Here is an 85,520-nt window from a genome sequence, read left to right as displayed (position 1 = left end):
TCGGCCAGCGGCCGGCCGTCGCCGTGCAGGCCGCCGAGGCCCTCGCGGACCACGGTGGCGCAGCTGCCCAGCACCTGCGGCGCGGCGAAACCGCCCGGCGCGGCCAGGTAGGCGCGCAGACCGAGGCGCGCCTGGTTGAGGCTCAGGCGCTGGCCGCGGCGCACGACGAAGCTGCGCCAGGGGGCGAGCGGCATGTCGTCGAGGCGCGCATCCAGGTCGGCGCCGCACAGGGCCAGGCAGACGTCCTGCTCGGCGACCAGGCTGAAGCCGCCGAGGGTGATCTCGATCACCGCGGCGTCCGGCGCATTGCCGAGCAGCCAGTTGGCCCAGCGCAGGGAGATCCAGTCGGCGCCGCCGCCCTGGCCGACGCCGAGGTGGCGCACGCCGAAGCGGCCGGCGTCCTGCAGGGTGGCCAGCAGGCCGTGGCGTTCGATCACAAGGCTCATGGCTGCACCTCGAAGGGGCTGTCGTCGCCGCCCAGGCGGAGAAACTCGGCGCGCTCGACCGGCACGAAACGCACGCGGTCGCCCGGCTGCAGCAGGCTGCGGCCCGCTTCGCGGTCGAACAGCGGGATGGGCATGCGCCCGATCAGGTTCCAGCCGCCGGGGGAGACGGAGGGATAGACGGCGGTCTGGCGGTCGGCGATGCCCAGGCTGCCGGCGGGCACCCGCTGGCGCGGGGTGGCCAGGCGCGGCGAGGCCAGCTGCGGCTCGACCAGGCCCATGAAGGCGAAGCCGGGGGCGAAGCCGAGGGCGAACACCTGGTACTCGCGGCTGCTGTGCAGTTCGATCACCCCGGCGCTGCCCAGGCCGCTGCGCTCGGCGAGCAGGGGCAGCTCGGGGCCGACGCTGGCGTCATACCACACCGGCAGGCGGTGCAGGGTGCCGCTGCCGGCGCGGGCCGGCTCGAGATCGTGCAGCGCCGCGCGGATCAGCGCGCGGGCCTGGCCGTCGTCCAGCTGCGCGAGGTCGTAGTGCAGCATCAGGGTGGTGTAGGAGGGGACCAGGTCGACCAGCGCCGCGCCGAAGGTCTCGCGCAGGCGCTGCGTGGCGGCCAGCAGCCAGGGCATGTGCGCCTCGTCGATGGCGTCGAACAGGCGCAGCATCAGGCAGTCGATGGCGACGGGCTCGATGCGCAGGTTCATGCCGGCAGCCCGTCCAGCGCTTCGCGGATGCGCCGCACCGCGGCCACCGAGCTGGCGTTGTCGCCGTGCACGCACAGGCTGTCGGCGCGCAGCACCAGGGCGCTGCCGTCGCTGGCGGTCAGCGGCTTACCGCTGGCCAGGGCCAGCGCTTGGGCGATCACCTGCTCGCTGTCGTGGTGCACCGCGCCGGGCAGGCTGCGCGCGACCAGGAACCCTTCGCCGTCGTAGGCGCGGTCGGCGAAGGTCTCGAACCACAGCGAGATGCCCTCTTCGGCGGCCAGCGCCTCGGCGGCGCTGTTGTCGCGTACCGACATCAGCATCAGCGGCAGGGCGGGATCGTACAAACGCACCGCACGCAGTACCGCGCGCAGCAGTTCGGGCTTGCGCATCATGTCGTTGTACAGCGCGCCGTGCGGCTTGACGTAGCTGACCCGGCTGCCCTCGGCGCGGCAGATGCCGTCCAGCGCGCCGATCTGGTAGAGCAGCATGTCCTCGACTTCCTGCGCGCTGCAGGCCAGCGAGCGGCGGCCGAAGCCGACCAGGTCGGGGTAGGCGGGGTGGGCGCCGATGCGTACCTCGTGCCGCACCGCCAGGGCCACGGTGCGGCGCATGATCGAGGGGTCGGCGGCGTGGAAGCCGCAGGCGATGTTGGCGCAGTCGATGTGCGGCATGACCTCGGCGTCGAGGCCCATGGTCCAGGCGCCGAAGCTTTCGCCGATATCGCAGTTGAGGAGCAGGCGACTCATGGCTGGTTTCCCCTGGTTGTTGTTGGTGGGTTAGGGAGGGCGTTGGAGCGTCCTTGGTAAAACAATGATAAAACGTTGATAAAACGTCAACATAAATTTGCTATGCGGCGGCGCTGCGGATGAGCGGCGCATTCCTGCTATCCTTGCCCGCCCCAATCGCCTCCCCGATGGAATGCCCGATGGCTGATCTACCCACCCCCCGGTCGCCGCGCTCGCCCATAGTGGCCTCCGCCCACCTGGCGGCGCAGTCGCAGGAGCTGTCCGAGTTCGAGTTCGGCCTGATCATCGCCGGCCATGCCTTCATGCGCTGGATGGAGCGCTGCATGAAGGCCGCCGGCGGCGCCGAGCTCAACGCCCTCGACGTGATGGTGCTGCACAACCTGACCAGCCGCGACCGCGCCAAGCGCCAGGCGGACCTGTGCCTGCTGCTCAACATCGAGGACACCCACACGGTGACCTACGCGCTGAAGAAGCTGATCAAGCTCGGCCTGGTGGAAGGCGAGAAGCAGGGCAAGGAGATGTTCTACCGCACCACCGAGCAGGGCCGCGCGCTGTGCCTGGAGTACGCCGAGATCCGCGGCGAATGCCTGATCTCCTCCTTCGAGAGCCTGAAGATCGACCCCGCCGAGCTGCACCGTCTGGCCGGCCTGCTGCGTACCCTGTCCGGCGTCTACGACCAGGCCGCCCGCGCCGCCACCTCGCTGTGATCCGTCCGTCCCCTGCCGAGTCCCGAACCGAATCCCCGATGCGCATCGTTCCCCGTTCCCTGCCGTCCGTCCTGCCTGATCTCGGCGACCTGCCGCCGCTGCTGACCCGCCTGTACGCCGCCCGCGGCGTGCAGTCCGCCGCCGAGCTGGACAAGGCGCTGGCGCGGCTGATTCCGTACCGCGAGCTGCTGGGCATCGACGCCGCGGTCGAGCTGCTGGTGGCGGCGCTGGAGCAGCGTCAGCGCATCGTCATCGTCGGCGACTTCGACGCCGACGGCGCTACCGCCAGCAGCGTCGGCGTGCTGGCGCTGCGCATGCTCGGCGCCGCGCACGTCGACTACCTGGTGCCCAACCGCTTCGAGTACGGCTACGGCCTGACCCCGGAGATAGTCGCGGTGGCGCTGGAGAAGCGCCCCGAACTGCTGATCACCGTCGACAACGGCATCTCCAGCATCGACGGCGTGGCGGCGGCCAAGGCGGCGGGCCTGGCGGTGCTGGTCACCGACCACCACCTGCCCGGCCACGAACTGCCGGCGGCCGACGCCATCGTCAATCCCAACCAGCCGGGCTGCAGCTTCCCGAGCAAGGCGCTGGCCGGCGTCGGGGTGATCTTCTACGTGCTGCTGGCGCTGCGCGCGCGGTTGCGCGAGCTGGACTGGTTCGCCCGCGCAGGCATTGCCGAGCCGAACCTCGCCGAACTGCTCGACCTGGTGGCGCTCGGCAGCGTCGCCGACGTGGTGCCGCTGGACGCCAACAACCGCATCCTGGTCCACCAGGGCCTGGCGCGCATCCGCGCCGGCCGCGCCCGGCCGGGGCTGCGCGCGCTGCTCGAGGTGGCTGGCCGCGACCACCGGCGCATCACCTCCACCGATCTGGGCTTCATCCTCGGCCCGCGCCTCAACGCCGCCGGCCGGCTGGACGACATGAGCCTCGGCATCGAGTGCCTGCTCTGCGAGGACGAGGCGCTGGCCCGCGACATGGCGCAGCAGCTCGACCAGCTCAACCACGACCGCAAGGCCATCGAGCAGGGCATGCAGCGCGAGGCGCTGGCCCAGCTCAAGGACCTCAAGGTCGAAGAGCTGCCGTTCGGCCTGTGCCTGTTCGACGCCGACTGGCACCAGGGGGTGATCGGCATCCTCGCCTCGCGGCTCAAGGAGCGCTACCACCGGCCGACCATCGCCTTCGCCGACGCCGGCGACGGTGTGCTCAAGGGCTCGGCGCGCTCGATCCCCGGCTTCCACATCCGCGACGCCCTGGACGCGGTGGCGGCGCGCCATCCCGGGCTGATCAGCAAGTTCGGCGGTCACGCCATGGCCGCCGGCCTGTCGCTGCCGCAGGAGAACTTCGGCGCTTTCGCCGCCGCCTTCGACGCCGAGGCGCGCCGCCAGTTGGTCGAGGACGACCTCGCCGGGCGCCTGCTCACCGACGGCTCGCTGTCCGCCGAGGAGTTCTGCCTCGATCTCGCCCAGCAGCTGCGCCACGCCGGCCCCTGGGGCCAGCATTTCCCCGAGCCGCTGTTCCACGGCGTGTTCGAGATCGTCCAGCAGCGCATTGTCGGCGAGCGCCACCTCAAGCTGGTGCTGAAGAGCGAGTGCGGCCGCGCCCAGCTCGACGCCATCGCCTTCAACATCGACCGCGAACTGTGGCCCAACCCCAACGTGCGCTGGGCCGAGGTGGCCTACAAGCTGGACGTCAACGAGTACCGCGGCCAGGAGAGCGTGCAGCTGCTGGTGGCGCATATCGAGCCGCGCTGAGGCAGCACCGATGGTTCCCACGCTCCTGCGTGGGAACCGGCCTTGGGTGCTCCGCGCCCATGGGACGCAGAGCGTCCCCGGAGGTGTGCCCATGCTGGAGCGTGGGCACGATCAAAAAACCGCTGCCGACCTGGTCTGGGACGCTCTGCGTCCCTGCGCCCCTTGATTCTCCGCCCGAGCGGTGCCATATCCGCAGGATAACGGACGACCTGCGGAGCCCTGCCATGATCCAGCTGTTCCAGCCGCTGACCCTGCGGCAACTGACCATCCCCAACCGCATCGCCGTGTCGCCGATGTGCCAGTACAGCGCCCGCGACGGGCTGGCCAACGACTGGCATCTGGTCCATCTGGGCAGTCGCGCCACCGGCGGCGCCGGCCTGATCATCGTCGAGGCCACCGGAGTCACCGCGGAGGGGCGGATCAGTCCGCATTGCCTGGGCCTGTGGGACGACGCACAGATCGAGCCACTGCGCCGCATCACCCGCTTCATCCATTCCCAGGGCTCGGTGGCCGGCATCCAGCTGGCCCATGCCGGGCGCAAGGCCGGCACCTGGCGACCGTGGGAGGGCAAGACTGGCTCGGTGCCGCGGGAGCAGGGCGGATGGACGCCGCTGGCGCCCTCGGCGATCGCTTTCGATGACAGTCACCACGTTCCGCAGGTCATGAGCCGCGAGCAGATCGCCGCGCTGGTGCAGGACTTCGTCCGCGCCGCCGAGCGGGCGCTGGCGGCCGGCTTCAAGGTGGCCGAGGTGCACGCCGCCCACGGCTACCTGCTGCACCAGTTCCTCTCGCCGCTGAGCAACCAGCGCGACGACGAGTACGGCGGCAGCTTCGCCAACCGCACCCGCCTGCTGCTGGAAGTGGTCGAGGCGGTGCGCGCGGTGTGGCCGGCCGAGCTGCCGCTGCTGGTGCGCCTGTCGGCCACCGACTGGATCGACGGCGGCTGGAGCGAGCGCGAAACCGTCGAGCTGGCCGGCCTGCTGCGCGAGCGCGGTGTCGACCTGATCGACGTGTCCTCCGGCGGGCTGGCGCCCAACGCGCAGATCCCGGTGGGGCCGGGCTACCAGGCGCGCTTCGCCGAGCGGGTGCGCCGCGAGGCCGGCATCGCCACCGGCGCGGTCGGTCTGATCACCGAGCCGGCGCAGGCCGAACACGTGCTGCGCAGCGAGCAGGCCGACCTGGTGCTGCTGGCCCGCGAGCTGCTGCGCGACCCCTACTGGCCGCTGCACGCCGCCGAGACGCTCGGCCATCGCCTGGCCTGGCCGGCGCAGTACGTGCGCGCCGCCCAGCGCGACACGCCGATCCGCGAGCTGGGCGAGGAGCTGGACTGACGTCGTCACATCCGCTTGCAGTTTTGCGTGGCCGCCGGGCGTTGTCCCGGCGGGCTGCCCGGCATAATCGGCTGATCTTCACAGGAGGCTGAACATGGATACCCGCAGTCTGCTCGACCAGTTGCTCAAGGCCGCCCCCGGCCTGCTCGGCAACGCCGGCAATCAAGCGAAACCGCGCAGCGAGGAACGTCCGGGCGGCAAGGACAGCGGGCTGGGCAGCCTGCTCTCCGGTGCGGCCGGTGGCGGCCTGGCCGCTGGCGCCATCGGCCTGTTGCTGGGCAGCAAGAAGGCGCGCAAGTACGGCGGCAAGGCGCTGACCTACGGCGGCCTGGCCGCGCTCGGAGTGATGGCCTACAAGGCCTACAGCAACTGGCAACAGCAGCAGGGCGCCGCCAGTGCGGCCCCCAGTGCCCCGCAGACCATCGACCGCCTGCCGCCGCCGCAGGCCGAGCAGCACAGCCATGCGATCCTGCGCGCGGTGATCGCCGCGGCCAAGGCCGACGGCCATATCGACGAGCGCGAGCGCCAGTTGATCGATGCCGAGGTGGCCAAGCTCAGCCAGGATCCGCAGTTGCTGCGCTGGATCGATGCCGAACTGCACCAGCCGCTGGACCCGGCGGCGGTGGCGCGCGCCGCGCAGACGCCGGAGATGGCCGCCGAGATGTACCTGGCCAGCCTGCTGCTGGTCGACGAGCAGAACTTCATGGAACGCGCCTACCTCGACGAGTTGGCCCGCCAGCTGCGTCTCGACCCGGCGCTGCGCAGCGAGCTGGAGCGCCAGGTGCAGCAGGCGCAGTAACGGGATCAGCCGGCGTCGTGGTACTCCGGCAGCTCGCCGAGGCGCTGCCGGAGGAAGTCCACCAGCTGGCGCACCTTGGGCGACAGGTTGCGCTGCGGCGGATGCAGCGCCCACACCGCGGTGTTCGGCGGGCGCTGGTCGTCCAGCAGGGCGACCAGCGCACCGCTCCTGAGGTGCTCAAGCACGTAGTAGTCGGGCAGCTGGCACAGGCCGAAGCCGCGCAGGGCGGCGTCGAGCACCGCCGTGCCGCTGTTGCAGCGCCAGTTGCCCTGTACGCGCAGCTGGGTTTCCCCGCCGTCGTCGGCGAAGTTCCACAGATCGCTGCTGCCGACCAGGCAGTTGTGCCGCGCCAGTTCGGCCAGGCTGCGCGGCGTACCGGCGCGCTCCAGGTAGGTCGGCGCGGCGCACAGGTACATCTCCCGCGGCGCCAGGCGGGTGGCCACCAGACGTTCGTCGCCCAGACGGCCGAGGCGGATGGCCAGGTCGAGGCCCTCGTGGAGCAGGTCGAGCGGGCGGTTGGTCAGCTGGATGTCGATGCTGAGCTGCGGGTGCAGACTCATGAATTCGTTGACCAGCGGCACCACGAAGCGCTCGCCGTAGGCCACCGCGCAGGTCATGCGCAACAGCCCCTTGGGCTCGGCGGACAGGTCGCTGACCGCGCGCCAGGCCTCGTCGCGGGCGTCGATCAGGTTGCGGCAGTGCTGCAGGAAGGTCTGCCCGGCCTCGGTCAGGCTGACCCGGCGGGTGCTGCGATACAGCAGGCGGGTCTGCAGGCACTCCTCGAGGCGGGCGACCTGCCGGCTGACGTGCGAGGAGGACACGCCGAGGCGCTCGGCGGCGGCGGTGAACTGGCCGCATTCGGCGACGGCGACGAATTCGTCGAGCCCTTCCCAGCGGTTCATGGCGACTCCTGGATTATCCCTGTGTAGCAATAATATTTTGTCTCGAGGCCGATTACTCGCCATTCTGAGCTGATCTACACTTTTCGCCATCTTCGCGCGGTGGCGACCGGCTGCCGCGTCGGTCCCCTCAGCGTTCCAAGGAGTTGCGCATGATCAAGTCGCGAGCCGCCGTCGCCTTCGCCCCCAACCAGCCGCTGCAGATCGTCGAGGTGGATGTCGCGCCGCCGCAGAAGGGCGAGGTGCTGGTGCGCATCGTCGCCAGCGGCGTGTGCCATACCGACGCCTACACCCTGTCCGGCCAGGACAGCGAGGGCGTGTTCCCCTGCATCCTCGGCCACGAGGGTGGCGGCATCGTCGAGGCAGTCGGCGAGGGCGTCACCTCGGTGAAGGTCGGCGACCACGTGATCCCGCTGTATACCGCCGAGTGCCGCGAGTGCAAGTTCTGCAAGTCCGGCAAGACCAACCTGTGCAGCTCGGTGCGCGCCACCCAGGGCAAGGGCCTGATGCCCGATGGCACCACCCGCTTCAGCTACAACGGCCAGCCGGTCTACCACTACATGGGCTGCTCGACCTTCTCCGAGTACACCGTGCTGCCGGAAGTCTCGGTGGCGGTGATCCCTAAGGAAGCGCCGCTGGAGAAGGTCTGCCTGCTCGGCTGCGGGGTGACCACCGGCATCGGCGCGGTGCTCAACACCGCCAAGGTCACCGAGGGCTCGACCGTGGCGATCTTCGGCCTGGGCGGCATCGGCCTCGCGGCGATCATCGGCGCCAAGATGGCCAAGGCCTCGCGCATCATCGGCATCGACATCAACCCGGCCAAGGAGGTCGTGGCCCGCGAGCTGGGCCTCACCGACTTCGTCAACCCGAAGGACCATGACAAGCCGATCCAGGACGTGATCGTCGAGATGACCGACGGCGGCGTGGACTACAGCTTCGAGTGCATCGGCAACGTGCAGCTGATGCGCGCGGCGCTGGAGTGCTGCCACAAGGGCTGGGGCGAGTCGACCATCATCGGCGTGGCCCCGGCCGGCGCCGAGATCAGCACCCGCCCGTTCCAGCTGGTCACCGGCCGCGTCTGGCGCGGCAGCGCCTTCGGCGGCGTCAAGGGCCGCACCGAGCTGCCCAGCTACGTGGAGAAGTCGCAGAAGGGCGAGATCCCGCTGGACACCTTCATCACCCACACCATGGGCCTGGAGGACATCAACAAGGCCTTCGACCTGATGCACGAGGGCAAGAGCATCCGCACCGTCATCCACTTCTGAGTGGCGTGACGCACTGCTCTCGATGATCGCGCCCACGCTCCTGCGTGGGCGCGCCGTTTCCGGACATCGTTCAAGGATTTCCCCATGAGCCTCGAACTGCTTTCCAGCCAGAAGAGCTTCGGCGGCTGGCATAACCGCTACCGCCACCACTCCGCCACCCTCAAGTGCGACATGACGTTCGCCGTCTACCTGCCGCCGCAGGCCGAGCAGGGCGCGAAACTGCCGGTGCTGTACTGGCTGAGCGGGCTGACCTGCACCGACGAGAACTTCATGCAGAAGGCCGGCGCCCAGCGCCTGGCCGCCGAGCTGGGGCTGGTGCTGGTGGCGCCGGACACCAGCCCGCGCGGGCCGGACGTGCCGGGCGATCCGGACGGCGCCTGGGACTTCGGCCTCGGCGCCGGCTTCTACCTGAATGCCACCCGGGAGCCCTGGGCGCACCACTACCGGATGCACGACTACGTGGTGCTCGAGCTGCCGGCACTGGTCGAGGCGAACTTCCCGGTCAGCGACAAGCGCGGCATCAGCGGTCACTCCATGGGCGGGCATGGCGCGCTGGTCTGCGCCCTGCGCAATCCGGGGCGATACCGCTCGCTGTCGGCGTTTGCACCGATCGCCAATCCGAGCAGTTGCCCTTGGGGCGAGAAGGCCTTCTCGCGCTACCTCGGCGAGGACCGCGACAGCTGGCGCGAGTGGGATGCCTGCGCGCTGCTGATCGCGGCCCGCGAGCGTCTGCCGATCCTCGTCGACCAGGGCGAGGCCGACAGCTTCCTCGAGCTGCAGCTCAAGCCCGAGGTGCTGCGCGCCACCGCCGCGGCGGCCGGCCATCCGCTGACCCTGCGCCTGCAGCCGGGCTACGACCACAGCTACTGGTTCATCGCCAGCTTCATCGACGACCACCTGCGCCATCATGCGGCGGCGCTGAAAGGCTGAGCCGCCCCGGCGGCGGGCCACTCCTGTAGAATCGCGCCCTGAATTCCTTCAGGGCGTATTTCCATGCGTATCGGCCACGGCTACGACGTGCACCGCTTCGGCGAGGGCGAGTTCATCACCCTCGGCGGCGTGCGCATTCCCCACAAGTTCGGGCTGGTTGCCCATTCCGACGGCGACGTGCTGCTGCACGCGCTGAGCGATGCGCTGCTCGGCGCGGCGGCGCTCGGCGACATCGGCCGGCACTTCCCGGACACCGACCCGCAGTTCAAGGGCGCCGACAGCCGCGTGCTGCTGCGTCATGTGCTGGCGCTGGTGCAGGGCAAGGGCTGGCGGGTCGGCAACGTCGACGCCACCATAGTCGCGCAGGCGCCGAAGATGGCCCCGCACATCGAGGCGATGCGCGCGCACATCGCCGCCGACCTGCAGGTCGAGCCTGATGCGGTCAACGTCAAGGCCACCACCACCGAGAAGCTCGGCTTCACCGGACGCGAGGAGGGCATCGCCGTGCACGCGGTCGCCCTGCTGCTGCCGCGATGAGCGAGGTGCTCGACGAGCCGGCCCTGCTCGGACCGACTGCCTGGGGCGAGCCGTGCGGCTCCGCGGTGCTCAAGCACAGCGCCGAGGACTTCCAGGTCAACGAGGTGCTCGACATCCCGCTGTCCGGTGCCGGCGAGCACCTGTGGCTGTGGGTGGAGAAGCGCAATCTCAATACCGAGGAGGCGGCGAAACGCATCGCCCGCGCCGCCGGCGTGCCGCTCAAGGCGATCAGCTACGCCGGGCTCAAGGACCGCCAGGCGCTGACCCGTCAGTGGTTCAGCCTGCACCTGCCGGGCAAGGCCGATCCGGACCTCGCCGCCGCCGAAGGCGACGAGCTGCGCATCCTCGAGCGCACCCGCCATTCGCGCAAGCTGCAGCGCGGCGCCCATGCGGCCAACGGCTTCATCATCCGCCTGACCGCCCTGCAGGCCGACCGCGAGGCGCTGGAGTCGCGCCTGCGGCAGATCGCGGCTGGCGGCGTGCCCAACTACTTCGGCCTGCAGCGCTTCGGCTTCGACGGCGGCAACCTGCACGAGGCGCGCCACTGGGCCGGGCAGGGCAGCCTGCCCGAGCAGCGCAACCGCCGCTCGCGGGTGCTCTCGGCGGCGCGCAGCTACCTGTTCAATCGGGTGCTCGCCGCGCGGGTCGCCGAGGGCTGCTGGAACCGTGCGCTGCCCGGCGACCTGCTGGCCTTCACCGACAGCCGCAGCTTCTTCCCGGCCGGCGAGGCCGAGTGCGGCGACCCGCGTCTGGCCGCGCTGGACCTGCATCCCACCGGGCCGCTGTTCGGCGCCGGCGAGCTGGAGACCCGAGGCGCGCCGCTGGCCCTCGAGCAGCAGGTGCAGGAAGGGGATGGCGCCCTGGTCCGCTGGCTGGCGGAGGCTGATCTGCGGCAAGAGCGGCGCATCCTGCGCCTCCCCATCGGCGGGCTGACGTGGCATTATTCCGCCATCGATACCCTGCAACTGGAATTCGTCCTGCCGGCCGGCTGCTTCGCCACCGTGGTCGTGCGCGAACTCGTCCAACTGATGCCGAGCGGAACTACGGAAACGCCATGCGCTTACTGATCGCCAACGATGACGGCGTGTACGCCCCCGGGATAATCGCCCTGCACGAGGCGCTGGCGGACTATGCCGAGTGCGTGGTGATCGCACCCGATGCCGACCGCAGCGGCGCCAGCAGCTCGCTGACCCTCGACCGCCCGCTGCATCCGCAGCGTCTGGGCAACGGCTACATCAGCGTCAACGGCACCCCCACCGACTGCGTGCACCTGGGCCTCAACGGTCTCCTCGAGCACACCCCGGACATGGTGGTGTCGGGCATCAATCTCGGTGCCAACCTGGGTGACGACGTGCTCTACTCCGGCACCGTGGCGGCTGCCCTCGAGGGGCGTTTCCTCGACAGGCCGGCATTCGCCTTCTCGCTGCTGTCGCGTCTGCCCGACAACCTGCCGGCTGCCGCGCACATCGCCCGCCGACTGGTCGAGGCGCACGACAAGCTGGAACTGCCGCCGCGCACGGTGCTCAACGTCAACATTCCCAACCTGCCGCTGGAGCGCATCCGCGGGGTGCAACTGACCCGCCTCGGCCATCGTGCCCGCGCGGCGGCGCCGGTCAAGGTGGTCAATCCGCGCGGCAAGGAAGGCTACTGGATCTCGGTGGCCGGCGACGCCGAAGACGGCGGGCCGGGGACCGACTTCCATGCGGTGATGCAGGGCTACGTGTCGATCACCCCATTGCAGCTGGATCGCACCTTCCACGAGGCCTTCCGCGGCCTGAGCATCCTGGAGAGCCTGTTTTGATTACGGACGATCTGCAGCGCCGAGGGATAGGCATGACCTCCCAGCGCACCCGTGAACGGCTGGTGCAGCGCCTCAGCGAGGAGGGCATCGCCGATCCCCGGGTGCTCGAGGTGATCCGTCGCACGCCGCGTCACCTGTTCGTCGACGAGGCGCTGGCGCATCGCGCCTATGAGGACACCGCACTGCCGATCGGTCACAACCAGACCATCTCCCAGCCGTTCATGGTGGCGCGCATGACCGAGCTGCTGCTGGCCGGCGGGCCGCTGGACAAGGTGATGGAGATCGGTACCGGCTCCGGCTACCAGACCGCGGTGCTGGCCCAGCTGGTCGAGCGGGTGTTCTCCGTCGAGCGCATCCAGTCGTTGCAGGACCGCGCCAAGGAGCGCCTGCTTGAACTCAACCTGCGCAACGTGGTCTTTCGCTGGGGCGACGGCTGGGAGGGTTGGCCGGCGCTGGCGCCGTACAATGGCATCCTCGTCGCCGCCGCCGCAACGCAGGTGCCGCAGGCCCTGCTCGACCAGTTGGCGCCGGGCGGACGCCTGGTGATTCCGGTCGGCAGCGGCGACGAGCAGCAACTGATGCTGATCGTCCGCGAGGGGGGTGGTTTCACCCGCCAGGTTCTGGATCCGGTACGCTTCGTGCCCCTGCTGACCGGCTCGGTGTTCTGAGTCGCATCTTCTGTTTTACGGAAAAAACCGATGCAAAATCCCTTCCTGCTGTTTGCCAAGGGCGTGGCCATGGGGGCAGCCGACGTGGTGCCCGGGGTCTCCGGCGGCACTATCGCCTTCGTCAGTGGCATCTACGACGAACTGCTGCGCTCGATCGCCGCCGTGCCGGTGGCCCTGCGCGACCTGCTGCGCGGCAACCTGCGCCAGGCCTGGCGGACCGCCAATGCCAACTTCCTGCTGGTCCTGCTCTCGGGCATCCTGTTCAGCGTGTTCAGCCTGGCGCGGCTGATCACCTGGCTACTCGAGCACCAGCCGATCCCGATCTGGTCGTTCTTCTTCGGCCTGATCGTGGTGTCGACCTGGCTGGTCGGCCGCGAGATCCGCCGCTGGAACTGGCCGAGCTGGCTGAGCCTCGCTCTCGGTGCGCTGTTCGCCTGGTGGATCACGGTCGCCGCGCCCATGCAGTGGGGGCATGATCCGCTGAGCCTGTTCTTCGCCGGCGCCATCGCCATCTGCGCGATGATCCTGCCGGGCATTTCCGGCAGCTTCCTGCTGGTGCTGATGGGGCTGTACAGCTTCGTTCTCGATGCGGTGAAAAGCTTCGATCTGGCCGTGCTGCTGGTGTTCGCCGCCGGTTGCGCCTGCGGACTGCTGAGCTTCGCGCGCCTGCTGAGCTGGATGCTCAACCATCTGCGCTGCCTGACCCTCACCTTTCTCACTGGCCTGATGCTCGGCTCGTTGAACAAGGTCTGGCCGTGGAAGGAAACCCTGACCTGGCGAACTGACAGCCACGGTGTGCAACAGCCGGTGCTGCAGGGCAACCTGCTGCCCTCGGGCTATGCCGAGGTCACCGGCCAGGACCCGCAGGTGCTGCTGGCCGTGCTGCTGGCCCTGGGGGGCGTGGCGCTGGTGCTGGGACTGGAGTGGGTGGCCAAGCGCCAGTTGCGCCAGGCCGGGCAGGAGGCTTGAGGCGAGGGATGAACATGGCAATCGGCATGAACGACTGCGGTCGCCTCAGAACCCTGCGGCTGGGGGCGGGGTTGGGCATGAGCCTGCTGCTGGCGCAGCTGGTTGGCTGTGCGACCTCCGGTGGCACCAGCGAAAGTATCGAGGCGCGACCGGCGAGTGCACCGGCGCGCCAGCCGGTTACCCATGGCCAGTACCGGGTGCGCAGCGGTGACACCCTCTACTCGATCGCGTCCCGCCATGGCTGGGACTGGCGGGCACTGGCGGAGCGCAACGCCATTCCCGCCCCCTACACCATCCGCGTCGGTCAGGTGATCCGCTTCTCCGGCAGCGGACCGGTAGTGCCCATGGCGGTCAGCGGTAGCGCCGTCTCTGCTCCGGTGACCACCACCAGGGCGACCCGGTCGCCCGTGACCGCCCCGGCGACGGTGCAACCTTCGGGGGCGGCGACCGTTTCTTCCGCCGGCTGGACCTGGCCTGCCAATGGCCAGTTGATCGCGCTGTTCTCCTCAAACAGCAGTTTGAACAAAGGCATTGATATAGCCGGCGAAATGGGCCAGCCTGTAGTTGCGGCGTCTGCAGGCAATGTTGTATATGCCGGAAGCGGACTCAGGGGATACGGCGAGCTCGTTATCATCAAGCATAGCGACACTTACGTCAGTGCCTACGGACACAACCGTAGATTGCTGGTTCGGGAGGGGCAGCAGGTCAAGGCCGGCCAGACGATTGCCGAGATGGGTGCCACGGGGACTGATCGGGTGAAGCTGCATTTCGAGATTCGCCGACAGGGCAAGCCCGTCGACCCGCTGCAATATCTGCCGCGTCGCTGAACTGTCACCCTTTGCCGATAGCGTGAGTAGACGGGTTCTCGTGCAGGGCAGCGCAAGTTGCCACCGGACCTGTGGTCGAACTCAGCAAAGGGACAGAAACGATGGCCATTACAAAAATAACGCCGGAGTTTGACAGTGACGAGGAAGTTCTCCTTCTGGAGATAAACGTCGCTGCGGATATGCTCTCGTCCGATACGGACGAAGGCGACAGCGGCAATGAGGCATTCGCCGGCTCAGCCACGGTTGGGGGTGGACGCCAGCACAAGTTCGTCGACTACAGTCGGGCACTGGATGCGACGCAGCTGTATCTCAACGAGATCGGTTTCTCGCCCCTGCTCAGTCCCGAGGAAGAGGTCCATTTCGCCCGCATGGCTCGCCGCGGCGAGGTTGCCGGGCGCAAGCGGATGATCGAGAGCAACCTGCGCCTGGTGGTGAAGATCGCCCGGCGCTATGTCAATCGCGGCCTGACCCTGCTCGACCTGATCGAGGAGGGTAACCTCGGTCTGATCCGCGCAGTGGAGAAGTTCGACCCGGAGCGGGGTTTCCGCTTCTCCACCTATGCAACCTGGTGGATCCGCCAGACCATCGAGCGGGCGATCATGAACCAGACCCGCACCATCCGTCTGCCGATCCACGTGGTCAAGGAGCTCAACGTCTACCTGCGCGCCGCGCGGGAGCTGACCCAGAAGCTCGACCACGAGCCCACCGCCGAGGAAATCGCCCAACTGCTGGAGAAGCCGGTGGCCGAGGTCAAGCGCATGCTCGGCCTCAACGAACGGGTGACCTCTGTGGACGTGGCTCTCGGCCCGGACTCCGACAAGACCCTGCTGGACACCCTGACCGACGACCATCCGACCGATCCTTGCGAGCTGCTGCAGGACGAGGACCTCGGTCAGAGTATCGACCAGTGGTTGTCCGACCTGACCGAAAAGCAGCGCGAAGTGGTCATCCGCCGTTTCGGCCTGCGCGGACATGAAAGCTGCACCTTGGAGGAGGTCGGGCGGGAGATCGGCCTGACCCGCGAGCGGGTGCGGCAGATCCAGGTCGAGGCGCTCAAGCGCCTGCGGGAAATTCTGGAAAGCAACGGCCTGTCCAGCGAGGCGTTGTTTCAGTAACCGGTATCCTCTTGAGTAATACCCGCGCAGTCTTGCGTGCGAACCCGGCCCCGGCCGGGTTTCGTATTTGCGGGGCGGTGTTTTATTGCGGGTACAAGTTCCGGGCGAATGCTGCAAGTGCATGTAAGCCATGACTTACGCATGCTGTAGGAGAGTCGCTGCGCGCCGGAGTGGAAAACGACCCTTCATCTCGGTTTTGTCTTTTATGTTGTTGTTTTTAAAGGATTATTTTTATCCATGGCAGGCGTGTCGGTGCCTCTGGGTCGAGCATCCGGGTGCTTGCAGCCGCGATCGGCGCCGCTAATATCACAACTGCGGACAGGGAAGAACGCAGCCGGCATGGAAGCCGGTCAGGACACCGCCGGAGGCGGCTCACCAGGAAGGTGATAGGGAACAAAGAGTGGCGGGGGTCATACCCCGCCCTTTTTTTTGTCTGCGGTTTTTGCCTGCGGCCGACGCCCTGTGCCGATAGGGCGAACGGGACGCCATCAGCACTCGCGGATCACGGGACGGCTCGGGTCGGTGATCCACTCGCTCCAGGAGCCTGCATACAGCGTGCCCAGCGGGAAGCCGGCGAGGCACAGGGCAAACAGGTTGTGGCAGGCGGTCACTCCGGAGCCGCAGTAGGCCACCAGTCGTTCCTGGGGGCGGCTGCCGAGCAGGGCGGCGAAGCGCTGGCGCAGGGCTTCGGCCGGCAGGAAGCGCTCATGGCTGTCCAGGTTGTCGATGAATGGGGCGCACTGGGCGCCGGGGATGTGGCCGGCGACCGGGTCGATGGGTTCGACTTCGCCCCTGAAGCGCGGCAGGCCCCTCGCGTCCAGCAGGGTCAGCTGCGGATCGGCGAGTCGACTCAGCAGCGCGTCACTCTCCACCACCAGGTCGTTGTCCGCTTGCCCCTCGAAATGGCCGAGCGGCGGTTGCGGCTGTTCGTGCTGCAGCGGCAGGCCGGCGTCGCGCCAGGCGTTCATGCCGCCGTCGAGCAGGTACACGCCTTCGCGCTTGCCCAGCCACAGCAGCAGCCACCAGGCGCGCGCGGCGAACGCGCCCGGACCGTCGTCGTACAACACGATCTCGCTGTCGTCGTCGACGCCCCAGTCGCGCAGGCGCCGGCACAGCCGCTGCGGATCGGGCAGCGGATGGCGGCCGGTGCGTCCAGCTACCACGGGAGCGGACAGATCCTCCTCGAGGTCGGCGAAGCAGGCGCCGGGGAGGTGGCCGGCGGCGTGTGCGCGGCGGCCGTAGCCGGGGTCTTCCAGGGCGAAGCGGCAGTCGAGAATCCTCAGCTCGGACCGGCCCAGGCGTTGGGCCAGGGCCTCGGGGGTGATCAGGCGGGCGAGCGACATCCGGTGGCTCCTCATGGGGTGCGGGCGGGCCGGGCATGGCCCGCGAACGGGCCCAGCTTAACCCGCGGCGGACGCGCTGCGCAGGGGATTCCCACGCGATTCGCCGCCCTGCGCGTTATACTGCGCTCTTTTGCAGGAGAGCCCCGTGCCCGCTATCGATATCCGCTGGATCCTGGATGATGCGACCCTCGCCGACCGTTGCCGGGAGTGGCGCACGCGGCCCTTCGTGACGCTGGATACCGAGTTCATGCGGGTGGACACCTTCTACCCGATCGCCGCGCTCGTGCAGGTGGGCGATGGCGAGGCCGCCTGGCTGATCGACCCGCTGCGCATCACCGACTGGACGTCCTTCGCCGCGCTGCTCGAGGATCCCGCGGTGGTCAAGGTGCTGCATTCGTGCAGCGAGGACCTCGAGGTGTTCCAGCGCCTGACCGGCAGCCAGCCGCAGCCGCTGTTCGACACCCAGATCGCCGCCGGCTACCTGAACATCGGCTTCTCGATGGGCTACTCGCGGCTGGTCAAGGAGCTGCTCGGCCTCGAGCTGCCCAAGGACGAAACCCGCTCCGACTGGCTGCAGCGCCCGCTCAGCGAGATGCAGGTGCGCTACGCCGCCGAGGACGTGCAGCATCTGTGCGAGGTCTATCGCGAGCTGGAGCGCCGACTGCCCGCCGACAAGCGTGCCTGGCTGCTCGAGGACGGCGCCGAACTGATCGCCGGCCAGCGCGAGGTGCACGATCCGCAGGAGGCCTGGCGCGAGGTCAAGCTGGCCTGGCGCCTGAACGGCCAGCAGCTGGCCGTGCTGCGAGCCCTCTGCGCCTGGCGCGAGGAGCAGGCGCGCCAGCGCGACCAGCCGCGCAACCGCATCCTGCGCGAGCGTTCGCTGTGGCCGCTGGCGCGCACCCAGCCGCGCGACCTGGTGACCCTGGCGCGCATCGAGGACATGCATCCGCGCACCGTGCGCCAGGACGGCGAGACCATCCTGCGCCTGATCGCCGAGGCAGCCGCGCAGCCGGCCGAGCAGTGGCCGGCGCAGTTGCCCGAGCCGCTGCCGCTGGAGGTATCGCCGCTGCTGAAGAAGCTGCGCGCGGTCGGTCAGCGCGAGGCCGAGCGCCTGCAGATCGTCCCCGAACTGATGCTGCGCAAGAAGGTGCTCGAGGCCCTGCTCAAGACCGGCTACCCGTCCGGTCCCTATTCGCTGCCCGATTCCCTGCGTGGCTGGCGCCGGGCCCTGATGGGCCAGGCGCTGCTCGATACCCTGTCCTGAGATCGCCGATGAAACGTATCTGCTCCATCTACAAGAGTCCGCGCAAGCGCGAGATGTACCTGTATGTCGACAAGCGCGAGGCGCTGGCCCGGGTGCCCGAGGCGCTGCTCAGCGCGTTCGGCGCTCCGCAGCACGTGTTCGACATGCTGCTCACCGCCGAGCGCAAGCTGGCCCGCGAGGATGCGGCCAAGGTGCTGGAAAACATCGAGCGGCAGGGCTACCACCTGCAGATGCCGCCGCCGGAGGAGGAGTACATCGAGCACCTCCCGGAAGAGCTGCTGCGCCGCAACGACCCGGTCTGAACCCGGTTTTCCGCCGGTCGCGCCGCCGCTTGGCCGGCGACCGGCGTGCGGCTAGACTGCCGCCCCCCGCACGGAGTCCCGCCATGGCCGCCAAGACCGAATCCTTCTGGAAACTCAAGACCCTCGCCCAGCTCGACCGTGACGAGTGGGAATCGCTGTGCGACGGCTGCGGCCTGTGCTGCCTGCAGAAGCTCGAGGACGAGGACGACGGCAGCGTCTACTACACCCGCATCGCCTGCAAGCTGCTCGACCTCGATACCTGCCGCTGCAGCGACTATGCCGAGCGCAAGCGTTTCGTACCCGACTGCATCCAGCTCACTCCCGAGCAGGCCGACCAGTTCCGCTGGCTGCCGCCCACCTGCGCCTACCGGCTGGTGGCCGAGGGCAAGGACCTGCTGCCCTGGCATCATCTGGTCTGCGGCGACCCGCAGGCGGTGCACGACGCGCGCATCTCCCAGGCCGGACGCATGCTCAGCGAAACGAGCGTCGCCGAGGACGACTGGGAGGAGCACCTGATTTTTCGCGCCGGCTGAACCTGTCGGGGCCGGTGGCATCCAATCCCGCAGCAAAGGAGAACCTGCCATGTTTCAACGCTTCAAGCTGCCCTTGGCTGCACTGCTGCTGGGATTGTCCGCGTCGCTGCCGGCGGCGCAGCGCGTCGACGTCGATTACCGGGTGCGCTTCCTGCCGGACAGCGATCAGGCCGAGGTCACCGTCACCCTGGAGCGCGGCGAGGCGCTCAGGTACCTCGACTTCAGCCTGGGCGATCAGGGCTACTACAGCGATTTCCAGGCCCAGGGCGAATGGCAGCAGACCGGCCCCGAGCGTGGCATCTGGCGCCCGCAGGAGGGCAGGGCCCAGCTCAGCTACCGGGTGAAGATCAGCCATCCGCGTGACAACGGCCGCTTCGACGCGCGCATGACCCCGGACTGGGCGCTGCTGCGCGGCGACGATCTGGTTCCGCCGGCGAAGATCGACGTGGAGTCCGGCGTCGAGCTGGTCAGCCGCCTGCAGTTCGAGCTGCCCGAGGGCTGGCGGAGCGTCGAGACCGGCTGGCCGCGCATCGGCAAGAATCGCTTCCGCATCGACAACCCGGCGCGCCTGTTCGACCGCCCCACCGGCTGGATTCTCGCCGGCAAGCTCGGCAGCCGCCGCGCCGTCCTCGGCAAGACCGACGTCACCGTGGCGGCACCGGTGGGCGAGGGCGTGCGGCGCATGGACATCCTCACCCTGCTGACCTTCGTCTGGCCTCATGCCCAGGCGGTTTTCCCGCGCGAGCCGGACAAGCTGCTGATCGTCGGCGCCGGCGATCCGATGTGGCGCGGCGGTCTGTCCGCGCCCAACTCGCTGTACATGCACCGCGACCGCCCGCTGGTCAGCGAGAACGGCACCAGCTCGCTGGTGCACGAGCTGGTTCATGTGTTCAGCCGCATCAGCGACACCGACCGCAGCGACTGGATCACCGAGGGCGTCGCCGAGTACTACGCCATCGAGCTGATGCGTCGCGCCGGCGGGCTGAGCGAGGACCGCTACCAGAAGATCCGCGAGCAGCTGACCCGCTGGAGCCGCAAGGTGAGCTCTCTGCGCGGCGAGCGGGCCAGTGGACCGGTGACGGCGCGGGCGGTGCTGCTGCTGCAGGATCTCGACGCCGAGATCCGCAAGGCCAGCGGCGGCCAGCGTTCGCTGGACGACGTGACCCGCGGGCTGATGCGCCTGGACAAGGCCAGCACCGAGGACTTCGTGCAGATCAGCGAGAGCGTGCTGGGCGGCCCGTCGAAGGTGCTGGACACCCGCCTGTTGCGCTGACCGCGCACTTCCCCCGCTTGTTGTTTTCTCCAGGACAGGCTCCGCGCGCAGGCGCGGGGCCTGTTTGTCTTGGCTGCCGGAAAGCCTGTGCGATTCATTGAACGCCTTGCGGCATGTTGTGCCTCCCGATTGTGCAGAATGCTGATCGGGAGCACTGAAATGCTGCACGACGTGTCACCGCTGGTAACGCCGTGTGTGCTTCGGTAGCTATCGATAATGCACTGATCATCAAGAAATTTTCCCGGACGATGGCGCGGATGGGGTCTGCGCCGCGGTTTTCTGGGTGTAGCGGTTTTCTTTACAGTCGTGTTCGAAAAGTTGGAATGCTTCGTGCATTTATTTTTACGCTCAAGAACAACAGAGCCTGCTTATGGAGGTAGGAAATACGATGAGCGTTGATAACCGCACCACCAGCTTTGCCCGCGTGCTCGGGCGCAAGGAAGTCCTGGCCCTGTCGTTCGGCGCGATGATCGGCTGGGGCTGGATCGTGCTGACCGGCAGCTGGATCCAGTCCGCCGGCAGCCTCGGCTCGATCCTCGCCTTCCTCCTCGGCGGTCTGGCCATCGTGCTGATCGGCCTGACCTACGCCGAACTCGCCGCAGCCATGCCGCAATCGGGCGGCGAGCACGTCTACAGCTACCGTGCCCTCGGCCACTTCGCTTCCTTCGTGTGTACCTGGGCCATCGTGCTGGGCTACGTCTCGGTGGTGGCCTTCGAGGCGGTGGCCCTGCCCACCGTGCTCGACAACCTGATTCCCGGCTATCAGGTCGGCTACCTGTGGACGGTGGCGGGCTGGGACGTGATGGCCTCCTGGGTGGCGGTCGGCATGCTCGGCTCGATCATGATGACCGCGGTCAACTACTTCGGCGTGCAGACCGCCTCGCTGATCCAGAAGGTGGTGACGGTGCTGATCCTCGCCGTCGGTGTGATGTTCATCACCGGCGCGCTGTTCGAGGGTGAAACCGGCAACATGGACCCGCTGCTGGTCGGTGGCAGCGCCGGGGTGCTCACCGTGCTGATGATGGTGCCGTTCATGTTCGTCGGCTTCGACGTGATCCCCCAAGCGGCCGAGGAGGTCAACCTGCCGCCGCGCGAGATCGGCAAGATGCTGATCTTCTCGGTGCTGATGGCCGTGGCCTTCTATGCGCTGATCATCCTTGGCGTCAGCCTGGCGATCCCGGCCGGCGCCATCAGTGCCGACGTGCTGACCGTGCCGCAGGCGATGGGGACCATTTATGGTGCGCCCTGGGCCGCCAAGCTGATGATCCTGGCCGGTGTCGCCGGCATCGTCACCAGCTGGAACGCCTTCTACATCGGCGGCAGCCGGGCGATCTACGCGCTGGCCCATGCCGGCATGCTGCCGGCCTTCCTGGCCAAGCTGCATCCGCGCTACAAGACCCCGACCAACGCCATCCTGCTGATCGGCATGCTCAGCACCGCCGCGCCGCTGCTGGGGCGCAAGGCGCTGGTGTGGTTCGTCGATGCCGGCAGCCTGGCCATCGTCATCGCCTACCTGTTCGTCGCCCTGTCGTTCGTGGTGCTGCGCGTGCGCGAGCCGCACATGCCGCGCCCCTTCAAGGTACGCGCCGGCATGCTGGTCGGCGTGGTGGCGGTGCTGCTGAGCGTGGCCATGGCGGCCATGTACATGCCGTTCAGCCCGTCGGCGCTGGTGCCGGTGGAGTGGGCGCTGTTCGTCGCCTGGATGGGCATCGGCCTGGTCCTGTATGTCTACTCGCGCCGCCGCTACGGCGTGCACCACAGCGCGCAGGTGATGGCGCGCGAGCTGTCCTGATCGACAGCCGCAGGCAGGAAGGGGCGCCTCGGCGCCCCTTCCTGCATTTGCCCGCTCAGCCCAGCTTCAGCACCTTGAGCAGGAAGGCGTACTCCAGCGCCGCGTCGCGCAGCGCCTGGTAGCGGCCGCTCATGCCGCCGTGGCCGGCGTCGAACTCGGTCTTGAGCAGCAGCAGGCGGTCGTCGGTCTTGCTCGCCCGCAGCCTGGCCACCCACTTGGCCGCCTCCCAGTACTGCACGCGGCTGTCGTGGTAGCCGGCCACGGCGAGGATCGCCGGATAGGCCTGGGCGGTGACGTTCTCATAGGGGGCATAGGCCCGGATGCGCTGGTAGACCTCGGGCTCGTTCGGGTCACCCCACTCGTCGTACTCGGTCACCGTCAGCGGCAGCTCGGGGTTCTGCATGGTGTTGAGGATGTCGACGAAGGGCACCTCGGCGATGGCCGCGGCGAACAGTTCCGGGCGCTGGTTGAGCACCGCACCGATCAGCAGGCCGCCGGCGCTGCCGCCGCTGATCGCCAGCTGTCCTGGCGTGGTGTAGCCATCGGTGATCAGTTGCTCGGCGCAGGCGATGAAGTCGCCGAAGGTGTTCTGCTTGTGCGCGAGCTTGCCGGCCTGGTACCAGGCCTCGCCCAGCTCGCCGCCGCCGCGCACGTGGGCGATGGCGAACAGGAAGCCGCGCTCCAGCAGGGACAGCCGCGCGTGGGAGAACCAGGGGTCGAGGCTCTCGCCGTAGGCGCCGTAGCCATACAGGTACAGCGGCGCCGGGCGCCGGCCCTCGAGCACCTCGCGGCGACCGACCAGGCTGACCGGCACTTGCGTGCCGTCAGCGGCGGTAGCCCAGATGCGCCGGCTCTCGTAGGCGTCGGCGTCGAACGGGCCTTCCACCGGGGTCTGCTTGAGCACTGTCTGCGCGCCCGTGGCCAGCTCCAGCTGGCGGATCTGCGCCGGGCGGTTGAGCGCCTCGTAGCGCAGGCGGATCACCGGGCTGTCGAACTCCAGATGGTCGTAGACGTGCAGGCTGTAGGCGGCGTCCGGCAGCTGCACCCGGTAGGGCGCCGCGCCGCGCGGCAGCACCTCGATCACCGGCAGGCCGTTGTCGCGCAGGCCGAGGGTGAGGGCGCCGGCGTTCAGGCTGACCTCCTCGAGCATCAGCGCCTCGCGATGGGCCACCAGTTCCTGCCAGTGGTCGCGGGTCGGCGCGCCTTCCCCGGCGCGGTACAGGGCGAAGTTGATGCCCGCCTGGTTGCTGCGGATCACCCAGCTCCACTGGCCGTCGACCTGGCCGTGGTCGGGGTAGTACTCGTGGCCTTCCTCGCGCGGGGCAAGGCACTGGAAGGAGCCGTCCGGCCGCTCGGCATCCAGCACCCAGGCCTCGCTGGTGGTCTTGCTGGCCAGCAGCAGGATCAGCTGGCGCTCGGAGCTGGAACGGTGACAGCCGAGGAAGAAGCGCCCGTCGCGCTCCTCGAACACCAACTCGGCGCCGTCCTCGCCCAGGCGGTGGCGGTACAGCTTGTGCGGCCGGTGGGTGTCGTCCAGCTCGCCGAAGAACAGCGTGCGGCTGTCGTTGGCCCAGGTCATGCTGCCGTCGCAGTCGTCGAAGGGCAGGGCGGTGATGTCGCCGCTGGCCAGCTCCTTGACGAAAAGCTCATAGACCTCGTCGCCCTGGGTGTCCAGGCTGTAGGCCAGGCGGCAGTGGTCGGGGCTGATGCTGAAGGCGCCGATGGCCAGGTAGCCGTCGCCGGCCAGTGCGTTGGGATCGAGCAGCAACTGCTCGGCGCTTTCGTCGACGACCAGCGAGCCGTCGGCCGGGAGCGGGCAGCGGTAGTGGCGCGGATACTCCTCGCCGGCGGTGGTGCGCTGGTAGTACAGCCAGGGGCCCCAGGGCGTCGGCAGCGACAGGTCGGTCTCGCGGATGCGCGCGCGGATCTCCTCGAACAGCTGTTCGCGCAGCTCGGTGGTATCGGCCAGCTGCTCCTCCAGCCAGGCGTTCTCGGCGTGCAGGTAGGCGAGCACTTCGGCGTCGTCGCGCTGCTCCAGCCAGGCGTAGGGATCGGCGCCGTCCTGGCGGCGGGCGATGGGCGGGGTGGTGGACATCGGCTACTCCAGCCGCGTCTGGCGCGCGGCTCCGGGGAAAAGCCGCTATCATAAGCGCCCTGATTCCGCCGCTGCCATGCACCGATGACCGAACAAGACTATCTCCTCGCCTGGGCCGTGTACGGCGTCGCCGCGCTGGCCGCGCTGGCGGTTGGCTTCCGCATGACCGGCTGGATGTGGCGCGCCCTGCGCGAGCCGCTGCGGGTGATCATGGCGGTGCTGCTGTTCACCCCGACCCTGGTCGACCCGCTGCGCGACCTGTATGCGCCCGCCATCGCCATCAGCGCGCTGGACCTGCTGTTCGATACCGGCAGCAATGTCTGGCGCGCGGTCACCGACCTGGCCACCTTCGGCATGGCCGCCTTCGTCCTGTACTTCGTGTTCGTCGCCATCCGCTGGCCGCTGCAGCGCCGCCGGCGGGCGCGCCAGGCCGCCGCCGAGGCGGCACGCGAGCCGACCCTCGCCGAGGTGCTGGCGCAGCAGGGCGGCGGCGAGCGTCGCGAACCCAGGTTGTAAGGGCCGCATTGCCAGGGAGAGTCGATCATGTGCGAACTGCTGGGCATGAGCGCCAACGTGCCGACCGACATCGTCTTCAGCTTCACCGGGCTGATGCAGCGCGGCGGGCGCACCGGGCCGCACCGCGACGGCTGGGGCATCGCCTTCTACGAGGGCCGCGGCCTGCGCCTGTTCCAGGACCCGCAGGCGAGCAGCGAGTCGGAGGTGGCGCGGCTGGTGCAGCGCTACCCGATCAAGAGCGAGGTCGTGATCGGCCACATCCGCCAGGCCAACGTCGGCAAGGTCAGTCTGGCCAACACCCATCCGTTCGTGCGCGAACTGTGGGGGCGCAACTGGTGCTTCGCCCACAACGGTCAACTGGCCGGACTCGTGCCTCTGACCGACTTCTACCGGCCGGTGGGCGATACCGACAGCGAGGCGGCCTTCTGCGATCTGCTCAATCGGGTGCGTGGTGCTTTTCCCGAGCCCGTGGAAGTGGAGCAGCTGCTGCCGATCCTGGTCGAGGCCTGTGCCGGCTATCGCCGTCTCGGCGTATTCAACACCCTGCTCAGCGATGGCGACTGGCTGTTCAGCTTCTGCTCCACCAAGCTGGCTCACATCACCCGCCGTGCGCCCTTCGGCCCGGCGCAGCTCAAGGATGCCGACGTGGCGGTGGACTTCCAGGCGGAAACCTCGCCCGATGACGTGGTCACGGTGATCGCCACCGAGCCGCTGACGGCCAACGAGAACTGGGGACGCTACCAGTCCGGGCAGTGGAAGCTGTGGCGCCGCGGCGAACTGCTGGCGAGCGGCCAGGTCGAAAGCTGAGCGAATCGCAGGCACAAAAAAACCCGGCTCGAGAGCCGGGTTTTTCACATCTGGATCAGCGGATCAGCCGATGACCTGGATGTTGGAAGCTTGCTTGCCCTTCGGACCGGTGGTCACGTCGAAGGACACTTTCTGGTTCTCGGCCAGGGTCTTGAAGCCCTGAGCGCGGATTTCGGAGAAGTGGGCGAACAGATCGTCACCACCGTCGTCCGGCTTGATGAAACCGAAACCTTTGGTGTCGTTGAACCACTTAACAGTGCCAGTTGCCATTTCGTGCAATTCCTAGGTGTTGATTTGTTGCTGGACCGGAGTCCCTGGGTGTGGAATCAAGATGTCGAGAATGACGGACTGACGTACTGATTCAGTGCGTTTACAGCTGACGTATTCCGCCTTGACCAACGACTTCACTTTGCCCGTTCCCGTCCGGCATGGCAAACACTTTTTTGTCCGGCCGCGACAAATCGCGGCCGGCTGCTCGTGACGCCTTACTGCTGCAGCTCCTGCTCGCCGAACAGGCCGTCGAACAGCATGGTCGACAGGTAGCGCTCGCCGGAGTCGGGGAGAATCACCACGATGGTCTTGCCCTGCATGGCGGGCTCCTGGGCGATGCGCACCGCGGCGGCCATGGCCGCGCCGCAGGAGATGCCGCAGAGGATGCCTTCCTCGCGCATCAGGCGCAGGGCCATGGCCTTGGCCTCGTCGTCGCCGACCTGCTCGACGCGGTCGACCAGCGACAGGTCGAGGTTCTTCGGCACGAAGCCGGCGCCGATGCCCTGGATCTTGTGCGGTGCGGGCTTGACCTCGGCGCCTGCCAGGGTCTGGCTGATCACCGGCGAGCCGGTCGGCTCCACGGCCACCGAGAGGATCGACTTGCCCATGGTGTTCTTGATGTAGCGCGACACCCCGGTGATGGTGCCGCCGGTGCCGACGCCGGCCACCAGCACGTCGATGGCGCCGTCGGTGTCGTTCCAGATTTCCGGGCCGGTGGTCTGCTCGTGAATCGCCGGGTTGGCCGGGTTCTCGAACTGTTGCAGCAGCAGGTACTGGGCCGGATCGGAGCTGGCGATCTCGCTGGCCTTGTCGATGGCGCCCTTCATGCCCTTGGCCGGCTCGGTCAGCACCAGTTCGGCGCCGAGCCCCTTGAGCACCTTGCGCCGCTCCAGGCTCATCGAGGCCGGCATGGTCAGGATCAGCCGGTAGCCCTTGGCGGCGGCGACGAAGGCCAGGCCGATGCCGGTGTTGCCGGAAGTCGGTTCGACGATGGTCATCCCCGGCTTGAGCCGGCCGCTCTGCTCGGCGTCCCAGATCATGCTGGCGCCGATCCGGCACTTCACCGAGTAGGCCGGGTTGCGGCCCTCGTTCTTGGCCAGGATGGTCACGCCCTGCGGGCCGAGACGGTTGATGCGGATCAGCGGCGTATTGCCGATGGCTTGGGCGTTGTCTGCGTAGATGCGGCTCATGTCGGGCCTTCTCCTCCGATGGAAAGCTGAACCGCAACAGCCTATGCCGTCGCCGAGGAGGCGTCCAGCGGCGCCAGGCGCACGCCTGCACCAGTCCTGGGCACTGCGGCGTTCACAGGCTGCTTTCCCTCGCGCTATAGTCGGGAATTGGCCGCCGCAGGGCCGGCCGCGCATCTCACGAGAGACATTTCCGATGAAGTTCGAAGGCACCGCTTCCTACGTCGCCACCGACGACCTCAAGCTGGCGGTCAACGCCGCCATCACCCTGCAGCGCCCGCTGCTGGTCAAGGGCGAGCCGGGCACCGGCAAGACCCTGCTCGCCGAGCAGCTGGCCGAGGCGCTGGGCACCCGGCTGATCACCTGGCACATCAAGTCGACCACCAAGGCCCACCAGGGACTCTACGAGTACGACGCGGTGAGCCGCCTGCGCGATTCGCAGTTGGGCGTGGACAAGGTCCACGACGTGCGCAACTACATCAGGAAGGGCAAGCTGTGGGAGGCCTTCGAAGCCGGCGAGCGGGTGGTGCTGCTGATCGACGAGATCGACAAGGCCGACATCGAGTTCCCCAACGACCTGCTGCAGGAACTCGACCGCATGGAGTTCTTCGTCTACGAGACCGGCGAGACGATCCGGGCGACGCAGCGGCCGATCATCATCATCACCTCCAACAACGAGAAGGAGCTGCCGGACGCCTTCCTGCGCCGCTGCTTCTTCCACTACATCGCCTTCCCCGACCGTGCCACCCTGCAGAAGATCGTCGACGTGCACTTCCCCGGCATCCGCCAGGAGCTGGTGCAGGAGGCGCTGGAGATCTTCTTCGACATCCGCAAGGTGCCGGGGCTGAAGAAGAAACCGTCGACCTCGGAGCTGGTCGACTGGCTCAAGCTGCTGATGGCCGACCAGATCGGTGAGGCGGTGCTGCGCGAGCGCGATCCGACCAAGGCCATCCCGCCGCTGGCCGGTGCGCTGGTGAAGAACGAACAGGACGTGATGCTGCTCGAGCGCCTGGCGTTCATGAGCCGCCGTGCCGGGCGGTAGTGTGGAAAGCCCGCAACGCGGTTTTTCACCGGTGGGCAACGCTGCGCGGTTGCCCACCCTACGGTTTTCTCCGGGGGCATAGAAATGCTGCTCAACCTGTTCAACGAGCTGCGCGCGGCGAAGGTGCCGGTGTCGCTGCGCGAGCTGCTCGACCTGCTCGAGGCGCTGCAGCGCCAGGTGGTGTTCGCCGATCTGGACGCCTTCTACTTCCTGGCGCGTACCACCCTGGTGAAGGACGAGCGGCATTTCGACAAGTTCGACCGCGCCTTCGCCGCCTACTTCCAGGGCCTCGCCGACCTCGACGCGGCGCTGCAGGCGCTGATCCCCGAGGACTGGCTGCGCAAGGAGTTCGAGCGTTTCCTGAGCCCGGAGGACAAGGCGCAGCTGAAGAGCCTGGGCGGCCTCGATGCGCTGCTCGAGGCGTTCAGGCAGCGCCTGGCCGAGCAGAAGGAGCGCCATGCCGGCGGCAACAAGTGGATCGGCACCGGCGGCACCAGCCCGTTCGGCTCGGGCGGCTATCATCCCGAGGGCATCCGCGTCGGCGACGCCGGCGAGCGCCAGGGGCGGGCGGCCAAGGTCTGGGAGCAGCGCCAGTACCGCAACCTCGACGACCAGATGGAACTCGGCTCGCGCAACATCCAGCTGGCCCTGCGCCGCCTGCGCAGGTTCGCCCGCGAGGGCGCGGCCGAGGAGTTCGATCTCGACGGCACCATCGAGCACACCGCGCGCGATGCCGGTCTGCTCAACATCCGCATGCGCCCCGAGCGGCGCAATGCGGTGAAGCTCCTGCTGCTGCTCGACATCGGCGGCTCGATGGACGCCCACGTCAAGGTGTGCGAGGAGCTGTTCTCCGCCTGCCGCAGCGAGTTCAAGCACCTCGAGCACTTCTATTTCCACAACTTCGTCTACGAGTCGGTGTGGAAGGACAACCAGCGCCGCCACGGCGAGCGCATCGCCACCCACGACCTGCTGCACAAGTACGGCCCGGACTACAAGGTGGTGTTCGTCGGCGACGCTTCCATGGGCCCCTACGAGATCACCCATGCCGGCGGCAGCGTCGAGCACTGGAACGAGGAACCGGGCTTCGTGTGGATGCAGCGCTTCATGGACACCTACAGGAAGCTCATCTGGATCAACCCCTACCCGCAGGACGCCTGGAAGTACAGCACTTCCACGGCGCTGGTCCGCGAGCTGGTGCAGGAGCGCATGTACCCGCTCACCCCGGCCGGCCTGGAGGAGGGCATGCGCTTTCTGGCCGCCAACTGAATGCAGGCAATGGCCAGGATTCCGCTCAGACCGGGCCCGCGCACGTCGACGCGGGCCGTTTCGTTTTTTCGGGAGTGAAGAGATGTCGGATACGCGACAGGGGCTGGACGGCCTGGCCATCCAGTTGATGGTGGTGCTGTGCTGCATCTGGGGACTGCAGCAGGTGGCGATCAAGCTGGCCGCGCCGGACATGGCGCCGGTGCTGCAGATCGGCCTGCGTTCCCTGGTAGCCGCCGTGCTGGTGTCCCTGCTCATGCTCGCCAGGCGCCAGCCCCTCGCCCTCGGCGACGGCACCCTGGGCCCCGGTCTGCTGGCCGGGATGCTGTTCGCCCTGGAGTTCCTGTTCGTCGCCGAGGGACTGCGCTTCACCAGCGCCTCGCACATGGTGGTGCTGCTGTACACCGCGCCCATCTTCGCCGCCCTCGGCCTGCATCTCACCCTGCCCAGCGAGCGGCTGCGTCGCCTGCAGTGGCTGGGCATCGGCCTGGCCTTCGCCGGCATCGTGATCGCCTTCGGCGCCGGCGCCCTGCAGCAGGGCATCTCCCGCGGGATGCTGCTGGGCGACGCCCTGGGGCTGCTGGCCGGACTGTTCTGGGGGCTGACCACGGTGGTGGTGCGCTGCACCAGCCTAGCGCGGGCAGCGCCGGCCAAGACCCTGCTCTACCAGCTGCTCTGCGCGGCCCTGCTGCTGATCCCGCTGGCCTGGCTCGCTGGCCATGTGGACGGCGCGCGTTTCACCCCGGTGGTGTGGGGCAGCCTGCTGTACCAGAGCGTGCTGGTGTCCTTCGTCGCCTTCCTCACCTGGTTCTGGCTGCTGCGCCGCTACCTGGCCTCGCGCCTGGGGGTGTTCTCCTTCATGACCCCGTTGTTCGGCGTGCTGTTCGGTGTCTGGCTGCTCGACGAGGGTATCGACGCCTTCTTCGTCGGCGGCGGAGTGCTGGTGCTGCTGGGGATCAGCATGGTCAGCGCCGACGGCTGGTGGCGCCGCGTGCTGGGTCGCGAGCCGGCGCGCCAGCCGCTGGGCTGAGCGCGGCGGGGCGTGCGACAATGCGCGCATGTCCCGAGACCGATGCCCCCGCTGCCTGCGGCCGCAGAGCCATTGCCTGTGCCCGCTGATCCCCCATCTCGACAACCGTACCCGGGTGCTGATCCTGCAGCACCCGGACGAGGTGCGCCATGCGCTGAACACCGCGCGGCTGGCCGCCTTCGGCCTGAGCAATGCCGAGCTGCGCGTCGGCGAGCGCTTTGCCGAACTGGAGAGCGAACTGGCCGGCGCCGAGGCCTGGCTGCTGTTTCCCGGCGAGGGCGCGCGCTGCGTCGACGGGCTGGATACGGCGGCGGGTGCCGGCGAGCGGCTGCTGATCGTGCCGGACGGCACCTGGCGCAAGGCGCGGCGCATCCTGCACTGCAATCCCTGGCTGGCGGCGCTGCCGCGGTTGAGCCTGCCGGACGGCCTGGTCAGCCGCTACCGGTTGCGCAAGGCGCCGGGGCCGGGCGCGCTGTCCACCGTCGAGGCCATCGTGCACTGCCTGAACGCGCTGGAAGGGGCGGGGCGCTTCGACGCCCTGCTGCGCCCGTTCGAGGCGCTGATCGATGCGCAGATCGCCGCCATGGGCGAGGACACCTACCGGCGCAACCACCTGCGCAAGTGACGGGCGTCAGCGTTCGCGCAGCGCCTCGGCGCGCGCCTTGAGCACCGGCTTGAGCAGGTAGTCGAGCACGCTCTTCTGCCCGGTGATGATGTCGACGTTGGCGACCATGCCGGGGATGATCAGCAACGGTTTTTCGGCGCTGCCCAGGTGGCTTCTCTCGGTGCGCAACTGGATGGGGTAGAAGCTGTTGCCGTCCTCGTCGGCGATGGTGTCGGCGCCGATCATCTCCAGGCGGGCCTTGAGGCCGCCGTAGATGGTGTAGTCATAGGCGGTGAACTTGACCATCGCCTCCTGCCCCGGATGAAGGAAGGCCACGTCCTGCGGGCGGATGCGCGCCTCGATCAGCAGGCTGTCCTCCAGCGGCACGATTTCCAGCAGATCGCTGCCCGGCTGCACCACGCCGCCGATGGTGTTGACCTTGAGCTGCTTGACGATGCCGTGCACCGGCGACACCACCCCGGTGCGGTTGACCCGGTCCTCGATGGCGGCGCTGCTGGCGGTGATCTTGCTCAGCTCGGTACGCGCCTCGTTGAGTTCCTTGAGCGCCGCGGTGCGGAATTTCAGCTGCGCGTCGGTGATCTTGCCCTCGACCTCCTTGGCCGCGGCCTCGGCGCGCGGGATGGCCAGGTTGGTGGCCTCCAGCGCGCCGCGGATCTCCACCGCACTGCGGCGCAGGCGCAGGATCTCGACCTGGGAGATGGCGCCGCTCTTGACCAGCGGCTCGGACATCTGCAGCTCGCTCTGGATCAGCCCCAGGCTGGCGCGGTACTGCTGCGCCTTGGCGCGGAACTCGGCCAGCTCCTGGGTCTTCTGCCGCAACTGCTCGTTGAGGATGGTCACCTCGCTGGCCAGCCCCTGCTGACGCGAGCGGAACAGCGCCAGCTCGTCGGCGGCCAGACCGGGCGCGCCCTCGGCGATTTCCGCCGGCAGCTGCAGCTCGCGGCCCTCGGCCTCGGCGCCGAGGCGTTCGACGCGGGCGAGCAGGGCCAGACGGTCGGCCTCGGTCTCGCCCATGTTGGAGACGAAGCGGGTGTCGTCCAGGCGCAGCAGGCGATCGCCCTTGTCCACCACCTGACCTTCGCGCACGAAGATCTCGGCGACTATGCCGCCCTCCAGATTCTGGATGGTCTGCACCTTGCTGGAGGGGATCGCCTTGCCCTCGCCGGTGGTGACCTCGTCGAGCACGGCGAAGTGCGCCCAGACCAGGGCGGCCAGCAGCAGGCCGCCGATCAGCCACACGGTCAGGCGGGTCAGGGCGCTGGCGTCTTCGCTCAGGGCGCCCTGGACTTCGGGCATGAAGGCCGGTTCGGCCATCCGCGACAGGTGCATGGGCGCCTCCTCAAACCGTCAGCGGGCCGACGCGGCCCTTGCGCAAGGCTTCGATGACCGCATCGCGCGGGCCGTCGGCGACCAGCCGGCCGCCGTCGAGCACGATCAGGCGGTCGACCAGGCCGAGCATGGCCGGCCGGTGAGTGACCAGCAGCAGGGTCTTGTCGCGACAGCAGTCGCGCAGGCGGGCGCGCAGCGCTTCCTCGCTGGCGTTGTCCATCGAGCTGGTGGGTTCGTCGAGCAGCAGGATCGGCGGATCGAGCAGCAGGGCACGGGCCAGCAGCACCGCCTGGCGCTGGCCGGCCGAGAGCAGCTGGCCGCGCTCGCCCACCGGACGCTCGAAGCCCTGCGGATGCTGGCGGGCCAGGTCGGCGGCGCCGGTCAGCTCGGCGACCTCGAGCAGGCGCTCGTCGCTGACGTGGCGGGCGCCCAGGGTCAGGTTGCTGCGCAGGGTGCCGGCGAGCAGCGGCAGATCGTGGGCGACGTAGCCGATCTGCTGGCGCAGGTCGGCCACGTCGATCTGGCGCTGGTCGAGGCCGTCGAACAGGATCTGCCCCTCGTCCGGTGCGTAGAACCCCATCAGCAGGCGCGCCAGGGTGCTCTTGCCCGAGCCGCTGCGGCCGATGATGCCGACCTTCTCGCCGGCGGCGATGCGCAGCGACAGGCCATGCAGGGCCGGCTGGCCCTGCTCCGGGTAGGCGAAGTTCACCTGGCGCAGCTCCAGCGCACCGTGCAGGCGGGTGTGCTCCAGCGGCCGCTGGCGGCTGGCGCGCTCCTGCGGCAGGGCCATCAGCGCGTCGGTGCTCTTCATGGTCAGCTGGGCCTGCTGGTAGCGGGTGATCAGGCTGGCGATCTGCCCGAGCGGCGCCATGATCCGGCCGTTGAGCATGTAGCAGGCGACCAGCGCGCCGACGCTGAGCTGGCCGGCGACTATGGCGTACACCCCGGCGACGATCAGCGCCAGTCCGGCGAGCTGCTGGAGGAACAGGGTGCCGTTGAGCGCCACCGCGGAGAGCAGGCGGGCGTGGCCGTCGAGGCGGGTGAGGGCGCCGTGGGTGTGCTCCCACTGGTGCTGGCGCTCGCCCTCGGCGCCGCAGCTCTTCAGGGTTTCCAGACCGCCGAGGGTCTCGATCAGCAGTGCCTGGCGTTCGGCGCCCAGCGTCAGGCTGCGCTGCACGGTATCGCGCAGACGGCGCTGGACGATGAAGGCGAACAGTGCGGTGAGCGGGAAGGCGAGCAGCGGGACGATCACCAGAGGGCCGCCGAGCAGGCCGATCACCAGCAGCATCAGCAGGGCGAAGGGCAGGTCGATCAGGCTGGTCAGGGTCACCGCGGTGAGGAATTCGCGCAGGCCCTGGAAGTCGTGGATGCTCTGCGCGAAGCCGCCGATGCTGGCCGGGCGGGCCTTCATGGCCATGCCGGCGATGCGTTCGAACAGGGTGGCGGAGAGCACCACGTCGGTCTTCTTGCCGGCGATGTCGAGCAGGCGGAAGCGCAGCACGCGCAGCAGCAGCTCGAACAGGGTGGCGAGCAGCAGGCCGGCGGTCAGCACCCACAGGGTCGACAGCGCCTGGTTCGGCACCACCCGGTCGTAGGTCTGCATGACGAACAGCGGCACGGCCAGGCCGAGCAGGTTGATAAGCAGGCTGGCGAACATGGCGTCGGTGTACAGCCAGCGCGACAGCCTGAGGGTATCGCGGAACCACGACTGCACCCGCGGAACCAGCGGCTCGCGCAGTTCCTCGAGTTCGTGGCGGGGGCGGGCGAACAGCGCCAGGCCGGCGTAGTCGGTGGCCAGTTGCTCGCGCTCCAGCCACTGCTCGCCGCCGTCCGCTTCGCTGGGCAGGATCAGCGCCCGGCCGTCCGCGCCCCACTGGCGCAGCACGGCGCTGCGGCCATCGCGCAGCAGCAGCAGTACCGGCAGGTTGAGTGCGGCGATGCCGTCCAGCGGCCGGCGCAGCAGGCGGGCCTGCAGGCCGGCGCGGGCCGCGGCGCGGGGCAGCAGTTCGGCGTTCAGGCACTGCCCGGGCAGCGGCAGGCCGGCGCGCAGGCTGGCGCGGTTGAGCGGTCGGTCGTGCAGCCTGCAGAGGATCGCCAGTCCGTCCAGCAGCGGGTCGTCGTGATCGTGCTGCGGACCTTCGGCATTGCCGACCCGTTCCATGATGGTCATGGTGGTGGCCCCCCGGGCGACTTCCAGTGATTGTCGAGACGGGCGACCGACAGCCAGCTGCCGGTCGCCGGCACCGGCTTACTTCAGGGTGGGGAGGCGCGCCTGGCTCTGCACCTCGTTGATGGCCACGGCCTCGCTCGGCGGGACTACGTTCTGCTGGCGCAGCAGCTCGCCCATGGAGGCGATCACGCGGTACATCGAGAATTCCTCGGTGTAGCGGACTTCGGTATAGCGGCGGTTGGCGGTGAACAGCTCGTTTTCGCTGTCGAGCAGGTCGAGCAGGGTGCGCTGGCCGAGGGAGAACTGCTGCTGGTAGGCCTCGCGCACCCGTGCGCTGGACTCGGCGTACTCGCGTGCCTGCGGCGTTTGCAGGCGGGCGTTCTCCATGGCGTTCCAGGCCAGCATCAGGTTCTCGTTGAGCAGGCGCAACGCGTTGTTGCGGATGTCCATCGACTCGTTGATCTGGTGCGCGCTGGATTGCAGCTGGGCCTTGTCGCGCATGCCGTTGAACAGGTTGTAGTTCATGGTCACGCCGGCATACCAGCGGTTGTAGTGGCCTTCCTCGCCCTGGCGATTGTCGTCGGCATTGCCGGCGAGCTCCACGTCGAAGCGCGGGTAGAAGCGCGACTTGGCGGCCTCGTACTGCTTCTCGGCGGCCTGCACGTCGGCCTGGGCCGACTTGAGCAGCGGGTTGTTGCTCATCACGCGGTCGCGGGCGCTGGCCACGCTGTCCGGCAGCTGGCCGCGGATCGAGGTCGGAGCGCTCAGCTCGTCGGGCATGCGGCCGACGACGCTGAAGAAGTTGGCTTCGGCATCGGCCAGGTTGACCTGCTCGGTGTACAGGTTGTTCTCGGCCAGGGCCAGACGCGCCTGCGACTGGTCGCGGTCGGCGCTGCTGCCGACGCCGCTGCGGCTGCGCATGCTGATCTGGTCGTGCACGCGGCGGTGCGCCTGCAGGTTGTTCTCGGCCAGGGCGACCATCTCGCGGCGCTTGAGCACCTCCAGGTACACCTCCGCGGTGCGCAGCGCCAGGCTCTCGCTGGTACCCAGCAGGCGGTAGGCGCGCGAATCGACTACCGCCGCGCTGCGGGCGACCTCGTTGGGGGTGTTGAAGCCGTCGAACAGCATCTGCCGCAGGCGCAGCTCGGCGGTGCGTGCATTGAGGGTTTCCGTGTTGTGGTCGCCGAAGGCGCGGGTGCTCGGGTTGTCGGTGTGCTCGCGGCCGTAGCTGGCCAGCATGTCGACGGTCGGCAGGTAGCCACCCTTGGCGACCTTGAGCTGCTCGTCGGCAGCCAGGCGGCTGTTGCTGGCGGCGTGGATTTCCGGGTGGTTGTCGATGGTGCTCTGGATGGCTTCCGAGAGCGTCATGGCCGAGACCTGATTGAACCCTGCTGCCAACAGCAGTCCGACCCACTTAGGTGAGAGGCGCATGGGTGTCTCCTTCCGCTGGTGTCTGTCCACTCTTGATGGTCGTGCGCCAGATTTATGACTTCCGTTGCTGCCTGGCGCTTTGTCGTTCTACTCAAGAATGAAAGAACATCCGGGACTATCTGCTCAGAAGCGTTTTTCATAAGAAATATGAAAAAAAGGTCTGATGTCTTCTGAGAAACCGGCAAAGGTTGTTAGGAGAAGGCAATCTGCAGGAAGCAGCTATTCGCCGTTCCATGCAGATCGGAAAGCACGGGCGGAACACGAGGACGCCAGCCGGGGGAAGCTTGCCATTGCGGGGGACCGGTCTATCCGGATGAAACCAGGAGGGCGACGGCTTTTCGTCGTTCACCGGCTGCTGTGTCGCCCCGCTTTGCCCCGTTTCGACTGACTTCGCTCGCGACATCCTCCCCGTACTGTCAGCGCTACAGGCAGGCCCCGCTGGGCGGCGGCTGCAGGAGGATGGACTCATGGCACGGTTGATCGGGGTCGTCAGGCAGGTGGTCGGCGAGGCGTTCGCGGTAACGACGGGCGGCAAGCGGGTGCTGGTCGAGGGGGACCGGCTGTTCGCCGGCGAGCAGCTGCAGACCGGCGCGGAGGGGGCGGTGGTCGTGCGGCTGGCCAATGGCGGGGAACTGACTCTCGGACGTGACAGCGGCCAGGTGCTGAGCACGCGGCTGCTGGGCGAGCGGGGCGCCGAGGACGCGGCAGGGCAGGAGGCGAGCGGCGTCGAGCAGCTGCAGCAGGCGATCAGGGCGGGCGCGGACCCGACGCTGAGCGCCGAGCCGCCGGCGGCAGGTCCCGGCGGCGACGCTGGCGGTGCCGGAGGCGGCGGCATCTCCTTCGTCCTGCTGGGCGAGACCGCCGGCCGGGTCGACCCGGAAATCGGCTTCCCGACCGGACCGCTGAGCTTCGTCCCGCTGCAGGCCGAGGAGCTGGTTCCCGCGGAGGACCCGCAGGCGGAGCCGTCCATCCCCACGCTCGAGATCGAATATTTCGACGATCCCAGCGCCCAGGTACTGATCGATCGGGCCGCGGTTGACGAGTCCGGCCTGCCCGCGGGCAGCCAGGCGGGCAGTGCGGAAACCTCGGCCTACGGGCGCTTCGTGGTGGATGCCCCGGATGGCGTGCTGGCGCTGCAGGTGCGCGACGCCGGTGGCAACTGGGTCAACGTGGCGGCGGGAGGCAGCGTGCAGGGGCTCTACGGCACCCTGGTGGTCGCCGCCGACGGTAGCTGGACCTACACCCTCGACGGTCCCGCTCCCCACCTCGGCGGCGCCGGCCTGAGCGGCGGCCTGGACGTGGTCGGCGAGAGCTTCGTCGTGCGGGTCATCGACCGCACCGGCGACATGTCGGCGGAGCGTCAGCTGGACGTGACGATCGCCGACGATGCTCCGCGCGCGGTGGACGATACCCCCGAGATCCGCGAGAACGCGACGGATGCGCTGGCCGGCAGCGTGCTCGACAACGACCTGCATGCCAATGGCCAGCCGGGGGCGGACGGGCACAGCTTCGTCGCCTGGGACAACCCGCTGTCGACGGTCCTGTCGCAGTACGGCACGCTGCAGCTGAACGCCGACGGCAGCTACAGCTTCCTCCTCGACAATGCGCGGGCGGCGACCCAGGCGCTGCGTGAAGGCGATGTGCGCAGCGAGAGCTTCACCTACCGCATCCAGGACGGCGATGGCGACCCGGCCAGCGCCACCCTGACCATCACCCTGCGCGGCAGCAACGACGGACCGACCGTGGATGTCGATCCGGGCAATCCCGGCGGTATCGCCGACTGCGTGTACGAGGCCGGACTGCCCGGCGGCTCGGCGGCTGCCGGCGACGGCGAGTTCGCCAGCGGCACCTTCCGCCTGGGCGATGCGGACGGCCTGGACGATCTGGCCAGCGTCACCATCAACGGCCAGACCGTCGCCATCGACCAGTTGGCCGGCCATGTGTTCACCGGCAGCTACGGAACCCTGACCATCACCGGCTACGATGCGGCGACCGGTACCGGCAGCTACCTCTACCAGCTGAGCGGGCCGACCACGGACGGCCCCGGTGTCGAGCGCGAACTGTTCGAGCTGCAGGTATCCGACGGCACGGCCGCATCCGCACCCGCGCAGATCGCCATCGAGATCGTCGACGACCGTCCCAGCGCCGTCGACCAGGCGGCCCACGAGCAGAACACCCTGAGCAACAAGACCAACCTGCTGATCGTCCTCGACGTTTCCGACAGCATGAACGAGTCGGCCCAGTTCGGCGGCTACAACCGTCTGGAGGCCGCCCGCCAGGCGATCTGCGAGCTGCTCGAGCAGTACGAGGCGCGGGGTGAGGTGGCGGTCAAGGTGGTCATCTTCGGCTCCTCGGCGCAGGTGCTGGGCAGCGAGTGGCAATCCGTCAACGAGGCGATCGACGCCGTGCTGGCCATCGACGACCCGTCGGACTCCGACCTGACCAACTACGACGCCGCCCTGCAGGCGGTGATGAACAGCGCCTGGGGGCAAGCCGGCAAGCTGCCCGACGGGCAGAACGTCGGCTACTTCCTGTCCGACGGCATTCCCAAGCTGCCGGCCGGCAGCGTCGGCATCTCCGCCGCCGAGGAGGCCGCCTGGATCGACTTCCTCGAGGCCAACGGCATCACCATGCATGCCCTGGGCATGGGCTCGGGGGTGACCGAGGCGGCGCTCGATCCGATCGCCTACGACGGCGCCGCCGGGGCGGGCAGCGACGCCCAGACCATCACCGACTTCGCCCAGCTCAGCGATACCCTGGTGGACAGCGTGCGGGCCGCGTCGCTGGCCGGCAACCTGACCAGCGGTGGCGGTTTCGGCGCCGATGGCGGTCATGTGCAGTCGGTGACCGTGGACGGCGTCACCTATACCTACCAGACTGCCGGGGGCGGCAGCATAGGCGTGAGCGGCGGGGTCGGTGCCGGCAGTTTCGATGCGGCCAGCCACATCCTGACCATCACCACCGTCGCCGGCGGCCGCTTCGCGGTCGACATGGACGATGGCGCCTTCGTCTACACCCCGCCGTCCGGAGTCGGCCAGTCGGCCAGGGAGCACATCGGCTACGTGCTGATCGACAACGATGGCGATACGGCGGGCGCGAACCTGTCGCTGATCGTCGATGCCGCCTCGGGGCCGCTGGTGGTGCGCGACGACCGGGTGCTCAGCAACGTGCCGATCCAGTCCGGGCCGGACAGCCTGACGATTCCCAAGTGGGCGCTGCTGGCCAACGACACCGGCCCCAACAGCCACCTGCTGGCCCTGGCGGCCATCGCCGCATCGGCCAGCGGCGGCCAGGTGCTGGATGCCGGCTCCACCATCACCTTCATCGAGGGGGGGCAGACCGAGCGCGACGGGGGCAGCTTCAGCTACGAGGTGAGTCTGGGCGGCAGCGTGGTGGGTTCTGCGGATGTGCATCTGGAGCGCGATCCCGGCAGCGTGCTGGTCGGCAGCTACCTCGACGAGATCCTGCTCGGACGCGAGGGCGGCAGCACCCTCAAGGGCGACAGCGGCGACGATATCCTCGTCGGCGGCTCCGGCAACGACGTGCTCGACGGCGGCTCGGGCGACGACATCCTGGCCGGCGGCGCCGGCAACGACACCCTGATCGGCGGGGCCGGCAACGATACGGCCAGCTACATCAGCGCCACGAGCGGGGTGCGGGTCAGCCTGAGCGAAAGTCTGATCGGTCAGTCGCAGAATACCGGCGGCGCCGGCACGGACCGCCTGACCGGGCTGGAGAACCTGATCGGCTCCCAGCACGACGACGAGCTGACCGGCAGCGCCGGCGACAACGTGCTGATCGGGCTGGGCGGCAGCGACCGCCTCGCCGGCATGGCCGGCGACGACACCCTCATCGGCGGCTCCGGCGACGATGTCCTGAGCGGCGGGGCTGGCAGCGATACCTTCGTCTGGCTCGCCGGGGACAGCGGCGTCGACCATGTCACCGACTTCGATCCGGGGCAGGACAGCCTCGACCTGAGCGATCTGCTTGCCGGCCTGGATCCGTCGCTGGGCATGTCGGAGCTGGCCAGCGTGCTGGGCAGTTACCTGACCCTCACCACCGGCAGCAGCACCACCCTCACGGTGAACCCCGACGGCGCCGGGCCGCTGCCGGCGAGCCAGACCATCGTGCTCGATGGCGTGAACCTGTCGACGGCCTACGGCTCCGCCGACCAGGCCAGCATCATCCACGCCATGCTCGACGACGGCTCGCTCAAGGTCGTCTGAGCCATCCCGCCCGCGCCGGTCGGCTCACCGCCGGCGCGGGCCTTTCCCCGCTCCCCTATTCGAGCTTCGCTCCCGGGCGCACGCCGCTTCCCGTGGCGGGCTGTTCGCTCTTCGGCCAGGGCGCCGGCACTCCGATCAGGCGCCCCATCATCCCGTGTACTCCCAGCTCGCGCAGGGCCTGCGCCTCGCCTTCGCTTTCCACCATCTCGGCGATCAGCGGCAGGTCGATGTTGTGGGTGGTGCGGCGGATTGCCTCGATGAACACGCGCCGGTCGGCTTCCCGGTCGAGGCCGTGGATGTGGCTGCCGTCGATCTTCAGCCAGGCCAGGCCGAGGTGGGTGAGGTTGCCGATCAGGCTGAAGCGTCCGCCGAAATGCTGTACCGCGAGGCCGTAGCCGGTTTCGCGCAGGGGCTCGCACAGGGCCGGCAACTGCTCGGCGCCGGGCAGCGTGCGCTCGTCCAGCTCCAGGGTCAGCAGGCCCGCCTGCTGGGGATGCCTGCGCAGGCTGTGGAGGATCAGGGCGAGGCTGACCTGGTCGTGCAGGGTGGCTCCGGACAGGCTCATGGCCAGCGGCTGCGGATGCTGGCGCAGGTGTTCGAGGACGTGCTCGAGCATCAGCCGGTCGAGGCGCGGCCCCCAGCCCAGACGGGCGACCCAGGGCAGGAACAGGCCGGCCGGTATGGCCTTGCCCTGCGGATCGAGCAGGCGCGCCAGCACCTTGTGGTGGAGCAGCGTGCGGTCGTCGCTGCGCACCACCGGCTGGAAGTACAGCTGCAGCTTGCCCTCACCCAGCGCCTCGTCCAGCCAGTGGCGCCAGTCGTGCTGGTCGAGGCGGCAGACCGGGGTGCTCTCGTCCACGCGCTCCCACGGCTGGTCGTAGCGCTGCTGGGCCTGGCTCAGCGCCTGGTCGGCGCGACTCAGCACGCCCTGGCGGCTTTCCCCCGGCTGGTAGGCGGTCAGGCCGATGTGCGCCGCCGGCTCGCAGTCGCTGGCGCCGGTGTCCTGCAGGCCGGCGAGCGTCTCGCCGAGCTCGGCCGCCAGCTGCTCGATCTCGGCGGTGGTGGCGCCGGGGGCGAGCAGGGCGAACTCGCCGCCGCGGCAGCGGGCGGCCAGCCAGTCGGGGTGTCCGAAGCGGGCGCCAATCTGCTGCAGGCGCTCGCCGATCTCGCGGATCAGGGCATCGGTGCGCCCGGCGCCCTGGCGCTGGTTGAGGCCGCTGAGGTCGTTGAGGCGCAGCAGCAGCAGGTAGCCGGCGGCGTTCTGCTCGCTGGCCAGCAGCTGGGCGTCGAGGCGCATGTTGAGCAGGCGGCGGTTGGCCAGGCCGGTGAGGCTGTCCTGGTAGGCCTCGTTGCGCAGCCGCTCGCTGCGCGCCGCCTCCTCGGCGAACAGGCTGCGCAGCTTGTCGGCCATCTGGTTCATCGCCAGCACCACCCGGCGCAGCTCGGGCGTATGCGGCAGCGGCTGGCTGATGAACTCGCGGCGGCCGATGGCCTCGGCCTGCTCCACCATGCGCTCGAGGGGGCGCAGCTGGCGCTGCAGCAGCCAGCCGCCGAGGGCGGCGCTGAGCAGCCCGCACAGCGCCAGCCAGGAGAGGCTGCCCAGGGCGGCGTGCCACAGGCGGGCGAGGGCGAACTGCGGGTGGCTGACCACCTCGACCCGCGCGGCCTGCTGCCAGCCGCGCTGGATCAGCGCCTCGCCGCCTTCGGCGTGGAGGTCCACCAGGCGGGCGAACCAGCCCGGCACCTCGTCGCTGCGCGGGTTCATCTGCCGCTCGGCCAGCATGGCGCCGTCGTCCGCGCGCCGCACGCGGATGCTGGCGAAGTAGCCGCTGTCGAAGATCGAGGAGACCATCAGCTCGACCGTGGCCGGGTCATCGATGTGCGGCGTCAGCGCCACGCCGAGGGCGGTGGCGGCGTCCTGGGCGTGCGAGCGCAGCTGCGCGACGGTCTGCTCGCGGGAGCTTTCCAGGCTGGCGACGAAGCTGACGGTGAAGGCCAGCAGCAGGAACAGGCAGATGGAGAGGAAGCGTTGCTGCAGCAGGGTCATGGGGCCTCCTTGCCCGTGGTCCGGGCAAATCCTTCGTGGCGCATCTTGTTCAGCAGGTCCTGCCAGCGCGACAGGGTCTTGCTGTCGCCGCTGCGCTGGTTGCCGCCGGCACCCGGCAGCCAGACGCCTTCGGCATTGAAGGCATACACCGGCAGCAGGTCGGGGCGTTGCGAGGCAGGGCGGATATCGGGGATCAGGTTGTCCAGCACCAGCGGTTCGCTGGTCGGGGTGGCGTACCAGGCCAGCACCATGTGCGCCTGGTCGAGTTCCAGCGCCTTGACGTAGGTGATGCGCAGCTTCTCGCCGGGGACGCCGAGCTGGCGCAGGGTCAGGTACTTGGCGATGGCGTAGTCCTCGCAGTCGCCGGCCCCCTTCACCAGGGCTTCCAGGGGGGTGGCCCAGTAGTCGAGCTGCTGCCAGGTGCTGGCGTCGTCGGTGAAGCGCAGGGCCTGGTTGAAGAAGCCGTTGACCGCACGCAGCTGCTCGGCTTCGTCGAACCCGCCACCGTGCTCGATCAGCTGCGACCACTGCTCGAGGCGCTCGCGTCCGATGCCCAGGCCGCCGTAGCGCTGCTCGGCGAGTCGGATGATCCGTGCGAAGTCCCAGTTGGCCTGCACGGCGAGACCGGGCAGCAGGCTGGCGAGCAGGCAGAAGCCCACAAGCGCGCGCCTGCCGGTCGGCTGTCTCGTGACCATCCCGCATCGCTCCATCGCGCCGCTCACGCCCTGTCGGTTCCCTTCTGAGGATAGGCGCAACGCGGCCGGCTTGTCGGCAGCCGGCCGTCGCTAGCGCGGGTGCTGGCGCTGCGCGTCGTGGCTTTCCTGCACGAGGGGTTGCGGCGGGTTCTGCCGGTTGCTCTCTTCCTCCAGATAGGCCAGCAGGGCGCTGATCTCGACCTCGCCCAGGCGCAGGTTGGGCATGGGCACGCGGTTGTATTGCTCAAGCAGCGCCATGGCCAGCGGATCCTTCTCGGCCAGCATGCGGTCGGGCTCCCTGATCCAGCGGCTGAGCCAGGCCGGGTCGCGGCGGCGGGTCACGCCGAGCAGGTCCGGCCCGAGGCTGCGCAGCCCGGCCTGCTGGGTGTCGCCGAGGGTGTGGCAGGAGGCGCAGCGCGTGCGGTAGATCTGCTCGCCGGCCGAGGGCGTGCGTACGTCGGGGGCCTCGGCATAGTCGTTGTGCACGACGCTGGCCTGCTTCCAGTTGTGCAGGACGCTGCCGAGACGGTCGGCGAGGATGTACGGGTTCTCGAAGGGCGAGGCCTTCATCCAGCGGCCGGTGCTCTGGTTGCCGATGATCAGGCTCAGGTTGTGGTCGCGGGTGCCGCTGGCGTCGACCTGCTGGTCGTCCACCCCGTCGATGAACAGGCCGAGCTTCTGGCGCAGCAGGTTGATCTCGTCGTAGTCGCCGGTGAGGAACTGCCAGCCCGGGCCGATGTTGAACTTCTCGGTGTAGCGCTTGAGCACCTCCGGGGTATCGGAGATCGGGTCGATGCTGATCGAGTAGAGGAAGATGTCGCGGCCGACCCGCTCGCCAAGCAGGTTCTGCACCTGGCGCAGGCGGGCGGTTTCCAGCGGGCAGGAGTCGCCGCAGGCGGTGAAGATGAAGTTGATCGCCACCACCTTGTCCTTGATCAGGTCGTCGAAGAAGCGGACCTTCTGGCCGTCCTGGTTGATCAGGACGATGTTGGGGAAGTAGTCCCGCCCCCAGGGGGAGATGGAGCCGCTCGCCGCGCTGCTCTCGCTGGCGGAGGTGGCGGCCGCCGGACTCAGCGCGCCGAGCAGGGCGAGCGACAGCAGCAGCGTGGTGAGGACGGATCGGGCGGTGCGGGGCTGGCTGGACATGGCTTCGGCTTCCCGTGCTGGGTCCGCTGGCGGGCGGAGCTGGTTCGCCCTCGCGGACAGTCCGTTTCGCAGGATCCCGCCCGCGTCCGGGGAACTCCCGGGCGCGGGCGGGAGGCTCAGAGCGCCTTGAGCGGTACCGTGACCTCGCCGTGGATCGAGCGGATGGTCGCCGTGGGGGCCGCTGCCGGGCCGCTGCCGGTGGTTTCCACGGAAAGCCGCCAGGATCCGGCAGAGGTCAGGGTGGCCTTGCCCAGGCTGAGAGGCCCGCTGCGGGTCGCGACCGTCACCTCGATGCTGTTGCCGCTCGGCAGCGAGGTCCGTCCGCTCAGTTCCCAGCGATAGCGGTTGCCGCTGCGCGAGCGGACCTCGGCAGTGGTGACCTTCAGGTCTTCGGCACTGGGCGCCGGGTTGACCGTCACGCTGATCGTGGCCGGGCTCGAGACGCCGCCCTGGGCGTCCCTGGCCGAGTAGGTGAAGGTCGCGGTCAGGGGCTCGCTCAGCGTGGTCGGCGGGGTATAGAGCACCCGGTCGCCGTCGGTGCTGGCGCTGCCCTGGCCGTGGAACGGCGGGTTCAGGTCGACGATGCTCAGCGGCTGGCCTTCCGGATCGCTGTCGTTGGCCAGCACGTCGATGCTGATCGCCGCGCCAGCCCTGGTGCTGGCGCTGTCGGCCATGGCCACCGGCAGCTGATTGGCGGGCGGGGTGCCGCCACCACTGCCGCCGTCGCCGCCCGTACCGCCAGCGCTACCGCCGGTGCCGCCACCACTGCCGCCCGTGCCGCCTCCCGAGCTACCGCTGCCGCCGCTGCTGCTGCGGGCAGTGGGAAGGGCCACCGAGCCGGCGTACTGCACGCCATCCCAGGTCGGCAGGGGCGTCGGCATGAACTGGAACTGGCCGGGGTGCTCCAGGTCCCAGCGCAGCAGCATCGCGGTGTCTTCGTGCTGGGTGTTGTGGCAGTGCTCGACGTAGGTGCCGGCGAACTCGCGGAAGCGCAGTGCCACCTCGACCTCGATGGAGCCATCGACCTCCGGCCCGACGCGATAGACGTCCTTGCGCGCCCACTTCTCCCACTCCGGCGGCTCCCGGCCGTCGCGGCTGAGGATGACGCCCTCCTCGAAGTGCACGTGCACGGGATGGCTCCAGCCCCCGCCGCCGTTCTCGATGGTCCATACCTCTAGGGTGCCGTCGCCGCTCCAGCCGGCGTCGGTCGGACCGTTGGCCAGCTGGGGCGCTGCCGAGATCCGCCGCGGGTCGGCGGCATAGCCGAGGCCGCCGTCGGTCTTGACGGTCCAGGGTTCGGCATCGGTGCCGTCGGAGCGGCCGAACGTGAAGTGGCGCTTGCGGGCCTGGGCGAGCTTGGCCCGGTCGGCAACGCTGTTGCGGTCGATGGTCAGCGGGATCATCTTCTTGCCGGCGGCCTTGCCGGGCTTGGCCGGCTCGTATTCGGCAGGGTTCATGCTCAGGTCATTGCCGCCATAGGTGACGACCCGCAACTGCAGGAACTTGCCGACCACCGGATCGCCGTCCCGCCAGCGCGCGCCTTTGCTGGTCTGGTCGAGGGTCGCCTTGTATGCCTCGGACAGCACCTCGCCAAGCGACAGCTCCTTGTTCGACGGGCCCTTGCCGGTGTCGTGCTCCATCAGGTTGACGAGGTAGAGGCGGTCTCCCGGGCGGATGCCGTGCCGGGCGAAGTCGATGATGATGTCATAGCGCTCGGCGATGGCCTGGGTCGGCAGGATGCCGTGGTGGTCCTTGCGGTCGCCGTCGCCGTCCAGATCCATGCTGCCGTCGAAGGGCACGGCGTGCTCCATGATGTTGCCGTCGTTGGCGATCATGTGGAACGGCACCCGGTCGTAGGACACGCCCGAGCCCTTGGGCCCCTTGAACTCGCCGCCGCTGCCCTGGATCTCGCGCACCACGGCGATCTTGAAGTAGCGCGACACCGAGCCGTTGAGGAGGCGGAAGCGGTAGCTGCGTGCGCGCACCTCCATGTAGGGCTTGTACAGCCAGTTGACCACCATCTGGTCGCCGAGGAAGCCGTCGGTGTTGAACGGGTTGAACCACAGCTGGCCCCGGTCGTCCCAGGCCTTGTCGGCCATCACCAGGTTGACGTCGTAGTCGCGGTTGCCCCAGGGCAGCGCCGAGCCGCTGGGGAAGCGCAGGTTGACGCCGTCGTCGAACGCCTCGTTGCCGCGGTCGACGGCGCTGTAGTAGTTCATCACCGCGGCGTTGCCCTTGTAGACGTTCTGCGCGGTGAAATCGAGCATGTGGTCGTGGAACCAGTGGGTGCTCATGGTCTCGCGCCAGTCGCCGCGAATCCTGATCTTGCCGTCGTCGCCACAGGTTCTCGGGCCGGGGTTGAGGTCGTTGACCCAGAGGGTCTCTCCCGGTGCGCAGGGGAAGGCGGCTCGCGGATCCTCCGCCCTGGTGTTGATGCTGTCGTAGCCGGCCAGCTGCACCGGCCAGCGATAGTCGTAGTACTGGCCGGGGAAGAAGAAGGCGTTGGCGAAGCCGTCGCTCTCGGCCGGGACATGACCGTTGTGCTCGTGGGTGCTGATGGTGTGCAGGCCGAAGCCGCGGTTGGCCGCCGGGTCGATCGGCAGGGCGTTGTAGTGGCGCATCAGCATCGGCTGGCCGTAACGGACCATCAGCAGCTTGGGCGGCAGGGTGCCGTCGAAGGTCCACAGCGACTTGTGATTCTGCACCGGCATGTTCGGGTGGAGGCGGATGCCGATGCCGGCTGTGGTGCCGGCGGTCGCTGGCGTGCCGGCGGTGTTGTGGTAGAGGCCGCCGGGGCCGAATTCGCCGACCGCGTAGCCGTGCAGCTGCCGGCCGTTGCGCACGCCACCGTTGACCCGCGCCCCTGCCTGTACCGTCTTGAACGCGGCCTGGGGATAGAACTCGTTCCAGCGCTGGTGCGACCAGCCCTTGCCCGGCGGGCGGCCCTCGGCCGGCGAACTGACGTAGCGGTTGAGGAAGTGCTCGATCTGGGACTTCCACGGGTTGGGGTCCAGCACGTTGGAGTACTGGGCCGGGAACGGGAACAGCCCCGGCTGCCTGAGAAAGTCGTCCAGCGCCGAGGAGGGCGGACCGCTGCGGGCAACGCTGAGCGGATCCTGGGCCGGAGCCGGGCCGAGGCTCGGCGGTGGCAGCGGCAGGGTGCCGGCCGGGGCGCCGGGGTCGAGCCTCTCCAGGCCGAACTCCTCGAAGCGCAGCACCTGCTGGGTGAAGGGCTGGGCGCCGAACAGCGGGCTTGCCGTGCCGTTGGTCGGGTAGTTGAACGAGGTCTGCTGCAGCGGCTGCAGCACGTTCTCGGCGGTCGGCGTGTTCTTGTCGCCGCTCACCCCGTTCGGCAGGTCGTAGGCGCCCTTGTTGGCCTTCGGCCAGCTCTCCATCTCGTGCAGCGTCTCGTCCGGATGCTCCGGAGCATCGACGTAGGCCGAGGGGTCGGTCGGCGGCGGCTGGCTCTCGTCGTCCAGGGAGCCGGCAGCGCTGCCGGGCAGGCTCAGGGTCGCCAGGATCGCCCAGGCGACGGCCGATAGCTGGAACAGGCTCGCGGAAGATGATTTCTTGTCCATGTTGTCCTCACCCTGCTGCACGGATAGACGCAGACGCGCGTGCATTGTCGGGCGCGCGTCGACCATCGGAACGATGGCGTTCACCGCGACTGGATGCTCCACGACGGAGGAGAACGGCGACTCGGCGCGGGTCGGCGCCGTTGCGGAGCCGATCAGGACGAGAGGTCTTGCCTCGGTGCTTCCAGTGCATACCGGATTGCGCGGCCGGTTGCTCCCGGCCGGGCACTGCTTCCGTTGATCGAGCCCTTCCCGTGATGCTTCCCGTGATGGCAGAAAGGTATCGTCAGTGGAGACCAAGCAAGCATGGTGCCAGGCGGCACGGAGCCATCGCCAGGTGCGGCAGCCAAGGGCGGGCAGCGCCTGCCCCCCAGGCGAGGCCTCGTACCTGGCGTCGGGGGGTGGGGAACTTTCCCCGTGGCTGGGGGTATCGGCCCCGGTTGTGGGGAAGGCGCCGTCCCTCAGGGCCGGCCGAGAGTCTTCTGGCGGAGGATGTAGAGGGTCACCAGCACGGCGCTGGTCAGCATGAACAGGCGGGCCGGCAGCAGCGGCACCAGGTAGCAGGACAGCAGGATGCTCGCCCACATCAGGCCGATGGCCCAGGCCTTGGCGCGGAAGGGGATGCCCTGGCCGTCGAGGTAGTCGCGGATCCACGGGCCGAGGCGCGGGTGGGTGACCAGCCAGACGTAGACGCGCCGCGAGCTGCGCACGAAGCAGGCGGCGGCCAGCAGCAGGAAGGGGGTGGTGGGCAGCACCGGCAGGAAGATGCCGAGCACGCCCAGCGCCACGCTCAGCCAGCCAATGCCCAGCAGCAGCCAGCGCAGCCAGGCGTGACGGATCTCGGCGGGTTCGCGTGGCGCCATGCGGCGCGGCTCAGTGCTGGCGGGGCTTGAGCAGCGCCGGCTTCTCTTCCGGAGCCTGGCAGAGCAGGAACAGCGCGGTGAGCAGCTCGGGGATCTGGTCGATCATGCTGTCGACCAGGTCACGGTCGCTGGCGATCTCGGCGAACTCCGGCTCCTCGTCGAACAGGCCGGAGCCGACCATGATCGGCAGCAGCAGCTCGCTGACCTCGTCCTCGGCGTTCTCGAACCACACGGCCTCGCGCAGGAACACGCCCTCCATGAAGCCGATGCACCAGCCGCGCAGGTCGGAGTCGTCGGGATCGTCGCCCAGGTCGAGATCGCAGGGCAGCTCCATGTCCTCGTCGCTGGCCAGCTGACGACCGATATGCGCCTTGAGCTGGATCAGCGAGGCTTCGATCTCCTCGCGCTCGGCGTCGCTGCGGTAGTGCGGCGGCTCGGCGAACAGGGCGTCGATCCACTCGCGCTCCGGTACCGGATCGGGGCAGATGGACAGGGCGGTCAGGTAACCGTGGGCGGCCACGTAGTCCAGCGCTTCCTCATGCAGGTCGTCGGCATCGAGAAAGGCTTGCAGGCGGGACAGTTGCTCGGCGAAGGACATCGGGACACTACCTCGGGAAGAATGCGCGCTCGATTGTAGACGAGCAGTGGGCGCGCTGCCAGGCGAGTGGCGCACGGAACCGGGTGCGGGCTGGCGTATAATGCCCGGCTTCATCCGGAGGCCCCATGCTCGATTCCGCCCTGCGCACCCTCAAAGACGTGTTCGGTTACGACGCTTTCCGCGGCAACCAGGCGCGGATCATCCAGCACGTGAGCGAAGGCGGCGACGCCCTGGTGCTGATGCCCACCGGCGGCGGCAAGTCGCTGTGCTTCCAGGTGCCGGCGCTGCTGCGCGACGGCGTGGCGGTGGTGGTGTCGCCCTTGATCGCGCTGATGGACGACCAGGTCGCCACCCTCGACGAGCTGGGCGTGGCGGCGGTGGCGCTGAACTCCACGCAGACGCCCGAGGAGCAGCGCGAGATCGCCGAGCGCCTGCGCCGCGGCGAGATCAAACTGCTCTACCTGGCCCCCGAGCGCCTGGTGCAGCCGCGCATGCTGGCCTTCCTGCAGCGCCTGCCGATCGCCCTGTTCGCCATCGACGAGGCGCACTGCGTGTCGCAGTGGGGCCACGACTTCCGCCCCGAATACCTGCAGCTCGGCCAGCTCGCCGAGCTGTTCCCCAACGTGCCGCGCATCGCCCTGACCGCCACCGCGGACAAGCGCACCCGCGAGGAAATCGTCCAGCGCCTGCATCTGGAGAACGCCGAGCGCTTCCTGTCCAGCTTCGACCGGCCGAACATCTTCTACCGCATCGTGCCCAAGGACCAGCCGCGCAAGCAGCTGCAGCAGTTCCTCGCCGGTCGCCGCGGTGACGCCGGCATCGTCTACTGCATGTCGCGCAAGAAGGTCGAAGAGGTGGCCGCCTTCCTCTCCGAGCAGGGCTATCCGGCGCTGCCGTACCACGCCGGGCTGGCCAGCGAGCTGCGCGCGCACAACCAGAAGCGCTTCATCAACGAGGAAGGGCTGATCATGGTGGCGACCATCGCCTTCGGCATGGGCATCGACAAGCCCAACGTGCGCTTCGTCGCCCACCTCGACCTGCCCAAGTCGCTGGAGGCCTACTACCAGGAAACCGGCCGCGCCGGCCGCGACGGCCTGCCCTCGGAAGTGTGGATGGCCTACGGCCTGCAGGACGTGCTGTTCCTGCGCCAGATGCTGCAGAACTCCGAGGGCGACGAGCAGCACAAGCGCGTCGAGCGCCACAAGCTGGAGGCCATGCTGGCGCTGTGCGAGGAGTCGCGCTGCCGTCGCCAGGCGCTCCTGGCCTACTTCGACGAGGAGCTGGCGCAGCCCTGCGGCCACTGCGACAACTGCGTGGAGGGCGTGGAGACCTGGGACGCCACCGAGGCGGCGCGCCTGGCGCTGTCGGCCATCTACCGCAGCGGCCAGCGCTACGGCGTCGGCCACCTGGTCGACATCCTGCTCGGTCGCGAGAGCGACAAGGTGCGCTCGTTTGGCCACCAGCAGCTGGCGGTGTTCGGCAAGGGCAAGGACCTGGCCGAAGCCGACTGGCGCACGCTGTTCCGCCAACTGGTGGCGCGCGGCCTGGCCGACATCGACCTCGACGGCTTCGGCGGCCTGCGCCTGACCGACGCCTGCCGGCCGCTGCTGCGCGGCGAGGTCAGCCTCGAGCTGCGCCGCGATCTCAAGCCGCAGCGCGCGCAGCGTTCCAGCGGCGGGCCGAGCCAGGCCAGCCAGCTGGTGCGCGGCGACGAGCGGCCGCTGTGGGAGGCGCTGCACACCCTGCGCCGCAAGCTGGCCGAGGAGCACAGCGTGCCGCCCTACGTGATCTTCCCCGACGCTACCCTGCTGGAGATGCTGCGCAGCCAGCCGCAGTCGCTGTCCGAAATGGCCCAGGTCAGCGGCGTCGGTGCGCGCAAGCTGGAGCGCTACGGCCAGGCCTTCCTCGACGTGCTCACCGACAGCCCCGCGGCGCCGGCCGTACCGGCGGTGGTCACCGACCTGCGCCACGAGCTGGTCAGCCTGGCCCGCTCGGGCATGACCCCGGCGCAGATCGCCCGCCAGCTCGACTGCTCGGAGAAGAACGTCTACAGCCTGCTGGCCGAGGCCATCGGTCGCCAGCAACTGAGCCTGGAGCAGGCGCTGGACCTGCCCGAGGAGCTGCTCGGCGAGATCCACGACGCCTTCCTCGACGGCGACGGCGAGCTGCCGCCGGTGGCGGCGCTGGCCGAGGCATTCGACGGCCGCGTGCCGCTCGGCGTGCTGCACTGCGTGCGCGCCGCGCTGGAGGTCGAGCTGGGCGCCTGAGCCGGCGCACTGTCCCCCATCGGGTTGTTGGCGGGGGAGAGTTGCGGATAAATACTTAGCAGGCTAATGTTTAGCTTGTTGATATTTAGGAGGGTATGAAATGGCGCATTCCGATCACCGCCTCGGCGCCGAGGTCGCCCTGCTGGCGCGCACCTGGCGGGCCGAGCTGGACCGCCGCCTCAGCCACCTCGGCCTGTCGCAGGCGCGCTGGCTGGTGCTGCTGCACCTGGCCCGGCATGCGGAGGCGCCGACCCAGAGCGAGCTGGCGGCGCTGGTCGGCGTCGAGTGCGCGACCCTGGCGCGCCTGCTCGACGGCCTCGAGGCGCAGCAGCTGGTGCGCCGGGTGACGGTGGCCGAGGACCGCCGCGCCAAGCGCATCGAGCTGCTGCCGCAGACCGCCGCGCTCATCGCGCAGATCGAGGCGATCGCCGGCGAGCTGCGCAACGAGGTGCTCGCCGACATCGACCAGCAGGAGCTGGAGGTCTGCCAGCGGGTGCTCGGCCGGATGCAGGCCAACCTGGAGCGGCTGTGATGGGGCACGACCTCGATGCCTTGCGCGAGCGCTTCGGCGCCCGCTACCCGGCCTGGCTGCTGGCCCTGCTGATCCTCTCCACCATGACCATGGTGCTGGCCTCCACCAGCGTCAACGTCGCCCTGCCGGCGATCATGGCCGAGTTCGCCATCGGCCGGCCGCTGGCGCAGTGGCTGATCACCGGCTTCCTCGCCGCGATGACCTCGGGCCTGCTGCTGTCGTCCTGGGCGCAGGCGCGCTTCGGCGCCCGGCGCACCCTGCTCGGCACCTTCGGCCTGTTCATGGCCACCTCGCTGGTGGCGCCGCTGGTGACCTCGATCTGGCCGCTGATCGGCCTGCGCATCGTCCAGGGGCTGTGTGCCGGCCTGGTCCAGCCGCTGGCCATGGTGCTGATCTTCCGCTCCTTCCCCGACCGCGGCCGCGGCCTGGCGCTCGGCCTGTTCGGCCTCGGCGCGATGATGGCGCCGGCGCTGGGGCCGACCCTGGCCGGCTATGTGGTCGATCACTTCGGCTGGAGCGCGATCTTCTGGCTGCCGGCGCCGATCTGCGTGATCAGCGTGATCGGCGGCGCCCGCCTGCTGCCGAGCTTCCGCTCGCTGACCCCGCCGCGCCTGGACGTGCCGGGCTTCGTCCTGCTCAACCTGGCGCTGTTCGGCATCCTCGGCGGTCTGGCCGAGGCGCAGCGCTTCGGCTGGCTGGCCGGCGTGACCCTGGTGCCCGGCGGCATCGGCCTGGCCTGCCTGGCGGCCTTCCTCTGGCGCTGCAGCCGCCACGAGGCGCCGCTGCTGCCGCTGCGCCTGTGGCGCAACGCCAGCTTCCGGCGCACCAGCTGGGTGGCGATGGTGCTCGGCGTCGGTCTGTTCGGCGTCACCTACCTGATCCCGCTGTACGTGCAGACGGTGGAGCACTACAGCGCCGCCGACGCCGGCCTGGTGCTGCTGCCCACCGGCCTGGTGCTGGGCGTCGCCGCCTTCGTCGGCGGCTGGCTGAGCGACCGCCTGGCGGCGCGCTGGCTGCTGGTCGGCGGTCTGGCGCTGCTGGCGCTGTCCGCCGCCGGCCAGGCGCTGCTGGGCGATGAGGGCGGCTTCTGGGCGATCTGCGCCTGGGCTTCGCTGGGGCGCTTCGGCCTCGGCGGCATCCTGCCCGGGGTGAGCACCGCGGCGGTGCAGGACCTGCCGGCCGAGGAGCTGTCCAGCGCCACCGGCGCCACCACCTTCATGCGTCAGCTCGGTGGGGCGCTGGGCATCAACCTGCTGACCTTCTTCCTCGAATGGCGCCACGAGGCCGAAGGCGGCGATGCCCTGGGCAATGCCCTGGCCTTCCAGCAGAGCTTCTGGCTGCTGGCCGCGCTGTTCGCCCTGGCGATCTGGCCGGCCTGGCGCCTGCGTGGCAATCGCTGAGGCGGCAGGCGGGGCGCTATCATGGCGGCCCGCCCGTTTTCCGTTCAGGACCCCGCGATGAGCATCGGCAGACCCGAAGTCGAGATCACCTACTGCACCCAGTGCCAATGGCTGCTGCGCGCCGCCTGGCTGGCGCAGGAACTGCTGTCCACCTTCGGCGACGATCTGGGCAAGGTCAGCCTGGTGCCGGGCACCGGCGGGGTGTTCCGCATCACCTGCGACGGCGTCGAGATCTGGGAGCGCAAGGCCGACGGCGGCTTCCCCGAGGCCAAGGTGCTCAAGCAGCGCGTGCGCGACCGCATCGATCCGGGTCGCGACCTCGGCCACAGCGACCGTCCGCGCCGCGAGTGACGAAGTGCGCCGACGAGCGGCGCACTTTCCCGGCTGTGACTATGCTGCGTTAACGAGGCCCCGCGCCCATGCGCGGCGCCTCCTGACGCCAGCAAAGATCCTGCAGCTCCAGCCGGAGGTGGCTGATGGACTGTGCCCAGCCTTGCCCGTCGAAATGCGCACGTCGTCCGTCGCGTCCGCGGACTGCCCCGGCTCCTGCCGTTTCCCGTGACCGTCTGCGCAGGGCGCGACCATGCGGTTGCTGATCGTCAGCGACACCTGGGAGCCGCGGGTCAGCGGCGTGGTCACCTGCCTGCGCGCGCTGGTGATGGAGCTGGAGGAGCTGGGCTGCGAGGTGGGCGTGCTGTCGCCGCTGGATTTCCGCTCGCTGCCCTGCCCGGGATACCCCGAGATCGCCCTGGCATGGGACATCTGGCGGGTGGCGGCGAGGATCGAGGCGTTCGCCCCGGACGCCGTGCACCTGGCCACCGAAGGGCCGCTCGGCTGGGCGGCGCGGCACTGGCTGCAGCGCCGCGGACTGGCCTTCTCCACCGCCATGCACACGCGCTTTCCCGAGTTCGTCCATGCCCGCTGGCCGGTGATCCCGCTCAGCCTGGGCTATGCGTGGATGCGCGCCTTCCACCGGCCGAGCGATGCGGTACTGGTCAGTACCGTGCGCATGCAGGCCGAGTTCGCCCGCCAGGGCTTCGCCCATCTCGGCCTGTGGCGCAAGGGCGTCGATATCCGCCAGTTCCAGCCGCGCCTCGAGCCGGACGAGGGCGCGCCGGTGTTCCTCTACGTCGGCCGCCTGGCGCCGGAGAAGACCCTGGAGGCCTTCCTCGACCTCGAGCTGCCGGGCGAGAAGCGCGTGGTCGGCGACGGCCCGCTGCGCGGTGAGCTGCAGCGACGCTATCCGCAGGTGCGCTTTCTTGGCTACCTGCGCGGCGAGACGCTGGCCGAGGCCTACCGCAGCGCCAGCGTGCTGGTGTTCCCCTCGCGCACCGACACCCTCGGCCTGGTGATGCTCGAGGCGCTGGCCTGCGGCACGCCGGTGGCCGCCTTCCCGGTCAGCGGCCCGCTGGACGTGCTGCGCCAGGGCGTCAGCGGGGTGATGGACGAGGACCTGCAGCGCGCCTGTCTGCAGGCGCTCGAGCTGGACCGGCGCGCCTGCGCCGAGGAAGCGCGGCGCCAGTCCTGGCAGGCCTCCGCACTGGAGTTCCTCGCCCGCCAGCCGCGCCTGGACGGCGCTCCCTGTCTGCCGGCCGAGCGGCTCAGCGCCGAACGCGCCGCACCCTGAGCGGTCAGCGCGGCAGGCGTGCGCTGACGAAGGTGGCCAGCACGATCAGCGCGCCGCCGCCGAAGATGCGCAGGCTCGGTATCTCGGCGAACAGCAGCCAGGCGAAGAAGATCCCGTAGACCGGCTCCATGGCGAACACCACCGCGGCGGTGCGCGCCTTGAGCACGCGCAGGCTGGAGACGAACAGGCTGTGGGCGAGACCGGTGCACAGCACGCCGAGCAGCGCCAGCCACAGCCAGTCCAGCGGCGCGATGGCCGGCAGCTGCGGTGCGGCCAGCGGCAAGAGGCACAGGGCGATGGTCAGGTTCTGCCACAGCGCCGCCTGCGCCGGCTCGATGCCGCGGGCGCTGACCCGGTTGGTCAGAGACAGCAGGGCGAACAGCAGCCCGGACAGTACCGCCCACAGCAGGCCCTGACTGGCCTGGCTGGCCAGCTCGAACTGCGGCGTCACCAGCACCAGGCCCAGGCAGACCAGGCCGACCACGGCGAACTCGCCCGCGCGCAGCCGCTCGCGGAACAGCAGGCCCTCGAGCAGCAGGGTGAAGGCCGGGAAGCTGGCGAAGCCGAGGGTGGCGATGGCCACGCCGGATACCTTGACCGCGTGGAAGAAGGTCAGCCAGTGGGCGCCGAGCAGCAGTCCGCCGAGCGCCAGCAGGGCCAGCTGACGCAGGCTGGGGCGGCCAGCGGAAGCATTGCGGGCGAGGGCGAGGAACAGGCCGAGGGCGAGCACGGCGAACGCCGCGCGCCCGGCGGTGATCGCCAGCGGCGCGGCTTCGGCCAGCTTGCCGAACACCCCGGTGAGGCCGAACAGCAGGGCGCCGAGGTGCACGGCGAGCAGGGCGTTGCGCGGAGTCATGGGCGGCGACTCGCGGGGGCGGGCGACGGCAGGTGCGGGGGCATGCGGTGGTTCCGGGCAAAGGTGCCCAGTTTACCCGTCTGCCGGCGCCTGTCATCGCCCTGCCGCCGGGCTGTCATTCGGCGTACACGGCGGCGCCGCACCATCGGGGCAAACCCGCCGGAGGCCGTCGATGACCCTAGCCCAGCCGCTCCTGCCCAAGTGCAAGCAGTACGTGCGCACCCTGTGGATCTCCGACGTGCACCTGGGGACCCGCGATTGCCAGGCCGAGCGCCTGGAGGCCTTCCTCAAGGGCTATGCGCCCGAGCGGGTCTACCTGGTCGGCGACATCATCGACGGCTGGAAGCTGCGCAGCTCGGTGTTCTGGCCGCAGAGCCACACCAACGTGATCCGCCGGCTGATCAACATGAGCCGGCGCGGCACCGAGGTGATCTACGTCACCGGCAACCACGACGAATGCCTGCGCCGCTATGCCGACCTGGTGCTGGGCAACATCCGCCTGGTCGACGAGGCCGAGCACCTGACCGCCGACGGCCGCCGCCTGCTGGTGCTGCACGGCGACCAGTTCGACGTGATCACCCGCTACCACCGCTGGCTGGCCTTCCTCGGCGACTCCGCCTACGAGGTCACCCTGACCCTCAACCGCTGGCTCAACCACTGGCGCCAGCGCTGGGGCTACGGCTACTGGTCGCTGTCGGCCTGGCTCAAGCACAAGGTCAAGGGCGCGGTCAGCTACATCAGCGAGTTCGAGGAGGCGCTGGCCCACGAGTGCACCCGCCGCGGCTTCCACGGCGTGGTCTGTGGCCACATCCATCACGCCGAGATCCGCCGCATCGGCGCCATCGAGTACCTCAACTGCGGCGATTGGGTGGAGTCGTGCACGGCGCTGATCGAACACCTGGACGGGCGCATCGAGCTGTACCGCCTGGCCGCCGGCGGCGGGCTGCCGGCTGCGGCCGAGCCGCTGGCGGAGACGCTGACATGAGGCTGCTGATCGTCAGCGATGCCTGGGCGCCGCAGGTCAACGGCGTGGTCACCAGCCTGTGCGCGCTGGTCGGGGAGCTGGAGTGTCTGGGCCACCAGGTCGGTGTGCTGTCGCCGCAGGAGTTCCGCACGCTGCCCTGCCCGGGCTACGCGGCCATCCCGCTGGCCTGGGATGTCTGGAAGGTCGGCGCGAAGATCGAGGCCTTCGCCCCGGATGCCGTGCACCTGGCCACCGAGGGGCCGCTCGGCTGGGCGGCGCGGCGCTGGCTGCGGCGGCGCGGCTGGGCGTTCTCCACGGCGATCCACACGCGCTTTCCCGAATACGTGAGCGGCCGCTGGCCGTGGCTGCCGCTGGACTGGGGCTACGCCTGGCTGCGCGCCTTCCACCAGCCGAGCCGGATGGTGCTGGTCAGCACCGAGCGCCTGCAGGCCGAGTTCGCCGCGCGCGGCTTCGAGCGCCTTGCGCTGTGGCGCAAGGGCGTCGACCTGCGCCAGTTCAAGCCGCGCCTGGAGGCGGGCGAAGGCACGCCGCTGTTCCTCTACGCCGGGCGCCTGGCGCCGGAGAAGAACCTCGAGGCCTTCCTTGAGCTCGAACTGCCGGGGGCGAAGCGGGTGGTCGGCGACGGTCCGCTGCGCGGCGAGCTCGAGCGGCGCTATCCGCAGGTGCGCTTCGATGGTTACCTGCCGGCGCCGCAGCTGGCCGAAGCCTACCGGGCGGCCAGCGTGCTGGTGTTCCCCTCGCGCACCGACACCCTGGGGCTGGTGATGCTCGAGGCGCTGGCCTGCGGCACGCCGGTGGCTGCGTTTCCGGTGGCCGGCCCGCTGGACGTGCTGCGCCAGGGCGTCAGCGGGATGATGGACGAGGATCTGCGCAGCGCCTGCCTGCAGGCCCTGAGCCTGGATCGACAGGCCTGCCTCGGCGAGGCGCAGCGCCAGTCGTGGCAGGCCTCGGCGGCGGAGTTCCTCGCCCACCTGCCGCGCCGCGACGGCACGGCCGGCGGCGCAGCCGCAGCCGTTCAGGGCTGAGCGAGGCGCTCGCCGCTGAACACCAGCGTCTCCCGGCAGCGCCGGCACAGGTAGCGGCGCCCGCGCAGCACCAGCGCATGGCGCTGCGCGGTGAAGGGGAATTCGCCGTCCGGGCAACTGCAGCGGTACAGGTAGTGCCGCTGCCGGCGTTGCACTTCATACGAATGGCAGCGCTCGGCCGGCAGGTTGTAGACGCCGGTCATGATCCGCTGCCACTCCCCGCCGTGCGGGCGGATGCCGGCGCCGAACAACTGGTGGGCGACCAGGTGCGCCACCTCGTGGGCCACGGTCTGGCGCAGGAAGTGTTCGCGATTCTCGCGGTACAGCTGGGCGTTGAAGCGCAGGCGGTTTTCCGTGAGGTGGGCGACGCCGGCCTTGAGGCCGCGCAGGCGCAGGCTGACCTCGGGGCGCGGGAAGCGGCGGGCGAAGAAGGCTTCGGCCTGCTGGTAGCAGGCCTCGACGCGGGCGAGCAGCTGTTCGGGCATGGGCGGGTCGTGGTGGGGCAGGTCGGCCGATTATGCCAGCCGCAGGCAGCGGACACAGCAAGGCCGCCCGCAGGCGGCCTCAGTCGGGATGGTCCGTGATTGTTCTTGTCGGTGTTGACCGGACCTACGCCAGGTTGTCTTGCTGGACCGGCTTCAGCTGGCGTACACCGGACCGACGCCGAAGCCCCACAGCACCACCGAGATGGCCATTATCGCCACCAGCACCACCAGGCCCACGGCCAGCACCGAGCTGGAGAACATGAAGCCTTCGTCCTTCGGAATGTTCATGAAGGAGGGGATGCCGACGTACAGCAGGTAGGCCGTGTAGCACACCGCCGCCGTGCCGACCGCCATGGCCAGCCACAGGTTGGGGTAGAGCGCCGCCAGGCCGCCGATGAACAGGGGCGTGGCGCAGTAGGCGGCGAACACGATGGAGTCGGTCAGGCTGGGCTGGGCGTCATAGGTGCGCGACATCCAGTGGATGAACGCGCCCATCACGGCGACGCCGGCCAGCATGGCCAGGTAGGACAGCACGGTCATCTGCAGCGCGCTCGACTCGGTCAGGCGCACCGCCTCGCCGCCGGCGATCGACCAGCCGACCTGGGTGGTACCGATGTAGGCGGATACAACGGGGATCGCCGCCAGGATGAGTACATGGCTCAGATACATATGGCTGATGCTTTCTTTCTCGCCACGAATCTCTTGCCATTCTTGATCAGGATGGGTGAAGAGCCCCCAGACGTGGTGAATCATGATCGGACACCTCTTCGTTTTATATGCGGATCGCCCCTGACAAGGCGCCGGAGGCACGTGGCCAGTGCCGTCCGGTGCCGGGTCGTCCTCTGCGACCTTATGACGCAGTATAGGCGCGCATCCGCGGGCGGCGGCCGGGGAGGGTAGAGCGATTTCGCCTCTCAGCGGTGGTTGTAATAGCGCTCGAGAATTTCCATGGCCTTGTTGATCGACTGCAGGCGGGCGGTGCTGCCGCCCCGGTCGGGATGGTGCTGGCTGACCAGCTGGCGGTAGCGCAGGCGGATGGTGGCGTAGTCGGCGCGGGCGTCGAGGTCGAACAGCTCCAGTGCCGCCTGGCGCTCCTCGCCGCCGTGCATGCGGGTCCAGAAGCTCTGCAGCAGGTGCTCGACGTCGCGCTCGGTGGTGTCGCGCAGGTGCGCCTCGTCGAGGTAGTAGCTGCGCAGCGGGTCGTGCCCGGTCAGTCCCTGCACGCCTTCCTGCCAGGGCAGCAGGCGGATCAGCAGCGGGCTGATCTCCAGATGCGCGCGGCGCTCCTGCCACAGGCGGTCGCGCAGGCGGTACAGGGCGTTGAACAGCACGAAGTGGGTGCGGTACAGCACCAGCTTGTCGGCCAGCGGCAGCTGCGGGATGTGGGTGCAGTGCTGCGCCCGCAGGCGGCGGATCAGCTGATGCTCGCTGAGGCCGTCCGGCACCTGGCGCAGCAGGTCGAGCAGCTGCTCCATCAGCTCGAGGGCGGGATCGAAGGAAGTGTTCATGCGGGCAGCCTAGCATGCGTCCGGGCGCCGCCACGGCGCGCCTGCGCGGGACGTGACCGGCCTCGCAGGCCGCGGCGGCGACCGCCGGCGCCGAGGGGGCTGGGGTGCGCGGGCGTTTGTGCGTAAAATGGCTGGTTTTCGCATTCCCCTTTCGCACTCCCTTTTCGTAGAGCACCGGATTCCACACCACCATGGGCACCCTTTCGGTCAACCAGAACAAGCTGCAGAAACGCCTGCGTCGCCTGGCCGGCGAAGCCGTCACCGACTTCAACATGATCGAGGACGGCGACAAGGTCATGGTCTGCCTGTCCGGCGGCAAGGACAGCTACACCATGCTCGACGTGCTGCTGTATCTGCAGAAGGTCGCGCCGATCAAGTTCGAGATCGTGGCGGTGAACATGGACCAGAAGCAGCCGGGCTTCCCCGAGCACGTGCTGCCCGAGTACCTGAAGTCGATCGGCGTCGAGTACCACATCATCGAGAAGGACACCTACTCGGTGGTCAAGGAGAAGATCCCCGAGGGCAAGACCACCTGCTCGCTGTGCTCGCGCCTGCGTCGCGGCACCCTGTACACCTTCGCCGACCAGATCGGCGCGACCAAGATGGCCCTCGGCCACCACCGCGACGACATCCTCGAGACCTTCTTCCTCAACATGTTCTACGGTGGCACCCTCAAGGCCATGCCGCCCAAGCTGCTCTCCGACGACGGCCGCAACGTGGTGATCCGCCCGCTGGCCTACTGCAGCGAGGCGGACATCGAGGCCTACGCCCAGCTCAAGGAGTTCCCGATCATCCCGTGCAACCTGTGCGGCTCGCAGGAGAACCTGCAGCGCCAGGTGGTCAAGGAGATGCTCCACGAGTGGGAGCGCAAGTCGCCGGGGCGCACCGAGATCATGTTCCGCGCCCTGCAGAACGTGGTGCCCTCGCAGCTGGCCGACCGCAACCTGTTCGACTTCCAGAGCCTGAAGATCGACGACGACGCCACCCCGCGCTTCATCGACGTGATGAGCCTCTGACCCGGAGCGGCCGGCCATGCGCGACTACCAGTGGCTGCACGAGTACTGCCTGAACCGCTTCGGCTCGGCGGCCGAGCTGGAGGCGCGCCTGCCTCTGCCGAAAAGCGCGGACGAGCTGCGTGGCCTCGGCGACGACCGCTACCTGTCGCTGCTCAGCCTGCGGGTGTTCCGCGCCGGCCTCAGGCACAGCGTGGTGGACGCCAGGTGGCCGGCCTTCGAGGAGGCGTTCTTCGCCTTCGATCCGCACAAGGTGGTGCTGATGGGTGCCGAGCACCTCGAGCGGCTGATGCAGGACCAGCGGCTGATCCGCCACCTGGCCAAGCTCAGCAGCGTGCCGCGCAACGCCCAGTTCGTCCTCGACGTGGCCCGCGAGCACGGCAGCTTCGGCGCCTGGCTGGCCGACTGGCCGGTTGATGACATCGTCGGCCTGTGGCGCCAGCTGGGCAAGCGTGGCAGCCAGCTCGGCGGCCTGTCCGCGCCGCGCTTCCTGCGCATGGCCGGCAAGGACACCTTCATCCCCAGCGACGACGTGGTCGCCGCGCTCAAGGCCCAGGGCATAGTCGACAGGGCGCCGAGCAGCCAGCGCGATCTGGCCGCCGTGCAGGCGGCCTTCAACGCCTGGCAGACGCAGAGCGGGCGGCCGTTGTGCCAGCTGTCGATGATGCTGGCTTTCACGGTAAATCACTGAAAAGCTTCAGTTTTTTTTCGCAGGGGTGCGGCAGGAAGTCGCGCAGACGGTGCAAGTAGCAGAGGAAGTCACATTCTGCTCGATAAAATTTGCAAATGGGGTCGATAGGCGGCATAGTCGCGCATCATCAATTTTCAGCGACACGGTCGTGCCCATGCTCAAGCGCTTCGCACCCCTCGTGCCAATCACTCTGGCCCTCCTGCTGACCGCCTGTGCCAGCACCTCCCAGCAGCACAGCCTCGATGCCGGCGCGCATCACAGCCTGTCCTTCGAGCTGGATGCCGAAGCCGCCGCCAAGGCGCAAGAGAGCAGCATCGAAGAGCAGCTGCTCGACGACAAGCCCTACGAACTGCCGGCGCTCAGCAACCTGCTGGTGCGTGGCTTCTCGCTGATCGGTACCCCGTACCGTTTCGGCGGCACCTCGACTTCCACCGGTTTCGACTGCAGCGGCTTCATCGGCTATCTGTTCCGCGAGGAAGCCGGCATCAAGCTGCCGCGCTCGACCCGCGAGATGATCAAGATGCCGGCACCCAAGGTGGCTCGCCACGACCTGCAGCCCGGCGACCTGATCTTCTTCGCCAACCGCGGTCGGGTGAACCATGCCGGCATCTACATCGGCGACGGCGAGTTCATCCACTCCTCCAGCACCCGCAGCGGTGGCGTGCGGGTGGACAAGTTGTCCAGCGACTACTGGAACAGCCGTTACCTGATGGCCAAGCGCGTCATCGACGAGTGATCGCCCGCTGAGGTTCCCGGCACCCGGACCGCGCTCCCGCTTGCGCAGTCCGCGGCCAGCCGTCTAGGGTCAAAAGGAATTTTCGCAAGGATCCGCCGATCATGCCCGTGTCGAGCCGTCTGGCCGGTCTCGCTGTTGTCCTCCTGCTCGCGGCCTGCTCCTCGCAGGCGCCGCTTCCCCCGTCTGCCGGCTCGTCGCTTCCCCCGGTTTCCGCCGAGGCGGAGGACGTGCTGATCCGCGCTATCGGCCTGGTCGGCACCCCCTATCGCTGGGGCGGCAACACCCCCGAGGGCGGTTTCGACTGCAGTGGCCTGATCGGCTATGTCTATCGGGATGCGGCGGGGCTGCAATTGCCGCGCACGACCCGCGAGATGAGCGCCCTGCGCGTGCCGAGGGTGCCTCGCCAGCAGCTGCGCTCCGGCGATCTGGTGTTCTTTGCCACCAGCGGTGGCGGTCGGGTCAGTCATGCCGGCATCTACGTGGGCGAGGGCCGTTTCGTGCATGCGCCCAGCACGGGCGGCACGGTGCGTCTCGACAGCCTGAGCAACGGCTACTGGCAGAAGAGCTACCTCGATGCACGCCGCGTGCTGGGCGGGGTCCGCCTGGCGCGCAATCCCTGAGCGCCCGCGGCGCTCCCTGCCGCGGCTGCCGGGGCGCTCAGTCGCGCTCCCAGTTCACGTCCAGATGGGTTTCGTTGTTCGTGTAGGTGTAGCTCACCGTGCCGTCGTAGGCGGCCTGCAGGGCATGGCCGATGCGGTTGGCCAGGTGCGTACCGGTGGTGCCGACCACCAGCTTGCCGCCTTCCTCGCTGATCCCGATCAGGCGCTCCAGGGCATGCTCCTTGCGCTCCATCTCCTCGGTGTTGCGGATCAGGTTGACGATTTCCTCGCGATGTCCCCGCAGGAAGGCTCCCGACAGGTTGACGTTGCCGGCAGCATCGTTCTCGGCGATGCGTCGGCAGGCCGGGCAGGTGACGCTCTCCGGCTGGCTGCCGGCCTCGCGCTGCCACGACCAGCGTCCGGCGTTGTAGTAGGCGCCGCAGCCCGCGCAGTGGGCGGCGCCGGCCGGATGCTGGTGGGCCGTGTCGCGATCATGGTGCTGAGGCTGGTTCAGCTTTTCTTTGTGGCCCTGCTGATGCTTGTCCATCACCGACTCCCGCTGAAAGAATTCTTCTGCCGGCCGCAGCCTGCCTGCGCCGGACGCGTGTCCGTCCCAGTTTGGAAGGCTCACCGGCGGACAGATCCATTATGGCCAAGCCGTCGGTGGCAGCCTTAGTTGCTTTTGCTGTTGGCAGGTGGCTCGAGATAGCGATTCGTCCTCAGACGAGCCTGCCTTGCGAGTGCCGTCGCCCGGTATAGGCTTGCAGGACGAGGCGGCGCTTCCTTGCCGCCGCCGGGAGACGGCGATGAAGCACAAGGCGCAGATCGAGGTACCCATCCCCGACCGGGTGGCGGCCGGCAGGGCCCTGGCCCGGCTGCTGGAGCGCTACCGCGGCCAGCCGGACGCCATCGTCCTGGCCCTGCCGCGCGGCGGCGTGCCGGTGGCCTGGGAGATCGCCCGCGAGCTGGCGCTGCCGCTCGACCTGCTGCTGGTGCGCAAGCTCGGCATGCCCGGTCACGAGGAGTACGCCATGGGCGCCATCGCCAGCGGCGGGGTGCGCGTGCTCAACGAGGAGGCGCTGCGCTTCGGGCGGGTCGACGAGCAGGCCCTGGAGGCGGTGACGGCGCGCGAGCGCCGCGAGCTGGAGCGGCGCGACCGGCTGTACCGCGGCGAGCGCGAGGCTCCGGAACTCAAGGATCGGGTGGCGCTGCTGGTCGACGACGGCCTGGCCACCGGCTCGACCATGCGCGCGGCGGTGCAGGCGGTGCGCCAGCAGGCGCCGGCGCGCATCGTGCTGGTGGCGCCGGTGGCCTCCACCGACGCCCTCGCCATGCTCGAGCCGCTGGTCGACGAGGTGGTCTGCGCGCTGGTGCCGGACTGGCTGTCGTCGATCGGCGAGTGGTACCGCGACTTCGGCCAGACCAGCGATGGCGAGGTGCAGGAGCTGCTGCGCCAGGCCTGGAGCCGGACGCCGTAGCGCCGCGCCGGCCTATTCCCAGCGGCCGGGCTGGTAGGAGAACACCGGCAGCGACCACGACCAGCGGATGGCGGCCAGGCGCAGGGCCAGGCCGAAGCCGAAGGAGGCCAGCAGGGTCAGGTCGTGGTTGACGCCTAGCCGCTCCAGCAGCAGGTAGAGCATGGCCACCAGCATCGACACGCTGGCGTACAGCTCGTGGCGCAGCACCACCGGCACGCGCTGGCAGAGGATGTCGCGCAGGATGCCGCCGAAGATGCCGGTGATCATGCCGGCCATGATCACCACCGGGGTCGAGTACTCCAGCTTCAGGGCCACGTTGCAGCCGATCACGGTGAAGGCGATCAGGCCCATGGCGTCGAGGACCAGGAACACCTTGTGCAGATGGTGCATGAAGCGGGCGACCAGCATGGTGAACAGGCCGGCGCCGATGGTCAGGTAGATGTAGGGCGGGTGCTGGGTCCAGCCGACCGGGAAGTTGCCCAGCAGCATGTCGCGCACGGTGCCGCCGCCGAGGGCGGTGATGAAGGCGATCAGCGCCACGCCGAACATGTCCATGTTGCGCCGTCCGGCAGCCAGGGCGCCGGACATCGCTTCGGCGGTGATGGCGATGATGTAGATATAGGTGAGCATCACGGGAGGACTCCTCGAGTCTGGATCGCCTCTCCCTCTGTCCTCTGTACCTGAGAGTTTTCGCGGCCGTTCGGCCGCTTTGCCCCTTCGGTGGGTTGCCCGCAGCAACCTCTCTCCAGTTGGCGTGATCGGATCTTCGCAGTTCATGGGCCTGAGCGATTATGGGAGTTTGCGCCTTCGGCGGAGCGTTCGGGGTGACCGCAACGCTCACTCTCCTGCGAAGCGCCGCATTATACGGCGCGGCCGGCAACTTGCCAGCCGGGACGGGCGAATGCGCTGCGCCGGCCCGACGGTGGGGCCGGGCGACGCGTCAGTTCAGCGCCCGGCGCAGCACCTCGATGCAGAACTCCTTCTCGTAGGGCGGCACGTTGCACTCGATGATGTCGGTCGGCGCCACCTGCAGGCGCAGGCCGGTGATGTCGGCGCGCACCGGCTGGCGGCTGACGCAGCGGTCCACCAGCACCGCCGAGCGCACCTCCGCGGCGCCCAGCCGGGCCAGCCAGGCGCAGGCGCGCAGCAGCGAGTGGCCCTCGTAGAGCACGTCGTCGACCAGCAGCAGGCGGGTGCGCGCCAGGTCCAGGGCGGCCAGGTCGGGGTTCTCGGTCAGCGCGGTTTCCGGGTGCAGCAGGCTGAGGTCGTCGGCGTAGCGCTTCAGGTGCAGCGGATACAGCGGCCAGCGCGGCAGGCCGCGCGCCACCAGCGCCTGTTGCAGGCGCGCGGCGAGGGGCTCGCCGCGACGCAGGATGCCGACCAGCGCGACCTCCTGGCTGGGCTGAAGCAGCGCTGCCGCCTGGCGCGCCATGGCGTCGATCACCGCTTCCAGCTGCGGTGCCGAGTACAGGCGGAAGCGTTCGCCGGCAGGTCTGCTGTCCATGGTCGGCTCTCCGGAGTTGACTCGCTACAGCCTAGCTCAGGCGTCCAGCGCCTCCAGCCGTGCCAGCCAGGGGGCGCGCTCGGCATCGTCGACGAAGGCGGCCTCCAGGCTGTGGCGGGCGATGCGCCGGAGTTGGTCGCGGGTCAGTCCGAGCGCCTCGGCGGTCTGCCGGTAGTTCTCCAGCACGTAGCCGCCGAAGTAGGCCGGATCGTCGGAGTTGATCGTCACCTTGAGGCCGGCGTCGAGCAGGCTCTTCAGGTTGTGATCGGCCAGGCGCGGGAACACGCACAGCCTGACGTTGGACAGCGGGCAGACGGTCAGCGGCACCTGGTCGCGGGCCAGGCGCTCGAGCAGCGCCGGGTCCTCGGCGGCGCGCACGCCGTGGTCGATGCGCTCCACCCGGAGAATATCCAGCGCCTCGACGATGTAGGCCGGCGGGCCTTCCTCGCCGGCGTGGGCGACGACGTGCAGGCCCAGCTCGCGGCAGCGCTCGAACAGGCGGGCGAACTTGCTCGGCGGATGGCCGCGCTCGGAGGAGTCGAGGCCGACGCCGTGGATGCGCGACAGGTGCGGCAGCGCCTGCTCCAGGGTGGCGAAGCCGTCCTCCTCGCTGAGGTGGCGCAGGAAGCAGAGGATCAGTCGCGAACTGATCTCGTAGCGACTCTGCGCCTCGCGGCAGGCGCGCTCCAGGCCGTCCAGCACGGTGGCGAAGGGCACCCCGCGGGCGGTGTGGGTCTGCGGGTCGAAGAACAGTTCGGCGTGCACCACGCCGTCGGCGGCGGCGCGCTCGAAGTAGGCCATCGCCAGGTCGTGGAAGTCCTGCTCGTGGAGCAGCGCGGCGGCGCCGGCGTAGTAGAGGTCGAGGAAGCTCTGCAGGTCGCTGAAGGCGTAGGCGGCGCGGGTTTCCTCGACGCTGGCCCAGGGCAGGGCGACGCCGTTGCGTGCGGCCAAGGCGAACATCAGCTCCGGCTCCAGGGTGCCCTCGATGTGCAGGTGCAGTTCGGCCTTGGGCAGGGCGCGCAGGTAGGTCTCGAGATCCATGAGTGCTCCGGGAGGGCGGTTGGTTTATCGAAACATAGCCGGCGCGCCCGGCCCTGCCAATCACGGACGGACAGAGTCCAGGGCCGCGAGGATGCGTGCGTCGTGCTGGTACATGTCCGGGCGGAAGCGCAGGCGGCCGTCGCGGTCGGCCTCGGCCGTCCAGTAGGCGAGCAGGATGGGCACCGGCTGCGGCAGTCCGAAGTCGCGCGTGCGCCCGCTGGCCAGCTGTTCCTCGAAGCGCGCGCGCTGGGCCGGGCTGGCGTCTTCCAGCAGGTAGTCGAGCAGGCGCACGACCTGCTCGACCCGCACGCAGCCGGAGCTGAACACCCGCGGCAGCTTGTCGAAGAGGTGCTGGCTGGGGGTGTCGTGCAGGTACACGGAAAACGGGTTGGGGAAACGGATGGCGACCCGTCCCAGCGGATTCTTCGGGCCGGCCTCCTGGCGCAGCAGGATGCCGCGGGGATCGTTCCAGTCGACCTGGTGGGGGTCGAGGGTGTTGCCCTGGTAGTCCAGCACGCGCAGCTGGTGGGTATCGAGGAAGCCGATGTCGCGGCGGATTTCCGGCAGCTTGTCCTCGCGCATGATGGTCGGCGGCACCGTCCAGGTCGGGTTGAGGGTCAGGTGGCTGATGCGCGACTTGAGCAGCGGCGTGGCGCGCTCGGGGCGACCGACCTGGGTGCGCGCCTGCCAGACCTCCTCGCCGTTGCGCTGGAAGGCGATCCGCGCGCCGGCGACATCCACCACCACCATGGTCGGCTCCATTTCGCGGGCCAGCCAGCGCAGGCGCTCGAGGTTGACCCGCACCTGGTCGCGGCGGGCGGCGGGGCTGACGTTCAGTTCGGCCAGGGTCGCCGGGCCGAGCACGCCATCGGGCTGCAGCTGGTGGCGGCGCTGGAAGGCCTCCAGCGCATCCACCAGCAGCGGGTCGTAGCGCTCGCCGCTGGCGTCGGCGCGGCGGGTGCTGGCGGCCGCTTCGCCCAGGTAGCCCGCGGCCGCAAGGCGGCGCTCCAGCAGTGGCACGCGCTGATCGCTGCGCCCTGGGCGCAGCAGCGGGCCGGCGGGAACGGTCTCCCAGTCCGGCAGCGGCTGGCGGCGCAGCTCGGCCCAGGCGCGGCGCAGGTTGGCGTAGGCGGGCAGCTGCGGGCGGGCCTGGGCGAAGGTTGCCGGCAGGTCGTCGAGGCCCGTGGCGGCCTGGGGCGTCGGCAGCGTCGGGCGCGGCGGGGGCTGGACCTGCGGCGAGTGCCACAGCGGCTCCACGCTGGCGCGGTCGAGCTTGCCCCAGGCGAGGTGCCGCAGCGCCTGCAGGTAGGCATGGCTGGCCAGCAGGTCGGCGCAGTCGGCATGCGCCGCCTGGCCATTGGCCTGCTGCCCCAGGCGGCGCAGCGTGGCCACCTGGTAGTCGTCGGGGGACAGGCCGTCGTCGCTCAGCTGTTCGAGCTGCTCCAGCAGGCCGGCCAGCCGTGCGCCGGCCTGCCAGACGGGGGCGAAGGCGTGCTGGCGATAGAACTCGAGCAGGGCCGCGCGCTCCGTCCCGGTCAGGTGGGCTGCCGGCGCGGCGCAGGCCAGCGTCGGCTGCGGCTGCTCGAGGGCATGGCGCAGCGTCCCGCCCGCCGGCTCCGGAGCAGTGGCGGCAAAAGAAAATGGGCTGGCGAGCAGCAGGATTGCCAACCACGGTGTATGTTTTTTAGACAAGCGCTCGACTCCAGACCTACGTTTGCTTGCTAGAATGCCCGACTTTCCGGGCAGCGGCATGGCAGAACGCCGTTTGTGCGCGCCGGATCATAGGCAGGACGGCAGAATCGACGACAGGGCGTCACGGATCGGCAGACCGTCACGACGGCAGGCAGCGTGGGCTGGCCGGCGTCGTTGCGGCGTGCCATGCAGACAGAGGACACCTTTTCCATGACCAGGCTGATTCGTTCGCTCTGGCTGGCCGCAGCGGTTGCGGCTTTCTCGACGCCACTGATGGCCAGCACCGCCAGCGCTCCGTCGCTGGAGCAGAGCCTGGCGAAGGCGGCGCCTACCCTGAACAAGAAAGTTCTGCGCCATGCCCTGGCAGCCATGCAGTGCGCGATCAACAACGGCTCCGAACCGGCCGACCGCCTGGCCGTCATCGACTTCTCGCGGCCCTCGACGGAGCGGCGCCTGTGGGTATTCGATCTCAAGCGCAAGACCCTTCTGCTGCGCGAGCTGGTCGCCCATGGCCAGGGCTCCGGCGAGAACTTCGCCACCCGCTTCTCCAACACCGAGGGCAGCCACCAGTCGAGCATCGGCCTGTTCCGCACCGCGGAAACCTACCACGGCCAGCACGGCTATTCCCTGCGCATGGACGGCCTGGAACCCGGCATCAACGACCGCGCCCGCGAGCGCGCCATCGTCATCCACCCGGCCGACTACGTCGACCCGCGCTGGATCAGCCGCCACGGCCGCATCGGCCGCAGCCATGGCTGCCCGGCGGTGCGCCCGGAAGTGGCGCGCATGGTGGTAGACAGTCTCAAGGGCGGCCAGTTCATGTTTTCCTGGTACCCCGACCGCCAGTGGCTGCGCTCCTCCGCCTACCTCAACTGCAAGCCGCAGCGGGTGGCGGCGATCCTCGCTCAGACGGACTCGAAGAGCTGAGCGATTGGTGGGCTGGCTTTCCGAGTGAGCCGGCCCGCTTCTTGAAAGCTGAGCTGCAGGGGAAACATACTGCAGTGAGAGATGACCGTGAAAACGGCGTGCCCGTAATTTTGCGATACTCTCCCATCGACGAAAATTTTGCGGTTTTTGGACTTTTCAACACCCCGCATTACTGGCAGGAAGCCCTTGACTACCACCTACGATCACCTCATTCACCTGGCCCGCGCTGGCGCCAATGCTCTTCATCTGGCCTCCTACGAATGGCAGCGAGTCCGCGGTCATGCCATCGGCCTTGCTCGAGAGCTCGCTCTACCCTTGTATATCTGGAGCCAGTCGGGTGGCCTGCTGGTCTGCGATGGCCAGAGTGAGTCCCTCCTTGAGGAGGACGCCCGCGATCCGCTGGACATGCTCCAACAGATCCACTCCAGCGATGAGCCCGGCATATGGTTGCTTGAGGACTTCCAGCCATTTCTCCACGAACAACACCATCCCATCCTGCGATGGCTGCGCGAAATTGCCAGGCTACCGGCCGCGCCACGTAAACTGGTGATTCTCAGCACACCGCTTCCCGAACTGCACATCGACCTGCGCAAGGAAATACCCACGCTTGAGCTGGAGCTGCCAGGTATCGCGGACCTGCGAGCCGTGCTCGAGGATACGGCGAGCGAGCTGTGTGTAAGAGCCGATGCCGACGACCAGGCACTGCTCGAAGCGGCACGCGGCCTGACCGTGATGGAGGCACGCCTCGCCTTCGGCAAGGCGGCTGCGGAGCTGGGGCGGCTCGATCATGCGGCTATCCCGCTGGTGGTCCGCGAGAAAGAGCGCATCATCAGGCAGAGCGAGGTGCTGGAGTACTATCCGACCGATACCCAGCTCAACGATGTCGGCGGGCTGGATCAACTCAAGCGGTGGCTCGAGCGCCGTGGCCAGGCTTTTGGGGCCGGTGCACGCGACTTCGGCCTCGACGCCCCCAAGGGGGTCTTGCTGCTTGGTGTGCAGGGCTGCGGCAAGAGCCTGCTGGCCAAGGCCATTGCGGCAACCTGGCAATTCCCGCTCCTGCGCTTCGACATGGGCAAGGTGTTCGGCGGCATCGTCGGTCAGTCCGAGGGCAATATCCGTACGGCGCTGCAGGTGGCCGAGGCACTGGCACCCTGCGTACTGTGGATCGACGAAATCGAAAAAGGCCTGGCCGGAATGGGGAGCTCCGACCAGACGGATGGCGGCACCACCGCCCGTGTGGTCGGCTCCTTGCTGACCTGGATGCAGGAAAAGCGCGCCCCGGTGTTCGTCGTCGCCACCGCAAACCGCATCGACATGCTGCCTCCCGAACTGCTGCGCAAGGGCCGCTTCGACGAAATCTTCTTCGTCGATCTGCCTACGCGCCAGGTGCGCGAGGAAATTCTCTCGATCCACCTGCAGAAGAAGAAGCGTGATCCAGGCGATTACGACATCTCCGCTCTGGCAGGACAATCGGTCGGCTATTCGGGTGCCGAACTGGAGGAGGCGGTGCGTGAAGGTCTCTATGAAGCCTTCTACGAAGGGCGCGAGCTGGCTACCGAGCACATTGCTCGCGCCTTGCAGAACACCTTTCCGCTGTCGCGCACCATGTCCGAGCAGATCGACGAGCTACGCAAATGGGCTCGAGTGCGTGCGCGTCTGGCTACCGCGGAAGAGCCCGAGGCACTGCCCATTGAGGCCGCCACCACTCCGCGCCTGCGCCAGGAACTGACGCGCAACCCGTTCATTCCGGGGAACAAATCGTGAAGGCGCTTTTCTTCCATGCGGCCGCCGCCAGTCCCCGGATTGCTCCGGCGCTGCTGGGTCAGGCAGGCAACACCCTGCGGCCCTTCGACCGTTTCCTCAACCAGGCCATTCATACGGCCAAGGAGCGACAGTTCCGCTATGCGCTGCCCTGGCAGCGCGTCCGCAACCTGCTGACCCTGAGTCTGGAAGCGCTGGACAGTCTGCTGCAGATCCCGCGGCGGATACCCGGCATGCTGATTGCCGATTGGCCTGAAGGCAGGGAGCCGGATCTGGGGCAGCAGGCCTTCGTGATGAACCGGGGAATCCCTGTCCGGGTGCTGTCCAGCAGGCACAGCGGAGCGGGGCTGGCAATCGTCACCGATCCTCCGCTGCAAGCTGGCGACTCGCTGGTATGGTGCATGCATACCTGCACCCTGGTGCCGGAAAGCGAACCGCTGCCTCCTCAAGAGATCGCCACGGCGGATGGTCGCCCCCTGAAGCTGTTGGGTGTTCCGCTGCCTACAGACGATCACTGCTGGCAACTGCTGGTGGAAGGTCGACACAACGACATGGAGGTGTTGGTTGACGGCGAGCGACTTGAGGCCAAGGCCTTGCCGAGCATGGATGGGGTACGCCGGGTTCGCGACAGTGTCGGGGACTCCTTCGATATCACCGAGGGCAAACTCAAGACCGAGAAGCTACCGGCCGAGGGTCCCCTGACCGGCGACAATGGCATTCGTCTGCGCTGGCAAAGACCGAACGGCCACGGTCAGAAGGGTTTCTGGGTGCAACTGCTGCCGCCGGAGAAGGAGGATGGCGAACAGTTCATCGACCCGCGGGCGGCCTTCTGCGAGGATGGCGTCGAGGAGGTCTGGACTGAAAAGAAGCATCGCCCAAACAGCGTCTTCAAAGTGCGCAAGGTCGACAACGATCGCTATCAGCTCCTGCTCAATGAACTGCCTCCCGAAGGCACGACACTCTATCTGCCCATCGACCTGCGCAATCTGCAGTTACAGCGCCGTGCCCTGTACCAACTGATCAATGCGCCCCTGCCGCACCATCAGGGGTTGCTGCGACTCTGCGAAGATCCGGAGAAAGTCAGATGGCCCATGGTTTCGCCACATGAGCCAGAGCGCTGGCACGCCCTGACCGACGCCAGCCGCAGCGGTACCGATCAGCAGCGCCGTTTCGTCGCCAAGGCCTTGGCCAGCCCCGACCTGGCCCTGCTCGAAGGGCCTCCCGGCTCCGGCAAGACCACCGCGATCTGCGAAATCGTCCAGCACCTGGTCGAGCGCGGCGAGCGAGTGCTGCTGTGCGCATCGACCCATGTCGCCATCGACAATGTTCTCGAGCGTCTGCTCGCGTCGAGATCGCCGATCGATGCCGTGCGCATCGGCAAGGCGGATCGGGTCGACGACAAGGTGATGGGTTGTCAGCTGGACGCCAGGATCGAGGTATTGGTCAACGGCTGGCGGCAGGTGCCTGGCATGTCCGCGTATGTTGAAGCGGAGCTGAAGGCCATGGCCGAACGCACGGTTGTCATGGCGGCCAACCTGACGTGCGGAACGACCATGGGCATCGTCAACCACCCGTTGTTCCGGGATGGCGACCGTAGCCAGAAGAGCTGGGAGCGTCCGATTGCCAGCCTGCCGCATTGGGACGTGCTGATCGTCGACGAGGCCAGCAAGACGCTGATCCAGGAGTTCATGGTGCCGGCACTGATGGCCCGGCGTTGGATCGTTGTCGGCGACGTACACCAGTTGCCGCCCTTTGCCGACCGCGCCGATATGGTGGCCAACCTGCGCGATCTGGTCGACGACAAGGAAAAGTCGCTGTTCTCGCGTGACCATCAGCGCGCCTGCCTGCTGCGCTATCGCCTGCAACGCAGGCAATTGCGCCAGCCAGGTATGCGCTGGCTGCTGGTCGAGCCGGCGGGCGTTCTCGACTGGCTGGCCAGGGAGCTGGCTGCGCGTCCGGCGGATAAGGACTTCTCGGCGTTGCGCATCGTGGCGCGATCAGGGCGGAGCGATAGCCCGATTCCTTGCCTCACCGTGGAGCAACTGAAGGCAGGTAGCAGCGAGGCGCTGCGTCTCGCCGCAGCCGACTGGGTGTTGGTCGGCGAAGATCTGCTGGGCGAGGTCGCCGATTTTCTGCCATCGAGCCTGCTGTGCACTCGCGACCTCTGTAGCGGCCAGCACAGTCTCCCCGAGAGTAGTGCGCTGCTGCTGCGCCAGCGGTGGTGGCTGGAGTCGGCCCGCCAACTGCCGCGCCCCTACAAGGATCGCGGTTTCAAACGTGAAGACATCAGCACATTCAGAGCCAGCCAGGCTTGTGAGCAGGAATGGTTGAGTCGCAACGACTTGGGGCAGGAGCTCGCATGGCGACTTACCCGTTTGCACGAGTTGCGCCATAGCCAAAATCAGCGGGAGCTGCAGCGTCTGCATCGCGATCTCGATGAGCTCCAGCCGGCTGCGGTGGAGATCTCCGAGAGGCTGCAGGAGATCCAGGATATCGGTTTGCCCAGCATCCTCGAAGTGCTGCAGGAGGGTATCGGCGAGGAGCGCAGCAAACGCCCCAGCAGTCTTACGGAAGGAATGCGCCGGCGAAGAGACGAGGACTTCCAGGCTCGCTTCGAAAGCCTTTCCTGGCAGCACCGGATGCATCCCGAAATTTCCCGATTCTCCCGCGAGCAGATCTACAGGGGCGGCTCGCTGCTGGATGCCAACACCATTGAAAGCCGCGATGCACGGCTCGGCTGGGATTTTGCCGGTTTCCCCAGTCGCTGTGTCTGGCTCCATGTCGACGGCATCGAGAATAGCGGCGAGAACCGCAAGGAGGTCGAAAGAATACGTGCGCTGGTCGGACAGTTCATCGACTGGGCAAGGCACAAGGGAGCTCCCCGCCGCAGCGAGCCTGCCGTTTGGGAGGTGGCCTGCCTGTGCTTCTACACCAAGCAGGAACGTGCACTGTCGCAGATGCTCAAGGAGCTTACCGGCGACGACCGCAAGAGCCGCTTCAGGGTGTCGGGCGTGCCGATCGAGATCGTCTGCGGCACCGTCGACCGCTTTCAGGGGCGCGAAGCCGACCTGGTCCTGCTGTCGATGCGCAACACCCGGCGCGTGGGGTTCCTCGACAGCCCGAATCGACTCAACGTGGCGGTGACCCGTGCACGTCAGCAACTGGTCATCGTCGGCAACGCAGGCTACTTCGAGCGTTGCGGCACGGCGGAGCTGGAAGAGCTGGCCAAATCGACAAGACGAATGGAAGGACAGGATGTCATGCGCCGGAGACGCAATAAATCATGAAGGCCGTACTGACCACCCCGATCAATATCGAGAAAGTCACTGCCGTTGCCGAAATGGCATGGCTGGAGCGGCGCCCTGAGCTGGGCCTGGTATGCCGGGCAGCACGTCACGGAGGTGGACTGACAGCCGCTGCCGTGCAATCCGTATTGCCGGGACTTGGCGATGCAGGCGCCCGGAATGTCGTCGGTTGGTGCGTGACGCTTGGGCTGTGCGATAGTCAGGGCGGCCTGACCCGGTTGGGTGAGGATGCGGCGGAAAGCGACCAGGCCCCGGTGCCCGAGCAGGGCGTGTACCGCCTGTGGCTGGTGGATCACCCGCTGACGGGGCGGCGCATCCTGCATGTGGAACGGCAAGGTGCCGGACAGGATCGACAGCGTTTCGACGATATTCAACCACTCCCGATCCATCCCGACAGCGCGGTGACTTTCCAGTCCGTTGTCGATGGACGTCAGCGCTTCATCTTTCGCACGTTCCCCGGCAATCACGCGCAGCCAGGCTGTGTACGTGAGTCCTCAGGCAGTAAGTGCCAGATGCGCTGGGTCTTGGATTTCGAACAAGAGAGCACCTCATGGCAACTGGAGGGAGACCTCGACAGCGGTTCTCGGGGCGCCTTGCAACCGAGCGAGCACAAGGCCGAGCAGGTCGACATCGACCTGTGGGGGGAACTGGAGAGCTGGGCGCATGGGCCACTCGACCCGCATGGCCGGTGGCACGCTGCCGAGCGTCGCCTGGCGGTCCCCCTCGAGGCACTCAAGGAGACCGAGCAGGACAGCTTCAGGAAAACCTTGAAACTCCAGCATGTTGATGTGCGCGGCAAGGGCCACTGGCAAAACCTCACACTATCGGATGTATCCATCGGCCCGCAGAGCACCAGAGATGCCGAGCGCTGGGCACTCAGCCGGCTCAAGCGCGACCTGCGCAAGAAACCGGGCTACCGCAGCCGGGCGGAACTGCGGGAGCGTTATGCGATGCTTGGCGAGGGAACTCCACTCGAGCCCTTTGCCCCGACCCTGCCCGATCATGCGGCGCTGCTTGGCGAACTCAGGGACGATCCCGGCATGTTCTGGTCACTGGCAGCTCCCGTGGATCTCGCGCCACACCCGGTGCCCAGGGAAGAACTGCAGCCCCTGCGCATCGGAGTAGCTGAGGCAGCCATTGCCACATACGGCAATACCGTGCGCATGCCCTATCGCAGTGGCTGGGCAATGCAGGAGCTGATGGATCGCCTCCTCGTCGGCAATCGGCCACAGCGTGTCCTGCTCTGTGACCGCTATGTACGCGGCAAGGACAATCTGACAATGCTGCAGCTGCTGGTCGAAAGTGTGCGAGGGCGCTACCCCGATATCCGCATCGATGTCTGGACCGACGAAGCGGAAGCCGATTTCCGGCAGATCCAGAGCATCACTGGGCGCCCGCCTCGCACCTATCACGAGATATTCGGTCGGGCGCGCCAAGGTCAGCCGCATGATCGCTTTCTGCTGGTTGCACCCGACTCCGGCCCTGGCTTTGGCTGGCAGATGTCCAACAGTCCGCTGCATGCCCGCACAGACAGCGCCGATGCAAGCCCAACCACATGCTTGCGCTGGAAGGAGCTGCTGGCTTACCGCCTGGCCGCAGAGCAGCTACAGGAACAGTTCAAGCACTGGCTCGCGGGAGGTGGGCAATGAATACGGGAGTCATCGTACGGATCGAGCGCGAGCGCTGTGAGGATCGTCGTGACAACCGCCTCGCCACTGCCTGGACAGGCACGGAGTCGGTCCTCTCGCCTCCCGGTAACGGGCAGGCGCTCCGGCGGGACGATACGAACTCGGCAAAGTTTGACTTCACTGCCAACATGCCCGTTCTGGTCATGCTTGGCCACGAGCATCCGGGGGTCATCCGGGCGCTGCTGCAGGCGGCCGATGCCGGTGCCCGCGTCTATGTACTGGCGCCTCCTGGCTGGGGCGTCGGCAGTGGCGATCCGGGACTCTCCGAGCGGCGGAAAGCCACTGTTCTGGTGCGCCGTCTGGCATCGCCGCCTCCTGCCTGCGGTGTTGTTTGCGCTGATACGGCCCAATTATGGGCCGGCGCCGCTGTTCAGGAGCCAGCGCCATGGCGACTCCAGTTGGACGGAGACCAGGCGGAGGCTTTCCGGCAGGTGTTCCTGCGGCTGTTCTGGCTGGAGGCGGTAGACGAGGCATGGACCGGAGAAGGTGCATTGGCTTTCCGCCCTGCCAGAGACAGACCTTTCGATATTCCAGAGCAAGCGCACAGTGCTTCTGTTCGGCTGGAGCAGGCCGGCGCCCGATGGGCCATCGCCGAGCACAGCATGGTCTATCTGAACCCCGGAAGCACTTTGCCCAAGGGCGAGCCGGAAAGACTCTGGCTTCCCCCGTCCGGCCAGCAGCATGCGGAATTGGCCCGTCTACAGGAGAATGGCACGGAGATCGTCGGCGGAAATCTGCAACTGCCCGACCTGGCGACCACCGGCCAAGCCGGCACGCTGTTGCTGCCGGGTACACACAGGCGACTGCGGCTTACGTTTAACGCCTCTCAGGCGCGCGATGCGCAACTCATTCTGGCTACCGAGCCGGCTTGGCGTTTCACCACGGGTATTTGCCTTGGTGATCGAGAGCTTGCGGAAAAACGTCTCTGGCTAGACGGCAGCCCATCGGCCGCTCCTCTGGTGCCCGAGCAGAAGATGCCAGTCGGAGAGTTCCAGGCTGAGAACCTGCGAGACATGGATAATATTCAGCCATCGTTATGGCCTGCGGTACAGCCTCTGGCCCTGCAGGCTCGCTACACCTGGAGCGTGCGGCCGCCTCGCCTGCCCGCAGGTTCGGAGGAGGATCCACTGGTGCGCGACTGGCGCAGGCTCGACGAGAGCTATGTCGAGCGCCTCGGCCAGGCACGCAGGCAACTGGAGGCTGCCGAGCATCAGCGCAGTCGTCTTGGCAATACCTTTGCTCGGCTCCTGGGGTCCATGCTGGGGTTCTCGCGGACACAGGAATCATTGGCTCGCCAACTCGCGGTTCTCGGGCAGAAAAAACCATCCCTCGAGGGACTGGCGGCAGGCGACTTGCTCGTGCGGCTTGCCGAGCTGGAAACGCAGCTCGGCAAGCTCTGCGGCGACCTTGAGAAGACAGAGCGCCAGGCCGAAGAAGACGACGAAAAGGATCGCCAGCAAAAAGCCTGGGAATCAAGAACGGCCGAGGCCAGGAACAGGCTGGCTGGTCTGCGCCCGGCACTGGCCGAGCGTGAGCGACGCTTTCAGGAGGTACGTGAAGCGCTCGCTCTCCTGAAGGAGCAACTGGCCAAGCCGGATGCAGCGGCCAGCCAGGAGCGCAAGGACATGCAGGCTCGCCAGAAACGGCTCGGGGATGAGCAGCAGCAACTGGACAAGCAGATCAACCGGTCGCGCAGTGAGATCGCCAGCCAGGAAAAGATCGCCAGTGAAGCTTTCGAGTTCAAGAGGAAGTCTCAGCCGCTCCCCGTCGAGAAAGCTTCTAAAGCGCGCTTCGTACCCGAAGCGTCCGCGCGCAGGACGTCGACGTCGGGTACGCCTCCTGCCGAGGCATTACCCGAAGTGGGCACTTTGCGCACATGCAAGAAGGAGCGCTATCTCGTGATCGACCGATGGGACGATCTGTTGGAGGGTGAGAAGGCCGCGGTCCGTCTCAATGCTCGCCTGGTGGCCGGAGAATTCGCATGAAGGAACAACGCATCACCATCGAAATCGACGCACAGGGTCGGATCTCCGCCGACGCAGAAGGGTTCACCGGCGACGCCTGCCTGAAGGATCTGGAGCGGATTCTCGAAGGGCTCGCGCCAGGCCGGGCAACCTTGGAACGCAAATCCGATACCCCTGAGGCTCGAGTCACGACACTCCGCAGCCAGAGCCTCGGGAGAAAGTCATGAGCGCCTACATCACCCTGATGACCCCCATGATGGATGAGGAGTGCCTGATTGCCAGCATCATCGATCAAGGCCTCTCGGCAGCCGATATTGAGCGTGCAGCGGATCCCGTGGTGTTGCGAGGCTGGCAAAAGGGGCTTCGGGCAAACATTGTTCTCCGCAAGGAAAACACTGGCGATGCATACAATGATGTCGGTTTTCTCCGTACCACAACGGGTTACAAAGCGATCTTGAGCGACGACTCCTCGCTTTATGGACAGCAATGGCTGGCCCGTGTTGGTGTGAGCTACCAGCGCCACATGACAGCCAAGCTGGAACGCCTGGCTGCCGAGGAGCGCCGCCGCCTGGAGGAGGAGCGTCAGAGACTCGTGGAGGCCCAACGCACGGCGGTGCACGAAAAGGCCCGCAAGCTGGGCTACCAGGTGAAGGAGTCTCGCGAAAAGGATGTAATTCGTCTGGTTCTGGTGAAGCGGACTTACTGATGCACGTGAACCTGGCCCGTACGCTCAGCCGCAGCTCCGCGAATGGTCCGGGGGAGCGTTTTGTCCTCTGGACCCAGGGTTGCACGCTGGCCTGTCCCGGTTGCTGGAATCCGGATACCTGGCCCTTTGTGCGCCGCGAGCTGCGAGAGGTCGCGGCGCTGGCCGACGAGATTCTGGCTGTCGAGGGCATAGAGGGGGTGACGTTCACTGGTGGCGAGCCTTTCGCTCAGGCACGCGCCCTCGCAGCCATCGCCGAACGTGTACGCCGGAAAGGACTCTCGGTGGTGGTGTTCACTGGCTACGATCTTGCCGAACTGACCAGCCATGACGCGCAGCGCCTGCTTGCACAGGTCGATTTGCTGGTTGCCGGCCGCTATCGGCAAGAGGAGCGTCTGGATGGTTCACTGCTGTTGGGCTCGAGTAACCAGCGCCTGCACTTTCTATCGACTCGATATAGCCCTGTCGACCTTCAGACCTTGCCTGGGGTTGAGTTATTCATCGGTAACGATGGTGCTATCGTGGCCACCGGATTTCCTGATACAGAGCTACTTGCCTCTACAACAACTGTCTGATGATGAATTGAAAAGTTAGCGGCTCGCTCCGCGACACCCTTTGTCGCACCCCGGTGGCACAATGCGCGTTCTGTCGGTCGAGGGAGCAGGACATGCAGGACAACGAGCTGACGCCGGGGCTGATGGTGGTGCACGGCAACCGCCTGGAGGAGCTGCGCGAGCTGGCGGTGGCGTGGATGCAGCGTTATCCGCTGGCGCCGCTGGAGAACGAGGTGGTGCTGGTGCAGAGCAACGGCATCGCCCAGTGGCTGAAGCTGGCGCTGGCCGAGCAACAGGGCTGCGGCATCGCCGCCGCCGTGCAGGTCGAGCTGCCGGCGCGCTTCCTCTGGCAGAGCTACCGGGCGGTGCTCGGCGGCGACGCCATTCCGCGCGAGTCGCCGCTGGACAAGGCGCCGATGACCTGGCGGCTGATGCGTCTGCTGCCCGGCCTGCTGGATGGCGAGGTCTTCGCCCCGCTGCGCCGCTTCCTCGAGGACGACGGCGACCTGCGCAAGCGCCACCAGCTGGCCGAGCGCCTGGCCGACCTGTTCGACCAGTACCAGGTGTACCGCGCCGACTGGCTGGCCGACTGGGCCGCCGGCCGCGACCGGTTGCGCACCTCGCGCGGCGGCATGAAGGCGCTGGACGAGGCGGCGCTCTGGCAGCCGGCGCTGTGGCGCGCGCTGCTCGCCGACGTCGGTGACGAGCAACTGGCGGAAAGCCGCGCCGGGGTGCATCCGCGCTTCGTCGAGCGCCTGCGCAGCGTCGAGCGGCGGCCGCGCGGCCTGCCGCGCCGGGTGGTCGTGTTCGGCATCTCCTCGCTGCCGGCGCAGACCCTCGAGGCGCTGGCCGCGCTGGCGCGCTTCAGCCAGGTGCTGCTCTGCGTGCACAACCCCTGCCGGCACCACTGGGGCGACATCGTTCCCGACCAGGACCTGCTGCGCCACCAGTACCGCCGCCATGCGCGCAAGGCCGGCATGGCGGCGGGGCTGTCCGCCGACGAGCTGCACCAGCACGCCCACCCGCTGCTGGCCGCCTGGGGCAAGCAGGGCCGCGACTACATCAACCTGCTCGACATGCACGACGACCCCGAGCACTACCGCGAGCGCTTCGCCGCGCTGGGACAGCGGGTCGACCTGTTCGCGCCGGGCGACACCGGCCACCTGCTCGGCCAGCTGCAGGACGACATCCTCGAGCTGCGCCCCCTTGGCGAAACCCGCACCGCCTGGCCGCCGCTCGATCCGGCCCGGGACCGCTCGCTGCGTTTCCACATCGCCCACAGCGCCCAGCGCGAGGTGGAGATCCTCCACGACCAGTTGCTGGCGCGCTTCTCCGCCGACCCGACCCTGCGCCCGCGCGAGATCATCGTCATGGTCCCCGACGTCAACGCCTACGCGCCGCACATCCAGGCGGTGTTCGGCCAGTACGCCCAGGACGATCCGCGCTGGATTCCCTTCACCCTGGCCGACCAGGGCCAGCGCGGCTGCGAGCCGCTGCTGATCGCCGTCGAACACCTGCTGAAACTGCCGGAGGGGCGACTGACCGTCAGCGAGGTGCTCGACCTGCTCGACGTGCCGGCGCTGCGCGCGCGTTTCGGCATCGACGAGGGCGAGCTGCCGACCCTGCACCGCTGGATCGAGGGCGCCGGCATCCGCTGGGGGCTGGACGCCGAGCGCCGCGCCGCGCTCGGCCTGCCGGAAGGCCTGGAGCAGAACACCTGGCGCTTCGGCCTGCGCCGCATGCTGCTCGGCTACGCCGTGGGGCGCGGTGCGGCCTATGCCGGCATCGAGCCCTATGACGAGATCGGCGGTCTGGACGCCGCGCTGATCGGCCCGCTGGTCGCCCTGCTCGACGCCATCGACACCCTGCACCGGCGGCTGGCCAAGCCGGCTGCGGCGCAGCAGTGGGGCGCGATCCTGCGCGGCCTGCTCGCGGGCTTTTTCTGCGCGCAGAGCGAGCGCGACGAGACCCTGCTCGGCCAGCTGGGCGAGGCGCTGGACGACTGGCTGGCGCTGTGCGCCGGCGTCGGGCTGATAGAGCCGCTGCCGCTGACCGTGGCGCGCGAGGCCTGGCTCGGCGCGCTGGACCAGGGCCGCCTCAGCCAGCGCTTCCTGGCCGGCGCGGTGAACTTCTGCACCCTGATGCCGATGCGCGCCATCCCGTTCCGCCTGGTCTGCCTGCTCGGCATGCAGGACGGCGACTACCCGCGCAGCGCCACGCCGCTGGACTTCGACCTGATGGCCGGCGACTACCGCCCCGGTGATCGCTCGCGCCGCGAGGACGACCGCTACCTGCTGCTGGAGGCGCTGCTCGCCGCCCGCGAGCAGCTGTACGTCAGTTGGGTGGGGCGCAGCATCCGCGACAACAGCGAGCGCCCGGCCTCGGTGCTGGTCGGCCAGCTGCGCGACCATCTGGCCAGCGGCTGGCGTCTGGCCGGCGGCGGCGACCTGCTGGGCGCGCTGACCACCGTGCACCCGCTGCAGCCGTTCAGCCGCGACTACTTCGCCGAGGCCGATCCGGCACTGTTCAGCTACGCCCGCGAGTGGGCCGCGCTGCATCGTCCGGCTGGCACGGAGGCGGCGGGGCAGGCGCTGCCGCCGTTCCAGGCCGACGCGCCGCTCGGCCTGGAAACCCTGCAGGGCTTCCTGCGCGACCCGGTCCGGCACTTCTTCACCCAGCGCCTCAAGGTGCATCTCGACGAGGAGGCCAGGGCGCAGCTCGACGAGGAACCCTTCGGCCTCGACGGCCTGCAGCTGTACCAACTGCGCCAGACGCTGCTCGGCGCCGCCAGCCTGGCGCTGGAGGAGGGCGCCGGGCAGGTCGAGCCGGCGCTGCAGGCCACCGCCCTGCGCCTGCAGCGCAGCGGCCAGCTGCCGCTGGCCGGCTTCGGCGAGCGCCTGCGCGAGCAGGTGCTGGCGCCGTTGCCGGCGCAGGTACAGCGCTATCGGGCGCTGTGCGCCCTGTGGCCCGAGCGGCTGCAGTCGCCCAGGGCGCTGCAGTTCGAGCATGCCGGCGTCGAGCTGGACGGCTGGCTCGGCGGCCTGCGCACGCGCGGCGCGGACGGCGAGCTGGCGCGCATCGAGCTGCAGCCGGGGGCGCTGAAGGACAAGAAGGGCAAGGCGCTGAAGTGGCGGCGTCTGCTCGGCGCCTGGGTCGCGCACGTCGCCGCGGCGGCCTGCGGGCTGCGCCTGACCAGCCTGCTGGTCGGCGAGGATCTCAGCCTGCGGCTGGCCCCCGTCGAGCCCGAGCGGGCCCGGGGCATCCTGCGCGGCTGGCTGGAAGGCTACGCGGCCGGCCTGAATGCGCCGCTGCCGGTGGCGCTCGATACCGCCATCGCCTGGCTGTCGGCCGGGGACGAGGAGAAGGCGGCCAGGGCGGCCTGCGAAACCTACGAGGGCGGCTACCAGCGCACCGGCGAGGTCGAGAAGAGCGCCAGCCTGGCGCGCCAGTACCCGGACTTCGCCGCGCTCACCGCCGACGGCGACTTCCAGGCCTGGAGCCAGGACCTCTACCAGGCGCTGCTGCAGGCGGAAATCGAAGAACTCAAGGAGGGGGCCGACGCATGAGCCCGATCACCCACGACCAGCGCCCGCTGGCGCTGCGTTTCCCGTTGCGCGGCAGCCGGCTGATCGAGGCCAGTGCCGGCACCGGCAAGACCTTCACCATCTCCGCCCTGTACCTGCGCCTGGTGCTCGGCCACGGCGAGGGCGAAACCGGCTTCGGCCGCGAACTGCTGCCGCCGGAAATCCTCGTGGTGACCTTCACCGACGCCGCCACCCGCGAGCTGCGCGAGCGCATCCGCGCCCGGCTGGTGCAGGCCGCCCGGGTGTTCCGCGCGGAGGAGGCGGGCGACGACCTGCTGCAGCAGCTGCGCGGCGATTTTCCGCCCGGGCAGTGGCCGGCCTGCGCCCGCCGGCTGGACATCGCCGCGCAGTGGATGGACGAGGCCGCGGTCTCCACCATCCACGGCTGGTGCCAGCGCATGCTGCGCGAGCACGCCTTCGACAGCGGCAGCCTGTTCACCCAGACCCTGGAGACCGACCACGGCGAGCTGATGGCCGAGGTGGTGCGCGACTACTGGCGCCAGCAGTGCTACCCGCTGGACGGCGTCGCGCTGGGCTGGGTGATCAACCACTGGCAGCATCCGGACACGCTGCTCGGCAGGCTGCGCCCGCTGCTGGGCGAGGCGGCCGCCGCGCCGGCGGAGACGCTGGGCGCGCTGCTTGAGGCGGCGCTGGCTGCCCGGCAGGCCGGGCTGGAGCGCATCAGGCAGCCGTGGCAGGGCTGGATCTGCGCGCTTGACACGTTCTATCGCGAGGCCAGTGCGGCCGGTCAGTTCAACGGCACCAAGCTCGGCGCCAAGACTTTCGAGCCGCGCCTGGCGATGCTCCGCGCCTGGTGCGAGGGGGATGGCGAGCTGTCGTTCAAGGACGACCACTTCAAGCGCTTCAAGCTCGACGGCCTGCGCGATGCCTGCAAGAAGGGTGTCGAACTCACGCTGAGCGCGGCGGTGCGCGAGGCCCTGCAGGACATGGAGACCCTCGAGCAGCGCCTGCAGGCGCTCGCCGATCCGGCCGAGCCGGCGCTGCGCCACGCCGCCGCCTGGATCGGCCGGCGCTTCGACCAGGAGAAGCGCCGCCGCGCCGAGATGGGCTTCGACGACATGCTCGCCCGCCTCGACGCCGCCCTGCAGGGCGACAACGGCGTGCGGCTGGCCGGGGTGATCCGCAAGCAGTTTCCGGTGGCGCTGATCGACGAATTCCAGGACACCGACCCGCTGCAGTACCGCATCTTCGATGCCATCTACCGCGTCGAGAGCGACGATCAGGCCACCGGACTGTTCCTGATCGGCGATCCCAAGCAGGCGATCTACGCCTTCCGCGGCGCCGACATCCACACTTACCTGCGCGCCCGTAGAGCCACCGCAGGCCGTCACGAGAATCTGGACACCAACTTCCGCTCCAGCCAGGTGCTGGTCGATGCGGTCAACCGGGTGTTCGAGCTGGCCGAGCGGCGCGCGGAGGGCCGCGGCGCCTTCCTGTTCCGCGAGGCTGGCGGCACGGACGGCAATCCGCTGCCCTTCCATGCGGTGCGCGCCAGCGGCCGCCGGGAGGTCTGGCAGGTCGAGGGGCAGACGCCGCCGGCGCTGACCCTCTGGCAGCTGGCCGGCGACGAGCCGCTGTCCGCCACCACCTATCGCGCCGAGATGGCCGCGCGCGCGGCCAGCGAGATCGTCCGTCTGCTGGGCCTCGGCCAGCAGGGCCAGGCCGGCTTCGCCAAGGCGGACGGTTTCGACGCCCTCGCGCCCAGCGACATCGCCGTGCTGGTGCGCGACCGCAAGGAGGCCGAGGCGATCCGCGACCAGCTGTACCGGCGCGGCGTGCGCAGCGTCTACCTGTCCGACAAGGACTCGGTGTTCGCCAGCCAGGAGGCCCGCGATCTGCTGCTGTGGCTGCGCGCCTGCGCCGAGCCGGATGTCGACCGCCCGCTGCGCGCCGCGCTGGCCAGCCGCACCCTGGGCCTCGCGCTGGGCGAGCTGGAGCAGCTCAACCAGGACGAGCGCATCTGGGAGCGGCGGGTCATGCAGTTCCGCGGCTACCGCCAGCGCTGGCAGCGCCAGGGCGTGCTGCCCATGCTGCGCCAGCTGCTCCACGACTTCGCCCTGCCGCAGCGACTGATGGCCCGCGCCGACGGCGAGCGCGCGCTGACCAACCTGCTGCACCTGGCCGAGCTGCTCCAGCAGGCCGCCGCCGAGCTGGACGGCGAGCAGGCGCTGATCCGCCACCTGTCCGAGCTGCTGGTCGGCGAGATCCAGGCCGCCGAGGAGCAGGTGCTGCGCCTGGAGAGCGACGCCGCGCTGGTGCGCGTGGTGACCATCCACAAGTCCAAGGGCCTCGAGTACCCGCTGGTGTTCCTGCCGTTCATCTGCGCCTTCCGCCCGGCGGAAGGCGGCAAGCCGCTGGCGGTCCACGACGGCGAGCGGCGTAGCCTGGTGCTCGATCCCGATGACGAGACCGTCGAGCGCGCCGACCGCGAGCGCCTCGGCGAGGAGCTGCGCCTGCTCTATGTGGCACTGACCCGCGCCCGCCACGCCTGCTGGCTGGGCGTCGCCGATCTCAAGGACGGCCGCGCCGATCGCAGCGGGCTGCATCGCTCGGCGCTCGGCTACCTGCTCGGCGGCGGCGCGGCACTGGCGGGCAGTGCGGCGCTGGCGCAGTGGCTGGCGCCGCTGGCGGTGGCCGGGGAGAGCGCCGTGCTGCCGGCG

Annotated in this window: 73 protein-coding genes and 2 riboswitches; of the genes, 47 read left to right on the top strand and 26 right to left on the bottom strand. The window is 68.7% G+C overall.

Features of this window, described 5'->3' with window-relative positions:
- From E5198_RS02855 to E5198_RS02845, 3 genes are all read right to left on the bottom strand, one after another.
- Positions 1 to 446, bottom strand: a 446-nt coding sequence (locus E5198_RS02855; protein WP_372239859.1) for a biotin-dependent carboxyltransferase family protein, incomplete at its 3' end; no start/stop codon positions are given.
- Positions 443 to 1,144: an allophanate hydrolase subunit 1 gene (locus tag E5198_RS02850; RefSeq protein ID WP_136488505.1), complete on the bottom strand. Its 702-nt coding sequence runs from the start codon at positions 1,142 to 1,144 to the stop codon at positions 443 to 445. The genes E5198_RS02855 and E5198_RS02850, both read right to left, overlap by 4 nt.
- A complete protein-coding gene (locus E5198_RS02845; protein WP_136488504.1) occupies positions 1,141 to 1,890 on the bottom strand; it encodes a 5-oxoprolinase subunit PxpA in 750 nt (249 codons plus the stop codon). Before E5198_RS02845 ends, E5198_RS02850 begins: the two co-directional genes overlap by 4 nt.
- Before the next feature lie 179 nt (positions 1,891 to 2,069).
- Between E5198_RS02845 and E5198_RS02840 the strand changes: the two genes are divergently transcribed.
- The 4 genes from E5198_RS02840 (at position 2,070) to E5198_RS02825 (ending at position 6,481) form a co-directional block, all read left to right on the top strand.
- Positions 2,070 to 2,597 carry a winged helix DNA-binding protein gene (locus E5198_RS02840; RefSeq protein WP_136488503.1) on the top strand — a complete coding sequence of 176 codons (528 nt, stop codon included), beginning with the start codon at positions 2,070 to 2,072 and terminating at the stop codon, positions 2,595 to 2,597.
- Between the two features lie 38 nt (positions 2,598 to 2,635).
- Positions 2,636 to 4,351 (top strand): single-stranded-DNA-specific exonuclease RecJ, encoded by a 1,716-nt coding sequence (gene recJ / locus E5198_RS02835; RefSeq protein ID WP_136488502.1) that lies wholly within the window; start codon positions 2,636 to 2,638, stop codon positions 4,349 to 4,351.
- Positions 4,352 to 4,575: 224 nt separating this feature from the next.
- On the top strand, positions 4,576 to 5,682 hold the full coding sequence (locus E5198_RS02830; protein ID WP_136488501.1) for an NADH:flavin oxidoreductase/NADH oxidase: 1,107 nt from the start codon (positions 4,576 to 4,578) through the stop codon (positions 5,680 to 5,682).
- 94 nt (positions 5,683 to 5,776) lie between these two features.
- Positions 5,777 to 6,481, top strand: coding sequence for a tellurite resistance TerB family protein (locus tag E5198_RS02825; RefSeq protein ID WP_136488500.1), 705 nt, complete (start codon positions 5,777 to 5,779; stop codon positions 6,479 to 6,481).
- Between the two features lie 5 nt (positions 6,482 to 6,486).
- Here E5198_RS02825 and E5198_RS02820 read toward each other — a convergent pair whose 3' ends face one another.
- Positions 6,487 to 7,383, bottom strand: coding sequence for a LysR family transcriptional regulator (locus E5198_RS02820; protein WP_136488499.1), 897 nt, complete (start codon positions 7,381 to 7,383; stop codon positions 6,487 to 6,489).
- A gap of 149 nt (positions 7,384 to 7,532) precedes the next feature.
- Between E5198_RS02820 and E5198_RS02815 the strand changes: the two genes are divergently transcribed.
- From E5198_RS02815 to rpoS, 9 genes are all read left to right on the top strand, one after another.
- Positions 7,533 to 8,645, top strand: a complete 1,113-nt coding sequence (locus E5198_RS02815) for an S-(hydroxymethyl)glutathione dehydrogenase/class III alcohol dehydrogenase (RefSeq protein ID WP_136488498.1) — start codon at positions 7,533 to 7,535, stop codon at positions 8,643 to 8,645.
- Between the two features lie 84 nt (positions 8,646 to 8,729).
- Positions 8,730 to 9,575: an S-formylglutathione hydrolase gene (gene fghA / locus E5198_RS02810; protein ID WP_136488497.1), complete on the top strand. Its 846-nt coding sequence runs from the start codon at positions 8,730 to 8,732 to the stop codon at positions 9,573 to 9,575.
- 63 nt (positions 9,576 to 9,638) lie between these two features.
- Positions 9,639 to 10,112 carry a 2-C-methyl-D-erythritol 2,4-cyclodiphosphate synthase gene (ispF, locus tag E5198_RS02805; protein ID WP_136488496.1) on the top strand — a complete coding sequence of 158 codons (474 nt, stop codon included), beginning with the start codon at positions 9,639 to 9,641 and terminating at the stop codon, positions 10,110 to 10,112.
- Positions 10,109 to 11,179, top strand: a complete 1,071-nt coding sequence (truD, locus tag E5198_RS02800) for a tRNA pseudouridine(13) synthase TruD (RefSeq protein ID WP_136488495.1) — start codon at positions 10,109 to 10,111, stop codon at positions 11,177 to 11,179. Before ispF ends, truD begins: the two co-directional genes overlap by 4 nt.
- Complete coding sequence (surE, locus tag E5198_RS02795) at positions 11,167 to 11,913, top strand: 5'/3'-nucleotidase SurE (RefSeq protein WP_136488494.1); 747 nt, start codon at positions 11,167 to 11,169, stop codon at positions 11,911 to 11,913. Before truD ends, surE begins: the two co-directional genes overlap by 13 nt.
- 32 nt (positions 11,914 to 11,945) lie before the next feature.
- Positions 11,946 to 12,581 (top strand): protein-L-isoaspartate(D-aspartate) O-methyltransferase, encoded by a 636-nt coding sequence (locus E5198_RS02790; RefSeq protein WP_136488493.1) that lies wholly within the window; start codon positions 11,946 to 11,948, stop codon positions 12,579 to 12,581.
- 30 nt (positions 12,582 to 12,611) lie between these two features.
- Entirely contained in the window at positions 12,612 to 13,550 is a 939-nt protein-coding gene (locus E5198_RS02785) for a DUF368 domain-containing protein (protein WP_136488492.1), read from the top strand.
- An 8-nt stretch (positions 13,551 to 13,558) separates the two neighbouring features.
- Complete coding sequence (locus E5198_RS02780; RefSeq protein WP_372239858.1) at positions 13,559 to 14,377, top strand: peptidoglycan DD-metalloendopeptidase family protein; 819 nt, start codon at positions 13,559 to 13,561, stop codon at positions 14,375 to 14,377.
- A 101-nt stretch (positions 14,378 to 14,478) separates the two neighbouring features.
- Positions 14,479 to 15,492 (top strand): RNA polymerase sigma factor RpoS, encoded by a 1,014-nt coding sequence (rpoS, locus tag E5198_RS02775; RefSeq protein ID WP_136488491.1) that lies wholly within the window; start codon positions 14,479 to 14,481, stop codon positions 15,490 to 15,492.
- Between the two features lie 488 nt (positions 15,493 to 15,980).
- Here the strand turns inward: rpoS and E5198_RS02770 are convergent, their stop codons facing one another.
- Complete coding sequence (locus E5198_RS02770) at positions 15,981 to 16,835, bottom strand: sulfurtransferase (RefSeq protein WP_136488490.1); 855 nt, start codon at positions 16,833 to 16,835, stop codon at positions 15,981 to 15,983.
- Positions 16,836 to 16,980: 145 nt separating this feature from the next.
- Here E5198_RS02770 and rnd point away from each other — a divergent pair, with 145 nt between their 5' ends.
- The 5 genes from rnd (at position 16,981) to E5198_RS02745 (ending at position 21,999) form a co-directional block, all read left to right on the top strand.
- The gene (rnd, locus tag E5198_RS02765) at positions 16,981 to 18,099 is read left to right on the top strand and encodes a ribonuclease D (RefSeq protein ID WP_136488489.1); all 1,119 of its coding nucleotides are present in this window, start codon (positions 16,981 to 16,983) and stop codon (positions 18,097 to 18,099) included.
- 8 nt (positions 18,100 to 18,107) lie between these two features.
- Complete coding sequence (locus tag E5198_RS02760; protein ID WP_136488488.1) at positions 18,108 to 18,401, top strand: YcgL domain-containing protein; 294 nt, start codon at positions 18,108 to 18,110, stop codon at positions 18,399 to 18,401.
- A gap of 83 nt (positions 18,402 to 18,484) precedes the next feature.
- On the top strand, positions 18,485 to 18,934 hold the full coding sequence (locus E5198_RS02755) for a YcgN family cysteine cluster protein (RefSeq protein ID WP_136488487.1): 450 nt from the start codon (positions 18,485 to 18,487) through the stop codon (positions 18,932 to 18,934).
- 49 nt (positions 18,935 to 18,983) lie between these two features.
- The gene (locus E5198_RS02750) at positions 18,984 to 20,207 is read left to right on the top strand and encodes a hypothetical protein (protein ID WP_136488486.1); all 1,224 of its coding nucleotides are present in this window, start codon (positions 18,984 to 18,986) and stop codon (positions 20,205 to 20,207) included.
- A gap of 388 nt (positions 20,208 to 20,595) precedes the next feature.
- Entirely contained in the window at positions 20,596 to 21,999 is a 1,404-nt protein-coding gene (locus E5198_RS02745) for an APC family permease (RefSeq protein WP_136488485.1), read from the top strand.
- A gap of 55 nt (positions 22,000 to 22,054) precedes the next feature.
- Here the strand turns inward: E5198_RS02745 and E5198_RS02740 are convergent, their stop codons facing one another.
- Positions 22,055 to 24,094, bottom strand: coding sequence for a S9 family peptidase (locus tag E5198_RS02740; RefSeq protein WP_136488484.1), 2,040 nt, complete (start codon positions 24,092 to 24,094; stop codon positions 22,055 to 22,057).
- 84 nt (positions 24,095 to 24,178) lie between these two features.
- Here E5198_RS02740 and E5198_RS02735 point away from each other — a divergent pair, with 84 nt between their 5' ends.
- Both E5198_RS02735 and E5198_RS02730 read left to right on the top strand, forming a co-directional pair.
- The gene (locus tag E5198_RS02735) at positions 24,179 to 24,610 is read left to right on the top strand and encodes an MFS transporter (protein WP_136488483.1); all 432 of its coding nucleotides are present in this window, start codon (positions 24,179 to 24,181) and stop codon (positions 24,608 to 24,610) included.
- A 27-nt stretch (positions 24,611 to 24,637) separates the two neighbouring features.
- Positions 24,638 to 25,417, top strand: a complete 780-nt coding sequence (locus tag E5198_RS02730) for a class II glutamine amidotransferase (RefSeq protein ID WP_136488482.1) — start codon at positions 24,638 to 24,640, stop codon at positions 25,415 to 25,417.
- Positions 25,418 to 25,480: 63 nt separating this feature from the next.
- On the opposite strand, the gene E5198_RS02725 is transcribed toward E5198_RS02730, so the two are convergent.
- Positions 25,481 to 25,687, bottom strand: a complete 207-nt coding sequence (locus tag E5198_RS02725; RefSeq protein WP_136488481.1) for a cold-shock protein — start codon at positions 25,685 to 25,687, stop codon at positions 25,481 to 25,483.
- 215 nt (positions 25,688 to 25,902) lie between these two features.
- A complete protein-coding gene (gene cysK / locus E5198_RS02720; protein ID WP_136488480.1) occupies positions 25,903 to 26,877 on the bottom strand; it encodes a cysteine synthase A in 975 nt (324 codons plus the stop codon).
- 193 nt (positions 26,878 to 27,070) lie between these two features.
- On the opposite strand from cysK, the gene E5198_RS02715 reads away from it, so the two are divergent.
- The 4 genes from E5198_RS02715 to E5198_RS02700 all read left to right on the top strand — a co-directional run bounded on the left by E5198_RS02715 (position 27,071) and on the right by E5198_RS02700 (position 30,834).
- On the top strand, positions 27,071 to 27,916 hold the full coding sequence (locus E5198_RS02715) for a MoxR family ATPase (RefSeq protein WP_136488479.1): 846 nt from the start codon (positions 27,071 to 27,073) through the stop codon (positions 27,914 to 27,916).
- An 84-nt stretch (positions 27,917 to 28,000) separates the two neighbouring features.
- Positions 28,001 to 29,182 (top strand): VWA domain-containing protein, encoded by a 1,182-nt coding sequence (locus E5198_RS02710; RefSeq protein ID WP_136488478.1) that lies wholly within the window; start codon positions 28,001 to 28,003, stop codon positions 29,180 to 29,182.
- 82 nt (positions 29,183 to 29,264) lie between these two features.
- A complete protein-coding gene (locus E5198_RS02705; protein WP_136488477.1) occupies positions 29,265 to 30,209 on the top strand; it encodes a DMT family transporter in 945 nt (314 codons plus the stop codon).
- Positions 30,210 to 30,237: 28 nt separating this feature from the next.
- Positions 30,238 to 30,834: a tRNA-uridine aminocarboxypropyltransferase gene (locus E5198_RS02700; RefSeq protein WP_136488476.1), complete on the top strand. Its 597-nt coding sequence runs from the start codon at positions 30,238 to 30,240 to the stop codon at positions 30,832 to 30,834.
- 6 nt (positions 30,835 to 30,840) lie between these two features.
- Here E5198_RS02700 and E5198_RS02695 read toward each other — a convergent pair whose 3' ends face one another.
- From E5198_RS02695 to E5198_RS02685, 3 genes are all read right to left on the bottom strand, one after another.
- Positions 30,841 to 32,163, bottom strand: coding sequence for an HlyD family type I secretion periplasmic adaptor subunit (locus E5198_RS02695; RefSeq protein ID WP_256658945.1), 1,323 nt, complete (start codon positions 32,161 to 32,163; stop codon positions 30,841 to 30,843).
- Between the two features lie 10 nt (positions 32,164 to 32,173).
- Positions 32,174 to 34,333, bottom strand: coding sequence for a type I secretion system permease/ATPase (locus E5198_RS02690; protein ID WP_136488475.1), 2,160 nt, complete (start codon positions 34,331 to 34,333; stop codon positions 32,174 to 32,176).
- Positions 34,334 to 34,411: 78 nt separating this feature from the next.
- Positions 34,412 to 35,764: a TolC family outer membrane protein gene (locus E5198_RS02685; protein ID WP_136488474.1), complete on the bottom strand. Its 1,353-nt coding sequence runs from the start codon at positions 35,762 to 35,764 to the stop codon at positions 34,412 to 34,414.
- 467 nt (positions 35,765 to 36,231) lie between these two features.
- Here E5198_RS02685 and E5198_RS02680 point away from each other — a divergent pair, with 467 nt between their 5' ends.
- Positions 36,232 to 39,990, top strand: coding sequence for a retention module-containing protein (locus tag E5198_RS02680; RefSeq protein WP_136488473.1), 3,759 nt, complete (start codon positions 36,232 to 36,234; stop codon positions 39,988 to 39,990).
- 55 nt (positions 39,991 to 40,045) lie between these two features.
- Here E5198_RS02680 and E5198_RS02675 read toward each other — a convergent pair whose 3' ends face one another.
- The 6 genes from E5198_RS02675 to E5198_RS02650 form a co-directional block, all read right to left on the bottom strand.
- Positions 40,046 to 42,037, bottom strand: coding sequence for an EAL domain-containing protein (locus E5198_RS02675; RefSeq protein WP_136488472.1), 1,992 nt, complete (start codon positions 42,035 to 42,037; stop codon positions 40,046 to 40,048).
- Positions 42,034 to 42,732: a cysteine protease LapG gene (gene lapG, locus E5198_RS02670; RefSeq protein WP_136488471.1), complete on the bottom strand. Its 699-nt coding sequence runs from the start codon at positions 42,730 to 42,732 to the stop codon at positions 42,034 to 42,036. The genes E5198_RS02675 and lapG overlap by 4 nt, the downstream gene beginning before the upstream one ends.
- A 90-nt stretch (positions 42,733 to 42,822) precedes the next feature.
- On the bottom strand, positions 42,823 to 43,878 hold the full coding sequence (locus tag E5198_RS02665; protein WP_136488470.1) for an SCO family protein: 1,056 nt from the start codon (positions 43,876 to 43,878) through the stop codon (positions 42,823 to 42,825).
- A gap of 116 nt (positions 43,879 to 43,994) precedes the next feature.
- On the bottom strand, positions 43,995 to 47,456 hold the full coding sequence (locus tag E5198_RS02660; protein ID WP_136488507.1) for an Ig-like domain-containing protein: 3,462 nt from the start codon (positions 47,454 to 47,456) through the stop codon (positions 43,995 to 43,997).
- A gap of 458 nt (positions 47,457 to 47,914) precedes the next feature.
- On the bottom strand, positions 47,915 to 48,316 hold the full coding sequence (locus E5198_RS02655) for a YbaN family protein (protein WP_136488469.1): 402 nt from the start codon (positions 48,314 to 48,316) through the stop codon (positions 47,915 to 47,917).
- Between the two features lie 10 nt (positions 48,317 to 48,326).
- Complete coding sequence (locus tag E5198_RS02650; RefSeq protein WP_136488468.1) at positions 48,327 to 48,914, bottom strand: YecA family protein; 588 nt, start codon at positions 48,912 to 48,914, stop codon at positions 48,327 to 48,329.
- Positions 48,915 to 49,039: 125 nt separating this feature from the next.
- Here E5198_RS02650 and recQ point away from each other — a divergent pair, with 125 nt between their 5' ends.
- The 5 genes from recQ (at position 49,040) to E5198_RS02625 (ending at position 54,740) form a co-directional block, all read left to right on the top strand.
- On the top strand, positions 49,040 to 51,181 hold the full coding sequence (gene recQ / locus E5198_RS02645) for a DNA helicase RecQ (RefSeq protein ID WP_136488467.1): 2,142 nt from the start codon (positions 49,040 to 49,042) through the stop codon (positions 51,179 to 51,181).
- Between the two features lie 100 nt (positions 51,182 to 51,281).
- Positions 51,282 to 51,713, top strand: coding sequence for a MarR family transcriptional regulator (locus E5198_RS02640; RefSeq protein WP_136488466.1), 432 nt, complete (start codon positions 51,282 to 51,284; stop codon positions 51,711 to 51,713).
- Positions 51,713 to 53,113, top strand: a complete 1,401-nt coding sequence (locus tag E5198_RS02635) for a DHA2 family efflux MFS transporter permease subunit (RefSeq protein ID WP_136488465.1) — start codon at positions 51,713 to 51,715, stop codon at positions 53,111 to 53,113. Before E5198_RS02640 ends, E5198_RS02635 begins: the two co-directional genes overlap by 1 nt.
- A gap of 57 nt (positions 53,114 to 53,170) precedes the next feature.
- A complete protein-coding gene (locus E5198_RS02630; RefSeq protein WP_136488464.1) occupies positions 53,171 to 53,464 on the top strand; it encodes a SelT/SelW/SelH family protein in 294 nt (97 codons plus the stop codon).
- Positions 53,465 to 53,696: 232 nt separating this feature from the next.
- The gene (locus E5198_RS02625) at positions 53,697 to 54,740 is read left to right on the top strand and encodes a glycosyltransferase family 1 protein (protein ID WP_136488463.1); all 1,044 of its coding nucleotides are present in this window, start codon (positions 53,697 to 53,699) and stop codon (positions 54,738 to 54,740) included.
- Between the two features lie 4 nt (positions 54,741 to 54,744).
- Here the strand turns inward: E5198_RS02625 and E5198_RS02620 are convergent, their stop codons facing one another.
- A complete protein-coding gene (locus tag E5198_RS02620; protein WP_136488462.1) occupies positions 54,745 to 55,596 on the bottom strand; it encodes a DMT family transporter in 852 nt (283 codons plus the stop codon).
- A gap of 172 nt (positions 55,597 to 55,768) precedes the next feature.
- On the opposite strand from E5198_RS02620, the gene E5198_RS02615 reads away from it, so the two are divergent.
- A complete protein-coding gene (locus E5198_RS02615; protein ID WP_136488461.1) occupies positions 55,769 to 56,581 on the top strand; it encodes a UDP-2,3-diacylglucosamine diphosphatase in 813 nt (270 codons plus the stop codon).
- The gene (locus E5198_RS02610) at positions 56,578 to 57,606 is read left to right on the top strand and encodes a glycosyltransferase family 1 protein (RefSeq protein ID WP_136488460.1); all 1,029 of its coding nucleotides are present in this window, start codon (positions 56,578 to 56,580) and stop codon (positions 57,604 to 57,606) included. The genes E5198_RS02615 and E5198_RS02610 overlap by 4 nt, the downstream gene beginning before the upstream one ends.
- Here the strand turns inward: E5198_RS02610 and E5198_RS02605 are convergent.
- The 3 genes from E5198_RS02605 to E5198_RS02595 form a co-directional block, all read right to left on the bottom strand.
- On the bottom strand, positions 57,597 to 58,091 hold the full coding sequence (locus E5198_RS02605; protein ID WP_136488459.1) for a SprT family zinc-dependent metalloprotease: 495 nt from the start codon (positions 58,089 to 58,091) through the stop codon (positions 57,597 to 57,599). The genes E5198_RS02610 and E5198_RS02605 overlap by 10 nt on opposite strands.
- 153 nt (positions 58,092 to 58,244) lie before the next feature.
- A complete protein-coding gene (locus E5198_RS02600) occupies positions 58,245 to 58,844 on the bottom strand; it encodes a Yip1 family protein (protein WP_136488458.1) in 600 nt (199 codons plus the stop codon).
- 161 nt (positions 58,845 to 59,005) lie between these two features.
- Entirely contained in the window at positions 59,006 to 59,599 is a 594-nt protein-coding gene (locus E5198_RS02595) for a DNA-J related domain-containing protein (protein WP_136488457.1), read from the bottom strand.
- 191 nt (positions 59,600 to 59,790) lie between these two features.
- On the opposite strand from E5198_RS02595, the gene ttcA reads away from it, so the two are divergent.
- The 4 genes from ttcA (at position 59,791) to E5198_RS02575 (ending at position 62,659) form a co-directional block, all read left to right on the top strand.
- The gene (gene ttcA / locus E5198_RS02590) at positions 59,791 to 60,615 is read left to right on the top strand and encodes a tRNA 2-thiocytidine(32) synthetase TtcA (RefSeq protein WP_136488456.1); all 825 of its coding nucleotides are present in this window, start codon (positions 59,791 to 59,793) and stop codon (positions 60,613 to 60,615) included.
- Positions 60,616 to 60,631: 16 nt separating this feature from the next.
- Positions 60,632 to 61,303 carry a DNA-3-methyladenine glycosylase I gene (locus tag E5198_RS02585; protein ID WP_136488455.1) on the top strand — a complete coding sequence of 224 codons (672 nt, stop codon included), beginning with the start codon at positions 60,632 to 60,634 and terminating at the stop codon, positions 61,301 to 61,303.
- A gap of 154 nt (positions 61,304 to 61,457) precedes the next feature.
- Positions 61,458 to 62,039 (top strand): C40 family peptidase, encoded by a 582-nt coding sequence (locus E5198_RS02580; RefSeq protein WP_136488454.1) that lies wholly within the window; start codon positions 61,458 to 61,460, stop codon positions 62,037 to 62,039.
- 101 nt (positions 62,040 to 62,140) lie between these two features.
- The gene (locus E5198_RS02575; RefSeq protein ID WP_136488453.1) at positions 62,141 to 62,659 is read left to right on the top strand and encodes a C40 family peptidase; all 519 of its coding nucleotides are present in this window, start codon (positions 62,141 to 62,143) and stop codon (positions 62,657 to 62,659) included.
- A gap of 37 nt (positions 62,660 to 62,696) precedes the next feature.
- Here the strand turns inward: E5198_RS02575 and E5198_RS02570 are convergent, their stop codons facing one another.
- A complete protein-coding gene (locus tag E5198_RS02570) occupies positions 62,697 to 63,185 on the bottom strand; it encodes a BCAM0308 family protein (RefSeq protein ID WP_136488452.1) in 489 nt (162 codons plus the stop codon).
- A gap of 259 nt (positions 63,186 to 63,444) precedes the next feature.
- Here E5198_RS02570 and E5198_RS02565 point away from each other — a divergent pair, with 259 nt between their 5' ends.
- The gene (locus E5198_RS02565; protein WP_136488451.1) at positions 63,445 to 64,116 is read left to right on the top strand and encodes a phosphoribosyltransferase; all 672 of its coding nucleotides are present in this window, start codon (positions 63,445 to 63,447) and stop codon (positions 64,114 to 64,116) included.
- A gap of 12 nt (positions 64,117 to 64,128) precedes the next feature.
- Here E5198_RS02565 and E5198_RS02560 read toward each other — a convergent pair whose 3' ends face one another.
- The 4 genes from E5198_RS02560 to E5198_RS02545 all read right to left on the bottom strand — a co-directional run bounded on the left by E5198_RS02560 (position 64,129) and on the right by E5198_RS02545 (position 68,329).
- Positions 64,129 to 64,749 carry a trimeric intracellular cation channel family protein gene (locus E5198_RS02560; protein WP_201486170.1) on the bottom strand — a complete coding sequence of 207 codons (621 nt, stop codon included), beginning with the start codon at positions 64,747 to 64,749 and terminating at the stop codon, positions 64,129 to 64,131.
- 24 nt (positions 64,750 to 64,773) lie between these two features.
- Positions 64,774 to 64,875: riboswitch (glycine riboswitch) on the bottom strand.
- Positions 64,876 to 64,974: riboswitch (glycine riboswitch) on the bottom strand.
- A gap of 82 nt (positions 64,975 to 65,056) precedes the next feature.
- Positions 65,057 to 65,620 (bottom strand): phosphoribosyltransferase family protein, encoded by a 564-nt coding sequence (locus E5198_RS02555; protein ID WP_136488450.1) that lies wholly within the window; start codon positions 65,618 to 65,620, stop codon positions 65,057 to 65,059.
- 36 nt (positions 65,621 to 65,656) lie between these two features.
- Complete coding sequence (locus E5198_RS02550) at positions 65,657 to 66,661, bottom strand: adenosine deaminase (RefSeq protein ID WP_136488449.1); 1,005 nt, start codon at positions 66,659 to 66,661, stop codon at positions 65,657 to 65,659.
- 60 nt (positions 66,662 to 66,721) lie between these two features.
- The gene (locus E5198_RS02545) at positions 66,722 to 68,329 is read right to left on the bottom strand and encodes a murein L,D-transpeptidase (protein ID WP_305956028.1); all 1,608 of its coding nucleotides are present in this window, start codon (positions 68,327 to 68,329) and stop codon (positions 66,722 to 66,724) included.
- Between the two features lie 234 nt (positions 68,330 to 68,563).
- Here E5198_RS02545 and E5198_RS02540 point away from each other — a divergent pair, with 234 nt between their 5' ends.
- From E5198_RS02540 to recB, 10 genes are all read left to right on the top strand, one after another.
- Positions 68,564 to 69,280 carry a murein L,D-transpeptidase catalytic domain family protein gene (locus E5198_RS02540; RefSeq protein WP_136488447.1) on the top strand — a complete coding sequence of 239 codons (717 nt, stop codon included), beginning with the start codon at positions 68,564 to 68,566 and terminating at the stop codon, positions 69,278 to 69,280.
- Positions 69,281 to 69,466: 186 nt separating this feature from the next.
- Positions 69,467 to 71,044, top strand: coding sequence for an AAA family ATPase (locus E5198_RS02535; RefSeq protein ID WP_136488446.1), 1,578 nt, complete (start codon positions 69,467 to 69,469; stop codon positions 71,042 to 71,044).
- A complete protein-coding gene (locus E5198_RS02530; protein ID WP_136488445.1) occupies positions 71,041 to 74,328 on the top strand; it encodes an AAA domain-containing protein in 3,288 nt (1,095 codons plus the stop codon). Before E5198_RS02535 ends, E5198_RS02530 begins: the two co-directional genes overlap by 4 nt.
- Positions 74,325 to 75,995 (top strand): hypothetical protein, encoded by a 1,671-nt coding sequence (locus E5198_RS02525; protein WP_136488444.1) that lies wholly within the window; start codon positions 74,325 to 74,327, stop codon positions 75,993 to 75,995. Before E5198_RS02530 ends, E5198_RS02525 begins: the two co-directional genes overlap by 4 nt.
- A complete protein-coding gene (locus tag E5198_RS02520; protein WP_136488443.1) occupies positions 75,992 to 78,019 on the top strand; it encodes a hypothetical protein in 2,028 nt (675 codons plus the stop codon). The genes E5198_RS02525 and E5198_RS02520 overlap by 4 nt, the downstream gene beginning before the upstream one ends.
- Positions 78,016 to 78,225 (top strand): DUF2997 domain-containing protein, encoded by a 210-nt coding sequence (locus E5198_RS02515; RefSeq protein WP_136488442.1) that lies wholly within the window; start codon positions 78,016 to 78,018, stop codon positions 78,223 to 78,225. Before E5198_RS02520 ends, E5198_RS02515 begins: the two co-directional genes overlap by 4 nt.
- Positions 78,222 to 78,704: a hypothetical protein gene (locus tag E5198_RS21435; protein ID WP_168772461.1), complete on the top strand. Its 483-nt coding sequence runs from the start codon at positions 78,222 to 78,224 to the stop codon at positions 78,702 to 78,704. The genes E5198_RS02515 and E5198_RS21435 overlap by 4 nt, the downstream gene beginning before the upstream one ends.
- Positions 78,704 to 79,276, top strand: coding sequence for a 4Fe-4S single cluster domain-containing protein (locus E5198_RS02510; RefSeq protein ID WP_168772460.1), 573 nt, complete (start codon positions 78,704 to 78,706; stop codon positions 79,274 to 79,276). Before E5198_RS21435 ends, E5198_RS02510 begins: the two co-directional genes overlap by 1 nt.
- Positions 79,277 to 79,368: 92 nt before the next feature.
- Positions 79,369 to 82,821, top strand: coding sequence for an exodeoxyribonuclease V subunit gamma (recC, locus tag E5198_RS02505; protein WP_136488440.1), 3,453 nt, complete (start codon positions 79,369 to 79,371; stop codon positions 82,819 to 82,821).
- A partial coding sequence (gene recB, locus E5198_RS02500; protein ID WP_136488439.1) for an exodeoxyribonuclease V subunit beta occupies positions 82,818 to 85,520 on the top strand: 2,703 nt, incomplete at its 3' end. The genes recC and recB, both read left to right, overlap by 4 nt.

Origin of the sequence: Pseudomonas sp. A-1 (assembly GCF_004801855.1) — a bacterium.
GTDB lineage: Bacteria > Pseudomonadota > Gammaproteobacteria > Pseudomonadales > Pseudomonadaceae > Geopseudomonas.
The sequence above is the reverse complement of the archived record's forward strand: the minus strand, read 5'-3'. Positions and strand labels throughout refer to the sequence as shown.

Coding starts and splice junctions, on each gene's coding strand:
- E5198_RS02630 (WP_136488464.1), top strand. CDS start 53,171: ATGAGCATCGGCAGACCCGAAGTCGAGATCACCTACTGCACCCAGTGC.
- E5198_RS02610 (WP_136488460.1), top strand. CDS start 56,578: ATGAGGCTGCTGATCGTCAGCGATGCCTGGGCGCCGCAGGTCAACGGC.
- E5198_RS02725 (WP_136488481.1), bottom strand. CDS start 25,687: ATGGCAACTGGCACTGTTAAGTGGTTCAACGACACCAAAGGTTTCGGT.
- E5198_RS02640 (WP_136488466.1), top strand. CDS start 51,282: ATGGCGCATTCCGATCACCGCCTCGGCGCCGAGGTCGCCCTGCTGGCG.
- E5198_RS02615 (WP_136488461.1), top strand. CDS start 55,769: ATGACCCTAGCCCAGCCGCTCCTGCCCAAGTGCAAGCAGTACGTGCGC.
- E5198_RS02690 (WP_136488475.1), bottom strand. CDS start 34,333: ATGACCATCATGGAACGGGTCGGCAATGCCGAAGGTCCGCAGCACGAT.
- E5198_RS02570 (WP_136488452.1), bottom strand. CDS start 63,185: ATGGACAAGCATCAGCAGGGCCACAAAGAAAAGCTGAACCAGCCTCAG.
- E5198_RS02660 (WP_136488507.1), bottom strand. CDS start 47,456: ATGGACAAGAAATCATCTTCCGCGAGCCTGTTCCAGCTATCGGCCGTC.
- recQ (WP_136488467.1), top strand. CDS start 49,040: ATGCTCGATTCCGCCCTGCGCACCCTCAAAGACGTGTTCGGTTACGAC.
- E5198_RS02675 (WP_136488472.1), bottom strand. CDS start 42,037: ATGACCCTGCTGCAGCAACGCTTCCTCTCCATCTGCCTGTTCCTGCTG.
- E5198_RS02700 (WP_136488476.1), top strand. CDS start 30,238: ATGTCCCGAGACCGATGCCCCCGCTGCCTGCGGCCGCAGAGCCATTGC.
- E5198_RS02525 (WP_136488444.1), top strand. CDS start 74,325: ATGAAGGCCGTACTGACCACCCCGATCAATATCGAGAAAGTCACTGCC.
- truD (WP_136488495.1), top strand. CDS start 10,109: ATGAGCGAGGTGCTCGACGAGCCGGCCCTGCTCGGACCGACTGCCTGG.
- E5198_RS02555 (WP_136488450.1), bottom strand. CDS start 65,620: ATGGACAGCAGACCTGCCGGCGAACGCTTCCGCCTGTACTCGGCACCG.
- E5198_RS02585 (WP_136488455.1), top strand. CDS start 60,632: ATGCGCGACTACCAGTGGCTGCACGAGTACTGCCTGAACCGCTTCGGC.
- E5198_RS02740 (WP_136488484.1), bottom strand. CDS start 24,094: ATGTCCACCACCCCGCCCATCGCCCGCCGCCAGGACGGCGCCGATCCC.
- E5198_RS02770 (WP_136488490.1), bottom strand. CDS start 16,835: ATGTCGCTCGCCCGCCTGATCACCCCCGAGGCCCTGGCCCAACGCCTG.
- E5198_RS02760 (WP_136488488.1), top strand. CDS start 18,108: ATGAAACGTATCTGCTCCATCTACAAGAGTCCGCGCAAGCGCGAGATG.
- ispF (WP_136488496.1), top strand. CDS start 9,639: ATGCGTATCGGCCACGGCTACGACGTGCACCGCTTCGGCGAGGGCGAG.
- E5198_RS02625 (WP_136488463.1), top strand. CDS start 53,697: ATGCGGTTGCTGATCGTCAGCGACACCTGGGAGCCGCGGGTCAGCGGC.
- E5198_RS02680 (WP_136488473.1), top strand. CDS start 36,232: ATGGCACGGTTGATCGGGGTCGTCAGGCAGGTGGTCGGCGAGGCGTTC.
- E5198_RS02840 (WP_136488503.1), top strand. CDS start 2,070: ATGGCTGATCTACCCACCCCCCGGTCGCCGCGCTCGCCCATAGTGGCC.
- recJ (WP_136488502.1), top strand. CDS start 2,636: ATGCGCATCGTTCCCCGTTCCCTGCCGTCCGTCCTGCCTGATCTCGGC.
- fghA (WP_136488497.1), top strand. CDS start 8,730: ATGAGCCTCGAACTGCTTTCCAGCCAGAAGAGCTTCGGCGGCTGGCAT.
- E5198_RS02710 (WP_136488478.1), top strand. CDS start 28,001: ATGCTGCTCAACCTGTTCAACGAGCTGCGCGCGGCGAAGGTGCCGGTG.
- E5198_RS02785 (WP_136488492.1), top strand. CDS start 12,612: ATGCAAAATCCCTTCCTGCTGTTTGCCAAGGGCGTGGCCATGGGGGCA.
- rpoS (WP_136488491.1), top strand. CDS start 14,479: ATGGCCATTACAAAAATAACGCCGGAGTTTGACAGTGACGAGGAAGTT.
- E5198_RS02605 (WP_136488459.1), bottom strand. CDS start 58,091: ATGCCCGAACAGCTGCTCGCCCGCGTCGAGGCCTGCTACCAGCAGGCC.
- E5198_RS02635 (WP_136488465.1), top strand. CDS start 51,713: ATGGGGCACGACCTCGATGCCTTGCGCGAGCGCTTCGGCGCCCGCTAC.
- E5198_RS02845 (WP_136488504.1), bottom strand. CDS start 1,890: ATGAGTCGCCTGCTCCTCAACTGCGATATCGGCGAAAGCTTCGGCGCC.
- ttcA (WP_136488456.1), top strand. CDS start 59,791: ATGGGCACCCTTTCGGTCAACCAGAACAAGCTGCAGAAACGCCTGCGT.
- lapG (WP_136488471.1), bottom strand. CDS start 42,732: ATGGTCACGAGACAGCCGACCGGCAGGCGCGCGCTTGTGGGCTTCTGC.
- E5198_RS02745 (WP_136488485.1), top strand. CDS start 20,596: ATGAGCGTTGATAACCGCACCACCAGCTTTGCCCGCGTGCTCGGGCGC.
- E5198_RS02620 (WP_136488462.1), bottom strand. CDS start 55,596: ATGACTCCGCGCAACGCCCTGCTCGCCGTGCACCTCGGCGCCCTGCTG.
- E5198_RS02735 (WP_136488483.1), top strand. CDS start 24,179: ATGACCGAACAAGACTATCTCCTCGCCTGGGCCGTGTACGGCGTCGCC.
- E5198_RS02780 (WP_372239858.1), top strand. CDS start 13,559: ATGAACATGGCAATCGGCATGAACGACTGCGGTCGCCTCAGAACCCTG.
- E5198_RS02580 (WP_136488454.1), top strand. CDS start 61,458: ATGCTCAAGCGCTTCGCACCCCTCGTGCCAATCACTCTGGCCCTCCTG.
- recC (WP_136488440.1), top strand. CDS start 79,369: ATGCAGGACAACGAGCTGACGCCGGGGCTGATGGTGGTGCACGGCAAC.
- E5198_RS02705 (WP_136488477.1), top strand. CDS start 29,265: ATGTCGGATACGCGACAGGGGCTGGACGGCCTGGCCATCCAGTTGATG.
- E5198_RS02655 (WP_136488469.1), bottom strand. CDS start 48,316: ATGGCGCCACGCGAACCCGCCGAGATCCGTCACGCCTGGCTGCGCTGG.
- E5198_RS02730 (WP_136488482.1), top strand. CDS start 24,638: ATGTGCGAACTGCTGGGCATGAGCGCCAACGTGCCGACCGACATCGTC.
- E5198_RS02695 (WP_256658945.1), bottom strand. CDS start 32,163: ATGCACCTGTCGCGGATGGCCGAACCGGCCTTCATGCCCGAAGTCCAG.
- E5198_RS02685 (WP_136488474.1), bottom strand. CDS start 35,764: ATGCGCCTCTCACCTAAGTGGGTCGGACTGCTGTTGGCAGCAGGGTTC.
- E5198_RS02600 (WP_136488458.1), bottom strand. CDS start 58,844: ATGATTCACCACGTCTGGGGGCTCTTCACCCATCCTGATCAAGAATGG.
- E5198_RS02510 (WP_168772460.1), top strand. CDS start 78,704: ATGCACGTGAACCTGGCCCGTACGCTCAGCCGCAGCTCCGCGAATGGT.
- E5198_RS02715 (WP_136488479.1), top strand. CDS start 27,071: ATGAAGTTCGAAGGCACCGCTTCCTACGTCGCCACCGACGACCTCAAG.
- E5198_RS02850 (WP_136488505.1), bottom strand. CDS start 1,144: ATGAACCTGCGCATCGAGCCCGTCGCCATCGACTGCCTGATGCTGCGC.
- E5198_RS02830 (WP_136488501.1), top strand. CDS start 4,576: ATGATCCAGCTGTTCCAGCCGCTGACCCTGCGGCAACTGACCATCCCC.
- E5198_RS02595 (WP_136488457.1), bottom strand. CDS start 59,599: ATGAACACTTCCTTCGATCCCGCCCTCGAGCTGATGGAGCAGCTGCTC.
- E5198_RS02540 (WP_136488447.1), top strand. CDS start 68,564: ATGACCAGGCTGATTCGTTCGCTCTGGCTGGCCGCAGCGGTTGCGGCT.
- E5198_RS02665 (WP_136488470.1), bottom strand. CDS start 43,878: ATGTCCAGCCAGCCCCGCACCGCCCGATCCGTCCTCACCACGCTGCTG.
- E5198_RS02515 (WP_136488442.1), top strand. CDS start 78,016: ATGAAGGAACAACGCATCACCATCGAAATCGACGCACAGGGTCGGATC.
- cysK (WP_136488480.1), bottom strand. CDS start 26,877: ATGAGCCGCATCTACGCAGACAACGCCCAAGCCATCGGCAATACGCCG.
- surE (WP_136488494.1), top strand. CDS start 11,167: ATGCGCTTACTGATCGCCAACGATGACGGCGTGTACGCCCCCGGGATA.
- E5198_RS02790 (WP_136488493.1), top strand. CDS start 11,946: ATGACCTCCCAGCGCACCCGTGAACGGCTGGTGCAGCGCCTCAGCGAG.
- E5198_RS02815 (WP_136488498.1), top strand. CDS start 7,533: ATGATCAAGTCGCGAGCCGCCGTCGCCTTCGCCCCCAACCAGCCGCTG.
- E5198_RS02650 (WP_136488468.1), bottom strand. CDS start 48,914: ATGTCCTTCGCCGAGCAACTGTCCCGCCTGCAAGCCTTTCTCGATGCC.
- E5198_RS21435 (WP_168772461.1), top strand. CDS start 78,222: ATGAGCGCCTACATCACCCTGATGACCCCCATGATGGATGAGGAGTGC.
- E5198_RS02575 (WP_136488453.1), top strand. CDS start 62,141: ATGCCCGTGTCGAGCCGTCTGGCCGGTCTCGCTGTTGTCCTCCTGCTC.
- E5198_RS02750 (WP_136488486.1), top strand. CDS start 18,984: ATGTTTCAACGCTTCAAGCTGCCCTTGGCTGCACTGCTGCTGGGATTG.
- E5198_RS02825 (WP_136488500.1), top strand. CDS start 5,777: ATGGATACCCGCAGTCTGCTCGACCAGTTGCTCAAGGCCGCCCCCGGC.
- E5198_RS02520 (WP_136488443.1), top strand. CDS start 75,992: ATGAATACGGGAGTCATCGTACGGATCGAGCGCGAGCGCTGTGAGGAT.
- E5198_RS02565 (WP_136488451.1), top strand. CDS start 63,445: ATGAAGCACAAGGCGCAGATCGAGGTACCCATCCCCGACCGGGTGGCG.
- E5198_RS02550 (WP_136488449.1), bottom strand. CDS start 66,661: ATGGATCTCGAGACCTACCTGCGCGCCCTGCCCAAGGCCGAACTGCAC.
- E5198_RS02755 (WP_136488487.1), top strand. CDS start 18,485: ATGGCCGCCAAGACCGAATCCTTCTGGAAACTCAAGACCCTCGCCCAG.
- E5198_RS02820 (WP_136488499.1), bottom strand. CDS start 7,383: ATGAACCGCTGGGAAGGGCTCGACGAATTCGTCGCCGTCGCCGAATGC.